This window comes from Collinsella tanakaei (assembly GCF_016900375.1).
Taxonomy (GTDB): Bacteria; Actinomycetota; Coriobacteriia; order Coriobacteriales; family Coriobacteriaceae; genus Collinsella.
In genome coordinates, this window is sequence record NZ_JACJKB010000007.1 from 1 (window position 1) to 115,343 (window position 115,343).

Annotated in this window: 96 protein-coding genes and 1 tRNA gene (1 of these 97 running past the window's edge); 19 read left to right on the forward strand and 78 right to left on the reverse strand. The window is 64.3% G+C overall.

Translation table 11 applies throughout. The features are described from left to right. Positions 1–114 precede the first annotated feature (114 nt). Positions 115–495, reverse strand: coding sequence for a PTS-dependent dihydroxyacetone kinase phosphotransferase subunit DhaM (locus H6A16_RS05625; RefSeq protein WP_204616964.1), 381 nt, complete (start codon positions 493–495; stop codon positions 115–117). A 323-nt stretch (positions 496–818) separates the two neighbouring features. Here H6A16_RS05625 and H6A16_RS05630 point away from each other — a divergent pair, with 323 nt between their 5' ends. Together H6A16_RS05630 and H6A16_RS05635 are read left to right on the forward strand one after the other, a co-directional pair. Continuing rightward, complete coding sequence (locus tag H6A16_RS05630; protein ID WP_204616966.1) at positions 819–1,853, forward strand: SPFH domain-containing protein; 1,035 nt, start codon at positions 819–821, stop codon at positions 1,851–1,853. Positions 1,854–1,921: 68 nt separating this feature from the next. After that, complete coding sequence (locus tag H6A16_RS05635; RefSeq protein ID WP_204616968.1) at positions 1,922–2,101, forward strand: Arc family DNA binding domain-containing protein; 180 nt, start codon at positions 1,922–1,924, stop codon at positions 2,099–2,101. 34 nt (positions 2,102–2,135) lie between these two features. Here the strand turns inward: H6A16_RS05635 and dhaM are convergent, their stop codons facing one another. Together dhaM and dhaK are read right to left on the reverse strand one after the other, a co-directional pair. After that, complete coding sequence (gene dhaM, locus H6A16_RS05640; protein WP_204616970.1) at positions 2,136–2,516, reverse strand: dihydroxyacetone kinase phosphoryl donor subunit DhaM; 381 nt, start codon at positions 2,514–2,516, stop codon at positions 2,136–2,138. Positions 2,517–2,534: 18 nt separating this feature from the next. Next, positions 2,535–4,277 carry a dihydroxyacetone kinase subunit DhaK gene (gene dhaK / locus H6A16_RS05645; RefSeq protein ID WP_204616972.1) on the reverse strand — a complete coding sequence of 581 codons (1,743 nt, stop codon included), beginning with the start codon at positions 4,275–4,277 and terminating at the stop codon, positions 2,535–2,537. Between the two features lie 275 nt (positions 4,278–4,552). Here dhaK and H6A16_RS05650 point away from each other — a divergent pair, with 275 nt between their 5' ends. After that, positions 4,553–4,786: a hypothetical protein gene (locus H6A16_RS05650; protein ID WP_204616974.1), complete on the forward strand. Its 234-nt coding sequence runs from the start codon at positions 4,553–4,555 to the stop codon at positions 4,784–4,786. A gap of 153 nt (positions 4,787–4,939) precedes the next feature. On the opposite strand, the gene H6A16_RS05655 is transcribed toward H6A16_RS05650, so the two are convergent. The 5 genes from H6A16_RS05655 to H6A16_RS05670 form a co-directional block, all read right to left on the reverse strand. Beyond that, complete coding sequence (locus tag H6A16_RS05655; RefSeq protein WP_204616976.1) at positions 4,940–5,332, reverse strand: YxeA family protein; 393 nt, start codon at positions 5,330–5,332, stop codon at positions 4,940–4,942. A 7-nt stretch (positions 5,333–5,339) separates the two neighbouring features. After that, a complete protein-coding gene (locus H6A16_RS10910) occupies positions 5,340–5,474 on the reverse strand; it encodes a hypothetical protein (protein WP_275052358.1) in 135 nt (44 codons plus the stop codon). Positions 5,475–5,543: 69 nt separating this feature from the next. Then, positions 5,544–7,748 carry an FtsX-like permease family protein gene (locus H6A16_RS05660; protein WP_204616979.1) on the reverse strand — a complete coding sequence of 735 codons (2,205 nt, stop codon included), beginning with the start codon at positions 7,746–7,748 and terminating at the stop codon, positions 5,544–5,546. After that, positions 7,738–8,559 carry an ABC transporter ATP-binding protein gene (locus tag H6A16_RS05665; protein WP_204617174.1) on the reverse strand — a complete coding sequence of 274 codons (822 nt, stop codon included), beginning with the start codon at positions 8,557–8,559 and terminating at the stop codon, positions 7,738–7,740. Before H6A16_RS05665 ends, H6A16_RS05660 begins: the two co-directional genes overlap by 11 nt. 161 nt (positions 8,560–8,720) lie before the next feature. Beyond that, complete coding sequence (locus tag H6A16_RS05670; protein ID WP_204616982.1) at positions 8,721–8,882, reverse strand: hypothetical protein; 162 nt, start codon at positions 8,880–8,882, stop codon at positions 8,721–8,723. A 200-nt stretch (positions 8,883–9,082) separates the two neighbouring features. Between H6A16_RS05670 and vsr the strand changes: the two genes are divergently transcribed. After that, entirely contained in the window at positions 9,083–10,045 is a 963-nt protein-coding gene (gene vsr / locus H6A16_RS05675) for a DNA mismatch endonuclease Vsr (RefSeq protein ID WP_204616984.1), read from the forward strand. A 627-nt stretch (positions 10,046–10,672) separates the two neighbouring features. Here vsr and htpG read toward each other — a convergent pair. The 7 genes from htpG to H6A16_RS05710 all read right to left on the reverse strand — a co-directional run bounded on the left by htpG (position 10,673) and on the right by H6A16_RS05710 (position 18,971). Then, positions 10,673–12,706: a molecular chaperone HtpG gene (htpG, locus tag H6A16_RS05680; protein WP_204616986.1), complete on the reverse strand. Its 2,034-nt coding sequence runs from the start codon at positions 12,704–12,706 to the stop codon at positions 10,673–10,675. A gap of 119 nt (positions 12,707–12,825) precedes the next feature. Beyond that, positions 12,826–13,317: a GNAT family N-acetyltransferase gene (locus tag H6A16_RS05685; RefSeq protein WP_204616988.1), complete on the reverse strand. Its 492-nt coding sequence runs from the start codon at positions 13,315–13,317 to the stop codon at positions 12,826–12,828. A gap of 135 nt (positions 13,318–13,452) precedes the next feature. Further along, on the reverse strand, positions 13,453–14,880 hold the full coding sequence (locus H6A16_RS05690; RefSeq protein WP_342589718.1) for a sensor histidine kinase: 1,428 nt from the start codon (positions 14,878–14,880) through the stop codon (positions 13,453–13,455). A 26-nt stretch (positions 14,881–14,906) separates the two neighbouring features. Continuing rightward, on the reverse strand, positions 14,907–15,587 hold the full coding sequence (locus tag H6A16_RS05695) for a response regulator transcription factor (RefSeq protein ID WP_204616990.1): 681 nt from the start codon (positions 15,585–15,587) through the stop codon (positions 14,907–14,909). Positions 15,588–15,644: 57 nt separating this feature from the next. Continuing rightward, positions 15,645–16,433: a phosphate ABC transporter ATP-binding protein PstB gene (gene pstB, locus H6A16_RS05700; RefSeq protein ID WP_239458237.1), complete on the reverse strand. Its 789-nt coding sequence runs from the start codon at positions 16,431–16,433 to the stop codon at positions 15,645–15,647. 422 nt (positions 16,434–16,855) lie between these two features. After that, entirely contained in the window at positions 16,856–18,283 is a 1,428-nt protein-coding gene (locus H6A16_RS05705) for a sensor histidine kinase (protein ID WP_239458231.1), read from the reverse strand. Continuing rightward, positions 18,273–18,971: a response regulator transcription factor gene (locus H6A16_RS05710; protein ID WP_204616992.1), complete on the reverse strand. Its 699-nt coding sequence runs from the start codon at positions 18,969–18,971 to the stop codon at positions 18,273–18,275. Before H6A16_RS05710 ends, H6A16_RS05705 begins: the two co-directional genes overlap by 11 nt. Positions 18,972–19,629: 658 nt before the next feature. Between H6A16_RS05710 and H6A16_RS05715 the strand changes: the two genes are divergently transcribed. Beyond that, positions 19,630–20,994: a D-alanyl-D-alanine carboxypeptidase family protein gene (locus tag H6A16_RS05715; RefSeq protein WP_204616996.1), complete on the forward strand. Its 1,365-nt coding sequence runs from the start codon at positions 19,630–19,632 to the stop codon at positions 20,992–20,994. Between the two features lie 57 nt (positions 20,995–21,051). Here the strand turns inward: H6A16_RS05715 and H6A16_RS05720 are convergent, their stop codons facing one another. The 15 genes from H6A16_RS05720 to H6A16_RS05790 form a co-directional block, all read right to left on the reverse strand. Further along, the gene (locus H6A16_RS05720) at positions 21,052–21,960 is read right to left on the reverse strand and encodes a PHP domain-containing protein (protein ID WP_204616999.1); all 909 of its coding nucleotides are present in this window, start codon (positions 21,958–21,960) and stop codon (positions 21,052–21,054) included. A gap of 20 nt (positions 21,961–21,980) precedes the next feature. Continuing rightward, positions 21,981–22,442, reverse strand: a complete 462-nt coding sequence (locus H6A16_RS05725; RefSeq protein ID WP_204617001.1) for a GNAT family N-acetyltransferase — start codon at positions 22,440–22,442, stop codon at positions 21,981–21,983. Between the two features lie 81 nt (positions 22,443–22,523). After that, the gene (locus tag H6A16_RS05730; RefSeq protein WP_204617003.1) at positions 22,524–23,273 is read right to left on the reverse strand and encodes a phosphonate C-P lyase system protein PhnL; all 750 of its coding nucleotides are present in this window, start codon (positions 23,271–23,273) and stop codon (positions 22,524–22,526) included. Further along, on the reverse strand, positions 23,274–24,545 hold the full coding sequence (locus H6A16_RS05735) for an alpha-D-ribose 1-methylphosphonate 5-triphosphate diphosphatase (protein WP_204617005.1): 1,272 nt from the start codon (positions 24,543–24,545) through the stop codon (positions 23,274–23,276). A gap of 361 nt (positions 24,546–24,906) precedes the next feature. Next, on the reverse strand, positions 24,907–25,791 hold the full coding sequence (locus tag H6A16_RS05740; protein ID WP_204617008.1) for an ATP-binding cassette domain-containing protein: 885 nt from the start codon (positions 25,789–25,791) through the stop codon (positions 24,907–24,909). Beyond that, positions 25,792–26,640 carry an alpha-D-ribose 1-methylphosphonate 5-phosphate C-P-lyase PhnJ gene (locus tag H6A16_RS05745; protein WP_204617010.1) on the reverse strand — a complete coding sequence of 283 codons (849 nt, stop codon included), beginning with the start codon at positions 26,638–26,640 and terminating at the stop codon, positions 25,792–25,794. It lies immediately after the preceding gene. Continuing rightward, on the reverse strand, positions 26,633–27,763 hold the full coding sequence (locus H6A16_RS05750; RefSeq protein WP_204617013.1) for a carbon-phosphorus lyase complex subunit PhnI: 1,131 nt from the start codon (positions 27,761–27,763) through the stop codon (positions 26,633–26,635). Before H6A16_RS05750 ends, H6A16_RS05745 begins: the two co-directional genes overlap by 8 nt. Then, positions 27,751–28,470, reverse strand: a complete 720-nt coding sequence (gene phnH / locus H6A16_RS05755) for a phosphonate C-P lyase system protein PhnH (protein ID WP_204617015.1) — start codon at positions 28,468–28,470, stop codon at positions 27,751–27,753. The genes H6A16_RS05750 and phnH overlap by 13 nt, the downstream gene beginning before the upstream one ends. Then, the gene (gene phnG / locus H6A16_RS05760) at positions 28,467–28,928 is read right to left on the reverse strand and encodes a phosphonate C-P lyase system protein PhnG (protein WP_204617018.1); all 462 of its coding nucleotides are present in this window, start codon (positions 28,926–28,928) and stop codon (positions 28,467–28,469) included. Before phnG ends, phnH begins: the two co-directional genes overlap by 4 nt. 113 nt (positions 28,929–29,041) lie before the next feature. After that, the gene (locus H6A16_RS05765) at positions 29,042–29,920 is read right to left on the reverse strand and encodes a PhnE/PtxC family ABC transporter permease (RefSeq protein ID WP_204617020.1); all 879 of its coding nucleotides are present in this window, start codon (positions 29,918–29,920) and stop codon (positions 29,042–29,044) included. Beyond that, positions 29,920–30,753 (reverse strand): PhnE/PtxC family ABC transporter permease, encoded by an 834-nt coding sequence (locus H6A16_RS05770; protein ID WP_204617022.1) that lies wholly within the window; start codon positions 30,751–30,753, stop codon positions 29,920–29,922. The genes H6A16_RS05765 and H6A16_RS05770 overlap by 1 nt, the downstream gene beginning before the upstream one ends. Further along, positions 30,750–31,622 carry a phosphonate ABC transporter ATP-binding protein gene (gene phnC, locus H6A16_RS05775; protein ID WP_342589719.1) on the reverse strand — a complete coding sequence of 291 codons (873 nt, stop codon included), beginning with the start codon at positions 31,620–31,622 and terminating at the stop codon, positions 30,750–30,752. Before phnC ends, H6A16_RS05770 begins: the two co-directional genes overlap by 4 nt. Before the next feature lie 80 nt (positions 31,623–31,702). Continuing rightward, on the reverse strand, positions 31,703–32,815 hold the full coding sequence (locus H6A16_RS05780) for a PhnD/SsuA/transferrin family substrate-binding protein (RefSeq protein ID WP_204617025.1): 1,113 nt from the start codon (positions 32,813–32,815) through the stop codon (positions 31,703–31,705). 471 nt (positions 32,816–33,286) lie between these two features. Then, positions 33,287–33,655: a hypothetical protein gene (locus H6A16_RS05785; RefSeq protein WP_204617028.1), complete on the reverse strand. Its 369-nt coding sequence runs from the start codon at positions 33,653–33,655 to the stop codon at positions 33,287–33,289. Between the two features lie 66 nt (positions 33,656–33,721). Beyond that, a complete protein-coding gene (locus H6A16_RS05790) occupies positions 33,722–34,657 on the reverse strand; it encodes a LysR family transcriptional regulator (protein WP_204617030.1) in 936 nt (311 codons plus the stop codon). Positions 34,658–34,787: 130 nt separating this feature from the next. Here H6A16_RS05790 and H6A16_RS05795 point away from each other — a divergent pair, with 130 nt between their 5' ends. Then, positions 34,788–36,209 carry a pyridoxal phosphate-dependent decarboxylase family protein gene (locus H6A16_RS05795; protein WP_204617032.1) on the forward strand — a complete coding sequence of 474 codons (1,422 nt, stop codon included), beginning with the start codon at positions 34,788–34,790 and terminating at the stop codon, positions 36,207–36,209. A 100-nt stretch (positions 36,210–36,309) separates the two neighbouring features. Here the strand turns inward: H6A16_RS05795 and H6A16_RS05800 are convergent, their stop codons facing one another. The 25 genes from H6A16_RS05800 to H6A16_RS05920 all read right to left on the reverse strand — a co-directional run bounded on the left by H6A16_RS05800 (position 36,310) and on the right by H6A16_RS05920 (position 65,280). Next, positions 36,310–37,359, reverse strand: a complete 1,050-nt coding sequence (locus tag H6A16_RS05800) for a TatD family hydrolase (protein ID WP_239458232.1) — start codon at positions 37,357–37,359, stop codon at positions 36,310–36,312. Beyond that, entirely contained in the window at positions 37,359–38,225 is an 867-nt protein-coding gene (gene rsmA, locus H6A16_RS05805) for a 16S rRNA (adenine(1518)-N(6)/adenine(1519)-N(6))-dimethyltransferase RsmA (protein WP_204617035.1), read from the reverse strand. The genes H6A16_RS05800 and rsmA overlap by 1 nt, the downstream gene beginning before the upstream one ends. A 351-nt stretch (positions 38,226–38,576) precedes the next feature. Beyond that, positions 38,577–39,359 carry a zinc ribbon domain-containing protein gene (locus H6A16_RS05810; RefSeq protein ID WP_204617037.1) on the reverse strand — a complete coding sequence of 261 codons (783 nt, stop codon included), beginning with the start codon at positions 39,357–39,359 and terminating at the stop codon, positions 38,577–38,579. Positions 39,360–39,614: 255 nt separating this feature from the next. Then, positions 39,615–41,216, reverse strand: coding sequence for a methionine--tRNA ligase (gene metG / locus H6A16_RS05815; protein ID WP_204617039.1), 1,602 nt, complete (start codon positions 41,214–41,216; stop codon positions 39,615–39,617). 152 nt (positions 41,217–41,368) lie between these two features. After that, positions 41,369–42,253, reverse strand: coding sequence for a 16S rRNA (cytidine(1402)-2'-O)-methyltransferase (gene rsmI / locus H6A16_RS05820; RefSeq protein WP_204617041.1), 885 nt, complete (start codon positions 42,251–42,253; stop codon positions 41,369–41,371). A gap of 4 nt (positions 42,254–42,257) precedes the next feature. Continuing rightward, entirely contained in the window at positions 42,258–43,322 is a 1,065-nt protein-coding gene (locus tag H6A16_RS05825) for a glycoside hydrolase family 5 protein (protein WP_204617044.1), read from the reverse strand. Between the two features lie 104 nt (positions 43,323–43,426). Further along, positions 43,427–43,502, reverse strand: a tRNA-Phe gene (locus H6A16_RS05830). A 105-nt stretch (positions 43,503–43,607) separates the two neighbouring features. Continuing rightward, positions 43,608–43,940 (reverse strand): DUF192 domain-containing protein, encoded by a 333-nt coding sequence (locus tag H6A16_RS05835; protein WP_204617046.1) that lies wholly within the window; start codon positions 43,938–43,940, stop codon positions 43,608–43,610. Further along, positions 43,937–44,398, reverse strand: coding sequence for a hypothetical protein (locus H6A16_RS05840; protein WP_204617047.1), 462 nt, complete (start codon positions 44,396–44,398; stop codon positions 43,937–43,939). Before H6A16_RS05840 ends, H6A16_RS05835 begins: the two co-directional genes overlap by 4 nt. 13 nt (positions 44,399–44,411) lie before the next feature. After that, positions 44,412–46,514, reverse strand: a complete 2,103-nt coding sequence (locus H6A16_RS05845; protein ID WP_239458233.1) for a hypothetical protein — start codon at positions 46,512–46,514, stop codon at positions 44,412–44,414. Then, positions 46,453–46,974: a TadE/TadG family type IV pilus assembly protein gene (locus tag H6A16_RS05850; RefSeq protein WP_204617050.1), complete on the reverse strand. Its 522-nt coding sequence runs from the start codon at positions 46,972–46,974 to the stop codon at positions 46,453–46,455. The genes H6A16_RS05845 and H6A16_RS05850 overlap by 62 nt, the downstream gene beginning before the upstream one ends. Next, a complete protein-coding gene (locus H6A16_RS05855) occupies positions 46,931–47,089 on the reverse strand; it encodes a hypothetical protein (RefSeq protein ID WP_204617052.1) in 159 nt (52 codons plus the stop codon). Before H6A16_RS05855 ends, H6A16_RS05850 begins: the two co-directional genes overlap by 44 nt. Before the next feature lie 100 nt (positions 47,090–47,189). Beyond that, entirely contained in the window at positions 47,190–47,699 is a 510-nt protein-coding gene (locus H6A16_RS05860) for a hypothetical protein (protein WP_204617054.1), read from the reverse strand. Continuing rightward, entirely contained in the window at positions 47,696–47,917 is a 222-nt protein-coding gene (locus H6A16_RS05865; RefSeq protein ID WP_204617056.1) for a Flp family type IVb pilin, read from the reverse strand. Before H6A16_RS05865 ends, H6A16_RS05860 begins: the two co-directional genes overlap by 4 nt. 13 nt (positions 47,918–47,930) lie before the next feature. Further along, positions 47,931–48,539 (reverse strand): type II secretion system F family protein, encoded by a 609-nt coding sequence (locus tag H6A16_RS05870; RefSeq protein ID WP_204617059.1) that lies wholly within the window; start codon positions 48,537–48,539, stop codon positions 47,931–47,933. A 12-nt stretch (positions 48,540–48,551) separates the two neighbouring features. After that, positions 48,552–49,301 (reverse strand): type II secretion system F family protein, encoded by a 750-nt coding sequence (locus H6A16_RS05875; protein ID WP_239458234.1) that lies wholly within the window; start codon positions 49,299–49,301, stop codon positions 48,552–48,554. Between the two features lie 164 nt (positions 49,302–49,465). After that, positions 49,466–50,809 carry a CpaF family protein gene (locus tag H6A16_RS05880; protein WP_204617063.1) on the reverse strand — a complete coding sequence of 448 codons (1,344 nt, stop codon included), beginning with the start codon at positions 50,807–50,809 and terminating at the stop codon, positions 49,466–49,468. Continuing rightward, the gene (locus H6A16_RS05885) at positions 50,806–52,392 is read right to left on the reverse strand and encodes a P-loop NTPase (protein ID WP_239458240.1); all 1,587 of its coding nucleotides are present in this window, start codon (positions 52,390–52,392) and stop codon (positions 50,806–50,808) included. Before H6A16_RS05885 ends, H6A16_RS05880 begins: the two co-directional genes overlap by 4 nt. Then, complete coding sequence (gene cpaB, locus H6A16_RS05890) at positions 52,392–53,081, reverse strand: Flp pilus assembly protein CpaB (protein WP_239458235.1); 690 nt, start codon at positions 53,079–53,081, stop codon at positions 52,392–52,394. The genes H6A16_RS05885 and cpaB overlap by 1 nt, the downstream gene beginning before the upstream one ends. A 401-nt stretch (positions 53,082–53,482) precedes the next feature. Then, positions 53,483–54,661 (reverse strand): ribosome small subunit-dependent GTPase A, encoded by a 1,179-nt coding sequence (gene rsgA, locus H6A16_RS05895; protein WP_342589720.1) that lies wholly within the window; start codon positions 54,659–54,661, stop codon positions 53,483–53,485. Positions 54,662–54,839: 178 nt separating this feature from the next. Further along, positions 54,840–56,084, reverse strand: a complete 1,245-nt coding sequence (locus H6A16_RS05900) for an NAD(P)-dependent oxidoreductase (protein WP_204617070.1) — start codon at positions 56,082–56,084, stop codon at positions 54,840–54,842. Positions 56,085–56,598: 514 nt separating this feature from the next. After that, positions 56,599–59,283: a calcium-translocating P-type ATPase, PMCA-type gene (locus H6A16_RS05905; RefSeq protein ID WP_204617072.1), complete on the reverse strand. Its 2,685-nt coding sequence runs from the start codon at positions 59,281–59,283 to the stop codon at positions 56,599–56,601. Positions 59,284–59,677: 394 nt separating this feature from the next. Then, positions 59,678–62,359 carry a cation-translocating P-type ATPase gene (locus H6A16_RS05910; protein ID WP_204617074.1) on the reverse strand — a complete coding sequence of 894 codons (2,682 nt, stop codon included), beginning with the start codon at positions 62,357–62,359 and terminating at the stop codon, positions 59,678–59,680. Positions 62,360–62,884: 525 nt separating this feature from the next. Continuing rightward, entirely contained in the window at positions 62,885–64,195 is a 1,311-nt protein-coding gene (locus tag H6A16_RS05915; RefSeq protein ID WP_204617076.1) for an Nramp family divalent metal transporter, read from the reverse strand. A gap of 113 nt (positions 64,196–64,308) precedes the next feature. Beyond that, on the reverse strand, positions 64,309–65,280 hold the full coding sequence (locus tag H6A16_RS05920) for a dihydrodipicolinate synthase family protein (protein ID WP_204617078.1): 972 nt from the start codon (positions 65,278–65,280) through the stop codon (positions 64,309–64,311). 433 nt (positions 65,281–65,713) lie between these two features. Here H6A16_RS05920 and H6A16_RS05925 point away from each other — a divergent pair, with 433 nt between their 5' ends. Continuing rightward, entirely contained in the window at positions 65,714–66,715 is a 1,002-nt protein-coding gene (locus H6A16_RS05925; RefSeq protein ID WP_204617080.1) for a LacI family DNA-binding transcriptional regulator, read from the forward strand. A gap of 97 nt (positions 66,716–66,812) precedes the next feature. On the opposite strand, the gene H6A16_RS05930 is transcribed toward H6A16_RS05925, so the two are convergent. Then, positions 66,813–68,003, reverse strand: a complete 1,191-nt coding sequence (locus H6A16_RS05930; RefSeq protein WP_204617082.1) for an MFS transporter — start codon at positions 68,001–68,003, stop codon at positions 66,813–66,815. A 404-nt stretch (positions 68,004–68,407) separates the two neighbouring features. Here H6A16_RS05930 and pyk point away from each other — a divergent pair, with 404 nt between their 5' ends. Then, positions 68,408–69,868, forward strand: a complete 1,461-nt coding sequence (gene pyk / locus H6A16_RS05935) for a pyruvate kinase (protein ID WP_204617084.1) — start codon at positions 68,408–68,410, stop codon at positions 69,866–69,868. 163 nt (positions 69,869–70,031) lie between these two features. Then, positions 70,032–71,015: a hypothetical protein gene (locus tag H6A16_RS05940; protein WP_204617086.1), complete on the forward strand. Its 984-nt coding sequence runs from the start codon at positions 70,032–70,034 to the stop codon at positions 71,013–71,015. A 258-nt stretch (positions 71,016–71,273) separates the two neighbouring features. Here the strand turns inward: H6A16_RS05940 and H6A16_RS05945 are convergent, their stop codons facing one another. The 3 genes from H6A16_RS05945 to pheS all read right to left on the reverse strand — a co-directional run bounded on the left by H6A16_RS05945 (position 71,274) and on the right by pheS (position 76,039). Then, positions 71,274–72,095 carry a hypothetical protein gene (locus H6A16_RS05945; RefSeq protein ID WP_204617089.1) on the reverse strand — a complete coding sequence of 274 codons (822 nt, stop codon included), beginning with the start codon at positions 72,093–72,095 and terminating at the stop codon, positions 71,274–71,276. A 102-nt stretch (positions 72,096–72,197) separates the two neighbouring features. After that, positions 72,198–74,654, reverse strand: coding sequence for a phenylalanine--tRNA ligase subunit beta (gene pheT / locus H6A16_RS05950; protein ID WP_204617091.1), 2,457 nt, complete (start codon positions 74,652–74,654; stop codon positions 72,198–72,200). A gap of 308 nt (positions 74,655–74,962) precedes the next feature. Then, positions 74,963–76,039, reverse strand: a complete 1,077-nt coding sequence (gene pheS / locus H6A16_RS05955; RefSeq protein WP_275052359.1) for a phenylalanine--tRNA ligase subunit alpha — start codon at positions 76,037–76,039, stop codon at positions 74,963–74,965. A 564-nt stretch (positions 76,040–76,603) separates the two neighbouring features. Between pheS and H6A16_RS05960 the strand changes: the two genes are divergently transcribed. Further along, positions 76,604–78,133, forward strand: coding sequence for a carboxypeptidase M32 (locus H6A16_RS05960; protein WP_204617093.1), 1,530 nt, complete (start codon positions 76,604–76,606; stop codon positions 78,131–78,133). 79 nt (positions 78,134–78,212) lie between these two features. Continuing rightward, complete coding sequence (locus H6A16_RS05965) at positions 78,213–79,163, forward strand: SPFH domain-containing protein (RefSeq protein ID WP_204617095.1); 951 nt, start codon at positions 78,213–78,215, stop codon at positions 79,161–79,163. A gap of 113 nt (positions 79,164–79,276) precedes the next feature. On the opposite strand, the gene glmM is transcribed toward H6A16_RS05965, so the two are convergent. Further along, on the reverse strand, positions 79,277–80,617 hold the full coding sequence (gene glmM, locus H6A16_RS05970; protein ID WP_204617098.1) for a phosphoglucosamine mutase: 1,341 nt from the start codon (positions 80,615–80,617) through the stop codon (positions 79,277–79,279). 182 nt (positions 80,618–80,799) lie between these two features. After that, positions 80,800–81,783 (reverse strand): DMT family transporter, encoded by a 984-nt coding sequence (locus H6A16_RS05975; RefSeq protein WP_204617100.1) that lies wholly within the window; start codon positions 81,781–81,783, stop codon positions 80,800–80,802. A 350-nt stretch (positions 81,784–82,133) separates the two neighbouring features. Here H6A16_RS05975 and H6A16_RS05980 point away from each other — a divergent pair, with 350 nt between their 5' ends. The 3 genes from H6A16_RS05980 to H6A16_RS05990 all read left to right on the forward strand — a co-directional run bounded on the left by H6A16_RS05980 (position 82,134) and on the right by H6A16_RS05990 (position 86,319). Continuing rightward, positions 82,134–85,130, forward strand: a complete 2,997-nt coding sequence (locus H6A16_RS05980; protein WP_204617102.1) for an insulinase family protein — start codon at positions 82,134–82,136, stop codon at positions 85,128–85,130. Between the two features lie 63 nt (positions 85,131–85,193). Continuing rightward, positions 85,194–85,721 carry a DNA-deoxyinosine glycosylase gene (locus H6A16_RS05985; protein ID WP_204617104.1) on the forward strand — a complete coding sequence of 176 codons (528 nt, stop codon included), beginning with the start codon at positions 85,194–85,196 and terminating at the stop codon, positions 85,719–85,721. Beyond that, positions 85,711–86,319: a 5-formyltetrahydrofolate cyclo-ligase gene (locus H6A16_RS05990; protein ID WP_204617106.1), complete on the forward strand. Its 609-nt coding sequence runs from the start codon at positions 85,711–85,713 to the stop codon at positions 86,317–86,319. The genes H6A16_RS05985 and H6A16_RS05990 overlap by 11 nt, the downstream gene beginning before the upstream one ends. A gap of 296 nt (positions 86,320–86,615) precedes the next feature. Here H6A16_RS05990 and metA read toward each other — a convergent pair whose 3' ends face one another. The 3 genes from metA to H6A16_RS06005 all read right to left on the reverse strand — a co-directional run bounded on the left by metA (position 86,616) and on the right by H6A16_RS06005 (position 91,400). Further along, the gene (gene metA, locus H6A16_RS05995; RefSeq protein ID WP_204617108.1) at positions 86,616–87,542 is read right to left on the reverse strand and encodes a homoserine O-acetyltransferase MetA; all 927 of its coding nucleotides are present in this window, start codon (positions 87,540–87,542) and stop codon (positions 86,616–86,618) included. Between the two features lie 102 nt (positions 87,543–87,644). Beyond that, positions 87,645–89,183: a zinc ribbon domain-containing protein gene (locus tag H6A16_RS06000; RefSeq protein ID WP_204617110.1), complete on the reverse strand. Its 1,539-nt coding sequence runs from the start codon at positions 89,181–89,183 to the stop codon at positions 87,645–87,647. A gap of 162 nt (positions 89,184–89,345) precedes the next feature. Beyond that, the gene (locus H6A16_RS06005) at positions 89,346–91,400 is read right to left on the reverse strand and encodes a RecQ family ATP-dependent DNA helicase (RefSeq protein WP_204617112.1); all 2,055 of its coding nucleotides are present in this window, start codon (positions 91,398–91,400) and stop codon (positions 89,346–89,348) included. Between the two features lie 236 nt (positions 91,401–91,636). Here H6A16_RS06005 and H6A16_RS06010 point away from each other — a divergent pair, with 236 nt between their 5' ends. Beyond that, complete coding sequence (locus tag H6A16_RS06010; RefSeq protein WP_342589721.1) at positions 91,637–92,632, forward strand: YitT family protein; 996 nt, start codon at positions 91,637–91,639, stop codon at positions 92,630–92,632. A 181-nt stretch (positions 92,633–92,813) separates the two neighbouring features. Here the strand turns inward: H6A16_RS06010 and H6A16_RS06015 are convergent, their stop codons facing one another. The 8 genes from H6A16_RS06015 to H6A16_RS06050 form a co-directional block, all read right to left on the reverse strand. Then, a complete protein-coding gene (locus tag H6A16_RS06015; RefSeq protein WP_239458236.1) occupies positions 92,814–93,536 on the reverse strand; it encodes a GntR family transcriptional regulator in 723 nt (240 codons plus the stop codon). 79 nt (positions 93,537–93,615) lie between these two features. Continuing rightward, entirely contained in the window at positions 93,616–94,245 is a 630-nt protein-coding gene (locus H6A16_RS06020) for an HAD family hydrolase (RefSeq protein ID WP_204617116.1), read from the reverse strand. A gap of 184 nt (positions 94,246–94,429) precedes the next feature. After that, a complete protein-coding gene (locus tag H6A16_RS06025; protein ID WP_204617118.1) occupies positions 94,430–95,413 on the reverse strand; it encodes an SIS domain-containing protein in 984 nt (327 codons plus the stop codon). Positions 95,414–95,539: 126 nt separating this feature from the next. Beyond that, a complete protein-coding gene (locus tag H6A16_RS06030) occupies positions 95,540–96,370 on the reverse strand; it encodes a PTS system mannose/fructose/sorbose family transporter subunit IID (RefSeq protein ID WP_342589722.1) in 831 nt (276 codons plus the stop codon). A 13-nt stretch (positions 96,371–96,383) separates the two neighbouring features. Further along, the gene (locus tag H6A16_RS06035; protein WP_204617122.1) at positions 96,384–97,184 is read right to left on the reverse strand and encodes a PTS mannose/fructose/sorbose/N-acetylgalactosamine transporter subunit IIC; all 801 of its coding nucleotides are present in this window, start codon (positions 97,182–97,184) and stop codon (positions 96,384–96,386) included. A 58-nt stretch (positions 97,185–97,242) separates the two neighbouring features. Next, a complete protein-coding gene (locus H6A16_RS06040) occupies positions 97,243–98,178 on the reverse strand; it encodes a PTS mannose/fructose/sorbose transporter subunit IIAB (protein WP_204617124.1) in 936 nt (311 codons plus the stop codon). A gap of 262 nt (positions 98,179–98,440) precedes the next feature. Beyond that, entirely contained in the window at positions 98,441–99,481 is a 1,041-nt protein-coding gene (locus H6A16_RS06045; protein WP_204617126.1) for a DMT family transporter, read from the reverse strand. A gap of 175 nt (positions 99,482–99,656) precedes the next feature. Then, complete coding sequence (locus H6A16_RS06050) at positions 99,657–100,649, reverse strand: SIS domain-containing protein (protein ID WP_204617128.1); 993 nt, start codon at positions 100,647–100,649, stop codon at positions 99,657–99,659. A 211-nt stretch (positions 100,650–100,860) separates the two neighbouring features. Between H6A16_RS06050 and H6A16_RS06055 the strand changes: the two genes are divergently transcribed. Beyond that, on the forward strand, positions 100,861–101,583 hold the full coding sequence (locus H6A16_RS06055) for a GntR family transcriptional regulator (RefSeq protein ID WP_204617130.1): 723 nt from the start codon (positions 100,861–100,863) through the stop codon (positions 101,581–101,583). Between the two features lie 223 nt (positions 101,584–101,806). Continuing rightward, on the forward strand, positions 101,807–102,922 hold the full coding sequence (locus H6A16_RS06060) for a YitT family protein (protein WP_204617132.1): 1,116 nt from the start codon (positions 101,807–101,809) through the stop codon (positions 102,920–102,922). 89 nt (positions 102,923–103,011) lie between these two features. Here H6A16_RS06060 and mfd read toward each other — a convergent pair whose 3' ends face one another. Then, positions 103,012–106,599 (reverse strand): transcription-repair coupling factor, encoded by a 3,588-nt coding sequence (gene mfd, locus H6A16_RS06065; protein WP_204617134.1) that lies wholly within the window; start codon positions 106,597–106,599, stop codon positions 103,012–103,014. 244 nt (positions 106,600–106,843) lie between these two features. On the opposite strand from mfd, the gene H6A16_RS06070 reads away from it, so the two are divergent. Beyond that, entirely contained in the window at positions 106,844–108,019 is a 1,176-nt protein-coding gene (locus H6A16_RS06070; RefSeq protein WP_204617136.1) for a PDDEXK nuclease domain-containing protein, read from the forward strand. Between the two features lie 33 nt (positions 108,020–108,052). Here the strand turns inward: H6A16_RS06070 and H6A16_RS06075 are convergent, their stop codons facing one another. From H6A16_RS06075 to H6A16_RS06095, 5 genes are all read right to left on the reverse strand, one after another. Then, the gene (locus H6A16_RS06075) at positions 108,053–109,228 is read right to left on the reverse strand and encodes an MFS transporter (RefSeq protein WP_204617138.1); all 1,176 of its coding nucleotides are present in this window, start codon (positions 109,226–109,228) and stop codon (positions 108,053–108,055) included. Positions 109,229–109,410: 182 nt separating this feature from the next. Then, positions 109,411–110,052 carry a hypothetical protein gene (locus H6A16_RS06080; RefSeq protein ID WP_204617141.1) on the reverse strand — a complete coding sequence of 214 codons (642 nt, stop codon included), beginning with the start codon at positions 110,050–110,052 and terminating at the stop codon, positions 109,411–109,413. A gap of 115 nt (positions 110,053–110,167) precedes the next feature. Next, positions 110,168–110,767 carry a hypothetical protein gene (locus H6A16_RS06085; RefSeq protein ID WP_204617143.1) on the reverse strand — a complete coding sequence of 200 codons (600 nt, stop codon included), beginning with the start codon at positions 110,765–110,767 and terminating at the stop codon, positions 110,168–110,170. 440 nt (positions 110,768–111,207) lie between these two features. Continuing rightward, a complete protein-coding gene (locus H6A16_RS06090; RefSeq protein WP_204617146.1) occupies positions 111,208–112,551 on the reverse strand; it encodes a 6-phospho-alpha-glucosidase in 1,344 nt (447 codons plus the stop codon). A gap of 190 nt (positions 112,552–112,741) precedes the next feature. Further along, the gene (locus tag H6A16_RS06095; RefSeq protein ID WP_204617148.1) at positions 112,742–114,331 is read right to left on the reverse strand and encodes an alpha-glucoside-specific PTS transporter subunit IIBC; all 1,590 of its coding nucleotides are present in this window, start codon (positions 114,329–114,331) and stop codon (positions 112,742–112,744) included. Positions 114,332–114,679: 348 nt separating this feature from the next. Here H6A16_RS06095 and H6A16_RS06100 point away from each other — a divergent pair, with 348 nt between their 5' ends. Beyond that, positions 114,680–115,343, forward strand: partial view of a GntR family transcriptional regulator gene (locus H6A16_RS06100; protein WP_204617151.1) — the 5' portion only. The gene runs 62 nt beyond the window's last position; only the first 664 of its 726 coding nucleotides appear in the window; its start codon is at positions 114,680–114,682; the stop codon falls past the right edge of the window.

Genomic DNA, 115,343 nt, shown 5'->3' on the forward strand with positions numbered 1-115,343 from the left:
AATAACCCCTGTCCCGATTTCACGCGGTGGCGCCTCCCGGCTGCGTCCCCAGAGAGGCCAGCCCGCCCGCGGCGCCGGGTGTCCGAAAACATCTCCGTCCTGAAAGCGGACACGCTAGAACTTGCGAAGGTGGGAAAGCGACTTCAACGATTCGGTGATGGCATCCCGACCGATGCCCGCCTGGGCCTGGACCGTCGCCTCGACGGCACCTTCCACGAAGGGGCAATCGACCATGCACACCAGCGGATCGGCGCGATCGTCGAGCACCATCTTGACCACCTGCGCCGCAGCGCCGAGGTCGACGAGGATCAGCACGCCATCGGCACCGTGCACCGCATCGATCGCAGCGCTGACCACACCGTAACTTGTGCCAAAAGAACCGTCGGGCATGCCGCCCGCGACAGCGACGGGCGCATCGGGCGCAACGACCCGCGTGTAATCGCGCAGCGCCTCAGCAAGCGCCCGCGAGTGCGAAGCAAGCACAATGCCAACCATCGAGTCCCCCTGTATTACTCGAATAACGAGCACATGGTACCCAAATCGACACCGCGCAAACATGCGCAGCAGGGCGCGCATCGCCCGAAGGTAGGCTATGGCGGGGGATGGGTATCGCAAAATGCGAGACTCGCTGCGCCCGCCGCCGACGGATGCCGTTCACCGAACATTGAAGCGCGCTCTTGACGGGATACCAATGTGATATCACAATGTAATCAACGAGACCGAGAGCGGCTCTCGTCGGGGCCTGCCCTTCCCCGAGGCAATGCAGGGCAGCGTCCGGGCTGTCACGCAAACGCGGACGCGCATCGAAAGGAACTTCCATGAGCGTGGAAAAGCAGATCAAGGCCAAGTCCGGTTGGGGCATGCTCGCCGTTGTCTGCGCGGCATTCGTCATCATCATCGCCGCATTCATCTGGAGCGTCATGGGGCTTGCCGGCGCCGACGAGGCCGGAGTCCCCATCAACCCGCTGCACGGCTGGGGCCTGGGCCTCAGCATCGTCGCCTTCTGCCTGATTTGGATCCCCGTCAGCGGCTTCTTTACGCTGCAGCCCGGTCAGGCGCGCGTGTGCATCCTGTTCGGCGACTACAAGGGCACGGTGCGCGACGGCGGCTTCCGCTGGGCCAACCCGTTCTACAGCCGTTCGATGGGCTCCAACGCCTCGGCCGAAGACGCCACCGCCGAGGTGCTCTCCAAGTCGAGCCTGTCGATCGGCAAGCAGATCAGCGTCGCCGCCAAGGCGTCCAGCAACCTGTCCACGAAGGTGAGCGTGCGCGCCCGCACCCTGAACGGCGAGATCCTGAAGGTCAACGACAAGATGGGCAACCCCATCGAAATCGCCAACGTCGTGGTGTGGCATGTGGAGGACACCGCCAAGGCCCTGTTCGACGTGGACAACTACGAGCAGTTCGTGGCCACGCAGGCCGAAACGGCGCTGCGCCACGTGGCGAGCATCTACGCCTACGACCACCTGGAGGACAACTCCGATGACGCCAGCGCCATCACGCTTCGCTCCAACATCGAGGAGGTCTCCGAGGCCCTCAAGCGCGAGCTCACCCAGCGTCTGGCACCTGCCGGCGTGACCGTGGACGACGCGCGCCTGACGCATCTGGCCTACGCGCCCGAGATCGCCCAGGCGATGCTCCGCCGCCAGCAGGCCGAAGCCGTCATCGCCGCGCGCAAGAAGATCGTCGAGGGCGCGGTCTCCATGGTCGACATGGCCGTGAAGGAGCTCGCCGACGGCGGCACCATCGAACTCGACGAGGAGCGCAAGGCGCAGATGGCCTCGAACCTCATGGTCGTGCTGTGCGGCGAATCCGAGGCGCACCCGGTGCTCAACACGAGCTCGATCTACTAAACGAGATACACTGAAGACGGGAGGTGCAGCCGCTCCTCCCGTCTGTTCCCACTAACGCAGGTGACCCTATGGCACGCAAGCAGTACCCACTCCGCATCGATCCCGCCATATGGGAGGCGGTCCAGCGCTGGGCCGACGACGAGATGCGCAGCGCGAACGGCCAGGTGGAGTGGATCTTGCGCGATGCGCTCAAGCGTGCCGGGCGCCTACCGAAAAAGGAACGGCAGAAAGCCGATACCGAAGATTGAGAAGAGCCGAGGGAGTTCGCCCCTCGGCTCTTTGCTAAAGCTTGCTCTTTGACCTCAGCGCCGCCAGGCCTTCGACGATCGACGCGATGTCGGCACCGGCCTGTGCTCGAACCGTCGCCTCGATGGCGCCCTCAACGAAGGGGCAATCGGCCAGGCGGACGTCGTCGCGCCCAAGATCCTCAAGCACCATCTTTGTCGTGAGCACCGAGGAACCCAAGTCGACGATCACCACGACGCCATCGGAGCCCGAAACCTCGCCGATCGCGCGCTCGATGGCCTCGTAGCTCGTGCCGAACGAGCCGTCCTCGAGCCCGCCCGCGACGGCGACGGGTGCCTCGGGCGCCATCAGCTTCACGAGCTCGGCGAGCGCGTCGACCAACGCTTTGGAATGCGAAACCAGCACCGTTCCTACCATGGATATCCTCCCAACGAATCATTCCGTCGCACAGGTGCGAACCTCGCGTTCGCACCGCGCGATCGCCGCCATGATATAGGCGAACGAGGTCGCTCCCGGGTCCTTGTGCCCCACCGAGCGCTTGCCCAGGTAACTCGCCCTGCCCTTGCGCGCCACCAGCGGGATGGTGGCCTCGGCCCCATCCGCCGCGGCGCGCGCCGCCGCCTCGAGCGCCTCGGCGCCGGAGATGCCCCGATCAAGCGAGTCCTCGAGCGAGCGAAGCGCCGGCACCATCGCGTCGAGCATCGTCTTGTCGCCCGGAGCGCCGCCCGCGAGCTCCTCGATGCCCGCGATGCCGCTCTTCAGGCCCCGCGCGAACTCCGCCAGCGAGATCTTCTGGCAACCCTTGAACTCGCGCGCCATCTTGCGCATGAGCGTGCCGTAGAGCGGGCCCGATGAGCCGCCTACCTTGGAGATGATGGTCATGGCGGCCTTGTTCACGAGCGTCGACGCGTCGGCTCCGGCAAGTGCGGGCAACTGCTCGCGCACCGCGTCGAAGCCGCGCGCCATGTTGATGCCGTGATCGGAGTCGCCAATCGGCATATCGAGCTCCGTGAGCTCGTCTTTGTGGGCATCCATCGCATCGGCGATGGCGTGGAGCGCGCGGGCGACGAGCGCAGCGGAGGGGTCGGCAGATGGCGCGGCATCGGTCGGAGCGAGCGGCTCCACGGCGGCAGCACTCGCATTGACCGCAGGGGCCGCGACCTGCGGCTCTGCAGCTGCGGGTGCATCGCCCTCCGTCCACGCGACGGCATGCGCCGGCGCGCCGAGCAGCCCCTCGAGCTCCTCGTCGAGCCTGAGCAGGGTGATCGAGAACCCACGCATCTCGAGCGATGTCATGAGCGGCCCCATATACGTGCGCGCGACCGCGATGCCGCGCTCGGCCAGCACATCGTGCGCGCGGTTGGCCACGATAGCGAGCTCGTAGGGCGGTGTGCCGCCCGCGCCGTTGACCATGAGCGCCACGCGCGATCCGGCATAATCCAGATCCCCGAGGATCGCAGCGAGGATCTCATCGACCATAGCATCGGCTGGCTCCATCGCGGCGTGGCGCACGCCCGGCTCGCCATGGATGCCCACGCCCATCTCCATCTCGTCGTCCGCCAAGGTGAAGCCCGGCTTTCCCGCCGCCGGCACGGTGCACGGCTCGATAGCCACGCCCATGGTGCGCACGTTGGCGATAACCTTCTCGGCCACACGCTTCACCTCGGCGAGGCTCTCCCCCGCCTCGGCGGCAGCGCCGGCGCATTTGTGCACGAAGCAGGTACCCGCCACGCCGCGGCGGCCCACGGTGAACGACGAGTCCTTCACGGCAACGTCGTCATCGACCACCACGTAGTCGATATCGACACCGGCGTCGCGCGCCGTCTCGGCGGCCATCTTGAAATTGACCACGTCGCCCGTGTAGTTCTTGATGACCAGCAGCACGCCGGTCGACCCCGGGGCGACCGCCTCGATGGCGGCCTCGACGCGGTCGACAGCAGGCGAGGTGTAGATGGCACCGCCCACAGCGGCATCGAGCATGCCGTAACCGACATAACCCAGGTGCGCCGGCTCGTGACCCATGCCGCCGCCCGAGACGAGGGCGACCTTTCCCGCCTTGCGCTGAGCGCGCACCACGATGTCGTCCGCCGCCTTGGCGATAATCGTCGGGTATGCCTTGACGTATCCGTCGACCACCTGGCGCTCGACGTCCTGCGGGCTGTTGATGAACTTCTTCATGACGCTGGCTCCTTGCCTATCGGTCCAACCGTCTTCCAAGGGTTGGCGCCGCGCGCCGCCCCTGTACCTCATTATCCCCCGGCCCGCTCGCCATGAATCGCACACAGCCAGGACCGCTCGGGGGCGAAAACACCCCGCCTGCGACACGGAATCAACCTTAATCAGTTCTTCAGACTATCCCGCATGCCCTGAGGTACATTCTTAAGCGGCGCATGAAAACGACCGTCGGAAGCGCCCGCGTCGCGCGCCGACAACGCTGAATAGGAGATGATCGCATGCGCGCTACCAAGAGGAAGAAAGAAGACCCTCACCTCGCCAAGACCGCCGGCACGACCGCGCCGACCAAGTCTATCGCCCGTCGCCCCAAGCGCTCCAAGGACCAGCGACTCAACCTGAAGCGCAGCTACGAGGCATTTCTCGAGGCAGCCAAGAAGGCAGGCGACGCCGCGGCGAGCATCCCCTCGCCCTCCGAGACCTGGCCGGCACGCCCCTACGCCGCATCGGTGTAGCGGGCCGGCACTCCATCATTTCTGGCGACTCCCCCGTGCTCCGCATTCCGCGGGGCACGGGGCTTTTTCATGCCGCTTGCTCGCAAAGCGCGGCGCTTCGGTCAGACAATCGGCTCCGGCGGCGGGAAAGCATCCGCTCTCCGCGACTCAGCCCTACAGGGCGTCCATGGCGCGCTGAACGGCATCCGGCATCTCGTCGTAGGAGATTTCCTCCCACGAAATCATGCCCCGCAAAAACGCCGCATCGAATCGCAGATACGCATCGTCCTGCAGCAAGCGGGCGGTCCGGAATATCACGGTCGTCTCCGCCCCCTCTTCGCTCCACGCGGCAAGCTCGTAGCGATACGGCATGTCGGAATCGTCCGATTCGTCCTCGATGACGCAGTCGTTGTCCACCCGCAGGTAATAGGCCGCTCCTCCAAGCGGGGCCTCGGCGGCGATATCGCCCATCTCGTCGGTGAACTGCGACATGAATCCCTGCGCGCCGCACCCGGACAGGCAAGCGATGCCCGCGCAGAGCATCAAGATGACAAGCAAACGTCTCATCGTGCACCTACCCGCGCGGACGGCGCCACAGGCGCGCGATCAGATAAGCCACGGCAATCACTGCGAGCCATCCTGCCAGCGGAAGCCAGGTATCGGTCACGCTCTGCACAACGGCATCCCAGTTGATATGTTCAGGAATCATCTTTCCTCCCTTTGTTCCAGCAAAACGCATGCGGCCCGCCGGCGATGCCGACGGGCCGCTGCTGCGTCCTTAGCCGACGTGCCGCGCACGCACGGCATCGCGTACGATGCCTTTGCTCATGAGATAGGTCACGCAGAAGTACCCGCCATAGGCGATCACGAAGATGAGCGCCGTAAAGCCGACCATCCCGCCGATGGTGAGGCCGCCGAACAGCTCGATCAAATCGACGATCACGGACAGCGCCACCGCGGAGTGGGCGATGCCCACGACCACCGGGAAGATGAAGAAGATCGTCTGCTGCGTGAGCACCGAATGCGCGATCTCGCGCGTGGAGGTTCCGAGCTCGGAGAGGATCCGGTAGTTCTTGCCGGCGTCGGATACGCCGGACAGCTGCTGGATCGTGAGAATCGCCGCACAGGCGACCACGAGCACGAAGCCGATGTAGATAGCCAGGTAGCTGATCAGGCCGTTCATGGAGTTCACGCTCTCGTAGGTCGTGCTACGGGTGGCCTCGGTACCCCAACCGCCCACGATGTTGCCGGCGCCATCGGTCACATCGTTGTAGCGGCGATCGGCGTTCAGGTACGCATCGGATGCCGGGTCATCGGGGCCCGCGGCGTAGTTGACCAGCAGATAGCTCGTATACGGAGGCAGATCGAGCGCGTCGAGCACCTCATCGGGCACCACGAGGGTGCCGGAGTTCATGCCCATCATGGAGTTCACGAACACGCTCGCGTCCTCGTTTACCCGGGCCTGCACCGGATGCAGCTTGAAGCCACCGACATCCAGCTCGACGTCCTGCTCCAGCACCGCGTCGTACACGTCGGTCACGGTTGCGCCCATATCGGACAGCAGCGTGTAGCCATCGGCCGCCACATCGAGGGGCTCCATCCCGCGAAACGCCAGGTACTCGTTATAGTTGCTCGCCGAGATCACCTGCAGGCCGAGCGTATCGACATCCGAGCTCTCCGTGCCCGCGGGCAGTGGCATGCCCACCGCGTCGCACAGGCCCTTGAGCGTGACCAGCGGCGCATCGGCGCCGCGCGGCGTGGAATCGTAGGCGTCGACCTGCACATACGAGCCCGTGATGGATGCCAGGTCGAAGGGCTGCGCATCGGGCGTGTCGGCATACAGCGTCTGGTTCGCGCTCATCGCCATGAGGTCCACCGGCTCGGTGGGCGCGGCAAAGGTCACGCCGCCCTCTCCCCCGCTGATGGTGGGATCGGCATTCCACTCGTCGGCGATCTTCTGGCTGTAATACATGATGGACGTCGTGTAGTCGACCGGCGTGCCGCGCTCGACCGTGGAATCCATGACGCTCGCAAGCGACATGCCCGTGGTCACCGAGGTGATGGCCAAAAACAGGATCATCGCGATGACCGCCATGGAAAAGCTCACCGTGTTCACCTTGGCGGAAAGCTGACGCATGGTGACCATGTTGAGCCCGCGCCAGTACAGGCCGCGTGCCCCCTGCAGCACCTTGAGCAGAAAGCCTGAAAGCCCGAAGAAGAACAGGATGGTGCCCACGATAACGATGCACGTGGTGATAAGGAAAACCCTCATGCCCTCAGGCTGGCCGTCGTAGGGCAGGCCGTCGTGCAGCAGGCGCACATAGGCGACGACGATAGCGGCAAGGCCCACCACGAAGATCGCCGCGGAAATCCAGGGGTTTCGCGCCTTGATGGTCTCGTTTTGGCGGCTGGCGCTCATGAGGTCGACGACCTTGGCGCGCGCCACCACGCGCAGGTTGAACACGAGCGTGACGAGGAAGATCGCCGCCAGGCAGCCGACGGTCATGAGAAGGGCGCTCGGCGAGACGAAGAACCGGAAGTTGGAGATCTGCGTCTTGAAGAGCGATGCCGTGAAGAACACCATGAGCTGCGAGAGAACGAGACCGAGCGCGATGCCCAAAACGAGCGCCGCGACGGACACGAACACGGTCTCGAGCGTCATGACGCGTGCCACCTGCCCGCGGCTCATGCCCAGCACCTGGTAGAGTCCGAATTCCTTCTTGCGCCGCTTCATGATGAAGTTGTTGGCGTACACCATGAGAAAGCCCATCACGAAGGCAAGAAAGATCGTCAGGCCGCTGATGATGCCACCGAGCGTCTCGCCCATCCCGGGGTTCTGCTCGCTCACGCCGGCCATGTCGATCTGCAGCGCGATGGTGTTGAACGCATAGAACACGGTGACGGCAAGCGTGAGGGTGAGCAGGTAGACAAGGTAGTCGCGGCCCGCCCGGCGCACGTTGCCGAATGCGAGCTTACAGAGCATCGGAGCCCTCACCGCCCATCATCGCCACGACCTCCATGATGCGGTTGAAGAAGTCCTGCCGGCTCGAGGTGCCGCGGCGCAGCTCGGTGAAGATGCGGCCGTCGCGGATGAACAACACGCGCTGTGTATAGCTCGCGGCAAAGCTGTCGTGGGTGACCATGAGGACGGTCGCCTGGTAGTCGCGGTTCATGGTCTCGAAGCACTCGAGCAGGAGGCGCGCGTTCTTGGAGTCGAGCGCGCCGGTGGGCTCGTCGGCCATGATGATGGCCGGGTTGGTCACCAGGGCGCGGGCGGCGGCGACGCGCTGCTGCTGGCCGCCGGACATCTGGTAGGGATACTTGTCGAGCACACCCGAGATCGACAGGCGCGCCGCCACGTCCTCGACGCGCACGAGCGCCTCGGAGGCGGGCACGCGGCTGATGGTGAGCGGCAGCGCGATGTTCTCGCGCGCGGTCAGCGTGTCGAGCAGGTTGGAATCCTGGAAGATGAAACCGAGTTGCTCGCGGCGAAACCGCGTGAGCTTTGCCGGCTTCATCGCCGTGACGTCGGCACCGTCGATGTAGACGTTTCCGCTGGTGACCGCATCGATGGTCGAAATGCAGTTGAGCAGGGTCGACTTGCCCGAGCCCGACGCGCCCATGATGCCCACGAACTCGCCGCGCATCACCGTGAACGAGACGTCGGCGAGCGCGCGGGTCACGTTGTTGCGCGCGCCGTACACCTTCTCGACATGGCGCACGTCGAGTACGGGAGCGACCGCCCGCGTTGCCGGTGCCGGCGAGGACGGAACGGTGGGGTTCGGAATGGTCATGTGCACGCGCGAGGCGGCGCCTCCCGCAACCTGCGCGGGCTTTGCGCTGTGCGCGCCGATGTTGTGCTGGTCCATAGCAAGGGTCCTTTCTGCAGGGCGCAAAGCGCGCGGCAACGCCGCGCCTTGCGCCCGTCCGTTCGAATGTGGTCGTTGCGGGAGCGCTAACGCGAGCTCGTCCACAGCAGCCAGATCATGACGATCGAGAGCGCTGCCATTACCAGCAGCCACAAGACCATCTCGAGCGCACCCATTCCGATGCCCTGCTCTTCCTCGTGAACATCATACGGGTTGCGACGATAGGGATTCATGTTCGTTGCCTCCATGACAACCACCTCCTGACCATATCGTCGCAGGTAGGACCGAGAGCATCCATCGATTTGCCTTACATCTGCGTTGCGGTTTTGTAAGGTTCGTTACGAAGCGCTTAAGGCGCGGAGGATGGGGGCTGCCGCGTCTCGACGGGCACGCGGAACGCGTGCGTAGGCTAGAATCGTGTGCGGTCAGTCAAGGGAGGTGGAGCCATATGAAGACGGTTCGCGTTGCCGCGGGCATCATCCGCCGCAACGGCAACGAGCAGGAGGTCCTCGCCGTTCAGCGCGGCTACGGCTCCATGAAGGGCCTGTGGGAGTTTCCGGGCGGCAAGATCGAGCGCGGCGAGACGGCCGAGGAGGCCTGCGTGCGCGAGCTTTCCGAAGAGCTCCAGGTGCGCGTGACCGATCTGCGCGACTTCTATACCGTGGAGTACGACTACGACGATTTCCATCTCTCGATGGACTGCTTCTTCTGCCGCATCGACGAGAAGGCGGGCGCGGCGGAGCCTCAGAAGAGCGACCGCCAGCTCTCGCTGCGCTGGGTCGAGCGCCGCTCGCTCGCCACCCTCGAGTGGATGCCCGCCGACCGCGGGCTCGTCGAGGCGCTTGCGGCCGATGCGCCCGAAGACGCTCCGGCAGCGTCCGAGCAGGAAAAGGAAGCTGCTCCCGCCAAGGCGGCAAAGCGCTCGCGCAAGCGCCCGAAGCGGTTGCTCGACAGCCTTGACACCCAAGGGCTCGATGCCGCCGAGACCGAGCTCGTGCGGCGGCGCGCCGCCATCCGCAAGTCGATGCAGGGCAACAAGCGCGCCGATACCAAGCCCGAGATGATCGTGCGCCAGCGGCTGCGCGAAGCCGGACTCACCGGATATCGCCTGCAGTGGAAGAAGGCTCCCGGCAGGCCGGACATCGCCTTTCCAGGGCGCAGAATCGCCATCTTCGTCAACGGATGCTTCTGGCACCGCTGCCCTATCTGCCAGCCGAGCACGCCCAAGCGCAATACCGAGTTCTGGGAGGCCAAGTTCCGCCGCAACGTGGAGCGCGACAAGAAGGCGATCGCCGAGCTCGAAAAGATGGGCTGGACCGCCATCACCATCTGGGAGTGCGAGCTCAAGCGCGATAAGGTCGACGAGACCATGGCGCGCGTCATCGAGCGGGTGCGCGCGGCAGAGCGCTAACGCCGCGCGCGACGCCAGCCCCGCACACAACTGCACCACAATAAAGTGTTCCACCGGCACGCCTAAGCGGCGTCCATCCCGGCAAATCATGCCATCTACCTGCGCGTCACATGACGGCCAAACACTTGTAAGGAAGCCTTAAGCAGCTGTGGCGCACCGCTGCGGGCATACTGTTCACAAGCGCATCGGAGCCCGATGCGCACCCGTGGTGGACGAGCGAGGAGGCCGAGCATGCATCCTTCCCAATGTGCAGCTCGCACGTGGTTGCGGGCGCAGCCATCCCAACATGCAACCGGTTCCTTCCCCCCAATCAAGAACTCCGGCCTCCTCGACGCCCCAACCCCCAAGGTCCCTTATGAATGCAACCGGTCAAACCCGGCGCATCGCTCGGCGAACCAGCACGACAACCTGCAGGATTCGTTCCATAGGCTGCTCGATTCGCTCGATGAGCTCGACGGGCACGCGATTCTCGCCCGCGCGTAAGGGCACAGACGTCCTCCTTCCTTCTTGCAGCGCCTGCTGCAAACAGCAAGACCCCGGCCTCGCTCCAACGGAGACGAGGCCGGGGTCTTGTCGTATCTATCGGGCAGGGCGCCTGGACACCCTGCCCGACATACTGGCGATGCGCTACATCAGCTCGCAGACACGCGCGGCAAAGGCCACGGGATCCTCGGGCAGGATGCCCTCGACCAGCAGCGCCTGGTCGTACAGGATGCCGGCGTAGAGCTCGACCTTCTTGGCGTCGCCATCCTTCTGAGCGGCGGCGAGCTTGGCGAACACCGGGTGCTTGGCGTTCAGCTCCAGCACGCGCTGCGTCTTGGGCAGGTTCTCCATATCGCCTTCGGGACCGCGCTGCAGGACCTTCTCCATCTCAAGCGACAGCGGGCCCTCGGTGGTAATGCAGGCAGGGGCATCCCCCTCGCCCACCAAGCGGGCGGAGACGGCGACCTTCTCGACCTTGTCGCCCAGGGCGTCCTTCATGGACGTGAACAGGTCGGCGTTCTCCTTCGTGGCCTCCTCGGCGTCCTTCTTCTCGTCCTCCGTCGCGAGGTCGAGGTCACCGGTCGCCACGTTCTTGAGCTCCAGGTGACGATCCTCGAGCTCGGGCTCGGCGCCGTCGGCCTGGGCCTTCTCGGCCGCCTCGCGCGCCGCGTCGTCCTCATAGACCTTGGGCATGTCGCGGGCCACGTACTCGCGCATGGCCTGGAAGGTGAACTCGTCGATGTCGGAGGTGAGCAGCAGCACGTCGTAGCCGCGCGCCAGAACGCCGGTCACCACGGGCATCTTCGACAGGCGCTCGCGGTCGTCGCCCGCGGCGTAGTAGATGGCCTTCTGACCCGCGGGCATCGCCTTCGCGTACTCGGCGAGCGTCACCATCTTCTTCTCGCGCGCGCTGTAGAACAGCAGCAGGTCGGCAAGCTCGTCAGCCTTCATGCCGTAGCTTGAGTAGATGCCGTACTTGAGGCCGCGGCCGAAGTTCTCGAAGAACTTCTCGTAGGTCTCGCGGTCGTAATCGCGCATGTCCTCGAGCTCGCTCGTGATCTTCTTCTCCACGCGGCGGGCGATGGCGCGCAGCTGGCGGTCGTGCTGCAGGGTCTCGCGCGAGATGTTGAGCGAGACGTCGGCGGAATCGACCACGCCGCGCACGAAGTTGTAGTAGTCGGGCAGCAGGTCGGCGCACTTCTCCATGATGAGGACGTTGGAGCTGTAGAGCGCCAGTCCCTTCTCGTAATCGCGGCTGTACAGGTCGAAGGGCGCGCGGCCGGGCACGAACAGCAGCGCATCGTACTCGAGCGTGCCCTCGGCGTGGAAGCTGATGGTGCGCGCCGGATCCTCGAAGTCGTGGAACGTGGCCTTGTAGAACTCGTTGTAGTCGGACTGCTCGACGTCGGAGCTGTGCTTCTTCCAGATGGGCGTCATGGAGTTGACGGTCTCGAGCTCCTGGTAGTCCTCGTACTCGGGCTGGTAGTCATCGCCGGCGTCCTCGGGCTTGGGCTTCTGGCGGCTCTTGGTCACCATCATCTGGATGGGATAGCGCACGTAGTTGCTGTAGCGCTTGATGAGGTCCTTGAGGCCCCATTCGGACAGGTAGCGATTGTAGTCCTCACCGGGCTCGCCGTTCTGGCCGGGCTCGTTGTCGCGCAGGGTGAGGATGATGTCGGTACCGTGGCCGGCGCGCTCGCCCGGCTCGATGGTGTAGCCCTCGAGGCCGTCGGACTCCCACACATTCGCCTCGTCGGACCCGAAGGCGCGGCTCACGACGCGCACGTGCTTGGCCACCATGAAGGCGGAGTAGAAGCCCACGCCGAACTGGCCGATGATATCGACAGCGTCGCCCTGGCTCTCGGCGTTTTCGGCCTTGAACTCCTGGCTGCCGGAGTGCGCGATGGTGCCGAGGTTGCGCTCGAGCTCCTCGGCCGTCATGCCGATACCGTTATCCGAGATCGTGAGCGTGCGGGCGTCCTTGTCGAACGACACGCGGATGGCGAGGTCATCGTCGCCGAGCTGGACGTTCTCGTCGGACAGGCTCTTGAAGTTGAGCTTATCCACGGCGTCCGAGGCGTTGGAGATGAGCTCGCGCAGGAAGATCTCCTTGTTGGTGTAGATGGAGTTGATCATAAGATCGAGCAGCTTTTTGCTCTCTGTTTTGAACTGACGCATGTGCATCCCTTCCGGTTGCCAAAACCTTATGTACTCAGACTTAGATTTTATAACCAGAAGGCACGCAAGTATTCAGCGGCAGCAGAAAAGGCGCAATTGGTGCATCGGCCCGCGTTGGCCTAGAGGCACTTGGCCATCCACTGATGCGGCTGGCCCTCGTCTTCGTAGTCGACCTCAGAGATAGGCGCGTACCCGAGCTTGGCATACATGCCCGCCACGTATTCCTGCGCGTGTAGCTTGCACACCTTCGCCCCCGCCTCGCGCGCGGCGTCGGCACTCGCCTCGGCGACGCGGCTCGCGATGCCCCGGCGGCGATACGCCGGAATCACAGCGACCCTTCCCAGCAGGTAGATCGCGCTCGGATCGGTGCCCTCATCGAAGGGGCTTGCGGGAGGATGCGGGCTTTCGGGAGCAAGCGCCCGCTCGATCTCGGCGGGAAAGATGCGGGCGCAGCCGACGAGCCGGCCATCCGCATAGGCGGTCACATGCAGGCAGCGAGCGTCATCATCGATCGCATCGAACTCGTTCTCGTAGCCCTGCTCCTCCATGAACACGCGGCGGCGGACCTCAAAGGCGTCTTCGCGGCATCCGATGCGAATCTCGATGTCCATGGGGGCTCCTTTGGCGGGCGGGGTCTACGACAACCCTATTGTGCATCATGAGCGCAGGGGCACGCGGAGACGGCGCCCGACGAGTTTGTACCTGGCCCCATCTCGACAAGTTTGTACCTGGCAGACCTGTCGCCGTTACGAGACGAGCCCCTCGATCTGCATGGTCTCGGCCGGGAACGTCACGGTGATCGAGGTGCCCTGGCCCAGCTCGCTTTCAACCTGGATCGTCGCGTCGTGGAACACCGCGGCATGCTTGACAATCGCCAGGCCAAGACCTGTTCCGCCACGTGCCTTGGAGCGGCTCTTATCGACGCGGTAGAAGCGCTCGAACACCTTGTCCTGCTCTTCCGGCGCGATACCGATGCCCGTATCCTCCACGGAAATGAAGGGCTTGCCGTCGCGCACACCGCAGCGCATCGTTACCGAGCCGTTCGGCTTGTTGTAGCGGATGGCGTTGCTCGCCAGGTTGTACACGAGCTCATCGAGCAGGCGCGGCACGCCGTTCACGATGGCGGGCTCGGATTTGACGGCGAGCACGATCCCGTTGACGTCGGCCACCGTTTCCAGACGATGGTAGACGGTATCGAGCGTTCGGGGCAGGTCGACCGGCTCGCGCGAGCCGAGCACGCTGCTCGTGACCTCAGCGTCCCCGCGCTCAGCCTCGTCCAGACTCGAAAGCGTGAGGATGTCGTTCACGAGCGCCGTCAGGCGGCCCGCCTCCTTATGGATGCGATGGGCGAAATCGCGCTGGTCGGCCTCGTCAGCCACCATGCCGCTTGCTATGAGCTCAGCATAGCCCGAGATCGCCGTCAGCGGCGTCTTGAGCTCATGGGTGATGTTCGCGGTGAACTCGCGGCGCATGCGATCGTTGTCGGCAAGCACGCGCATCTGCCGCTTGAGCTCCTGACGTTGGGTTTCGATACGCTCCAGCATGGGAATCATCTCGGCATAGGCGTTCTCGGCGTTTCGGATGGGGTGATCGAGGTCGACATCGAGCAGCGGCTCGATGATGGCGCGCGCCTCGCGCCGTGCGGCGAGCACGGACACCACGGCACCCAGCGCGACCAGGCCCAGCAGCGGGGGCAGCATGCTCGCCAGGATGGACAGGAAGCCGTCCTGTTCCTGCGCAAGGCGCACGACCGTGCCGTCATCCAGGCGCACGGCCTCGTACAGCATGACCTCGCCCAGCGTCGAGCTCGAGCGCTCGGCGCCACCTTTACCCTCTTTAAGGGCCTGGGCGACCTCGGGTCGACTCAGGTGGTTCGCCATGTCTTCGGCATCGGCCTCGGTGTCGTACAGAACGGTGCCGTCGGAATCGATCAGCGTGATGCGCGTGTACTGCTGCGAGAGGTTGTGCAGGATGTAGGCGTCGTCGGAGGTGCTGTTGAGCGCAGCCGCGACGAACTCGATCTGGTTTTCGAGCTCCTCGTGCGCAAGGCGCACGAGCTGGCCCTGTACATAGGCCGTGCCGACCAGCGAGAACACGACCACCACGAGCATCGCGACCGAGAAGATGGTCCCGAAGACGCGGCGGGAAAGCGAGCGACGGGTCACGTTGGGCACGAGGCGGCCGCCCTTCAGAGCGGCGCTCACGCCTCGGGTCCGGCGAAGCGATAGCCGACGCCGCGGACCGTCTCGATGCAGGTCGCGTGCTCACCGAGCTTCTGGCGCAGGGTCTGCACGTGGACGTCGACCGTGCGCGAGCCGCCGTCGAAATCCCAGCCCCATACGCTTTGGAGCAGCGCCTCGCGGCTGAACACGATGCCCGGCTTGCGCATGAGGTACTCGAGCAGGTCGAACTCGCGCAGCGTGAGCTTGACCTCCTCGCCGTCGACCGTCACGCGGCGATGGCTCGGCGAAAGCACGATACCGTTGGCGGAAAGCACGTCGCTCACCTGCTTGGACATGCCGCCGCGACGCAGCAGCGCGCGGCAGCGGCTCGTGAGCTCCATGAGCGAGAACGGCTTGGTCAGGTAGTCGTCGGCGCCGCCATCGAGCGCGACCACCTTGTCGAGCTCGGTGTCCTTGGCCGTGAGCATCATGATGGGGACGGTCGCCGTCTCGGGCATGGCGCGCAGGCGACGCATGATCTGCAGGCCGTCGGTATCGGGCAGCATGATGTCGAGGAGCACGGCATCGGGGACGCGCCGCGAAACGGCCGCCTTGAACTCGCTATCGCATGAGAATCCCTCCGCCTCTATGCCCTGCTGGCGCAGCGCGTAGAGCGTGAGTCCCCTGATGTTGTCGTCGTCCTCAACGTAATAGATCATCGTCTACCCCGAATGTCGCTGAATGTAAGCGTAATGATACACCGTCACGCCCAAGTATCAGCCGAACCTGCCGGTCAGGTAGTCCGCGGTGCGGCTGTCCTTCGGCGCGCTGAACAGCTCCGCCGTGGGCGCATGCTCGACAAGCTCGCCGAGCAGGAAGAACGCCACGGAGTCGGAGATGCGCGACGCCTGCTGCATGTTGTGCGTCACGACGACGAGCGTGTAGTCCTTCTTGAGCTCGCAGGCGAGCTGCTCGACCATCACCGTGGAGATGGGGTCGAGGGCGCTCGTCGGTTCGTCCATGAGCAGGACCTGCGGCTTGACCGCGATGGCGCGGGCGATGCACAGGCGCTGCTGCTGGCCGCCCGAAAGACCCAGGCCGGACTGCTTGAGCTTGTCCTTGACCTCGTCCCACAGGCCGGCGCCCGTGAGCGACTCCTCCACGATCTCCTCGAGCTCGGCATGGTTTTTGATACCCAGTCCGCGCGGGCCGTAGGCCACGTTATCGAAAATGCTCATGGGGAAGGGATTGGGGCGCTGGAAGACCATGCCCACCTGCTGGCGCAGGCGCGTCACGTTGTAATCCTGGTAGATGTCCTCACCGTCGAGGGTGATCTTGCCCTCGATACGGCAGTCCTTGACCATGTCGTTCATGCGGTTCAGGCAACGAAGCAGCGTCGACTTACCGCAGCCGGACGGGCCGATGAACGAGGTGATCTCGCGATCGGGGATATTGATCGAAACGTCCTTGAGCGCGTGGTGGTCGCCGTAATACAGATCGAGATGCTCGACCGACATGCGCGTCGGGCGCTGCTGCCTCGGACTCTCATCGGCGAGGATGCCCATCTCGCGGTCGTGCGCCAGCTGGGCTGCCTGTGCCATCGAAGCGGCCGACGTGTCCGCCACCGTGTGCTGTTCCATATCGTTCAACCCGCTACCTCCTCAAGCAAGCTGTCATAGCTCGCTTCAGGATAGGATGTGCGTTTCATGCGGCTGAAAGCGAATTGTCAGGGGACTGTAAGGCGGACGATGTCCACTTTCAGGACGGAGATGCTTCCGGGCACCCGGCGCCGCTGGCGGGCTGGCCTCTCTGGGGACGTAGCCGGGAGGCGCCACGCCGGCCGCCGTGACGAAGACGTTATCCGGGATCCTCGGCGTGGCGCCTCCCGGCTACGTCCCCAGAGAGGCCAGCCCGCCCCGCACCCCGCAGGGGCCAGCCCGCCAGCGGCGCCGGGTGCCCGGAAGCATCTCCGTCCTGAAAGTGGACATCACTCGGGCAGCGATATGGTGAAGACCGTATGCTCCGGGGTGGATTCGCACGAGATCTGGCCGCCGTGCGCCACGACGATCTCCTTGGCGATGGCAAGACCCAGACCCGCGCCACCGCGGTTGGTCGCACGCGCGGCGTCGAGACGGTAGAACTTCTCGAAGATCACCTTGAGCTTGGGCGCGGGAATCGGATCGCCGCGGTTCTCGAAGCGGATGAGGATCGACCCCTCGACGCGCTCGGCAGCGATGCGGATCGTCGAGCCCTCGTAGCTGTAGGCGATGGCGTTCTTCATCACGTTGTTGAACACGCGGGCCATCTTGTCGCCGTCGACGAGCACGGTGAGCCCTAGGGGGACATCGACCTCCACCTGCTTGTTCTGCTCGGTGAGGGTCGGATAGAACTCGTCGGCCACCTGCGCGAGCATGAGATTCAAATCGACGTAACCGCGCGTGAGCACGATATCGTGGAAGTCGAAGCGCGTGATGTCGAAGAACTCCTCGATCAGGGCATCGAGACGATGCGCCTTGTCGAGCGCCACGCCCGTGAAGCGGACGCGCTGCTCCTCGGGCAGGTCGGGCGCTTCGTGAAGTAGCGACAGGTAGCCCACCACGCTCGCAAGCGGCGTCTTGAGGTCGTGCGCCAGATAGGTGACCAGGTCGTCCTTTCGGCTCGACTCGTCGCGCAACGCCTGCTCGGCCGCGCGCTGGCGCTCGCGGACGCGCATCATGGCGCTCTCCACCTCGGGGAAGGCACCGTCGACCGCACCCCAGTCGTCCGGGTGCTCGATCAGCCGCTCGCGCATGTGGTCGGCAACCGTCTGATCGGCATCGATACCGCCGCGCTCGTAGCCGTAATCGTAGAAGGCGTGCCCGACGAAAAACACGCCGCATACCGCCATCGCAGCGAGAAAACCGCAGAACATGAACAGGTACTCCATGCCGAACAGCACCGGCCCGACGCTGCTGCGCACCACGAAGCCGATGAGCAGGATGGCGAGCCAGGGAACGCTGCCCAGCACGACGATGCGCCGCGCGATGGCAAAGCGGTCGACCAGGGCGTAGCCCGCAAGAAAGACCAGCGCGAACAGCAGGAGGTTGTCGATACCGATGACTACGACATCGAGCACCGCCAGCAGCGCGATCGCCAAAAAGCGGTTATCGAGGATGGAGAGGAACGTGTCGTAAGCGGACGCGAAGGCCGCACCGCGCGAGGCGCCGGCCCCCAGCGAGGCGGAAGGCAAGGCGTCCTCGGGCGCGGCGGCAGCGCTGTCCTGGACAGCCCTCACCTCAGCCGCTGCAGGTTGCTGCGCCCACGAATTCTCGTCGTGCGGATACCACGCGCTTGCCCCATCCACATTGGGCATACCGGTCGCCGGGTTGACCGGAGCGTGCTCGCCTTTAGCCTGACGGCCTTCCTTACGCCTCAATGGTGTACCCCACTCCCCAGATGTTCTTGATGAACCGCGGGTTGGCGGCGTCGTCTCCGATCTTCTCGCGCAGGTGACGGATGTGGACCATGACGGTGTTCGACGAGCTTGCCATGAACTCCTCGCCCCACACGGCGCGGAACAGCTCCTCGACCGACACGACGCGTCCGCGATTCTCCACCAGATACAGCAGAATCGAATACTCAAGCGGCGTGCAACGGACGGGGCGCTCGTCGACCGTCACGGTGCGCGCATCGCGGTTGATTACCAGACCGTCCACCATGAGCGTGGCGGTGTCCTCCTCGGTCGCGCGGCTGCCGTAGCTCGTGTAGCGGCGCAGCTGCGCCTTGCAGCGCGCCACGAGCTCAAGCGGGCGGAAGGGTTTGACCACGTAGTCATCGGCGCCGAGCGACAGGCCTTCGATCTTGTCGTTTTGCGACCCGCGTGCCGTGAGCATGATGACCGGGTAGGTGTGCTCGGCGCGAATGGTGCGCAACAGCTCGAACCCGTCGATATCGGGCAGCATGATGTCGAGGACCGCGAGGTCGAAATCCTGCTCGAGGATTGCCTTGGCGGCATCGGCGCCCGTATAGGCAAGCGTGACCTGATAGCCTTCGTTGCGAAGGTAGATGCCAACCAGATCCGTGATGGCCTTTTCGTCATCGACGACAAGAATATGCGTATCCATAGCGTGAGCTCCTTCCACAGCTTGATTATTGCGGCAGGTGACCGCCGTCAGACAGACGACAGAAGGATTTCAGCGAACTTTAAGGAAACATCAGGCAACGGCCTTGGTGCCGCGCGCGACAGCAGGCCGCTTGCCCGCACCGGCGCCCTCATCAGATGACATGAGCGCCGGACTTACCCCGACAGGCGCAAAACCAGCGCATGTTGAAGCGCATGAGGGCCGATGCGAGGCCGAGGGCGCAGCTTCGATAAGGCCTCTGGTTTTTTGCAGGTTGAGCATTTTTCTGACGCCCTACGAAGTCGATTCTGGGCGCCTCATCCGTGCCAAATCGTCTGTATTCCCGCTTTTCCAGGCACACTCGACGTCAATCGGACTGGATGCAGGGGGTTCGAAAAATGCTCAAGTTACATTCTTCGCCAGCCAGCCCTCCGTGCTCCACCTAAATAGAGAAGTAAGACCTCGACGCACTCCGATACGCTTCGATTATCGCCTGTATAGCTGCAATACAGGCAAGGGGGGACTATCCCCCATCCGGCATGGCGCCGCAGCTTGCGGTTGAACACCGTGTGCAGAAGATAGGTTGTCACTGCAGGCATGTATACTTCTACTACTCGATAGAAACCCTGAGCTGAAACCACGCAAGACGAAAGCGAACAATATGGACGCAGCAAGCCTTATCCGACAGATTCCCCAGCGCGCGGCGGCGGCCGCCCTCGGCATCGCGCTCGCCCTCGGCGTCGCAACCGCGCCCGCGCCGGCACTCGCCAGCCAGCTGGATACCGACATCATCTGCGGCACCGCCGAAACCGAACGCCAGGATCCCGCCAACGACCGCCCCGACATCGAGGCGCGCAACGCCATCGTCGTGGGCGCCGACGGCACCGTCTACTTCGAGCGCGACGCCGATGCCCAGGTTAAGATCGCATCCATCACCAAGGTGATGACGGCGATCGTCGCCCTCGAGAACTCGAGCCTCGAGGACACCGTGGTCGTGGACCACGCCGCGGCGACCGTCGGCCAGTCGTCGGCCGACCTGCGCGAGGGCGATACCATGACCATGGAGGAGGCGCTGCGCGCGCTGCTCATCCCCTCGGGCAACGACGCCGGCATGGCGATCGCCACCACGGTGGGCGCCAAGATCGACCCCGCGAGCACCGACCCGTACGCCACGTTCATCCAGGCGATGAACAACAAGGCGGCAGAGCTCGGCATGGGCAGCAACTTCACCAACCCCCATGGCCTCGACTTCGACGGCTGGGAGGGCGACATGCACTCCTCCGCCCGCGACGTCGCCACGATGTTCGCCTACGCCATGAAGAACGACACGTTCAGGTCGCTTACCTCGAGCGCTGACAACGTGATCACCGTCACCGGAGCCGACGGCACCGAGCGCGAGATCACGATGATCGAGCGCAATACGATCTTGGGCCAGGAGGGCAATATCGGCGGCAAGACCGGTGGCACCTACGAGGCGCTCCAGTGCTTCGTCGGCGGCTTCTCCCGCGAGCAGGGCGGCGAGGTCTACGTCGTCGTTCTGGGCTGCGATGGTGACGAGCAGCGCTTCGCCGACACGCTGACCCTCGCGAACTGGTACTACAACCACGTCGTGGTCTTCCCCGTGGTGAACACCACGGCGAGCACGGCGGAGGGCACCCCGCTCGTGGCCAAGGCGACGCACGCGGACTGGACCGACAAGACGGTCGATGTCGTTGCAGCGGACCCCTCGCAGACCGCGACCGCGTTCAGCCTCACCGGGCCCGTTGAGCAGGATCTGCAGATCGAGCCCCTGAGCGGCTCGGTTACCGAGGGGCAGGCAGCGGGAACGCTCACGCTTACGCAAAACGGCACGGAGCTCGCCTCCGTTGAGCTCGTGAGCGCCGAGAACGAGGAGGCCCCCAACCCGCTCAGCTGGATTCTCGTCCAGTTCGATCGTCTGGTCCGCTTCGTGTCCGGCCAGCCGACTGCCGCCGAGACCGTCGTGTACGCCGAGGCGCCGGTGCTCACCGAGCTCGACGCGGCGTAGGCAATCAACGCTTCGAACGAAAAAGCGGTCATCCCCATCGGGATGGCCGCTTTTTCGTTACGCGAACAGATCGATCAGGACGTCCCCCACCTCGGCTGCGGAAATGCTCCGCACGCCCAGACCGGCAGGACCGCCGTAGCGCCCGTGATAGTCGCTGCCGCCGGTCATGATGAGCCCATGGACCTCAGCGGCTTCGCGCGCACGCCGCTCCGCAGCCTCATCGTGGTCGGGATGGTAGACCTCGATGCCCTGCAGGCCAGCCTGAACCAAATCGGGGATGATCGACCAGGAATCCATCTGCCCTGGATGCGCGAGCACCGGGATGCCTCCCTGCTCGCGGATCGCACGCACGACGTCGGTCGCCTCCGGATAGGAGATATCGCTCACGCAGACGCCCGAACCCTTGAAGATGCTGCGGTATATGGGCTGGTACAGCGGATCGCGATAGGCGCGATGCGTCAACGCCTCCATGATGTGCTGCTTGTACATCCCCGTGCTCGCATGGCTCACCTCGAACACCGCGTCGAGCGAAAAGGCGGGGTCGGCCTCGCCGGCATCCGCCACGCCTGCCGCCTCGAGGGCGCCCGTCGGGTCGTCGGCAGAAGAGATCAGCCGCTGGAGCACCCACGCTTGCCACAGCGTGTTCGCGGTGCGCGCCTTCAGGGTAGGAGCCACCATGCGCTCGAGCGGACCAGAGCCGTCCGCTGTCGCGGTAAGCCCGAAACCCAGGATGTGCACTTTACGGCCGGTCGCCGCGCAGGCAGAAGACACCTCGGTTCCAGCGGCAATCGGGTAGCCCAGCTCCTTTGCCCGGGCGCGCACAGCCTCCAGCTGGGCCAAGCTGTCGTGATCGGTCACCGCGATGCCGGCAAGCCCCGCCGCGCGGGCCTCCTCCACCAGCTCATCGACCGTATGGGATCCGTCAGAATAGACCGAATGGCTATGCAGGTCGAAGCGGTCGTCCATATCCCCCACTCTCCCCTTTCCTACAGGCGCATGGTCAGGCCCGCATGCGTCTTGACCATACCCTGACGCTCGTAGAAGCGGTGCGCGTCGATGCGCGTCAACCTCGATGACAGCTCGATCTGCTCGCAGCCCTCCTGCTCCGCCACCTCGCGCGCGCAGGAGAACATCCGCGTGCCGATGCCGCCGCCGCGCACCGTCGGGCCCACGATGAACTCGAGGATCTCCGCCGTCGGGCCGGCATGATGCAGATGACGGTCGATACGCAGGTTCAGATAGCCTGCCACACTGCCCGCGACCTCGAGCACCAGGCAATGCATCCGAGGATCGGCCAGTTGCACGCGGAACCGGCGACCGAACTCGTCGCGATCGAACGTCTGCTGCTCAAGCTCGCAAACAAGCTGGTAGATCCCCTGCTCGTCGCCCTCGCACGCCATGCGAATCACGCACGCCGCGCCATCTTCGAGCGTAAACGATTGCTCCATGTCATCCTCCGGCCCAAGGCATCCGGCCGCGCAAGGGACGCGACCGGAGTCCGTGATAGTCATCAATATGCAGCGCCCGCGCTACCGCATGGCGCCCGCCTGCATATTGTACTCGCGGTCGCACACGCCCTCCATGAACTCAAGGTCGTGAAAGATGCCGAGCATGGTGGTGCCGCCGGCCTTGAGCTGCTCGATCAGGTCGCGCACCTTGACCTTACTCGCGTTGTCGAGGCTCGCCGTCGGCTCATCGAGCAGCAGCAGACGCGGACGACGCACCATGGCGCGGGCGATGTTGAGGCGCAGCTTCTCACCGCCGGAAAAGGTGTTGGGATACAGGTCCCACAGGGGGCGGGGGAAATCGAAGTGCTCGAGCATGCGCGTCGTCTCCTCCTCGATGGCCTCCGGGTCGTCGAAGGCCTCGGCGGCACTCGCGCGTACGATCTCGCGCGCCGTGGTGCGCGGCACGACATCGAGGAACTGCGAGATGTAGCCGATCTCGTAGTTGCGCAGGTAGATGACGCGGCGCTCGTCAAGCCGGGCGAGGTCAACCATACCGAAGGCAGCCGAGTCGTACCAGATGGCCCCCGTCTCGGGCAGGTTGGTGCGGTAGATGCACTTGAGGATCGTCGACTTGCCCGAGCCGGAGCGGCCCGTGATGCCCACGAACTCGCCGGGCTGGATGGACAGCGAGATGTGCTCGCATCCGCGCACGCGCCGGTCGGCGGCATGCAGGGTAAAGCCCTTCGACAGATCCTGGATATCGAGCATGGGGCGAACGTCCGCGCGAGCCGAGAGCGCCTCGGATTCGATGGCAGTGGAACCGATGATCATCTAGCGCACCTCCATCTCGGTCACGGTCTCCTCGAGCGTCGCGGCATCCACCGCGAAGCGCGCCGACATGGACGGCAGCGCCGGGTACCACATGCGGCTCACGACGCGGCCGTCGACGAGCGTCGCCGTGATGACCGGGTAGGAACGCTGACCCTCCTCCACCTCGCGCACGACGAGGATATCGGCCTTCTTGCCCTCCTCGAGGCTGCCGAGCTCGTCGTCGATCTTGACGGCGCGCGCCGGGTTGATGGTAAGCATGGCGAAGGCCTGCTCGAGCGGCAGCTTGAAATCGCGATGCAGCACGAATGCGCTCTGCAGCATGGCCGTGGGATAGTAATCGGAGCACAGGCACGATGCCACGCCGGCGCGCACCGCATCGCGCGCCGAGAGGTTGCCCGAATGGCTCTTGCCCAAAAGGATATTGGGCGTTCCCATGACCGTGGACATGCCGCGCTCCACCGCGGCGGCAGCGATATCCTGCGAGATGGGGAACTCCGAGATCGTGCAGCCGAGCTCGCGCATAAGGTCGAGCTTCTCGATGGTGTCGTCATCGTGGCTCGCCAGCGCGATACCCTGCTCGCGCGCGATGCCCGCCAGGTAGGAAAGCTGCTCGTAGCTCATCTTGGGAGCCGCCTGGGCGTCTGCCGCCAAGCGGGCGGCCTCCTCCTCGGTCAGATTTCCGCGGAACGACTTACGCCAGATCTCCATGTCGCGGTACTGGCCCTGGCCGGGCGTATGATCCATAAAGGAAAGCTCATCGATCTCGCCGGCGCGCAGGTGCTTCTCGACCTGCTCGACCAGACCGATGTTGTCGATCTCCAGGCGCAGGTGCAAGCGATGGCGGATGAGGTGCGCGTTGCGGCCCTCGGTGTGCTTGGCGCGCGAGATGAGGGCCATGAGCTGCTCGGTGCGATCCCATTGGCGCACGGGCTTGACGTCCATCTTGTCCGCCCCGTAAACCGACAGCGAGTGGAACATCGTCGTGATGCCGTGGGCGATGAGCTCGCGCTCGGCCTCGAACAGCGCCGTGGGGAAATCCATCAGCACCGTCGGACGGGGCGAGATGACGGTCTCGATGTAGTCGGAGTGGATGTCGATCAGACCGGGCACGACGTAGCCGCCGTGGGCGTCGATAATGCCGGCGCCAGCGCCCTCCGCGTCGAGCGTACCCTGACGCTGGATGGCCTCGATGCGGTCGTCGACCACCACAAGCTCGTAACCGAACAGCAGCCGGTCGGGCTGCACGATGATACCGTTGCGAATAACGTACATAAGTCACCTTTCGATGAACCGTAAGAAGCATTCAAAACCAAGAACCCCGACGGGCTTCCCAGGTGCCGCAGATTGCCCTGAAAGAGGAGGGCATAGGCCTTAAGGGCCATGCGGAGAACTCGGAAAACCCCTGGGATCGGTGACGGGTTTTCCAGGTGCCCGAGATTCGCCTGAAAGAGGAGGGCGCACGCCTTGCGTGCGGCGCCCGACGATTGAAGGCGAAGGTCGGGTGCCTGAGAAAACAACCCGGTAGCCCTAAAGGGTTTTCCAGGTGCCGCAGATTGCCCTGAAAGAGGAGGGCATAGGCCTTAAGGGCCATGCCCGACGATTGAAGGGCAAGGTGCGGTGCCTGGGAAAGCCGTCACAGCAAGGAATACACGAGTTCTTGGGTATACGCATGCTGCGGATCCTGCATGATCTGGTCGGTCAAGCCGTGCTCGATCACGCGGCCGTCCAGCATGACGACCGTACGGTCGGCCAGCAGGCGGATCACGCCCAGATCATGGCTGACCACAACCATCGACACGCCGAGGTCGCGACGCAGCTGTAGGATCAAGTCGAGCACGCGCGCCTGGACGGACAGGTCGAGACCCGTCGTCACCTCGTCCAAAAACAGCACGGGCGGCTCGTTGGAGAGCGCCTTGGCGATCTGGACGCGCTGCTGCATGCCGCCGGAAAACGCACGCGGGGGATCCTGCTTGCGGCGCAGGGGGATCTTCACGCGACCGAGCAGCTCCTCGCCCCGCTCGACCATGCGGTGCACATTGCGCCCGCCGGCGGCGATCTGCTTCTCGGCGATATTGGACAGGCTCGAGAAGTTCATGCGCAGGCCGAGGTAGGGGTTCTGATACACCATGCCGAAGATGCGGTCGCGGATGAATCGCTGCTGCTGGCGGGAAACGGTAAAGCAGTTGGCCACGCCGCCGTCGTAGGCAGCCACGTTCATGGTTCCCTCGGTGGGATCCTGGTCGAAGTACAGGCACTGCATGAGGGTCGACTTGCCCGAACCGGACTCGCCCACGATGCCCAGGATCTCGCCGGGATGCACCTCGAGCGAAACGTTCCGAACGGCATGGACCGTGCCGCACACCGGACAGATATTGCGCTCGAGCTTGGCCTCGGGATCGGCGCAGTAGGAGCATCCCGCTCCGAAGCGCTTGGAAAGCCCCGTCACCTTGAGCACGGGGGCGTCGTCGCGAAACACGTGCTCGACGGGCACGGGAGCGCTCTTGGAATCCATCATCATCTACTCCTCCCCCTGCTCGCCGGAGACGCGCTGCGCGCAGTAGTCGGTATCGGAACACTGCCAGACCTGCTCGCCGGTCACAGGGTCCACGGTCTGGGTGAGGTAGACGCCTGTCGCTCCGCACACGTGGCAGCATGCGCCCTCGAACTCCTCGGTCACGAAGGGGTAGTCGTCGAAGGCAAGCGATTCGACGCGCGTATAGGGCGGCACGGCGTAGATCTTCTTCTCGCGGCCTGCACCCAAAAGCGTCAGGTTGTCGGCCATGTTGAGGCGCGCGTTGTCGTAGCGCGGGATGGGGCTCGGCGCCATGACGTAGCGGCCTCCGACCATCACGGGATGGTCGGCGCCGGTCGTCGTGGTCCCGTACCGCACGATCTGCTCGAACAGCTCCAGGTAGGCGCCGGTATACTCGGCCTCAGCGTGCAGACGGCGGGTCACGGTCTCGCGCGGCTCGTAGGTACGAAGGGGCTCGGGCGTGGGCACCTGCAGGACGAGCAGCTGGTCGCGGGTGAGCGGCCGCTCGGGAATGCGGTGGCGGCTCTGGATCAGGGTGGCATCCTGGGTGCGCGTCGTGGTGTCCACGCCGGTCGTCTCGTGCACGAGCCCTCGGATAGACACGGCGTTCACGCTCGCATCCGATCCCTGGTCGATAACCTTCAGCACGTCATCGGGGCCGATGCACGACAGGGTCAGCTGCAGGCCGCCCGTACCCCAGCCGCGACCGATAGGCATCTCGCGGCTTGCAAAGGGCACCTGATAGCCCGGGATGGCGACGCCCTTCAGAATCGCGCGGCGGATCTCGCGCTTGGAGCCCTCGTCCAAGAAGGCGAAGTTATAGTTCTTACGCATCCGCCTCATCCTCCTTCTCGGCCATGGAGCGCAGCGCGGAATCGAGCTTGCTCTGGAACGTCACGTAGTGCGGAAGCTTGAGATGGCTGATGAAGCCCGTGGCCTCGACCCCGTCGATGTGGTAGAGCACGAACTCCTGATCCTGCGTGGGGAAGCGCACGTCGTCGGCGCGCAGCGAGTGATCGAGCACGCTCATGGCGATCGCCTTGCTCTCGTCGGAACCCACAACCAAGCCGTAGCCCACGTCGAGCGCCGAACGATGGGCGCCGTCCTCGTCGACCTCGTCGGCAACGATCAGGCTCTCGACCTCCGTCACGGGGATGGAACCCAGGTAGTAGGCGTCATCCTCGGACGCGTCGGCGCCGGCGCCCGGAGCGTCGACCGTCACGGCAACCGTGCCACGGCGCAGCTCTCCCACCGTGGGGTGCGACAGACCGAAGCCGCGAATCGCCGCATAGCCGATGGCGATGACCGCCTGCGTGAGGCCGCGCGAGAGCGCCTGCAGGATCACGCTTCGCGGCGCAGGAAACGACAACGGGGTCTTGGTGATGTCGACCGGCTCGGTATCGTCAAGCGGGTAGTCGCGCACCATATCGATCGAGCGCAGGTAGGTGAGCACGCGCGGCACGCGGTCGAGGACACCGGCAGGCGTCTCGACCGCCGATGCATCGAGGCTCGCCTCGAGCTCGCGCAGACGGTCGCGCACGTCAGCGGTCGTCTCGTCTGCCAGCTCGAACTCGATAAGGCGATGCGCGTAGTCGCGCGTGGCGCCGAGAATCTGGCCGCCCTCGATATCCTTGAAGGCAGCGGAGATGCGGCGGTCGACGTGCATCTCGTTCGTATCGATCACGCGCGAGGTGTAGAGGCGCTCGAGCGTGGAGCGGTAGGCGCGCATGAGGAAGACGGCCTCCTCGACCGACCCGCACGCCTGCTTGACGGCGACGGCGGCGACCTCCGGAGCCCAAAGGGACCCCTCGGACTGAACCTGGCACACCAGCTCGGGCAGGCAGGACAGGACGGTATCGACATCGACGGAGCGCCCGCCCGCGACGCGCCTGCGCTCGTTCAGGTCGAGCGATGCGGAGATGGCCTGCTCACCGCCGGTCACGGCTACATATCCCATGAGGCGCCCCCTTTCCTATCGGCGCGCATGCCCACTTCCAGCGAGGCGGCATGCGTCGTGCGCGGCAGACACAGAACATGACCTGCGCCATCGACGAACACGAGGTCGATGCCGCAGGGGAACTCGTCGGCGCGGGCGTCGCGAGCCTGCATGACATCGGTGCGATCGAGCTCGATGCGCACGGTCGTGCGGATACCCGGGCCGGAAAGCTCCCACAAGCCAACCGCGGAAGCGCCCGCCACCGCTCCGGTGCGCACGCCCGCGCGGTCGACGCCCACAAGCGTGTCGCAGCCGACAATGCAGGTGGCGCCGCGATGGGGGTCAAGCAGCGTTCCCGGCGAAAGCTCGCGCACGAAGCCGCGCGCGGCATCGCCGCGCACCGTGGTCGGCACGAAGGCGAACGCCGCCTCACCTGCCGCGCAGGCGGTCGCGTGCGTGCGGCGCGCGAGCACCGCGGCAGCCCGGTCGCCCTCATCGCCGGCGACGGCGACGGTGGTCGCCGCATCCAGCAGCACGTCGGCGAGGGCGAGCGCGGGCTCGGTCAGGCCAGAAGCCGCCGCATCGAGGGGGTCGCCCTGGATATCGCGCGTCACCTCGACGACCTCGCCGGGGCGCGCCATGGCGTCCAGCAGGGAGCGGAAGGTGCGCTGCAGGTAGAACGCGCGCGCATCGGCAGCGTCGTCGCGCGCGAAGATCTCGTCCGTCATTTGACCACCGCCTGCACGCTCATATCCTGACCGCCCATCTCGTCGAAGCTCACGCGCGATCCCATGATCCGCGCGTTCTCGCGAGCGCGCTCGCGCTCGAGCTGGTTACCGGCCGCCTCGATGCGCCGCTCGACCTCGTCGATCACCGCGGGCGCGGGCCCGATCGCATAGGCTGCATCGATCACCGCGAGGCTGCGGGCAAGCTCGTCGTCTGCGCCGAGCACCACGCCGAGCCCCTCCACGTCACCGATGCGGACGCGGCACTCGCTCATGAGCGCTTCGCCCAAGTAGAACCGGCTGTTGCGCGCGGTCTCGCGCACCTGGTTCATCACGAGCCCCTGACGTGGGGGGACCACGACGCGTACCGGAAGCTCCGCCTCGATGGCGCGCGCCAGATCGTGCGCGAGCGCAGCGGGGCTCTCCACGAGGATCTCGGTCCTCGCCCTTCTGGACATCATTTCTTTCTCCTCTTACCTCTACTTCTTTTTATGACAGTGGGCCCCGTCCTAGCTGTCATATGACAGGTAGGACGGGGCCCACTGTCATGGTTTTGCTGTTTTCGCTGGTGGCGCTAATCGTTCAGGATGTAGCGCTTGCGCAGGCGCACGCTCACGAACTCGAGCACGAAAGCGACGATCAGGCACACGTAGACGATCACGCCCACCTCGTGCAGGTTGTAGTAGCGGCTGCCCGCCTGGTACAGCTGGAACCCGATGCCGCCCGCTCCGGCGAAGGCACCCACCGCCACCGCGTTGGTGAAGTTGATCTCCAGACGGATGAACGTCCACGACAGGAGCTTGGTGATGGTCGCGGGCGTCACAGCCTGGAAGACAACCTGCCAAAAGCTCGCGCCGGATGCGCGCAGGGCCTCGATCACACCCTCATCGATCTCCTCGAAGCTCTCCGAATAGCTCTTGGTGAGGTAGGCAATCGAGTGGAACGAGATTCCCAGCACCGCCGCCTCAGAGCCCAATCCGATAGCAACCGTGAACACCAGCACCCAAAGGATGGTCGGAATGGAGCGGATGATGGCCACGAAGCCCTTCACGACGTTGGAGGCAACGGGGCTCGACAGGTTCTGCGCGGCGACAAGCGCCAGGAAGAACGACACGATGGCCGAAAGCACCGTGCAGATGGCGGTAACGGCCACGGTGACCACGGCGCTCTCGATAACCGTCTGCCACGTGAAGTGCCCGGCACCGAACGGCGGGTCGAGCGCAGGCTGGAACATCATGGCGCCGAAATCGGCCAGCGCCTGGCGGGTCGCGGCCAGCAGGTCGACCGTGCCATAGCCCATGCGGACGAAGGTCACGACGGTGAGCGCGCAGAGCACCAGCAGCGTGATCTGCACGGACAGATTGCGCTCCCGCGCAGAGGTGAGGCGAATCCGCCCGCGGGCATCGCGCTCGAGCGTGCCTGCGGTCCCCTTGGTGAGACTTGCGGTCGTCATCAGATCATCGACCTCCTCGCGATATTCGAGATAGCCTCGATCGCCAGCACGAACACGATGGTCACGATGATGACGAGCCCGGCCGTGTCGTAGCGAAACGACGTGTAGTACAGGTTGAACACGAAGCCGATGCCCGTGCCCGTGAGCAGGCCGATGAGCGTCGCCGAGCGGATGTTGGTCTCCACCATATAGAGCATCCAGCTCATGAGGTCGGCAACCGCAAGCGGCAGACCCGCCTGGAAGACCACCTGCCAATACGACGCCCCGCAGCTGCGCAGCGCCTCGACGGGCCCTGCGGGAATCTCGTCGAACGTGTCGAGGAAGAAGCGCATGAGCTGGCCGAACGTGGTCAAAAAGAGCGCTAGGAACCCGGTGAACTCATTCTGCTTGAACGAGAGCAGAAGCAGCAGCGCCCAAGCGATCATCGGGATGTTGCGGAAGATGCTCGCCACCGCGCGAATCGCGCCGCGCACGGGGGCGCACTCGACTCCGATGGAGGTCGAACCCATCACCGAGAAGACGATGCCGCAGACGGCGGCGATCACCGTAGCCGCCACGGAATCGAGCGCGGTCGAGACCGTCTGCTCGATCACCATCGGCAGGTTGGCGAGCGACTCGACCGTCGGGATGAAGTTCTGGAGCATCCATGCGAAGGCGGCGGGGATGGAACCGAGCGCATAGCCGAGGCTGAAATTGCAGATCAGCGAACACAGCTCGAAGACCACGACCACCGCGACGATACCCGCGATGGTGCGCAGCTGACGGCGACGGAACCACGAGAGGTCCGGCGCCTGGCGCGGGGCACCGCCCGCAACGGCCTGCCCGGCACTCATTGCGCGCCCCCGACGGCGCCCGCGCCCGCGAGCGGGGCGGCTCCGGCAACATCGGCATCCACTGCACCCACCGTCACATCGACGACCTCATCCATCTGGCCCTCATAGATGCCGCGGATGACCTCGGGCGTCGCCTGCTCCGGCGTGCCCTCGAAGACCTTCTCGCCGGCGCGCAGGCCGATGATGCGGTCGGAGTACTCGAGCGCGAAATCCACCTGGTGCAGGTTGACGATGCAGGTGATGCCGCGCTGGCGCGTCAGGCGGCGGAGGATCTCCATCACCATGCGGGAGCTCTTGGGGTCGAGGCTTGCGATGGGCTCATCGCACAGCATGATCTTGGGCTCCTGCATGAGCGAGCGCGCGATGCCCACGCGCTGCTTCTGGCCGCCGGAGAGCTGGTCGGCGCGGCGGTAGGCGAACTCGCCGAGCCCCACCTCGTCGAGCAGCTCGAAGGCGCGCAGCTTCTCCTCCTCCGTGTACAGGCCAAGGCTGCCCGCCAGCGCGTTCTTGTAACCCAAGCGTCCATGCAGCACGTTCTGGATCGCCGTCAGGCGATACACCAGGTTGTAGTTCTGGAAAATCATCGCGATCTCGCGATGCACCTCGCGCAGGCCGCTGCGGCCGAGGTGCGTGATGTCGCGCCCGGCGAAGGTGATAGCGCCCTCCGTGGGCTCGATCAGGCGATTGATGCTGCGCAGCAGCGTCGACTTGCCGGCACCGCTCGGGCCGATCACCGTGATGAACTCGCCGGCATCGGCAGTGAAGCTCACGCCGGACAGCGCGCTCGCCGTCCCCTCGCCCGCACCGCGTCGGCGCGCCTCGTAACTCTTTCCCAGATCACGAATATCCAGCAGATGCGTTCCGTTCACGCTCGTCCACCTTTCTTGCTTAAAACCGATAGAGCCCCGCGGACGAACAGGCGCCCACGGGGCAAGAAGGGATATCCGCGTTAGGCGAGGGCGCGAATCGGGTCGTACCACTCGTCGTCAACCGCGATGAAGCCGGCGGTGTCGCCACGGCTCCAGATGGCACCGGTGCCCTCGGCATCCTCGGGCGCGAACAGCTGCTCGTTGTCGGAGACCTCGGCGGAGGTCATGCCCTCGAGGATCTTGTCCTTGATGTCCTCGGGCAGCACGTCGGCGTTGTAGACGATCGGGCCGTTCAGCACCGGCGTGGACTGGATGATGCCGAACTCCTTGCCCTGGACGCGATCGAAGGGCTGCGCCGCGCCCTCGGCCACGCCGTAGACGGCGCCCGGCTGGTTCACGGCATCGCGCTCGCCCTCGGGCACGGCGAGGTACATGTCGACATCGATATCGTCGAAGGCGGCGACGTCGGCATCGCCCTGCAGCAGGTTCACGCAGGAGCCGGGGTGCGAATTGCCGAACAGCACCTGCGAGAAGAAGCCGGGCTGAGCGAGCTCGTCGGTAGAGGACACCTCGTCGGGGAACTCGGTCATGATGGCGTTGCAGGGAACCTTGAAGCCAGAGGTGGAGGTCTGCGACACAAAGCTCATGCGCTTGCCCTTGATGTTCTTGATGGAGTAGCCGGTCTCGCTCTCGGGGTCCTCATACTCGCCCATCTGGTCGGCGGGCACGGCGATGCGGCTGTAGTACTTCGCGCCGTCGAGCGTGCCCTCGGTGTCGGAGGTGGTGAACAGCGCGTGCACGTTCTCGTTCTTCTCCTGGGCCTGGATGTAGCCCTCGGCGCCGAGGTTCGCCATCTGCGCCCTGCCCGAGGCGATGGCCTCGATGGCGACGTTGTAGTCGGTCGTGGTCATGAGCTCGACCTCGATGCCCGCGTACTCGGACAGGACTCGGCCGAACTCCTCGCGGCCCGCGTCGAACTCGGCGGCGGACTCGTTGGGCAGCCACACCATCGTGATCTTGTCGAGCGCGGCGTCGGTGGAAGCGCCGGTCGAGCCGGAATCGGTCGCAGCGCCGCCCTTGCCGGCATCGGTGCTGCCGCAGCCCGCAAGGCCGAGGCCGGCCGCGATGGCGCTCGCGCCAAAGAGGCCGAGGAAGGAACGGCGGGACAGCTGGGTATCGGTGAGCTTATGCACTTCAATTCTCCTCTCGGATGCCGGACCGCTCGTCCGGCACATGTCTTCACGCGCTTTGCGCGCTTACTTGACAACCGGGGGAGATGGTAGGAAACGGCGGCAACGCGCCTGCGCGTCATGTGCGATTCGTTGCAGTGCGCTGACCGAGCCTTACCGCTTCTCGGGGCAAGCGTTGATGCGTGCTTTGCACGGGGCCGCGACGGTCACGTTTTGCGGCGTTTTCGGTAAAGAGATGCCGTGTGCCGCCCCGTCCGGTAAGGGGATGCGCAAGTCGTTATCGATTGCCGTGCGTGTTTGTTCGGAAACTGTCAGCTCTGTCTTGGCACGGTCGGCAGCATGTAAACGTTGATGCAGGAGGCCAGCATGCCTTCCCGTCGAGACGAAGCAGCGGGGTGCACCGTTCGCCCATGGCAAAGGCGGCGCCCCGTGCTGGGGACGCCGCCTTTCGATGTCGCTTTTGGATCGAACCGTCTATTTCCGACGGCGCTTCTTCTTTTTCGTGGACGACGGAGTTGTCTGCTGCTGGTCCTGCTGCTGCTCGGCGCGGCGCTTCTTGGTGAGCTTGCCCGCCTGCACGCGCGCGACCACCAGCAAGAAGAACGTCAGCGCGTAGAACGCGTAGGCGACATAGCGCGCTCCGCTCTCGAGCAACTCGATTCCCGTGAAGCCGCCGAAGTACGAGATCACGTTGCACGCGATGCCCGCGGCAAGCGATATGAACATGGCCTTGGCCGCAGGAAGCGAGAACAGGATGTCGTTATCCACCGAGCGCGGTTTCGCCTTGGCGCGCTCCGCCTCCTTGGCGGCGCGGATCTTGTCGACATTGCTCTTCTTGCTCATGGCAGGGTACCTCCGTTGTCCGTCGGGAACAGCCAGGCGCCGCAGGTGCAGGCAGATGGCATCCCCTTAAACACCGTATTGTCCCACAGCAGAGCCATCGGAGGTGTTCGCGAAATGCTCCTGCAGGAGCGTCACGAATGCGCCCACCGAGGGTGCAAGCAGCTTTTCCCGGTGCACAAACAGCTGGCTCCACATGTGCACGCGCTGCATGCCGTCGACCTTGAGCTCGACGAGCTCACCGGCGCGCAGGGCGGACGCCACCGAGAACCGTGGCAGGAACGCCACGCCGACGCCGCGTTTCGCCAGATGCACCAGCGTATCGGTATTGCCCGTCTCGACCACGGGATGCAGCTGCTCGTCGCGCTCGGCGAGCTGCCGCTCGAGCTCGAAGCGATAGCTCTCGCCGCGCTCGGTCAGCACAAGGGGGATATCGGGCAGGCGCATCATGTCCAGAGGGCCAAGGTGCGCGGCGAGCTCGGGCGCGCACGCGAACACGATGTCCTCCTCGCGCAGCAGCGTGCGCGCGAGCCCCCGTTCGCTCACCTGTCGGTCCATGGTCACCAGCATATCGAGGCGGTTGGCACGAACGCCCTCGACGAGCTGTTCCCGGCGCGCCGTCTTCAGCACCAGCTCGACATGGGGATACTGCTTGTGGAAGCGTACGAGCAGATCGGGCAGCACCGCCGTGGAAAGCGATTCCACGCTGCCGATCCTGAGGGTGCCAACCATCCCGGCGTCCCTTCCGTCGCCCACGCGCACCGACGCCTGGGCGCGATCAATCACGCCGGCCACCTCCTGGGCATGGAAGGCGAAGGCGCGGCCCTGGTCGGTGAGCTGCGCGCCGCGCGGCAGGCGGTCGAAAAGCCGTGCCCCGAGCTCTCGCTCGAGCTGCTTGACCTGCATCGTCACCGCCGATTGCGAGTACCCGAGCCGCTCGGCGGCGCGCGAGAAGCTTCCGAGCTCCGCCACCTTGAGGAAGGTCTCGATCTGCCGAAGTTCCATGGCGCATTATCCCCTTGTACCTTGTGGTATCTGATTTATTGAATCATATATCAGAACATTGAATTTTACACATGGTTAGCCCCGTGCGAGCATGGGTGCCGTCAGATGACGCCTGCGAAAGGAGAATCCCATGTACGCAAAGGGAATGGCCACCGAGCCCGATGTCGAGCTCGCCGCCGTGCGATTCGTCTGCGAGCTGTTCGCGCGCAACCGGCACCTTTCCGAGGGGCCTGTCGTCTGCGAGGCTCCCGAGGACACGCTCGAGGCCATCCGCCGTCAGGGCATCCCCGCTCAGGGGCGCGATCTGGACGATGTCGTCGCCGAGATGGAGCACGACGTCATCGGCTACGGCTACAACGCCGACCACGCGCGCTTCCTGGGCTTCGTACCCGGCCCCACCTCGGCGATCTCGTGGCTGGGCGACGTCATCGCCGCGGGCTACAACCGCCACGCCGGCAGCTTCGCCAACTATCCCGCAGGCCTTGCCGCCGAGGACACCCTGCTCGCATGGTGCGCCGCCAAGGCGGGCTTTCCCGCCGACACCGCGGGCGGCCTCTTCGTATCGGGTGGCTCCATGGCCAATCTGACCGCCCTCGCCGCGGCGCGCGACGCCATGCTGGCAGCCGAGGACTGGGGACGCGGCGTCGCGTACGTATCCGATCAGACGCACAGCTCCGTGGCAAAGGGCCTGCACATCATCGGCATCCCGCGCGAGCACGTGCACGCCATCCCCTGCGACGACGCCTGGCGCATGGACATCGACGCACTGGAGGCCGCCATCGAGGCCGACCGCGCTGCCGGTCTGATCCCGTTTGCCGTCGTGGGCACGGCGGGCAGCACCAACACCGGTTCGGTCGATCCGCTGCGCGAGATCGCCCGTGTCTGCCATGAGCAGCACCTGTGGATGCACGTGGACGGAGCCTTCGGCGCGAGCGTCCTCATCACCCGCTACCGCGATATGCTCGACGGCGTCGAGCTTGCCGATTCGCTGTCGTGGGATGCGCATAAATGGCTGTTCCAAACGTACTCGTGCGGCATGGTGCTTCTGCGCGACCGCAAGCACCTGCTGGCAACCTACAGCACGCACCCCGAGTACCTGAAGGACCTGAAGGACCGCGATGACCTGGTGAATTCCTGGGACCTCGGCCCTGAGCTCACGCGCCCCGCGCGCGGCCTGAAGCTCTGGTTCACGCTGCAGGCCATGGGTTCTGAGGGCCTGGCGGAGGCAGTCGAGCACGGCTTCACGCTGGCGCGCTGGGCAGAGGACGAGGCGCGCAAGAACCCGGATATCGAGATCGTATCGCCCGCCCAGATGGCCATGCTGAACTTCCGCTACGCGCCCGCAGGCCTGAGCGAACAGGAACTCGACGAGCTGAACCTCGAGATATCGCGCCGCATCGTGGCAAGCGGCTATGCCGGCGTGTTCACCACCGAGCTCGACGGCAAGAAGGTCCTGCGCATCTGCGCCATCCATCCCGAAGCGAAGGAAGCCGACATGCGCGGCACGATCCAGCAGCTGAACGCCTACTGCGCCGAAGTACTCGCAAAGTGAAAGTTTGGGGACAGGCCCCACACTTTCATGCTCGGACGGTTGTGACGCAAATGGGCTCAAATGCGTCACAACTGTCCGGGTAGGATGCCCAGCCTCGGTCTCACCTCGAGAAGAGGCGACAGGAGTTTTCCCAGGCGGCGCGCAGGATGTCCTCGGCGCGCTCTCCGGTGCGTGCAGCGCGGTCGGCTGCGAGCAGCTGCACCGTCTGGCAGATCATCGCCGGCTCGCACTCCAGGCCGCGGATGGGCTCGGGCGCCATGTAGGGGCAGTCGGTCTCGAACAGGATGCGGTCGAGCGGCGTGGCGGCAAAGGCCTCGCGCACCTCGTCGTTGCGGGAAAAGGTCGCCGCACCGCCATAGGCGATATAGCAGCCCAGCTCGCAAAAGCGCTCCGCCGTGGCGCGGTCTTCGCCGAAGCAGTGGAGCACGCAGCCCGCCGCGGGTACGCCCACCTCGCGCAGCACGCGATAGGCGTCCATATGGGACGAGCGCTCCTCGTCGGTATCCTCGTGGCGCAGGTGAAGCTCGACCGGCAGGTTGCGCTCGCAGGCGAGCTCCAGCTGCCGGGACATCGCGCGAATCTGGATATCATGCGGCGCCGCCTCGATGTTGTCGTCTGCATCGAAGTGATAGTCGAGGCCAATCTCGCCAACGCCGATGCACAGCGGGCCGTCGAGCGCCTCGGCAACAAGGGAATGCACCTCGTCGGTGTATTTCGGCGCGCCATACGGGTGAACGCCCGCCAGATAGCGAACATGGTCGAAGAGCTCGGGCGCGGCAACATCCGAATCCACCGCTCCCGCTTCGGCCCCGCTCTCAAACAGGTCCCGCGCCTCGGCAACCCAGCCCACGAGCAGCTCGTGAAAGGCTTCCGCCGATGCAGCGTGGCGAGCGTCGGCCAGCGGATCCCAGATAGTCGTCAGCTGCGCCACGCCCGCGGCGGCAGCGCGCGCGAGCGCCGACACCGGATCGACCTTCCAGAAACTCATCAGGTGCGCATGCGTATCGGCCACCGGCGTGCACAGCGTCGGCAGTTCGAACACCTTGCTCTTCTTCATCCACGCCAAACTCAAGCGCAGCATCGGCGAGACCTGCTCGCCTGCAGCCGCCTGCGCCAGCGCGATCTGGCCGGAAGGCCCCTTCTTTGCCATTACGCCTCGCTCTCGGGCGCCTCGAGCGCCATCGCCAAACGGATGAACTCGTCCACACCGAGCGTCTCGGCGCGCGCCGTCGGCGAGATGCCGCAGGCATCGAAGGCCGCATCGAGCGCCGTCTTGTCGAACCCGGACGACGACATGGAATTGCGGATGGTTTTACGGCGCTGTGCGAAGGCGGCGTCGATCACGCGCGCGATCGCCTCCGGCTCGATGCCGCCCATCTCGACTTCCACGCGGTCGAGGCGCACGACCGCCGAATCCACGTGCGGCGCGGGCATGAAGCAACGCGGCGGCACCTCGAAGCGGCCGGCCACCTTGGCATACAGGCCGAGTTTCGCCGTGTAGCCGCCGTACACCTTGGTGCCCGGATGCGCCGCGATGCGGTCGGCGACCTCCTTCTGAACCATGACGACGGCCGTCTGCAGCGCGGGCATGGTCTGGAAGAACTGCAGGATGATCGTCGCGGCAACGTTATAGGGGAGATTCGCCACGAGCACCGTGGGCTCGCCCCCGGCGGCATCGGCAACCTCCGACGGCTCCACCTTCAGGGCATCGCCCATGATGTAGCGAAAGTTGTCGTGCTCCAGCGCATGGGTCTCGAGCACCGGCTCGAGCGTGGCGTCGGCCTCGATGGAGACCACGCGCGCGGCCTCCTGCAGCAGGGCGAGCGTAAGCGTGCCGATACCGGGTCCGACCTCGACCACGCGCTCCGTGCCGTCGAGCGCCGCGAGGTCCATGATCTTCTCGATCACATGGTTGTCGATCAGGAAGTTCTGGCCCAGCCGATGCTTGGTGGCCAAGCCGTAATCTTCGAGCAGCCCGCGCGTCGCGCCGGGATTCGCCAAGGGCGAGGTGGTCATGTCGCCTCCGCTTGCTGTGATGTCGTCAATTCCTCGGAGCCATTATCGCCTACGGCACGCGCGCTCGCAAAAGCTCGACGAACAGACCGCCAACGCAGGGGGATGCGAGGCGCAGCCCATCGCAGCGGCCCACATTGCCGCAAACCGCAGGGCGCGGCAGCAGCCTGCAGCCCGAAAAAGCGGTAATCCGGTACCGAATGGCCGATCGCCACCGCCAGAGCCAGGGTTCCGGTCAAGTAGTGCCAGATGATCAAAGGGCCCTGCCGCGACGCGGGTCAAAGCCGGATACCCACGAAAAGGACGGCGCGATCGCCATCGCACCGCCCCCATCACCGCAAGCGCCGCCGCAAGTTAGCAGCAGAAGATATGCGCGCGCTTATCGAAGTACTTCTTGTTCAGGTAGAGGAACAGCGCCGTCATCGCCCCACCGGCAACAACGGGAAACAGCGCCAGGATCTCCAAGCCGAATCCGAACGAGAGCGTCAGCACCAGCGTGTGCACCGTCGATATGACGAAACTCAACAGGTAGAGCATCATGAAGTGCAAAGGTGCGAAGCGCCGCTGATGCGCGAGCTCCTGGCGCACGTAGACGGTCGCCACGCCGACCAGCACCGTCAGGGCCCCGAAGATGATGTCGACGATCTGCATGCCGTCCATAAAGACGTAGTAGAGATCGGTGAGCGCCCCGTACTGGCTGCCGAGCACGCTCGTTATGCCGAACCAAAAGCTGCCCAGCGCGGAGACCCACATCAGAAACATGATGTTGAACGTGTACCACTTGAGCGGCAACTCGACGCCGGCGGAAGCACGGTGCACGCCGAGCACGCGATCGGCAACCCGCTGCGCCGGTACCGACCACGCATCGAGCGCCCTCTGGAACGACGAAAGCGATGCCGCGAAGGAAGCCGAGGCGCTCCTTGATCCGCCCGCCGCGAACGACGGGCCGCCCGCCGCATACGAGGGCCCTCCCGACGGATACGCAGCCCCTCCCGCCGCATAGGAACCAGCTGCCGCTCCTCCCCTTCCCGCGTGCGCGCCATACGGTCCGCCGACCGGCTGGGCCGCCCCACAGTGCTGGCAATACGCCTGTCCTTCCCCCACGGGGCTTCCGCAACGTGTGCATACCGAAGACATAAGAACCGCCTTTCCATCGGAAGATGCCGGCGCACCGGCCTTTACCCCACGATAGAAAGCAACCTCATCGTCACCCGCGGAAATCCCAGAATCCCCTGCACGACCCTACGGGGTTCGGCCCCCTATCCGACCAGCTTGTTCGATACGGGAACGACAATCCCAAAATCGCCTTGAACCGGCCCGGTTTTGCATGAAAAACGCCGCATCGGCCCCAGGGACCGATGCGGCGTCGCGCAAATATGGAGAAAAACCCGCTTACTTCTCGTCAACAAGACGCGGGAAGAGGGCGTCGCCCTTCTCGACCGGCTGGCCGCCGGCAAGGCCGCCCCATGCGCAAACGGCAGCGAGGTCGTCGGTCGCGGCCTCATCGGCGCACGAGATGCGGCGCAGCGCCTCGGCGCTCGTGGTGGGCATAAAGGGCGCGAGCAGGTGCGCGGAGATGCGGATGGCCTCGAGCAGGTTGTAGATCACGCTCGCGAGCTCATCGGAGCGCGCCGGGTCCTTGGCGAGCGTCCAGGGCTCGGAATCCTCGATGTAGTGGTTGGCAGCGTGGATGAGCTCCATGACCTCGCCGGCAGCCTCGCCGTAGGCGAAGGCGCCCATCTTGGCCGCATAGCGGTCGACCAGGCCCTCGGCGATCTTCGCCAGCGGGTTGTCGCCGAGCGTCTCGGGCTTGGCGGGCGCGCAGCCATCGAAGTACTTGGCGCTCATGTTGAGCGAGCGGGACACGAGGTTGCCCCAGCTGTTGGCCAAATCGGCGTTGTAGACCTGCTTCATACGGCCGAAGGAGATGGCGCCGTCGGAGCCGGGCACCACGTCGGTCATGAAGTAGTAGCGATAGCCCTCGACGCCCATGAGATCGATGACCTCGCGCGGGGCGATGGCGTTGCCGCGCGACTTGGACATCTTCTCGGCCTTGCCGGTCTCCTCGTTGCGCACGGTCAGGAAACCGTGGGCGAAGACGTGCTCGGGCAGAGCCTCGCCGATGGCCATGAGCATCGCAGGCCAGATCACGCAGTGGAAGCGGATGATGTCCTTGCCCACGATATGGGTCTGCGCAGGCCAGCGGTACGCGAGCTCCTCGCGGGCCTCAGGCGTATCCACGCCGTAGCCCACCGCGGTCATATAGTTAAGCAGGGCGTCGAACCACACGTAGGTCACGTGGCCGTCGTCGAACGGCAGCGGGATACCCCAGTCGAAGGTGTTGCGCGATACGGACAGATCCTGCAGGCCGCCCTCGACGAAGGTGCGCACCTCGTTCATGCGGAACGCCGGCTGCACGAAATCGGGGTGCTCGTCATAGAGCTTGAGCAGGCGATCCTGGAACGCGGAAAGCTTGAAGAACCAGCTCTCCTCCTGGATGCGCTCGAGCGGACGGTCGCAGTCGGGGCACAGGTGCGCGCCCTTGGTGCCGCGCGCCTCGTCGGCCTTCTCGACCTGCGTCTCGGTGAAGTAGGTCTCATCGGGCACGCAGTACCAGCCGTCGTAGCTGCCCTTGTAGATGTAGCCGGCCTCCTTCATGCGCTCCCACAGGTACTGGACCGCATGCTTCTGACGCTCCTCGGTGGTACGGATGAAGTCGTCGTTGGAGATCTCGAGCTCCTCCCACAGCGCGTGGAACAGCGGCGCCTGGGAATCGCACCACTCCTGCGGGGTCATGCCGTGCTTCTCGGCAGCCTCGGCAACCTTCTGGCCGTGCTCGTCCATACCCGTCAGGAACTTGACGTCATAGCCCATGGAGCGACGGAAACGCGCCTGGACGTCGGCCATGATCGTGGAGTACGCCGTGCCCAGGTGCGGGGCGGCGTTCACGTAGTAGATGGGCGTGGTGATGTAATAGGAGGGCTTTGTGCTCATGATGCGCAGACCTTTCCTTGAAACATGCTTCGATTCACAGTCAACCTGCCATTCTAGCGCAACCGACCTCATGGCCTCATTGGGGACGTAGCCAAAAGGTGCCATTTGCTCAGCTTGGCACCTTTTGGCTACGTCCCCAATGAGGCCATGGCTCAGCCCTGCAGGCGGAGGACCAGGTCGTAGACCTCGCGCTTGCGGCGGGAGTATTGCTGGGAGAGGCGCTTGGCGATGGCGGAGGCGGGCTCGCCCGCAGCGAGCGCATCGCGGATATCGCGCTCGAGCGCTGCCGCGGGATCTTCTGCGGCATCGGCGCCCATCATGGCGCGCAGGCGGTCGAGCTCGCCTTCGGCGGGCGGAGCGACCACGATCACGATCTCGCCCCGCAGCTCCTCGCGCTCGCGGATGCGCTCGGCGAGACGCGGAGCCACATCGCGCACGACCTCCTCATGCAGCTTGGTGAGCTCACGGCACAAAGCGACCATACGCTGCGGAAACACCGTTGCGATGGCATCGAGCGACGCTGCGGCGCGATGGGGCGACTCGTAAAACAGCAGCGCACCGGGGACCGCCGCCAGCTCCTGGAGCCGACGCACGCGCTCGCCCTGCTTGCGCGGCAAAAAGCCCTCGAAGAAGAAGTGATCGCACGAGATGCCGCTCGACACGAGCGCCGTCACGCACGCAGACGGTCCGGGGATGACCTCGACCGGAGCGCCGGCTTCGCGCGCGGCATCGACGAGCAGCTGCCCCGGATCCGACACGCTCGGCATACCCGCGTCCGACGCGAACGCGATGGTCTCGCCCGAAAGCACGCGCTCGACGATCTCGGCTGCACGCGAGGCGATCACGTTCTCGTCGCAGCGGATAAGCGGACGCGACACCTCGAGGTGCGCAAGCAACTTCGCGGTAACCCGCGTGTCCTCGCAGCAGATGGCGTCGGCGGCTCGGAACGCCTCGGCGGCCCGCGGCGTCAGGTCGCCGAGGTTGCCGATAGGCGTTCCCACGATGTACAGGCGACCGGCGGTCGCGGCGGCTCCCATGGCGCTAGTCGATCATCGCGCGCTCGAGCGGGGCGAGCGCCACGCGCGCGTCCCACGCGGGAATGCGCTTCTCGGTCTTCCACGTCTGGAAATACCAGCCTGCCGCATCGGCAAAGCTTGCGAGCTCGCTCGAGATGAACACACGCTCGTAGGCATCGCGACCCTCGGGCGTCACCGTCGAGCTCGAGAGAACCGCCGCGGCAGACCACTCGCCGATAAGCACGGGGAACCCGCAGGAGCGAGCCGTCTTGATGAGCGAGCGGTTGCGAGCCACGGCCTGCGAGATACCCTGCGGCGACGTGATGTCGATGGCGCGGTCGTCACGGTAGTGGTACAGATGCAGGTCCATGTAGACGTTTTGGTACTTGTCGCCGCTCATGAAGCGCTTCCACAACTCGGGATGGCCCGATGCGGAGAACACGACGAGCTTGTCGTCGTCCATATGCGCGCGAATCAGCTCGTAGGCATCGCGGTAGAAATTGCGCAGGTAGTGGCTGGGAATGCCCTCGGTCATATTGAAGAGACCCCGACGGACGCTCATGATCGGAGAATCGAGCAGCTCGATGCCGAGCAGCCCCTCGCGCGAGCCGTAGCGCTCGGCGAGCCTGTCGAGCACATCCAGCGCCACCGCGCGACCGTTGGTGCTGGAATGCCAGTCGGCCGCAGACTCGGGCGTCGTAGCGCTCTCGTTGGAATCGCCTTGGCCGCCCGGCACCGTCGCCAAGTCGAGCAGCACCGTCATGTGGTACTTCTCCGCCCACTCGATGGCGCGATCGACATAGTCCACCACGGGGATGTAGGCGAGCGAGTCTCCCTGCGAGCCGAACACGTACCAGGGAACAGGCAGGCGAACCGAGTTGAATCCGATGGCCGACATACGGCTGAAGTCGAATTCGGTGATAAACGTCTCGTAGTGCTGACGCAGGCGCTCGTTGTACACCGCCGAGCCGAGCGCCTGCTGGAGCTCGACCTCGTTGGAGGCGCCGGTCGCCGCAAACAGCGAGGGCGTGACCCAGGGCTCAGGGATGAACCATCCGGAAAGATTGACGCCGCGGATTCTCTCTGCCATGACGAACCACCTCGCAAAGCGAAAATGAAAGTTTGGGGCCTGTCCCCAAACTTTCAAGAATGAAAAAGCGCCCGACGGAATCCGCCGGACGCTCATCAATCAAATGGTGGCCAGAAAGGGATTCGAACCCCTGACACGAGGATTTTCAGTCCTCTGCTCTACCAACTGAGCTATCTGGCCACAAGGCCTGTCGCGAACGACAGCTCGTTAAATATACCAAAATCAAAACTGGGGTCAAGCATGTTTTTCACTCTTTTTGGAAATCTTGGAGACGCGAGGCGCCCCTCAGGTATCCGCAATGCGCTCTAGCACGGCAAACGCCCCTCGGCAGCGCAGGAATCTCCACGGGCCCACCGAGCGATGCTCCTCGAGCACGCATCCCGAAGCATCGATGAAGGCGATGTCGAACGCCTGGCTCATGAAGCACGTATGGACCGCTTCGCACGAAGGAAACGCCAAAGCCACCGGGTCGGGCCCCGACACGTCACGCGCCAGAGGCCCGACGATGCCCAGCAGGCGGTCGCGAAAGCTCGATGCTATGGCAAGCCGAGCCGGAAGCCAACCGAGCTGCTGCAGCGCCGCCGCATACGCCGCGCTTTCCCCGCGAACAGGACTCATACGATCACCCCCGGGCGCCACGGATCGACGGCAACCGCGCGCTCGTGAGTGAGCGCAAGCGGAGCGCCGATCGGAACGCCTGCGATGGAAATCCCGGTCGGCCACGGCGCATAGCGCATCGTGCAGCGATACGTACGCGGGCTGACGATAAGCGTCAGAATCGTCGTGGAGGGGTCCTCTTCCTGCTCGCACACGACCTCGATCTCGACCTCGTAGCCCTCCATGGCTTCGCGCAGCTGGGCGGCGATGACATCGGCCGCGCCCTCCTTCCCGTCCCCCGCAGGAGACACGCCGTGCGCGATCACGATATCGGGCGCCACCCGGTCGAAGCGCGCGACGGCTGAGGTGAACACCATCACGTTATAGACGATGATCGCGAGCACGATAAGCACCGGGGCGACGATTGCCATCTCCACCGTCGCCTGGGCTGTCCCTTCGCGCATCAGATGTGCCACCATAGGCCACTCCCCTCTAGCCGACCGCGCCGAGAAGATCGCTCACCTTGATCGTGAGCGGAATGGGTTCCCCGAACGGAATCGGAATCTCGGCGATCGTGAATTCAGCCTGGCTCACGCGTTCCACGAGTCCATAGCCGACCGCCTCCATGATGTCCGCAGGGTCGGTGCTGCTTATAGGCACGCGGCGCAAGAGCTCCTGGGCAGATCCGAGACCTTCGGCACTCGCATGCGCGAGCACGTTCGCAGTGTCCGTGAGCACCGGCTTGTGGAGGCTCATGTCCACGGGTTCCAAGCCGAGCGTCTCGACGGCACTCGAGATCATGCCGCCGAGCAGATCGGCGAGGGGCCCGGCGCCTACCGACTCCATGCTCGAAAGCATGCCGTCCGTGAGCGACGACAGCCCATCTGCCAGATTTCCGTAGCCCACCAGCAGCTTTCCCCAGAGATCCAGAACGCTTCCGAGCAGAGGCACGACCACGCCCCCCGACGATTTGCTCTTGAGCGACGAAAAGAAACTCGAGAGCACGTTGTTTTCGTACGTCGCCCGATCGGTCGCGAGCACCGCTGCCGAAATGGCGCCGCGAACACCCAGGTCGGCCCCATCGGAAAAGGAGGTCTCGAGCTCCTCGGGCGTAGAGATATCGCTCGACACGGCGAGCGCCAGGCACCCGTAACGACCAGGCGGCGCGATACGGGGCCTTCCTGACTTGAGCATGTTGAGCGCCGTCTCGAACACACCGCCTGCATCCTCCGCCTCGCCCTCGGCTTCGCGCTCGGCTGCGATCTCGTCGTTGCGACGGTCCACGTAATCGTTGAGCGCAAGGGTGAACTCGCGCAGGTGATACTCGAACCCGTTGTTGATCGACGTCGAGGCGGCGGGCGTCCTGCCAACATCGCCGACGCTGAACTTGCAGACATCGCACTCGCGCACCGTGCCCACGTCCTCGTCTTTGAGCGACACCTTGCGCGCAGCGTCGCCGGTAGCGCCCGGGCAATCCGAGGCGTAATGGATCGTCAGCCCCTCGGGCTCCACCGTCGACGGCCATACCATATCGGTGTAGAGCGTCGTGCGCTTGACCTCGGCGGTATTGCGCGGAAGCAGCGGCACCGTCGAGGTCACGCGATCGCCGGTGTCGTCGATATGCGCCGCGACGAGCCTGTCGTAGGCGTAGCGGTAGAACACCTTGCGCGCCGCCGAATCGGCACAGGATTCCGCGTCGTCGCGCTCGGGGCGCTCGTTCTCGTACCGCCAGCGATAGTATGCGCGAGCCCGGTCGAGGCCGACCTGCGGCTTCCAGGTCAAACTCGAGGTGTAGTCGGGGTTCTCCACCGCCGAAAGCCCGGTAAGGCTCGAAGCGCGCTCCTGCATGTTCCGCCCTGCACGCCCGCAGTCGGCACGCCATGCGCGCTCCTTTGCCTCGGCGGTCTTCTCGCGGACCTCCTCGAGCTCATCGGCAGCCTCCTCGAGATCCTCGTGGGCCTCCTCGATCTCGTCGGTATCCACCTCCTTGCCTTCGAGCGCCGGGAACTCCGAGGCCGACTTCGCAGGTATCGGCAGCGCGACACCGGTAAAGGAAACCTGCTCGCCCGACTGCGCCGAACAGATGCGCATGCCGTTCGCGCCCGCCAGAAACGGCAGGGCCTTCTCGAGCGCCTGAAGGCCCTTCGACGCCGTCTTGGCAAACGAGTTGCGCGCCTTGAGCATATCCGTACCCGTCTTGATGATCTTGGGGGCGCTCCAACGCGCACCGGGAATGAACACCGTGACGAGACCTGCGCCCGACACGATGAGCCCGGCAAAGCCCAAGCTCGCGATGCAGGCGTCCACCACCGTCGCCGCCGTGTAGTACGAGGAGATCACGTTCGCCCCCGCCAGCGCGGCGGAATCGGCGCTCACCTGTACGTCGCCGGCGCGCGCCATGCTCCACACCACCGTGACGGATGTGAACGTGAGCGCGAGAACCACAAGGATGGTCACGGCGGCGGCAAGCGTGGTGTACGCCCCGTCTTCAATGAACAGGTCGATACCCCAACGCGCGCCGCGGACATCGACCTCATTCCCAGGTGGACACCCAGGAGTCGTAATCCCCTTCGAGCCAACTCGGTCTTCCCTCATATGCAACCTCCACCTTCAGCTCGACATCACCATGGGCATTGGTCTTTCCGAACGCGCCCACGAACGCCCCGAGCACCGGCAGGGGCCGCACCGCTCCGGAAACGCTCACGCTGACAGCGCTTCCCGACTCCGCAGCGCCCACGAGCTCGATATCCCATGACAAAGGTCCGCCCGCATGGAAGATCTCCACGTCGGGCACCGCGGCCAGCCGGCGCAGCGCGAATGCCTTGAGCGACGCCTTGCTCTCGGCCTCGCTCGTGATCATGAGGCGCGCCGTCTCGGCGGCTGCAGACTCCATGACGCCGCGCGTGTACAGGATGCAGACGGGCTGCAGCGCCAGAAGCATGAGGATGAGGAAGCTCGGCAGCAGCACCGCCGCCTCGACGGTCGCCTGCGCGCGGCGCTCGCGCAGGACGTCAATACAGGATGATGTCCAGGATTCCCGTGCCCTCGAACCCATGCGAGGCGGCCTGCTCGACCAGGGCGGAAAGCGTTCCGTCCTCGCCCGCACGCCAAAGAAGGGCGAGTGCGCCCACGATGGCCATGAGGGCCATGATCGTGAGCGCATACTCCAACGTTCCCTGCGCGGCCTCCTCGCCAGGCGAGAAACCGCACGTGAGAGGCGCCGAGCAAGACCGGCGAAAGCGCATCGTAGGCCGTCTCGTTCGCATCCGGTCATTCCTCCTCCCCCTCCCCTCCGGTCATGCGCGCGATCCGGACAACCGTCTCGCTCGCATCGTCGGAGGTGGTCACGTAGATGATGTCGACCCAGCCGCGCGTGTCCAAAACGATCGCTCCCCATACGTTTCCCTTGATATCGAGAAATCCGCTCGTCTCGAGCACGGCGGTCGATTGGGTCGCGTAGGATCGCAACACCTCGGAGGCGGGGTCGACCAGATCGCCCTCCTCTTCCCAAATCACTCCGCCAACACCGGATTCGGCATCGGAGGATGAGGATTCCAGGTCGTCGAGGAAGCTTTCGCCCGATGACGAAACGGTGCCGGAGCCCAGGGAGCGCATGCCCTCGCGCATCGCGTCGCCCGCTCGCTCCAGCACCGTCTCGCCCGTATGATCGGCCGCGCCGTCCTGATCCGCGACCCACATCAAGGCGAACAGGGCCACGACAACGCACAGCGCGCACGCCGCGTACGCGACCCATCTCGTACGCGGGCCCTTCTCGCTCACAGCTGGTCGAAACCGTTTACGATTTCATCCCACAGGGTTTGGATTTTGCCCCTGAACGCCACGATAGCCAGGATGGCGATGACCACGAGCACGCCGACGAGGATGGCGTACTCGGTGGTCCCCTGACCCGACTCCTCGCGAAGCAGGGATCGTGCTTGCTGGGCGCTCTTACGAATGCCTACCAAGAGCTTTGCAGACAGCAGGTTGATAGCGTTCATGCGAACACTCCTTTCAAATCATCCCGCTTGCAGCGAGCAGCGGGCCAACGATGGATAGAAGCAGCGCGGGCAGGATAAGCGTGCCCGTGGGGATGAGCATCTTGACCGGAGCGCGCTCGATCTCGCGCTCGACGGCGGCGCGGTGGGCCGCGCGCATCTCGGTGCCCTGATGGGCAAGCGTCTCGGAAAGCGGCGCGCCGAGCGCATGAGCCTGACCGACCGCGGAGGCGAACGACTCGAGCTGGCGCACGCGCAGATCGCGAGCGGCGGCCATCAGACTCTCTTCGCGGCCCTCCATACCCATCTGCCAGCCAAGCCGCGCCTGAAGCATGCGCCCGGCGAGCCTTCCCGTCCCCTGCTCGCAATACAGTCCGAGCGCGGCATCGAACGAAAGGCCCGCAGAAAGGCCGAGGCGTATGACGTCGACCATCTCCGACACCTGACCCAAGCTCACGGGCTCTCCGCCGCCGCGCGAACCGGCGAGCCTCCCGACGACCTGCTCGAACCCGCCGTACAGCTTTCGCGCATCCCGCAGGAGCGCCGAGCGATCCCGCGAGCTGAACCCCGCCATCAGCCAAACGCACCACGCCGCCGAACAACCCGCAAGCACGACCGACCCCATAAAACCGCCCTCTCACAACGACACATCCATGATCTTGCGGATGAACACCCAGGCAACGGCGTTCAGGGCAAACGCGATGCCGAGCGATGCTGCCCCCGTCACCGTAGCCAGCCCCGCACGAAAATCGCTGGAAAGCAGCGAGAGCGCCACCGATAACGCGATGGGCATGGCGGCAACCATGCGAGCCGACATGCGTGCCTGCGACGTCTTCACGTCCAGCCGGCGGCGCAGCTCGATGCGCTCGCCCACCATGGCCGCGGCCTCGGCAAGCAGGTCCTTGAGCGGCGCGCCGGTCCGCTGGGAGACCTTGAGGGCGAGCACGACGAGTTCCAGACCCGGAGCCCGTAGGCGCGTGAGCATGGCATCGAGCGCCTCGTGGGCGGGAACGCCGCAGCTGATGGCAAACGACACGCGCATGAACTCCGATTTGATGGGCTCGCGGGAATGCGCGCCCACGTAGCGCATGGCCTGAGGGAGCGAGTGGCCCGACCCGAGCGAAACGGCAAGCGACCCGAACGCCTCGGGCATGGCCTGCTCGAGCTCGCGCGATTCGTTTTTGCGCCGACGCGCTGCGAGCAGCATCAACGCAACAGGAGGGGCAACCAGCCCGATAGCAGCCCCGAGGGGCGAAAGCGACACCACCGCCCCAAACACGCCGCCGGCGAGGCAGGCCAGCGCGAGCACGCCGAGCAGCGTCGCCGCGTCGGCATCTGCAAGCGGACACGAGCCGCCTACGCTGATGCGCTGAAGCTGCACCATCATGCCAGAGTCCGCCCGCAGGCGAATACCGATTTGCCGCAGCGCGCATCCCAGGCTATACACCGGAGCGAACGAACCTGCCGAAGCGGCGCGCTCCGCGCGAACGGCCCTCGAGAGCCCGTCTTCCCCGCGAGCGGGCAGCGCGATACAAAGCACCACGAGCGCCCCTATGCAGAAGGGCATGATGATCTCCATCGCTCCACCTCCTTAGCGTCCAGAGCTCCCGAGCGAAGGCCCTCCGCGATGAACGGGGGCTCGCGCACGAGATCCCAGGTGCGCGATGCGGCATCGAAGGTCACGTAATCGGTGAGCTCCACGCCTCCCGTTGCGCCGCGCGATACGCCCGTGAACGACGATACGAAGCGGCTGCCACCGGCCGTGCGCATAGACATGACGATGCCGTCGAGCGCCATGGCGATCTGCTCCTCAATCAGGTCGCCGGGCAGGTCGATGCCGTAACGCGCCAGCAGGGTGAGACGCACCACCGCCTCGCGGGCGCTGCCCGCATGCAGCGTGGTGAGCGAGCCATCGTGACCGGTGCTCATGGCCTGCAGCATGTCGATGCATTCCGCCCCGCGAACCTCGCCGACCACGATGCGATCGGGACGCATGCGAAGGGCGTTCGTCACGAGGTCGCGGATGCTCACGGCACCCTCGCCCTCGATGGACGCCTCGCGGGCCTCGAGGCGGACCACATGGGGGTGCCGCGAGAACTTGAGCTCAGCGGAATCCTCGATGGTGACGATTCGTTCGCCGAGCGCGATCTCGCACGACAGGGCGTTGAGCAGCGTCGTCTTGCCCGAACCCGTACCGCCCGCAACGGCAAGGTCCTGCCTGAGCGACACCGCATACGACAGCAGCTGCGCATACCATTCGGGAAGCGACCCGTATTCGACCAGCTGGTCGAGGGTGCTGATGCGGTCGGAGAACTTTCGAATCGTGAGCGCCGGACCGTCGATCGCGATGGGCGGAATCACCGCGTTCACGCGATAGCCGCTCGGCAGTCGGGCGTTCACCAGCGGGCTCCGCTCGTCCACGCGCCTTCCGAGCGGCGAGATGATCCGGTCGATAATGACGCGGATCTGGTCGTCGCTCTCGAAGACATCCGGCATGGAATGGAGCGTGCCGCCCTGCTCGTAGAAGGCCGATACGCATCCGTTGACCATGATCTCGCTCACCGAGTCGTCATCGAGCAGCGGCTGAAGCGGTCCCAGACCGACGACATCGTCGAGGATGTCGTTCACCACGCGCTGACGGTCTGCCGCGGTAAGCCCCTCCACCCCACTCGTGTTGAGCACTGCCTCCACGATCGGTCGGAGCTCCTCGCGCGAGCGCGCAGGATCGGATGCGGTCGCCATGCGGGCAACCTCAGCGAAACCGACACGCTCCATCATCTCGCGCTTGACATCGCGCCGCACCGACCGGAGGCGCTCCTCGTCGGCCTGCTCGGCATCCCAATCCAGCTCGTCATCAAAGCGCTCGGCGGTCCTCACGCGTTCGAGTACGCTCATTGCGCCCGCACCTCCCCATGCTTCCATGGCAGCCTGATGCGCGACCCACCTTGGTTGCGCCCGCCCATCGCACGCTGCCGCTCATCCCACGCCTCGAGCGGGCAGCCCAGCTCTCGAAGCAATCCCTCGGTGAACGAACGGATGTCGCGCGCGAACGCCCCCGAATCGTCCATCACATCCCCCAGCCGCCCGAATGCCACGAGCTCGCTCACCGACGGCCCTCCGTCCGCGATGCGCACATGCGACCGCAACGCCACCGCCATCTCGAACCTCATGGCATGCTCCTCGTCGCATCCCACAGCACCGAACCGGTTGAACAGCCCCGTCATGCGCGTTTTGGGAACACCGATGCGCGCCGCCAATGCGACCGCGCGCGCAGACGAAACGTCCGCGAACGGCCCGCCCGACCCGACGATCAAACACCGGTCGCAGCGCGAGACCGTGGATGCCACGGCATCGCCCCAGAACACCGAGGTGTCGGCGAACACGACATCGGCCTCTCTGCGGAGCACGGAAACGAGCTGCTCCACCGGCGCAGCCAGAAGCTCGGCGTGCTCCGGCAGCCCGCAGGGACCCCACAGCGTGAGCCCGGGGGCGATGCGCATCGCGGACACCTCGACCGCCTCCTCGAAGGCATCCAGTGCATCCGTCTCGTCCGATGCCAGCCGCGCGAGGTCAGCCGGCTGCTCGATACCGACGAGCCGATAGAGGTCGCCGAACATGAGGTCGAGATCCACGACCGCCGCCCTCATGCCCATACGCGCTGCCCACCAAGCCATCGCCGCCAAAACCGTCGTCTTGCCGCAGCCGCCTCGTCCCGATATGGCGACGACAACCGGCGCCAACGGCACATCGTCCTCGGGAACTGTGTCCATAGACGCCCTGGCAGAGTCGCTGACAGCAGCTGCGGCGCCGTTACATGCAGGGCGTCCGAATTGCATGGTGATGTCGTCAGGATCCGTTCCAGAACCGAGCGGGGCCGCTCCAGCAGCGTGCGCACCTTGTGCCCTAGCCGTCGGGGGCATCTCTCGAGATGCGGACGCGACAGACGAGCTCGCCTCGCCAACGGTACCTTTCGTATCGATAGGTACAGCATGCTGCGGTGTTGGCAGAATTGCTGGACCCGGCACCGAAATCGGCCGCTCGCCGCTCGTCTCCCCGCAAGAAGCAATCACGCTATCGTCAGCAGGGGACTCCGTGGCCGACGCGGGCAAAGGACCCTCTCCCGTGCACGCATCGGAACCGCGCTGAAACTCGGAATCCCCTGCCGCGATGACTTCGGTCGCTCCGGCCGCAAACAGCCGGGCGATGCAGCCCGGATCGAGCTGCTCGACGATAACCAGTACGGTCTCGATATCGCATTCGCGCGTAAGGTGCGAAACCACGGGTTCCAAAAGCGCCCCAGCATCGGATGCGTAGAGCGCTGCCCCGGCAAGCCCGTCAGCAAAGCCATCGGCCGCTTGAACCGCCCCCTCCTTGTCGCCAACGCGCACGAAGCGCGCGGACGGATCGCATGCGCGGATCTCGCTCCTGACGAGCTCCATCTTGGACGGCGGGCAGAACACAAGCCACATCGATGCCATCACGCATCACCCTCCCCCGTTACCTCGGTTTCCGATTCGGCCTCCGCCGAGCCGGGAACCGCTAAGGTGACTTGGCCAAGAGACGTCGCAGCAAGCAGCTCATGGACACGGGTCGGATCGACCGCGAGCGTGACCCAGCTCATGTCGCCCCCGGTCGCCTCGGCGCTCGTATCCAGCACCTGGGCCGTCATGAGACGATCGGCGATGGCATCTTGAGACACATAGACGTCGACCGTATCGCCCGGAGCGATGGAACCGCCGACCGCGTGGACCGGATCGCTCGCAACGCTTACGGCAACCGTTCCCGCCGGCACGGCGATGCCTCCAGAACGCACCTCGAGATACGCCGAGCAGACCACGGCGTTTTTCGGGATGCGCGAGGTCGCGGTCCTTCCTGCAGCATCCCCGAGATCGGCAATCGAATCCTCGGGCAGAAGGCCAGCCGCCCATTCGGCAATCGCCAGATTGCTCTCATCGAGCAGCTCGCCCGCTTCGATGTCACGCGTGGCGACGCAGACCGTCACCGGCTCCCCACCGAAGCGCTCGAGGGCATCGCGCTGGGCAACCTCGGCCTCCTCGCGCACCGAGGAGGCGTAGGCAAGCGCAAGGATCACGGCGGCAACTCCTGAAATAACGCTGAGCACAAGCCTCGTCCCACGACGCACGCCGAACACCTCCTCCGGAACCAAATTCCCGTCCTCTCAGGGACGGGTCGCACCGCGACTGCGGCCTTGTTCCATTGTGGAAGCGGACGGATGACATGAACGGACGAATCAAAATCGCAGGCACACGGCCTTACGGGAGCCGACCCGCCATCCAACAGCGTTGTCGGAATCAGGGCTGAAGCATCGGGAGGGATTCTCGAATCCTGCGACGATGCGCGTCAGCTACAGGTTTACCGAACACCGCCACCCAAGGAAACCGGAGGCGTCTGCGCAAATATGGAGAAACGGGCCGAAAAATCGCGTACGCCTCGTTTTTACGCTCAGGATTTCGGCTATCGGCAAGAGACGGGGCGTGCGCAGCACCTTACGGTCATCTGGCGCCAGATGACCGGAGCGAAAATGCCAGGTATCACGGCCGACGCAAGCTACAGCTTGATGTCGGGATCGAGGCTCTGGGCGCTCACGCGCATCTCGGAGGCGAGGGCCAAAAACGCAGCGAGGCGCAGCTCGTCGATAGCGCCTTCCTCCACGGCCTCGCGCACGGCGCATCCCGGCTCGTGGGTATGCGTGCAGTCGTTGAAGCGGCAGGCGCGGGAGGCGCGCACGATCTCGGGGAACGCGCGGGCAAGACCGCGCTCATGACCCACGAGCGGCAGGCTGCGCAGGCCAGGCGCATCGGCTATGACGCCGCACGGATCGGGCAGCGCCACCATCACGCGCGCCACCGTGGTATGTCGGCCCATGTCGTCGCGCTCGCGAACCTCACCGGTGGCAAGCGCCTCGTGGCCGAGTAGCGCGTTGAGCAGCGTCGACTTGCCTGCGCCCGATTCGCCCAGGATCATCGCGCAGGTACCGGCGGGAACGCAGGCGCGCACTTCGTCGAGACCCACGCCCTCCATCGACGAGGTAACGATCACGCGGATATCCCCTCCCGCCAGGCGATGGGCCTCCGCGATGGCCTCCTCGAGCTCGTCGGGTGCGCAACGGTCTGCCTTGGTGAACACGATCACCGGCGTGGCACCGCAGTCGTAGATGAGCACGAGCGCGCGTGCGATGCGATCGCGGATGAGCTGAGCCGAGTCGCGCGCGGCGCCGAGCGGCTGGACAACGAAGATGACGTCGACGTTGGCGGCGAGCACCTGACGCTCGCCGCGGTTCTTGCCCCGCCAGCGCTCGAACGTCGTGCGACGCGGAAGAACGTGCTCGATGACGCCCATATCGTGGCCGGGAGCGACCCTCACCGCCACGGCGTCTCCGACGGCGGGCAGCAGACGCTCGGCCTCGCCGCGCACCTTCGCGAAATTGACCGAGTGCTCCGCGCGGAAGGTGTCGCGCTCGGTGGCGATCAGGGGGAAGCCGCGGTCGAGCCGGATGACCCTGCCGAGATGCATCTCCGCGGCAGCCGCCGCATCGGTGCGGGAAAGCTCGCGGCAAAACGAATCGAAGGCCTCCGTCTGGCGCTCATCGAACGGCAGGTCCTCAAACGATGGGAGGTCATGCAGCGCCTCGATGCGCGGCAGCACAGCCGCGATATCGGGAGATTCCGCCGCAGCGGCACGGCGCCGTTTGGCCTTACCTTTGCCTTTGTTGCCGCCTTTACCCACATGCACCTCGATTTCGTCGGGAGTCCGAATGCAAGTGTACCGCACGCGCGGCGGGCGCACGCGCAGCATCCGGCCCTCTGAACAAAGCGTGCGGGCGGACCGCAGCCCTTTTGCCGGGAAAGGAGAGAAACCTGCAAAAAGGCTGTGGTCCGCCCGCACGGCGAACGATGTTCCGAAGCTATTCGGCGGCTACGGGCTCGTCCGCAGGCTCGCCCGTCATGTACGCCATCATGGCGCGCGCCACGTCCTTGGCCACGGCGACGGCGCTCACCACGTTCTTGGAGCCGGTAACCACGTCGCCCGCGGCGAACACGCCGGGAACGGTCGTCATGCCGTGCTCATCGGTGAGCAGAAGGCCCGTATCGGAACACTCGAGGCCCGGCGTCGTGAGCAGCAGCTTGTTTTTGGGGCCCTGGCTGATGGCGATGATCGTCGAATCGGCGCGCACCTGGTCGAGCTCCTCCTCGCAGCCCACGACATGGCCCTCGTCGTCGAGGATGTTCGTGCGGAAGAGCGGACCCTCGTCGGTGATCTTCACGACGTCCTTGCAGAACACGATCTCGGCGCCCTCGAGCTGTGCGAAGGCGAGCTCATCGGAGCTCGCGCTCACGTGCTTGGAGCGCGCGTACATGCGCACGTGGCGCGCGCCGTGGCGCAGGGCCGTGCGGGCGACATCCATGCCCGAGTTGCCGACGCCGATGACGGCGACGGTCTCGCCCAGGTTGAACGCCGAGGGATCGCTCAGGTAATCGACCGAGAAGTGCACGTTGGGCAGCGACTCGCCCTCAAGGCCGAGCGTGCGCGGACGCCAAACGCCCGTGCCGATGAACACGGTCTCGTAGCCGTCGCGCAGAAGGTCGCCGATCTCGAGCGCGCCACCGATCGTGGTGCAGGCGCGGAACTTGACGCCCATCTCCTCGATGCGCTTGGCGCAGCGATCGAGGATGGTGCGGGGCAGACGGAACTCGGGGATGCCGTAGCGCATGACGCCGCCAATACGGTCCTTCGCATCGAACACGGTGACGGCGTAGCCCTCGCGCGCGAGCTCGATGGCAACGGTCAGGCCGGCGGGTCCGGCGCCGATCACCGCAGCGCGATGGCCGTTGGGCTCCTTGCGCTCGATGACCATGCGGTCGAGGTACAGATCGGAGATGAAGGTCTCGATGGCACTGAAGTGAACCGGGGTCTCCTTGCGGCCGCGAACGCAATGGCCCTCGCACTGTCCCTCGTGGTTGCACACCATGGAGCACACGAGCGAGAAGGGGTTGTTGTCGAAGAGCATCTCGCCGGCGCGGTTGATCTCGCCCTCCTTGAACAGGTGAATCACCTCGGGGATGTTCGTGGAGATAGGGCAGCCCTTCTTGCAGAGGGGCTTTTTGCACTGCAGGCATCGATTTGCTTCCTCAACGATACGAACGGCCATGCCGTCCCCCCTTCGAACACGCTCACAGACCCAAAAGAAAAGTGCGGGCAGCGTCGCCATCGAACGCCGCCCGATTACGACGCTTTCAGGCGAGGGGAGCTGGTGAACATACGCACCCGAAGAGCGCCGCCCTACCAACCTATCAGCACGATCGATAGCAGGGCGTGCATTTCCGGTGTATGCGATATTCCGTAACTTGGTAAAACGTATTGCCATATGCGTCGACGCATTATCGACAAATCATATCCACAAATGCGTCCGACAAGATTGAACCTGGCCCCATCTTGCCGGGCGCGCGAAGCCAGCGCCCCGCCTGTAGCCGCATCGCCCCCGAACCCCCGCCCTACCACCGCTGGGCATCAGGCGCGCGAAGCCAGCGCCGCAACGCGAGTAAACGCAGGGAGGCCCCGGAGGGCTTCCCTAAGCGCGCAATCCCGCAGCCGCGTAGCGGCGAGGACGCGCGCGTGGGAACCCTCCGGGGCCTCCCGGTCAGGTTGGTATCCCGTACGAGCGGCTAGTCGTTCTTCTCCACCGCGCGCATGATGGCCTTGTAGACCTCCATGATGGGGATGATCAGGAAGGCCAGGCCGACGGCGCAGGCGAGCGCATCGAGCGGCAGCTCCATGAAGCCGAACATGACGGCCAACGGGTGGAACTCGACGACCACGACGGTGAGGACGAGCGCGAGCAGCGCGGCACCCCACAGCCACTTGTTCTGCTTGGGCATGCTGAACAGCGACGCACGGCGGCTGCGCATGTTGAAGCAGTGGAAGATCTCGACCATCGACAGGGTGATGAACGCCATGGTGACGCCCTCTTCGTCAGCAGTGCCGGCGATCATGTCGGCGATGTTGATGTAGCCCATGTCGAAATACACGCCCACGAAGAAGCTCGCGAGCACGAGGATCGTGATGACGACGCCCTGGAACAGGATGTCGATGCCCATGCCGCCCGCGAAGACGCCGTCGGTGGCGTTACGCGGCTTGCGCTTCATGATGTCGCCCTCGGCCTCCTCCATGCCGAGCGCGAGCGCTGGGAAGCAGTCCGTGATCAGGTTGATCCACAGCAGCTGGACGGGCTGGAAGATGGTGAAGCCCACGAGCGTCGCCACGAAGACCGACAACACCTCGGCGATATTGGCGGACAGCAGGAACTGGATAACCTTGCGGATGTTGTCGTAGATACGACGGCCTTCCTCCACCGCGTTGATGATGGTGGCGAAGTTGTCGTCGGCGAGCACCATGTCGGCGACGTTCTTGGTGACGTCGGTGCCGGTGATGCCCATGCCCACGCCGATGTCGGCGCGCTTGATGGAGGGCGCGTCGTTCACGCCGTCGCCGGTCATGGCGACGATCTTGTCGCGGCTCTTCCATGCGTCGACGATGCGGGCCTTGTGCTCGGGCTGGACGCGCGCGTAGACGCTGTACTCGGTGACCTTCTCCTTGAAGTCCTCGTCGGAGATCTTATCGAGCTGGGCACCCGTGATGGCCTGGCTGGCGTCCTCACAGATGCCGAGGTTCTTGGCGATGGCCACGGCGGTATCGATGTGGTCGCCCGTGATCATGACCGGACGGATACCGGCACCCTTGGCCTCCTTGATTGCCGGGGCAACCTCGGGGCGCTCGGGGTCAATCATGCCGGAGAGGCCCACGAAGGTGAGGTCGTGCTCAAGCGCCTCGGGCGAGCAATCGGTGGGCTGCTCGTCGTGCATGCGCACGGCGGAGGCGAGCACGCGCAGCGCCTGATTGGCCATGTCCTTGTTGGCAGCCATGATCTTCTCGCGGCGCGCATCGGTCAGCGGCTCGACGGTGCCGTCGGCGTTCATGACGGTGGTGCAGCGGCCGAGCACGACGTCGGGGCCGCCCTTGGTGTACTGCTCGAAGGTACCCTCGGGGGTCTTCACCACGACGGACATCATCTTGCGGCCGGAGTCGAACGGAGCCTCGCCCACGCGCGGATACTTCTCGGCGTTGCCGTTCTCGTAGAAGCCGAGCTTGCCGGCATCGTTCACGAGAGCGCACTCGGTCGGCTCGCCGACCGACTCGCCGGCCTCCGCATCCCACTTGGCGTCAGAGCACAGGGCCATGGCGCGCACGTGCAGCTCATCGGGACCCTCGACCTCATGCTTGATGACGGTCATCTTGTTCTGGGTGAGCGTACCGGTCTTATCGGAGCAGATGATCTGGGTGCAGCCGAGCGTCTCGACCGCGGTCATCTTGCGGATGATGGCCTGACGCTTGGACATCTTGGTGACGCCCATGGAAAGCACAATGGTAACGACGGCCACGAGGCCCTCGGGGATGGCCGCGACGGCGAGCGACACGGCGACCATGAAGGTGTCGAGAATCATCTCGGGGTTGGAACCCAGCTCACCGCCGTGGCGGATGAGGTCGACGGCGAATATGACCACGCAGATGCCGAGCACGAGCTTGGTCAGGATGCCGGAGAGCTCGTTCAGCTTGATCTGCAGCGGCGTGAGCTCCTTCTTGGCGGTGGTCAGCGCGTCGGCGATCTTGCCCATCTCGGTCTTCATGCCGGTGGCGACCACGACGGCGGTGCCGCGACCGTACACGACCGTGGAGCCCATGTAGCACATGTTCTTGCGGTCGCCCAGCGGCACGTCGTCGGCGCCATCGAGCTCGATGGGATTCACGTGCTTCTCGACCGGGACGGACTCACCGGTAAGGGCTGCCTCCTCGATCTTCATGGAAGCGCTCTCGAGGATGCGGCAGTCCGCGGGCACGGAGTCGCCGGCCTCGAGCAGCACGATGTCGCCGGGAACCAGGTCGGCGCTCGGCAGATGCACCATCTTGCCGTCGCGGATGACCTTGGACTGCGCGGCACTCATCTCCTGCAGGGCGGCGAGCGCCTGCTCGGACTTGGCCTCCTGAACCACGCCGAGGACCGAGTTGATGATGACGACCGCCATGATGATGACGACGTCAGCCCACTCGGACTCGCCCTGGATCATGCCGGTGACCGCCGAGATCACAGCCGCGACGATAAGCATGATGACCATGGGGTCGGCCATCTGCTCGAAGAAGCGCTTCCAGAGCGGGGTCTTCTCCTCCTCGTCGAGCTTGTTGGCGCCGAACTGCGCCAGGCGCTGCTGCGCCTCGGCTGCAGTAAGGCCGGTCTCGGCATTTGAGGACTGCGCTTCGAGCACGTCCTCGGCCGAGGCCAAGTATTCCTTTTCCATACGCTGATTCCCTCCTCCTGGGATCGAGCCAACCAACGGGTTGACGCCCGATCATAATTCCCCAGGAGACAGGGGCAAGGGCTCGTCAAGGCTGCCATGTCAGCTGGCGTCTTGCAATGCTTGCTATAGTACCCGATAACGACGGTAATTAGTCTACGACCTTACATGAATTAAGGCCATGTTACGTATCGTGAGAAACAGCAGCGTAGAGCGGCCATAGAGCTGTTCTGTATACCATTTTGTGAGTTCGCAGGGCCCGAAGAGGCCCGATTCGGAACACCAGAAACACATCCAAGCGACAAGTTTGGACCTGGCCCCATCTTGTCAAAAGGGCCCCGAGGCATGCCCCGGGGCCCTTGATGCGACAGGTTTGTACCTGGCACCAACTTGTCGGTTAGTCGTTCTTCTCCACCGCGCGCATGATGGCCTTGTAGATCTCCACCAGCGGGATGATCAGGAAGCCGAGCACGAGCGCCGTGATCATGCCGATGGGCTCGAGCGCGGTCACGCCGAAGAAGATCATCGCCAACGGGTCGAACTCGACCACGATGAGCGTGAGGATGAGCGCGAGGATCGCGGCGCCCCACAGCCACTTGTTCTGCTTCTTCATGTGGAAGATGGAAGCGCGACGGCTGCGCATGTTGAAGCAGTGGAAGATCTCGACCATGTTGAGCGTGATGAACGCCATCATGACGCCCTCTTCGTCGGCGGTGCCCGCCATCATGTTGGCCACGTCGATGTAGCCCATGTCGTAGTACACGCCGCAGAAGAAGCTCGCGAGCACCAGCACGGTGATGATGAGGCCCTGGATGATGGTATCGAGGCCCATGTTGTTGGCGAACACGCCGTCGGTGGCGTTACGCGGCTTGCGCTTCATGATGTCGCCCTCGGCCTCCTCCATGCCGAGCGCGAGCGCCGGGAAGCAGTCGGTGACGAGGTTGACCCACAGCAGCTGGATGGGCTGGAACAGCGTGAAGCCGATGATCGTGGCGGCGAACACCGAGAACACCTCGGCGAGGTTCGCGGACAGCAGGAACTGGATGACCTTGCGGATGTTGTCGTAGATGCGGCGACCCTCTTCGCAGGCACCGATGATGGTGGCGAAGTTGTCGTCGGCGAGCACCATGTCGGCGACGTTCTTGGTGACGTCGGTGCCGGTGATGCCCATGCCGATGCCGATGTTGGCGTGCTTGATGGACGGGGCGTCGTTCACGCCGTCGCCGGTCATGGCGACGACCTTGTTCTTGGACTTCCACGCCTCGACGATACGGGTCTTGTGCTCAGGCTGGACGCGCGCGTACACGCCGTACTTCTCGATCTGGGAATCGAGCTCGGCGTCGGACATCTTGTCAATCTCCGCGCCGGTGATGGCCTGGTCGCGGCCCTCCACGATACCGAGGTTCTTGGCGATGGCGACAGCGGTGTCGATGTGGTCGCCCGTGATCATGACGGTACGGATGCCGGCGCCGTGGGCCTCCTTGATGGCCGGAGCCACCTCGGGACGCTCAGGGTCGATCATGCCGGACAGTCCGCAGAACACGAGGTTGTTCTCGAGCGCCTCGGCGGCAAAGTCGGTCGGCTTCTCGGTGTAGGTGCGGCTGGCGAGCGCGAGCACGCGCAGCGCTTCGTCGGCCATGGCCTTGTTGGCGGCGAGCAGCTCGTCGCGCTTGGCATCGGTCATGGGGACGATCTTGCCGCCCTCGTAGACCTGCGTGCACAGGTTCAGGATGACGTCGGGCGCGCCCTTGGTGTACTGCTCGTAGGTGCCGTCGCCGGCGTCGACCACGACGGACATCATCTTACGGCCGGAGTCGAACGGAGCCTCGCCCACGCGCGGCTGCTCGTCGACGAGATTGGTCATGCCGGCGCGGCCCGCGTCGTTCACGAGCGCGCACTCGGTGGGCTCGCCCACGGCCTCGCCGGCCTCGGCGTCCCACTTGGCGTCGGAGCACAGGGCCATACCGGCAAGGAGCTTCTCCTCGGAGGAGGCAAGCTCGTGTTTGACGACCGTCATCTTGTTCTGGGTGAGCGTACCGGTCTTATCGGAGCAGATGACCTGGGTGCAGCCGAGCGTCTCGACGGCGGACAGGTTGCGGATGATAGCCTGGCGCTTGGCCATCTTGGTGACGCCGATGGAAAGCACGATCGTCACGACGGCCACGAGACCCTCGGGGATGGCCGCGACGGCGAGCGACACGGCGACCATGAAGGTGTCGAGCAGCATGTGCGGCTCGGCCATGACGTTGCCGATGCCGCTGCGGATGAGGTCGACAGCGAAGATGACCACGCAGATGACGATGACCATGATGGTCAGGATCTTCGAGAGCTCGGCGAGCTTCATCTGAAGCGGGGTGAGCTCCTCTTTCGCCTCGTTCAGGGCGCCGGCGATCTTGCCCATCTCGGTCTTCATGCCGGTGCCGACAACGACGGCCTTGCCGCGGCCGTAGACCACGGTGGAGCCCATGTAGCACATGTTCTTGCGATCGCCCAGCGGCACGTCGTCGGCGCCATCGAGCGAAATCGGATTGGTGTGCTTCTCGACGGGGACGGACTCACCGGTAAGGGCGGCCTCCTCGATCTTCATGGACGCGCTCTCGAGCACACGGCAGTCCGCGGGCACGGAGTCGCCGGCCTCGAGCAGCACGATATCGCCCGGCACGAGCTCGGACGAATGGAGCGAGATCATCTTGCCGTCGCGGATGACCTTGGACTGGGCGGCGCTCATCTCCTGCAGGGCCTCGAGAGCCTCCTCGGACTTCGCCTCCTGGATGACGCCGAGCGCGGAGTTGATGATGACGACCGTCATGATGATGATGACGTCAGCCCACTCGGACTCGCCCTGGATCATGCCGGTGACGGCGGAGATGACCGCGGCGACGATAAGCATGATGACCATCGGGTCGGCCATCTGCTCGAAGAAGCGGATCCAGAGCGGAGTCTTCTCCTCCTCGTCGAGCTTGTTGGGACCGTACTGCGACAGGCGCTGCTGGGCAGTACTGGCGGTAAGGCCGGTTTCGGCATTCGAGGATTGGTCCTCGAGCACCTCTTCAGCCGAAGCCAAGTATTCCTTCTGCATACTTTGCTTCCCCCTCTTGGGAACAACATGCCGACCAGCAGATTTTGCCCGATCTTAATTCCCTCGAAGAAGGGCAAGGGCCTCTAGAGGCTGCGTACCGGTCGACGGCTTGCAATGAGCAAAATAATACTCCAAATCCACACGCCCACGGGGAGGTGCAGACCAGAGTGGAACCACGTTTCGAAGCGGGGAAACCGTGCATCGAAGCCCGTTTTCCCAGTGCTACGGACTGTGTGCGCCTTGTGTGCGGCGCCGTTCACCCGCAGTCGAGCGGCCTGTATCAATCGGTGAACGGTCAGGTCATGGCATATGACTGAGGGCTGCCGCGCGGCACCGATGGGTTTCGAATCTGATACTCAACGGATTCCATATTCGCAGTGCGCTACAGTTACTGCACCGCGTGCCCTCAGATATACGCGCGCGGGGGCTCGCATATGCCTTGCGAGCCCCCGTGCACACGGAAAAGGGAGAGACAAGTTTTTCCGGCGAGGGACCTGCGCCAACAGGTCCCTCACGTGTGGAGCGCTACATAATCGAGCCCAGGAAGTTGGGAACGGCGCGATAGAGCGCGAAGAGCATGAGAGCGGTGTAGAAGATGTAGGACACCGTCATGCAGATCTGCAGGGCACGCGGCTGCTTGACACCGCGGTTGACATCCTTGCGCCAGATCATGCGCGTGATGAAGAAGCCGGCGGTCGGCGTGCCGATGGAGGTCAGAACGTTCGAGAAGTAGGTCAGCTGGATGGGCGAGCTGCCGTAGGCGAACGCGATGGCCGTGGCACCAAGCAAGATGCACGCAGCGGTGATCTTGATGTTCTTGGAGTCGAGGTTGGTCGGGAGGTTCAGACCGGCGTTCAGGAAGACGGAGCAGCGGCCGGTGTTGCCCATGATGGCGGCGAAGGCCGCAGCCAGGAAGGCGATGCCCATGACGACGTTGGCGAAGCTGCCGAAGACCGGCTCGATCATGACGGCGAGGTCGCCGATGTTCTTGATGTCCTGGCCGGTGGGGTTCAGCACGATGGCGCCGACGATGATGACCGCGCCGGAGATGACGACGGTACCGAGAACCTGAGCAAGAGCGTCAGAAACCATAACGCCGTTGAAGAGGTCCTGCTTCTTCCACTCCTTCTCGACGCCCAGGTAGGTGCCGTACATACCGGCAAGCACGGAGGCGGAGGAGCCGAGGAAGCCGAGAACGGTCACGAGGCTGCCCTCGGGGAACTGCCACTGGGTGAGGCCCGCGGCGGTGGCGCCCCAGTTGGGGCCGCCCGTCATGACGAGCACGACGATGAAGGCGATCGCCATGACGGCGATGCAGACGGTGACGGCCTTCTCGATCTTGCCGTACACGCCCTTCATGAAGTAGCACAGGAACACGAAGACCATGACGATGGCCGCGCCTATCTTCCAATCGATGTTGAAGATCAGGCTCATGCCGGCACCGATGCCGGCGACGTTGCCCACGTTAAAGCACACGCAGGCGAAGAAGGTAACCAAACCGACGAACGTTGCCGCGGCGTTGCCGTAGTAGTGGCGCACGGCGTCGATGGTGGGCATGCCGGTTGCCATGCCCAGGCGGTAGGCGACTAAGATGAAGGTCGTGCCCATGAAGATAACGGGCAGAAGGACCCACAGCAGCTGGTAAGCGTAGTCGCCACCGAGCATCGCGGAGGTGGTCAGAGAACCGGGGCCAAGCTGGATGCCGGCAAGGATGAAGCCGGGTCCCATGCGCTTGAGCAACTCGGTAAAGGGCAGGCGCTTAACGCTCGAGGGCTCAAAACCGAAGACGTTATCGGCAGCGACGAGGCCCTCATCGACAGTGGTGGTATCTGCCATTGAGATGCTCCTCTCTTTTATAAGAGAGGCGGCCACCGCAACCCCGTAGGAGCTCTGAGGGTTCGCGATGGCCGCCCGATTTCACACGCGGGGCGTATGAGGATAAGTTAGCCTTACGCGAACTGGGTCATATCGACCTTGTCGAGGCCAGACTTCTTGATGCCCTCGGCGACCCAGTCCTTCTCCTCCTGGTCGAGCGGGAGAACCGGCTTGCGCATAATGGCGTTGGAGAAGATGCCGCGCTGGTACAGCGTCTCCTTGAGGCGAGCGTGGGCCTCACCAGAGGGCTGGCCGCCGCCGTAGATGGCCTGGGCGATGTGATAGATACGATCGGACCAGTCCTGGGCCTCCTTGAGGGTGTGCTGCTCGGGGTTCTTGAAGACGTCCCACGCCGGGCAGATGAGCTCAGGCACGCAGCCAGCGAAGCCGATGAGGGCGCCGTCCATGCCGGTGAACCAAGAGGGGCAGAGGGTCTCGTCGTGGCAGGTGATCAGCGAGATGTCGGGGCACTCCTCGCGCAGGACGCGGACGTCGTGCTCGTAGATGGAGGTCACGCGGGTGCCCATCTTGATGCACTTGACGTGGTCGATCTCCTTGCACATCTTGACGAGGGTCTCGACGGGATAGAAGGCCTTGGAGGTCGCGGGATAGAGGTGGATGATGATGTCGATGTCAGCACCCTCGGCGACGTCCTTGACGTACTGGAACGGAGCGTCGGGGTTCATGCCGAAGCGCAGCCACATGTGAGGCGGCATGAGCAGGATGCCGTCAGCGCCGGCAGCCTTGGCCTCGGCGGCCATCTCGATGGCGCCAGCGGTGTGCTCGCAGTTGACACCGGAGATGATGGTCATGCAGTCGCCGCACTCCTCAGCGCAGATCTCGACGACGCGCTTGCGCTCGGCCTGGGTCAGGCTGGTGATCTCACCGGTGTGGCCGTTGCAGACCAGGCCCTCGATGCCCTTGCCATAGAAGGACTTGATCCAGTGCAGGTAGGTGCGGAACTCGGGCTCGTTGATGGAGTAATCCTCGTTCAGCGGCACGGAGACGGCCGGGAAGATGGTCTTGAAAGTAACGGTCTTAGCCATGGTCGGAAATCCCTTCTCACGCTTTGAAACTGTACGGGCTAGCTGGGCCCGCGTAGCAAGTACTGCAAACGTTTGCTTTGCTTGACTAGTATTAAAGCCGGAGTGTGGGTCGATTTCAATGAATAATGCAACTGTTGCAACAATTTGCATGGGCGATACGCTCAGCCCCTATTTGCTACCGTTCATCCTAAAAACAGCAGGTAATTAGCTGTTTACTTAGGTTATAGCAGGATGGTTAGGCGGAATGTGTCTCGCAAATGTCTTGCATGCAAGTTTGTGCAATCGTTTGTACTATTCATCTGATTTACCGTGGATTACGTCCGCCGATACTTGCACAAACCGGCAAGTCAGGGCCATATTAGGTACGAGATTTCGCTTGGGTCGGATGCGGGCTTCGACCACACATATATATAGAGTAGACAGGGAGGGTGTCATGCCGACACTGAAAGACGTTGCCCAGCTGGCAAATGTCGACGTGAGCACCGTCTCACGCGCCCTCAACAACACCGCTCACGTGCATCCCGCCACGAAGGCACGCATCCTCAAGGCCGCCAAGGAGCTGGGGTACCGCCCCAACCCGATCGCGCAGGGGCTGCGTCGCGGCAGGCAGCACACCATCGGCATGGTGCTCCCCCGCCTGCAGCTCACCATCTTCGCCGAGATCGCGCAAGGCGTCGAGGAAGAGGCCCAGCGATTAGGTTACTCCATCATCTATGCCAACAGCGGCGATGACCCCAAGCGCGAGGCGGAGAGCCTGAATCGCATGCGCAGCGGCTTCGTGGACGCCATCATCATCGCCGGCACGGGCAAGAACGGCCGTCTGCTGCGCGACATCCAGACGGAGGGCACGCCCGTCGTCCAGGTTGTCCGCATGCAGGAGCAGAGCCTCTCGAGCGTCGTGGCCGACTACTACGCCTGCAGCTACGAGGCCATCCATTACCTGATGGAGCAGGGCTGCACGAAGATCGGCCTCATCAACAGCCCGCGCTCCATCTCGCCCTACAAGCGCCGCTACGATGGATACCGCGACGCCGTGCGCGAGCACGGACTCGAGAGCATCTACGTGACGCCCTCATCCAACATGGAGCCCAACAACTACGAGTACGGCTACCGCTGCGCCACGCGCCTGCTCGACGAGCACCCCGACCTCGACGCCATCGCCGCCGCCGTGGACATCCAGGGCCTCGGCGCCCTGCGCGTGCTGCACGAGCGCGGCATCCGCTGCCCCGACGAGGTCCGCGTGATGAGCCTGACCGGCCACTCGATCGGCCGCATGCTCGAAACCACGATGACCTCCATGGAGGTCCCCGCACTCGAGATGGGCCAGAAGGCGGCGCGCATGGCCATCGAGGCCATCGAGACGCCCGAGGGCAACAACGCTGCCCGGCAGCACCTCGTGTTCTCCCCCACCCTCGTGGTGCGCGACAGCGCGTAAGGGCTGCGAAAACGCATTCAGAACATGCCGCAAGGCAAACGACCCCGGTTCCGGCCTGCCGCCGGAACCGGGGTCGCAATCGTTTCGGATCGGATAGTTACATCCTGCGCAGGCCCTTCGAGCACGCGTAGACGGCGAGCGCCAGCGGCACGGTGATGGCGAGCAGCGGATAGAAGAAGTTGAGGTCGACGGCGCCGAACAGCACGCCCGCGATCATGGGGCCGACCGACATGCCGATGTCGAGGCCCATGTAATAGGTGCTGTTGGCCATGCCCGCGTGCTCGGGTCCGACCAGGCGCACCGCGGTCGACTGGCACACGGAGCACATGATGCCGTAGCCTCCTGCCATGCAGGCCGCTGCCGCGAACATCGCCACGTTGCCGTGCATGACGGTGAGCAGGACCATCGAGGCGATCGCCGAGATGGACGAGGCGATAAGGAACGGACCGAACTTCACCGTATCGAACTGGTGCTTGAGCAGATAGCGCATGGCGAGCAGCACGAGCGCGTAGGCCGGGAAGAACAGGGTGACCGAGACGTCGATGCCGCGCGCGTCGACGAAGCTCTCGATGAAGGACTGGGTTGCCATATAGGGAATGGTGAAGAGCGCGATGATGAGGCCCGCCGGGACGACGCGCTTGTCGACTAGCGCGAGCTTGCGATGGGCGCGCGGCGCGCCCTGCTGGTCCTGCTTGACGGCAACGGGCTCGCCGGGGTTGCTCACGAACTGCACGAGAACCATGGTCATGACGGCCATAAGGCCACCGAACACGAGGGCGGGACGATAGCCGAACGCATCGCTGATGGCGAGCGCCGCCGCCGGGCCGACCGCCATGCCGAGCGCGTTCATCATGCCGAACATGCCCATGCCCGAACCCACGTGCTCGGGAGGCAGCAGCGAGGCGAACCAGGTGGACATGCACACCGAGCAGAACGCATAGCCGGCGCCGCTCGTGAGGCGCAGCACGGCGACCTGCAAGGGGTCGGTCGCAAACGCGTAGAGGATCATCGAGCCACCCAGGACGAGCGAGCCGATGGTCGCGATGCGGCGCTTGCACATGATGTCGGAGAGGTTGCCGGCGATGGGGCGCATGACGAGCGAGCAGACGTTCATGAGGCCGCCGATGATACCCATGAAGGCCGCGGTCGCGCCGAGCGAGCCCGCGAAACCCGAGATGACCGGGGTCGAAAGCATGGTACTGCTCAGATAGAAGAAGCTCGCCGCCAGCATGATACGCGCGTCGCGCGAAAGCCCGCGGCGACGTCCAACCGCTTTAGTCTCACCCATCTCGATCACCTGCCGCCATCTTTGCCCGGCCGTCCGATGTGCGATGGTCAGGCACCTTAAGGAATGTAGCGCGCCTAGTGTAGCCGCGTCTAACTTTTGCTTCAACGGCCCACACGTTTGAATCGTTTGAGCGAAACGATTCTGCAGCTTTTTGCAAACTGCAGGTCCAGCCGCCATGCTTTGCAGGCAACGTTTGCATGGGCGCTTGGGGATTTGTTTTGGACTCTTCTTGTTGTATCCTGTTCGAACAAGTTACATCAGATATCATAAAATCGATTTCGTAGAAGGAATGTGGCAACTCTTCGATGACGGAAGGTTTGCAAACCCCTGCGAACAAATCGCTTATAATATGCCATTGGTAATTCGTTTTATCAGCGCAAAGGCAACGTCAGATGGAGGTCTGAATGTACAAGCGCACTAAGATCGTCTGCACCATGGGTCCCGCCTGCGACAACGACGATACGCTCCGCGAGATGATCAAGAGCGGCATGAACGTCGCTCGCTTCAACTTCTCGCATGGCTCCTACGAGGAGCATCACGAGCGCATCGAGCGCGTTCGTCGCGTCTCCCGCGAGCTCGGCATCCCCGTCGGCATCCTGCTCGACACCAAGGGCCCCGAGGTCCGCACCGGCCTGCTCAAGGATCACGCCAAGATCACCGTCCACGAGGGCGACAAGATCATCGTCACCGCTCAGCCCACCACCGAGGACTGGCTCGGCGACGAGACCCACATCTCCCTCGACTACTTGAAGCTCCCCTCCGAGGCCGAGGCCGGCTCCCTCATCCTGATCGATGACGGCCTGGTTGCCCTCGAGGTCGAGAGCATCGACGGCCAGGACATGCACTGCGTCGTCAAGAACACCGGTGAGATCGGCGAGCGCAAGGGCGTCAACATCCCCAACGTCGACATCTCCCTGCCCGCCATCACCGACCGCGACCGCGAGGATATCCTGTTCGGCATCAAGGAGAACATCGACTACATCGCTGCCTCCTTCATCCGCAACGCCGCCGCCGTCGAGGAGATCCGTCACCTCTGCCGCCTGAACGGTGGCGAGCACGTCACGATCTACCCGAAGATTGAGTGCGCCCTGGGCGTCCAGAACTTCGACGACATCCTCGAGGTCTCCGACGGCATCATGGTCGCCCGTGGCGACCTGGGCATCGAGATCGCCGCTGAGCTCGTGCCGCACATCCAGAAGGAGATCATCGCCAAGTGCAACGCGGCCTACAAGCCCGTTATCACCGCTACGCAGATGCTCGACTCCATGCAGCACAACCCGCGCCCGACCCGCGCCGAGGTTGCCGACGTCGCGAACGCCATCTACGACGGCACCGACGCCGTCATGCTCTCCGGCGAGACCGCTGCCGGCCAGTACCCGGTCGAGGCCGTGAAGATGCAGGCCCATATCGCACACGAGACCGAGAAGCACCTGCCCGTGCACGCTCCCCTCGTTGCCCCCGAGAACGCTCACGGCACCCGCGTGATCAACAACGTCGTGGGTATGTCCGCCGTGAACATGGCCACCGTCGTGGGCGCCAAGTGCATCACCACCCCCACCACCACCGGCCGCACCGCGCGCCTGATCTCGCACTTCCGCCCCAACGTGCCCATCTGCGCGTTCTCCCGCCACGAGTGGGCCGTCCAGCAGATGATCATGTACTGGGGCGTCGAGCCGCACCTGGCCGCCATCACCCAGGGCACCGTCAACGGTACGATCATCAAGGCCATCGAGACCGCTAAGGAGCTCGGCTACGTCAAGGAGGGCGAGCTGACCGTCGCGACCGCCGGCGATCCGCGTATGTCCATCCACCTCGACGGCAAGGCGACCTCCACGAACGTGGCTTACGTCGCTCAGGTCCGCTAAGCGCACATACCGCAGCTCTTGCGACAGCTTGCCCCCGTCCGGTTCGCCGGGCGGGGGTTTTCTTAGTTTTCCACATGCTTTGCTTTGCTAGTTTTGATTTCTGTTTGATACGTTATTTTAATTTCTAATACATTCTGTACTTATTTTATGACATACTGTTCGTATGAAGAAATTTTATGCAACAGGAGACTCTGCGTTACAGCTCATTCGTCTGGGCCTCCTTCCACGTGACTACGCATCCTACGCGTTTGTCCCGAGCGATATCCTTGATGCCGCAAGTTGCGCCCGCGATATCAAACCGCTCGCCGCTTCCTCAGATGCGATTCGTCGGCTCAGTACCCCTTACACGGCTCTTGTTCCGGAACATGCACAGCGACGGACCTCGAAGCTCATCACATGCAAATCACTATCTGCAACCATCGAGGAACCCTATCTCGTCGGCATCGATGAACACTGTCTTTGCGTCATTCCCGAACTCCTATTCGCGCTGTACTGTCAACAGCACAACATGGCGTCGAGCGTGCAGCTCGGGCTCGAGCTATGCGGAACCTATACACGCCCTGCCTACTCCAACCGCGAGTGCTTCGCTTCTTACGATCTTGGCAAGCTCACAGATGTGCTCTCTATCCGTGGATTTCTTTCCCGTAACCCGGGAATCTACGGTATGAAGCGCGCTACACGATTTGCCCGCTACCTACAGGACAAATCCGCTTCGCCTATGGAAACCAATCTGTTTCTTCTGCTTTGTCTTCCCGTCTCAGAAGGCGGATACGGCCTTCCCCTGCCTGAACTGAATGCCGACCTTCCCATCATCCAATACCTCGGCTCGAATCATGAACCGGGGGTTCGCTATGGTGACCTCGTGTTCAAATCGGCTCACGTCGTCTTGGAATATCAGAGCCAGGAGCATCACAGTGAGCCGAACAAGATCGAAGCCGACGAGGACCGTCGCGATGATATCGAAGCGACCGGCTATACCGTCATGTTCATTACGCCCTTCCGCATCAAGGACTTCGACCGATTCGAGGCCGTAGCGCAGCGACTTGCCTATTATCTAGGCATCGATTTCTCACGGTGCGAGCCCGGCAGGACCGAAAAGCGCCTCGCCCTTCGGAGGCTTCTACTGCCTGCTACATGGAATGTTTAGAATATTCGTATTTTCCCAGTTGCTTGCCGCGCATATGTATAGGATTCACGGGCTAAAGGGCACGACCGGGCGCGAAAGTGAAGTTGGGTACGATTTTTCGGTGCCCATTCGCCACAGGCGGAACACCTTGTAATAAAACCGCAGGATTCAACTGGGCTTTTGTTAAGGGATACAGCACCTGTGAGACTTGGGCACCGAAAAATCGTACCCAACTCGTATACATAGCCTATTAGAGCTTCGCTTGATGAAGGTTGGTGTCTACAAACGCTCCTCAAGCGCCCGATCGGTGGCATCGAGGACGTCGTTGAAGGTGATCTCGAAGAAGTCCTCGGTGAGGAGCTGGTACGGAACGTGATCGGGTACGCCGTTCGTGCGAACGATCTCGTGAGTCACCACAATGGCGTCGTGTACGTGAGGAGCGGCAATGGCATATTGGGGAAACGCCGCAGCAGCCTGCAGGAGCTCCGACGTTTCACGCGGAATCGACGAGATAGGCAGCATCTTGCCGAACCCATCGAAGTCACCCTGCTTCTTGATGCGGAACTGCTCGGACGGCTTGCCGCCGTGCTCGTCAAGAAATTGGTTCACGCGCGTGTTCCACAGGTTGTCCGCCAGCAGGTGAGCCCAGGTGCCCAGCAACAGGTCAAACAAGGTGCGAGCAGGGCTCGGCAGGCAGGGCGCCACGTCGTCGGGCGCGCTCGCGGGCTGCTCTGCCGCCTTCTGTCCCTCGAAGCGCTGGGGAAAATGCACGCGATCGATCGCATTGCGCTCCTGCTCGATCGTCGTCGGCACGACATGAGCGCACTGCAGGTCGCTCGCGGTCAGCCGGGCATACTGCGGAGCCACATAGGTATCCCAGAACTCGCGTTCGCGCGGCTTGGGGATGAACTCCGGCGCCGCAAAATGGGTCTTGCGATACGGGACGGGTTGGTCGATTCCGGGCACCATATAGCCGACCATGATATCCGGCACCAGGTTGCCGAACAGAAACGCGTTGGCGTCGCGGACGGCACGCGTGACGGCGCCGCCGCGTTCCAGCAGACGCTCGGTCTGGGCGATATGGATGTTCCAACTCGGCATGTTTCGCAGCCCTCTCCCCCGTGATAGCAGGGACCCGCGCCAAGCGCGGGTCCCTCTAGTATACGCCGTTAAACAGGCGGTTATGTAAGCCGTGCGGCAACCTTAGGCGCGCACCTCGCCGCCCGTGGCCTTGCAGACCTTCGTGACCAGCTTGGAGTGGGCCTTCTCGACTTCCTCGGAGGTCAGCGTGTGGTCGTCGGAACGGTACGTCAGCGCGAACGCCATCGACTTCTTGCCTTCGCCCACGCGAACCGGATCGCGGTAGACGTCGAACAGGCGCACGCCAGCGAGCAGCTTACCGCCCGCGCTCGTGATACGACGCTCCAGATCCTCGCAGGTCACGCTCTCGTCGACCACGATGGCCAGATCGTGCTCAACGCTCGGGAAGCTCGAGAACTCGTGGTAGGCCTCCTGGTTGCGCGCACCGGAGAGCAGCGCGTCGAAGTTGAGCTCAAAGGCCACCACGGGCAGATCGATATCCATGGCCTCGCGCGCGTCGGGGTGGATCTCGCCGACCCATCCGAGCACCGTGCCGCCCGAGAGAACCTCGGCGCCGCGGCCGGGCTGCAGGAAGGCGTAACCCTCGCCCTCGGCGGGACGGAAGCGCACCTTCTCGATGCGCAGCTGGGCCAGCAGCTCCTCAACCACGCCCTTGCCGTCGAAGAAGCGCAGCGGACGGTACTTCTGCAGCCAGGTGATGTCGTCCATGGCGCCAGACAGCACGCCGGCGAGGCTCATACGCTCCTTGGGCTTGCTCGCGTTCTCGCGGCCGTGGAACAGGCGCCCGATCTCGTACAGCTGCACGTTGGCGGTGCCGTGGGCCTCGTTGTAGGCAACGGAGCGCAGCAGGCCCGGGATGAGCGAGCGGCGCATCTCGGTCTGGTCGGCGATCAGCGGATCCATGAGGACCACCGGGCATCCGCGACCCTCCTCGGACATGCCGATCTTCTTCAGGTCGTCCGCCGCGGCGAAGCCGAAGGTCGTCGTCTCGTTGAGGCCGCAAGCACGAAGGATCTGACCGATCTTGCGGGTGAGATGCTGGTCGCGGGTCAGGCCGCCGATGTGGTTCTTGGCCGCCGGGATGGTCGCCTCGACACGATCCATGCCCCACAGGCGCAGAATCTCCTCGATGAGGTCGATCTCGCGCGGTAGGTCGGGGCGGAAGCTCGGGGTCACAACGTGGAACGTGTCGTCATCGGCGCGCGAGACCGTGCAGCCGAGGCGCGTGAGCGCGCGCTCGACGAAGTCGGCCTCGATATCGGCGCCGCAGATGGCGTGCACGCGCGAGAGGCGCAGCGTCAGCTCGGGCTGCTGCTTCGGCGCAGGATACAGGTCCACGTAGCCGGGTGCGACCTCGCCGCCGGCGAGCTCCTCGATAAGGGCGCAAGTGATGTTGGCGACATCCACGCAGCCGGTCTCGTCAACCTGGCGCTCAAAACGGATGGAGGCGTCGGAGATGAGCGACAGGTCGCGGCTCGTGTGCGAGGTGCGGCCGGCGTCGAAGCAGGCGCTCTCGACCATGACGTCGACGGTGTCGTCCTCGATCTCGGAATCCATGCCGCCCATGACGCCCGCCAGCGCAACAGGGCGCTCGCCGTCGGTGATGAGCGTCATGCCCGCGGAGAGCGTGCGCTCGACGCCGTCGAGGGTCGTGAAGGCCTCGCCCTCCTGCGCGGCGCGGACCACGACGGAGCGCTTGCCGTCGCGGGCGGCGAAGGTGGAGAGGTCGAAGGCGTGCAGCGGCTGGCCGGTAAGCATCATCACGTAGTTGGTGATGTCGACGATGTTGTTGTGCGGACGGATGCCGAGCGCGGTCAGGCGCTGGACCATCCAGTCGGGGCTCGGGCCGACCTTCACGTTGCGCACGATGCGCGCGACATACCGGTCGCACATGCCCTCGCCGTCGAAGGTGACCGTGAGCTCATCGGCGGTCGGAGTGCCCTTCTCCTCCTTGATCTGAGGGTAATCCACGTGGTAATCGCGGTCGTAGATGGCTCCGACCTCACGGGCGATACCCACCATGGAGAGGCAGTCGGGACGGTTGGGCGTGATCTCGCAGTCGAGCACCGTCTCGGAAGTGCCCTGATACTGCGCGAACGGCACGCCCACCGGCGCGTCGGGCGGCAGGATCATGATGCCCGAGTGATCGCCGGAGAGCCCCAGCTCGCGCGCGGAGCAGTTCATGCCGCAGGACAGAACGCCGCGCAACTTGGACTTCTTGATCTTGATGCCGCCGGGCAGCTCGGCGCCGATCATGGCGGTCACGATGTGGTCGCCCTCGTTGAAGTTCTGGGCGCCGCAGACGATCTGCAGCGGCTCGGGATTGCCATCCTCGCCCAGATTGAACTGGCCCACATCGACCTTGGTGACCCACATGTGGTCGGAGTCGGGATGGGGCTCCTTGGACAGCACCTGAGCGGTGACGACGTGGTCGAACGACTCGCCCACGGTATCGACGGACTCCACCTCGGTGCCCGTGCGGATGAACTCTGCGACCAGCTCTGCCGGGTCGCTCGGCAGCTCGATCATCTCGCCGAGCCAACTATACGGAACGCGCATCGCGTCTTCTCCTCTCGATATGTGAAATAACCCTAGGGGTTTTCTTACATCTGACAACGGAGACGGCTTTTCCAGGTGCCCGAGATTGGGGTGAAAGAGGAGGGTGCACGCCTAGCGTGCGGCGCCCAACGATTGAACCCCAAGGTCGGGTGCCTGGGAAAGCCGCAGGGATCAATGGACCTGCAACGGAGACGGGTTTTCCAGGTGCCGCAGATTGCCCTGAAAGAGGAGGGCATAGGCCTTCGCGCCATGCCCGACGATTGAAGGGCAAGGTGCGGTGCCTGGGAAACCCGCGGGGATCAGTCAACCTAGAACTGGTTCAAGAAGCGCATATCACCCGTCATGAGCGTGCGCAGGTCGGGCAGGTCGTAGCGCAGCGCCGCCACGCGCTCGACGCCGATGCCGAAGGCGAAGCCGCTGTAGCGCTCAGGGTCGATGCCGCAGTTGACGAGCACGTTGGGGTCGACCATGCCGCAGCCCAGGATCTCGATCCAACCGGAGTGCTTGCAGAAGCTGCAGCCCTCGCCGTGGCACACGCCGCAGCTCACGTCGACCTCGCAGGAGGGCTCGGTGAACGGGAAGAAGTGCGGGCGGTAGCGCGTCTTGCGCTCGGAGCCGAACATGCACTTCACGAAGTAATCGAGCGTGCCCTTGAGGTCGCCGAAGGTGATGCCCTCGTCGACCACGAGGCCCTCGACCTGGTTGAACTGGGGCAGGTGGCAGGCGTCGGGGGTGTCGGGGCGATACACCGTGCCCGGCGCGATCATGTAGATGGGCGGCTTCTGGCTCTCCATGATGTGCACCTGCACGCCAGAGGTCTGGGTGCGCAGCAGGACGTCGGACTCGCCGTGCGCGTGCGCCTCGGAGTGGGCGCAGGTGCCCGGCGCGTTGTCCACGACGTAGAACGTGTCGCGCGCGCTGCGGCTCGGGTGATCCATGGGGGCATTCAGCGCGGTGAAGTTGTAGTAGGTCGTCTCCACGTGCGGACCGTCCTCGACCGTGTAGCCGATGCCGCAGAAGACGTCCTCCATCTCCTCGATGATCTGGTTGATGAGGTGCTGATGGCCGATCTTGGGGCGGGCGCCCGGCAGGGTGACGTCCACAGCCTCGGTGGCCATGAGATCGCGCATGGCGGCGCGCTTGAGAGCGCCGCCGCGGCTCTCGACGAGGCTCTCGGCAAGACGGCGCAGCTCGTTGGCGCGCTTACCCAGAACGGGGCGCTCCTCGGGGGCGACCTTGCCCATCATGTGCATCACCGAGGTGATCTCGCCCTTGCGGCCGAGCAGCGCCACGCGCGCCTGCTCGAGCGCCTCGGGCGTGGCTGCGCCCTCGATCATCTCCTTGGCCTTGGCTTCAAGCTGGTCAAGGTCTTCGATCAGACTCATGAATCATCCCTTCTCTAACAAAAAAACCGTCCTTCGCGCTTGGGACTGCCCCCTCGCGCCAAGGACGGATAAATCCGCGGTACCACCTTGTTTGGCTGCCGGATGTCAGGCCCGACATGCCCTCTTTTGCCCGATCTCGCCCGGGCGGGCGGCTTCCCTACTCAGCACACTTGGCGCCGTTCAGGTCGCTGCTCGGGAGTGAACGCTGCGTCCTTGCCCACGCAGGAAGGCTTTCAGCCGGTGACCTTCCCTCTCTTGCCGGGGCGCGGCGGGCGCAACCCTCTCCGTCATCGCGTTGGGGGCAAGGATAACACAAGGATGTGTGCGCTCGGTGCCTCAACGCGCGATGTCCACTTTCAGGACGGAGATGTTTTCGGACATCCGGCGCCGCGGGCGGGTTGGCCTCTCTGGGGACGTAGCCGGGAGGTGCCACGCCGGGAGTCCCGGACGGCAGCTTCGTCGCGGTGGCCGGCGTGGCGCCTCCCGGCTACGTCCCCAGAGAGGCCAACCCGCCCGAAACCGGCTACACTTAGCCCATGAGAAACGCCGAACAAGGGGGTCGCCATGGGCAACAAGACCAAGCACAGCGCGAAGAAGCTCGAAAAGAAGCTCCGCAAACTCGAGCGCGAGCTGTGGACCTACGAGTACCTGACCAAGATCACGCAGTTCGACGGCGCCACGATCGCACCCGAGAACGGCGCCGCAGCGCGCGGCGAGGCGCTGGCAGCCCTGAGCTCTGCACATCACACGCTGCTTACCCGCGACGCTTCGCGCGAGCTCATCCACGATCTGAAGAAGGCTGCAGCCAAGGGCAGGATCTCCGGTCAGCTGGCCGACGAGGCGCGCGTGCTCGCGCGCGACCAGCGCGAGGCCTCTGCCATCCCAACCGCGGAGGAAGAGGCCTGGACGCGCCTGACCTGCGAGGCCGACGCCGTGTGGCACAAGGCCAAGCTCGCAAACGACTGGGCGTCGTTTGAGCCCTATGTGGACCGCATCGTGGAGACCCTCAAGCGCCACGCCGGCTATCTCGACAGCAGCAAGGACCCCTACGACGTGCTGCTTGACCAGTACGAGCGCGGCCTGACCGCCAAGAGCTTCGACGCCTTCTGCGACCAGGTGCGCGAGACGGTCGTGCCCATCGTGCACGCCATCGTCGAGCGCGGCTACCAGCCGAACACGAGCTTCTTCGACGCGCGTGTTCCTGCCGACCTGCAGAAGAAGATCTCGTTCGACCTCATCGAGCTTATGGGCATCGACCGCGCCGACACGACGCTCGCCTTCACTGAGCACCCCTTCTCCGAGGGCTTCTCCGCGGGTGATGCGCGCATAGCCACCCATATCTACGAGGACAACCTCATCTCGAACGTCTACTCCATCATCCACGAGGCGGGGCACGCCGCCTACGAGCTGGGCGTCGACCCCGCCTACAGCTACACCTGCCTGGCCGGCGGCACCTCGATGGGCATCCACGAGAGCCAGTCGCGTTTCTTCGAGAACATCGTGGGCCGCAGCCGCGCCTTCATGGGCCCGTTGCTCGGCGTGCTGCGCCGCCGCGTTCCGGCCGTGTTCGGCAGCGTCTCCGAAGACGAGCTCTACCGCGCCGTGAACATCGCGCAGCCCTCGCTCATCCGCACCGAGGCCGACGAGCTCACCTATCCGCTGCACATCATGATCCGCTACGAGATTGAGCGCCTGCTGTTCTCCGGCGAGGCAACGGCGCGCGACGTCCCCGGGCTGTGGGCCGACCTCACCCGTCGCTACCTGGGCATCGAGGTTCCCGACGATACGCATGGCTGCCTGCAGGACACGCATTGGTCTGGCGGCGACTTCGGGTACTTCCCGAGCTACGCGCTGGGCAGCGCCTACGACGCGCAGTTCCTGATCGCCATGGTCGGCGACGGCATCGACGTGGGAGCCGCCTGCGCCGCGGGCGACCTCGCCCCCATCCGCTCGTGGCTCGAGCAGAAGATCTGGCGCTGGGGCCGCAGCAAGGACGCCCCCGAGCTCATCGAGCTCGCCTGCGGCCAGCCCTTCGACGCCACGCCGTACTGCGAGTACCTCGCCAAGAAGTTCGGCGCGCTCTACGCTCTGTAACCTCAGGCCTCCGACCGTACGGGCCTGCTAACATGTGGGTACCCTATTCGCAAACGTCCCTTCGTTCTAAGGAAGCACCATGGCCCTTCTGTTCAGCATCCTCGGGCTTATCGTTATCGTCGCCATCATCGCGACGGTGACCGGCAACCTGTTCTTCGTCGTCAAACAGCAGCACGCCGTCATCATCGAGCGCTTGGGCAAGTTCCATCGCATCGTGGGCGCGGGCTTCCACGCCAAGATCCCGTTCATCGACCGCAAGGCCGCCACGGTGAGCCTGCGCACGATGAAGAACGGCTTCGACATCGACGTGAAGACCGAGGACAACGTCACCATCGGCCTCGAGGTCTCCGCTCAGTACCACGTGAGCTACGAGCTCGGCAACACGCCCCAGGAGTCCGGCGTGTACAAGAGCTACTACATGCTCCAGCAGCCTGTGGCGCAGATGCGCGACTTCATCACCGACGCGCTGCGCAGCTCCATCCCCGTCTACACGCTCGACGAGGTCTTCGCCAAGAAGGACGACATCGCCAAGGACGTCAACGCTACCGTGTCCGAGCAGATGGCCGCCTACGGCTTCACCCTGGTGTCGACGCTCATCACCAAGATCGCCCTGCCCGCCGAGGTCGAGAACTCCATGAACCAGATCAACGCCGCGCAGCGCACGAAGGCCGCCGCTCAGGACCTGGCCGAGGCCGACCGCATCCGCCGCGTGACCGAGGCCGTGGCCGAGGCCGAGGCCATGGAGAAGGCCGGCGAGGGCATCGCCAACCAGCGCAAGGCCATCGCCGCGGGCATCAAGGACTCGCTGGAGATCATCCAGGAGACCGGCGTGGGCAACGACGAGGCCAACCAGCTGTTCATGTTCACGCAGTGGGCCGAGATGATGAACGAGTTCGCCAAGAGCGGCAAGAGCGCCACCGTGGTGCTGCCGAGCGACTTCCGCCAGGCGGCGAGCATGTTCGAGCAGATGGTCGTGGCGAGCGACGCCCACGACGCCGGCAACATGCCGCCTGCGACGCCGCAGCAGTAAACGGCAGCGGCTACAGCCAACGGTTAAAGGGCGGCCGGGCGCATATGCCCGGCCGCCCTTTGCTATGCGCAGGGGGAGTTGTACGTGAAAGTTTGGGACCTGTCCCCAAACTTTCACTCGGCGCGGAAGGGCTCCAGCGCCTTGACGACGAAGGCGTTCGCCTCGCGGCACAGCGCGTCGGTCGGCGCCTCGGCGAGCGTGCGGACCAAAGGCTCGGTGCCGCTCGCGCGCACGAGCACGCGGCCGCGGTCGCCGAGGAACTCCTCGGCCTCCTTGACCGCCGTTAGGACGGCAGGATCGTTCATCGCGGCGTCCTTGTCGGTCACGCGCACGTTGACGAGCTCCTGCGGGTACAACTTCACGGGCGCGCACAGCTGCGAGAGCGTCTCGCGCTCGGCGCGCAGGACCTCCATCACGCGCAGGCTCGTCATGATGCCATCGCCTGTGCACTCGATATCACCGAAGATGATGTGGCCGGACTGCTCTCCGCCCAGGCTGTAGCCGTTGGCGCGCATGCAGGCGTACACGTGCTTATCGCCCACCGCGGTGGTCTCGTAGGTGAGGCTCGCCTCGTCGAACGCCTTGAACAGGCCGTAGTTGCTCATGACGGTGGGCACCACAGTGCCGCCGGTCAGACGGCCGTGCTTGTTGAGGTACACGCCGCACACGTACAGGATGAGGTCGCCGTCGACCACGTTGCCGTGCTCGTCCACGGCGATGCAGCGGTCGGCGTCGCCGTCGTAGGCAAAGCCCACGTCCAGGCCCTGCTCGACCACGTGACGGCGCAGGCGGTCGATGTGGGTGGAGCCGCAGTCGACGTTGATGTTGAAGCCGTCGGGCGCGTTGTTGATCACGCGCACGTCGGCGCCCAGGGCGTCGAACACGGGCTTGGCGACCGACGAGGCGGAGCCGTTGGCGCAGTCGAGGCCGACCTTCACACCCTGCAGCGAGAAGTTGGCGCTCGCGATGAGGTGGGCGATATAGCGGTTACGGCCCTGCATGTAATCGATGGTGGCACCGATATGGTCGCCCGTGGCCAGCGGAATCTCGCATTCGCCGTCGATGTAGGCCTCGATGAGCTCGAGGACGTCCTCGTCCATCTTGTAACCGTTGCCGTTCACGAGCTTGATGCCGTTATCGGTATAGGGGTTGTGTGAGGCGGAGATCATGATGCCGCAGTCGAAGCGGCCGTCGACCGTCTCGTAGGCGACGCCCGGCGTGGGAATGACGTGCAGCATGTAGGCGTCGGCACCGGAGGCGACAAGACCCGCGATGAGGGCGGATTCGAACATGTAGCTCGAGCGGCGGGTATCCTTGCCCACCACGACACGCGCCTTGCGATCCTGGCGAGCACCGTAGTACCAGCCGACATAACGGCCGATCTTGAAGGCGTGGTCGACCGTCAGGCCCTTGTTAGCCTCGCCGCGGAAGCCATCGGTGCCAAAGTACTTCATCGTTTCGTTCCCTTCGACTCATCGTCGAGACCGCCGCGGGTTCATGCGGACGCGGCGGCGCGCTGTTCAATCAACTGGCATACGCCAGCGCCACCATTGTAGCGATACGCCCCCGCTCGCGCCAACGTGTCCACTTTCAGGACGGAGGAGCTTCCGGGCACCCGGCGGTGCGGGCGGGCTGGCTATACGGTGAGGAACATCATCGCGATGATCAGGATGAAACCGACGATATCCGTGCCGGAAAACGCCGTGCCGAGCATGATGGCGCTCGTCACCGTGGCGGCAACGGGCTCCGTCGTGCCGATGAGGCCGGCGCGCATGCTGCCGATGTTCTTAACACCCTGCATATAGAGCAGGTAGGCGGCAAACGAACCGATGAGCACGAACACGGCGAGCGTCTCGATACCGCCCGCGTCGAGGGCCGGCGCATTGTTCCACGGCTGCACGAAGATGAAGGTCACGATACCCGAGAGGAACATCGCCGAGCCGGTCACGATCGTGGAGCCGTACACCGGCAGGATCTTGACGGGCAGAATCGTGATGAGGGCGGCGCCCAGCGCAGTCAGAAGACCCATGACAAGGCCCATCGGCGGAATGGACAGGCGCGTGAGGTCGCCACCCGTGGAGATGAGCACGGTGCCGGCGAAGGCGAGCGTAAGGCCGGCGATCTCGCGCTTGCGCGGTCGGCGATGGGCGCTCACGCAGGTGTATGCCATGATGAACACGAGCTGCAGGCACTGCAGCACCGTCGCCGTGCCGGCATTGGTGAGGCGCACTGCGTTCAGGTAGAAGAATTGGTTGGCCAGAAGGCCGAAGAAGGTGAAGATCAGCTGCGTACGCCGATGCGAGGGCGTGGTCCACAGCTGGATGAAGCGCTTGCGGTCGAACAGCAGGATGATGAGCATGAACAGACCGCCCGCCAGCAGCTGGCGCACGCTCATGAGCCACATGGTGTCCACGTGGTAGACGTCGAACAGGGCGCTCGCCGCAGTGCCCGAGAAGCCCCAGAACGAGCCGCCGAGCAGAGCGCAGGCGACACCGATGATCATGCGGCGGGAAGCCTCGCCGTTCAGCCTGTCGCGCCAAGCACGACGCGCCGCGCGCGATGTGGCGTCGACACCTGAAGGTACCGATTCCCGTCCTTCGATCACGCGCTCGTCTGCCATGTTCTCCCCTCCGTCCGTCTCTGTGACCCGATGCCGGGCGCACAGCGCTCCGACCCGATTACCTTAACGAACATTTTTGCTGGTTAATAGGCATTTTCAGCATATCGGCAGCGAAATATGCGCCGTACTTCATCAAGCTGAAGCACGCCCTTGGAAAACGCCGGCGGCACGGCCGCTTTGGCACTTTGCCTCGATAAACTCATCACAAGTGGAGCGATGACGCGGGAGCGTCGCCGCCTTGGCTCCTCCGCATGCGCATCCCGCGCGCCCGGACGCGACATGCGGGTAAGATAACGGGTATTACCGAAAGCATCAGCCCCGTATGCGAGCCGAGCGCAAGGAGTCCTCCCATGACCGATACCGCCCATCAAGACAACACGCCCGTGCGCGAGCGTGCGCGCGCCATCCTGGATGCGAGCCCCCACCTGCACGGATTCGACCTCGAGCGCCGCGAGGAGGTGGCCGAGCTCGATGCCGACGCCTACGTGATGCGCCACGCCGCATCGGGCGCACGCCTGCTCTACCTGGCCTGCGAGGACGAGAACAAGGCCTTCGCCATCGGATTCAAGACGCCGCCCGTCGACGACACGGGCGTGTTCCACATCCTCGAGCACTCGGTGCTCTGCGGGTCGGCTCGCTTCCCGCTCAAGGAGCCGTTCGTCGACCTCATCAAGAGCTCCATGCAGACGTTCCTGAACGCCATGACCTATCCCGACAAGACGGTCTACCCCGTGGCCACGACCAACGAGCAGGACCTCCTGAACCTGATGGACGTGTACATGGACGCGGTGCTCAACCCCGCCATCTACAGCAAGAAGGCCATCTTCGAGCAGGAGGGCTGGCACCTGGAGGTCGATGACGAGACCGACGAGCTGCGCTACAACGGCGTCGTGTTCAACGAGATGAAAGGCGCCCTCTCCGACCCGAGCGACGTGCTGAACAACGCCGTCATGCGCGCCCTGTTCCCCGACACGGCTTATGCCTTCGAGTCGGGCGGCAACCCGCGCGCCATCCCGACGCTCACCTACGAGAACTTCCTCGACACGCACGCGCGCCACTACAGCCTGGCGAACAGCTACATCGTGCTGTACGGCGATCTCGACTGCGACCGTGTGCTCGGCTTTTTGGACGAGCGCTATCTGTCCGACCGGGCACGCGCGGAGGCCGACGCCGCCAAGCGCGCCGCCGGCACCCTCGTGGAGCATCCGGGCGAGCCGAACGAGCTTGCCCTGCAGGCGCCTGTAACCTGCGACTACACGAGCGTGACGATGGGCACCACTCCCGAAAACGCGCAGGTCGGCATGGCCTATGTGCTGGGAGGAGCACTCGACCGCAAGCGCGTGCTCGCGGCGGATGTGCTGTTCGACGCGCTGCTGGGCTCCAACGAGGCGCCGGTCAAGAAGGCGATCCTCGCCGCCGGTCTCGGCGGCAACGTGCTGAGCTACACCGAGGCCGCTTGCCTGCAGCCCTATGAGCTCATCATCCTGCAGGGCGCCAAACCCGAATCGGCGCGTGCGCTGCGCCAGGTGATCGAGGACGAATGCCGCCGCCTCGTGGAGGAAGGCATTCCGCGCGATCGACTGGAGGCCGTCATCTCGAGCGAGGAATACGCGCTGCGCCAGCGCGACTACGGCATCGCTGACGGCGTTGCCATCGCCTGCGACCTGCTGGGCTGCTGGCTGTACGACGACGATGCCGCGACCGCGGCGCTTCAGTACGAGCCCGTCTACGCCGAGCTGCGCCGCGAGCTGGACGGCACCTACTACGAGGACCTGCTGCGCGATCTCGTGCTCGAAAGCGACCATAGCGCCCTGGTGGAGCTCATCCCGGTCGGCGCCGAGGAGGCAGGCGAGGACCCCGAGATCGCCGAGCTCGCTGCGCTGCGCGCGCAGATGTCCGACGCGGACCTTGCCGCCGTCCGCGCCGAGGTCGATGCCCTGCGTGCAGCGCAGGAGGCCGAGGACTCGCCCGAGGCCAAGGCGACTCTGCCGCGCCTCCACGTATCGGATATCGGCCCTGCGCGCCCGGAGCCCGCGCTCACGCTCGACACGCGCACGCCGCTGCCCTGCCTCAAACACGACATCCCCACCCATCGCCTCGTCTACCTCATGGCGTACTTCGACCTTACGCACGTGAGCTACGCCGAGCTGCCCTACGTGTCCATCCTTGCGCGGCTGATGAAGCAGCTGGGCACCACGGAGCGCAGCGCATCCGAGCTCGACAGCTATATCGGTTCGAACCTGGGCTTCTTGGCGTTTGCGCCCGAGGTCATGGCGCAGCCGAACTGGAAGCTCGCGCGCCCCGTCCTCACCGTGGCGGCGGGCGCCCTCTCCGAGAAGCTCGACGCGCTTGCGAGCATCCCGGCGGAGGTCTGGGGCAAAACGGTCTTCAACGACACGGAGCGCATCCGCGACGTGCTGACGCAGATGCGTATCGGCATGGAGCAGAGCTTCATCACGGCAGGCCATCAGGCCGCCCTGCAGCGCTCGTGGAGCTACGTGTCGCCCGCCGGCATGGTGTCGGAGAACCTCTCCGGCGTGGACTTCTACCGCTTCCTGCGCACGCTGCTCGACAATTTCGACGAACGCGTCGACGAGCTGGTCGGCAAGCTCACCGAGCTGCAGGAGCGCATCTTCACCTCGTCGGGCACCGTCATGAGCTTTACCGGCAGCGATGAAGACTACGAGCATTTCTGGCAGATCGCCGGCACGATGGGGCTCGCCCCGCGCACCGCTCCTGCCAAGGAGCTCTACGTGCCCATGCCCGAGCCCAAGCGCGAGGCGTTTATCATCCCGAGCGACATCTGTTATGTGGCGAAGTCGGTCGACCCGCGCGCACTCGGCCTTGCCATGGACGGCACGTGGAGCGTTGCCGCGACCGTGCTCTCCTACGACTTCCTGTGGAACGAGATCCGCGTGAAGGGCGGCGCCTACGGCTGCGGTTTCCGTGCCGTCAACAACCGGCGCCTGAGCTTCTACACCTATCGCGATCCCGCGATCGACCCCTCCATCGAGCGCATCGCCGAGGCGGGGGCCTGGCTCGACGGGTTCGATCCCGACCCGCAGTCGTTCGAGGGCTTTATCGTGTCGTGCGTCGCCAGCCACGATGCACCCGTGAAGCCCTACGCCCTCACGCGCAGGCAGAACGCCGAGTTCTTCTCCAAGCGCCCCGTGCATTGGCGCGAGCAGCTGCGCGCCGAGATGCTTGCCACCACGCCCGAGAAGCTGCGGTCGCTCGGTGAGGTCATCGGTCGCGTTGCCGAGGAATCGGCACTGTGCGTCTTCGGAGGCCGCGAGGTCATCGAGCGCAGCAATGCGGGCCTGAACCCAATCGACCTGCTGGCTTAGCAACAGGGGCCGGGATTGATCTTGTCGCCCGGCCCCATCGGCATCCTGTTCGAAAGGCGCCCCATGAGCGAGGTTGTCACGCACACCATCGACCCGGTCTTCGACGCGCGGTCGCGCGTGCTCGTGCTGGGCACGATGCCCTCGCCGGCCTCCCGCGAGGTCGGCTTTTTCTACGGGCATCCGCAGAACCGCTTCTGGCGCGTGATGGAGCGCCTGTTCGGGCTTGCCGACCACGTTTTGGTTGAAAACGAGGCGCGCATCGCGTTCCTGTTGGAGCACCGCATCGCCCTGTGGGACGTACTGGCGTCCTGCTCCATCGAGGGCGCATCCGACGCGAGCATCGCCGACCCCGTGCCAAACGACCTGACGCGCATCCTGAATGCCGCGCCCATCGAGCGGGTGTTCACCACGGGCGGCACGGCGGCCAAGCTGTGTCGCCGCTTTGACGGTGCGCTGCTGCGCGAGCGGGGCATCGAAGCGGTGGCGTTGCCCTCCACGAGCGCAGCCAACGCGCGGATGCGGCTGGACGACCTGGTGGAGGCGTATATCCCACTGCGAGACGCTGTCAAGGGAGGCGCTCATGGGCGGTAACCGCAACAAGACGGCCCTTCGCCGACATGTCCTCCAGACGAGGGATGCCATACCTTGCTGCGAGCGCCGCGAACGCTCGCAGCGCATCTGCCACGAGCTTATCGCCCTGCTAGACGTTCTCACCGCCAGCCGCGCCGCGACGTCCACCGTTGCCGTGTACGCCGCCATGCGCTCGGAGGTCGACCTTGATGCCTTCATCCTAGGTGCGTATGAGCGCGGTTGCCGTGTTGCCTTTCCCTGCATGCAAGAGGGGCAAACGCACCAGGTCATGTGCATGCGCGCAGTGAGCGCCCATGACTATCGCGAGAACACCGCGCCGTTTATTGTTCATCCCGTCGCGTCGTTTGAGCCCGCGTCGGGTGAAGCCGATCGCTTTCCTCTTGTTCTGCCGAGCGAGATCGACATGGTCACCGTGCCGCTCGTCGCCTTCGACCCACAGCGCAGTCGGCTGGGGTATGGCGGCGGCAACTATGACCGCTACCTGCCGGATCTGAGACCAGACTGCCTGGTGGCCGGCGTCGCTTTCGCCGAACAGCAGGTCGAACGGGTTCCCACCGAGCCGCACGACCGTCCGCTACCACGCATCATTGCCGGCTGACGCCGCGCACGCCCCTGTTTGGAGAGCGAAGCAGCCTTTTTCGAAAAGTTAGTTCAGATATGCGTAAGCGCACAGAACTAGTAGGTTGATTTTTCAGGCAAAAAACATGTCCGTATTGGCTGCTTAGCCAACAATCTGCAATTAATAAAACTATAACGATATCTATTTAGTCTCGAGAGCGCCCGCTAAGAGCAGATTATTCAACCAATCCTTTTACTGGGTAACGCATATCTGAACTAACTTTCACCTTGAACTCGATAAGGCACCGAATTCCCGAAGAACAGAGCGAAAAATCGCTACTGCGCGTCGCCCGCCTGGCGAATGTCGTAGGGCGTCGTCTGGTAGACGTAGTAGTTCAGCCAGTTGGTGTAGAGCAGCTGCGCCTGGGCGCGCCATGTGTTGAGCGGCTCGCGCGTAGGGTCGTCGTTCGGGAAGTAGTTGACCGGAATCTCGGGATCGATGCCGCGTTTCAGGTCGCGCTCGTACTCGAGCTTGAGCGTATCGGCATCGTACTCAGGGTGGCCGAACACGAAGAACCGGCGGCTATCAGTCGACTTGACGATATACAGACCCACCTCGTCCGACACGGCGATGACCTCGAGCTCCGGTACGGCCTCCACGTCCTCGCGCGCGACATCGGTGTTGCGCGAGTGCACGGCAAAGAAGCGGTCGTCCAGTCCGCGCACGAGCGGACTCGACGGCTTGACGAGCCGGTGCTCGAACACGCCCGATGCCTTGGCGGGCAGGTCGCGCTTGTTGATGCCGTAGTGATAGTACAGGCCCGCCTGCGCGCCCCAGCAGATATGCAGCGTCGAGTGCACGTGCGTCGTGGACCACTCCATGATGTCGCAGAGCTCGGGCCAGTAGTCAACCTCCTCGAAGGGCATTTGCTCCACCGGCGCACCGGTGATGATGAGGCCGTCGTAATGGCGCTCGCGCACCTCGTCGAACGTGCGGTAGAAGGTCTCGAGATGGCTTGCCGCCACATGGGTTGCCTCGTGGCTCTTCGTGCGCATGAGCTCGACCTCGATCTGCAGCGGGGTGTTGGAGAGCTTGCGCATAATCTGCGTCTCGGTGGCGATCTTGGTGGGCATGAGGTTCAAGATCAGCACATGCAGCGGACGGATGTCCTGATGAATGGCCCGGTACTCGGTCATCACGAAGATGTTCTCGCCCTCGAGGGTCTCGGTTGCGGGCAGGGCATCGGGTATGCGGATGGGCATGGCTGATCGTCTCCTTGCGCTCGAGCAGATGCGCACCCATTGTACCGTGAGCGGCGGCTGCGTGGCCAAAAGGACATGCAGCCGCCGCTCACGCAGTTCTATCTAGTAGATCTCGATCGTGTCGAGCACCTCGGCTATGAGCTCGATCAGGTTATAGGCGACATTGCCCTGGCCGCGTATGGCGACGACCGCGTCACCGTCGCTGGTCATACCGAGCTTCTCGGTGCCGTTCGCGTCTCTGATGTCGGAGCCCGCCTGGACATCGCCCCGCTTGACGTCGATGATCAGGATGTCCTCGTTGCTGCTCGAGATGGTGTAGCGATCCTTGATGTCGCCGCCACCCGAGGCAAGGCGGATATCCCAAGCGAGCGGCAGTTTGATGCTGAACGATGGACCCTCGTAGACGCGTGCTTCCGTCCCCGACGGAAGCTTCACGTCGGAGGGATCGGGTTCGATCGCCTTGGGTGAACGCGTGATCGCGCCGCTCGTGGAGGACGAATCGTCATCATCGACGTCGGCATCCTCGTCCTTCTTGTCGTCCTCGGTTTCCAGATACTCCTCCCGAGCAAGATCGCGCAGCTCGTCCGCATTATCCACATCGGCATCGAGCAGGTACTCATAGGCATCGTCGATATCGGCCTCGGTCACCTCGCCGCGCCACGCGCGCACAAGCTCGATCGTCACGTCGTCGGTGAGGTCGATGGTCTTATCGGGGCCATCATCCTCATCGATCGAGAAGTCGATGCCATCGTCGTCGTATAGATACATCTTGCCGTCGGCGGCGATAGGCGATGCCAGTACCGTCAGCTCGTAGGATCCCGGCAGGATATCGGAAACGATGCAGTCGGGATCGACAAACCGCACATAGCGCTCGCTGTCGCCCGATGCCGTCTCGCCCTCGATCTCGACGGGAATCGGGCCCGAGCCGCTCTTATTCCAAAACGTCGCGTCGACATCTATCTCGAAGTTTCGCCCCGTTGCGCGCATCCGTTCGGTCTCCTCAGCTTCAGCTTCAGCGCGTTCGCGCTCTCGGGCCTCCTGCGCCTCCGCTGCGGCGCGTTCCTCCTCAGCGCGGGCCATCTCGGAGCTTGCCCACACGCCTCCGCCCACAACCAGAGCAAGCGCGATGCAGGCGCCGATGATGAGGGGGCGGCGCTTGCCATCGGGAATCGAGAAACCCGAAAAGCCGCGGGCAGACTCATCCGGCTGATCGCCTCCACCTTTTTCGTATGTGAAGGCATCCGGCGCCTGTGCATCAGCGTTTTCGCTGGTAGATCCATCTGTAGGTGCCGGGTCTTCAGGTGGAACAGGACCTGCTAAATCGTCGGGCACCGGGATATCCCCCACCTCCTCGCGGGCACTGTCGGAAAACAGGGAGGAAGGTGCCCCTTCCGCTGCGGCGGCATCCTGCGCGTCGCCCTCGGCGACAGAGGACTCATCCACCTGGACCGCGTCGCCCGGCTTCTCCGCGTCTGGATCCAGCGATTCCGCCGAGGCATCCCCAGCGGCATCGTCGACGGGTGCCGGCGCCTCTTCGGGTTCATCGCCGAGCGTCTCGTCCGATACCGCGACCGACTTGCCGCAAAACGTGCAGAAACGCGAATCATCGGGAAGCTTCTTGCCACAGTGCCTGCAGAACATGGCGACCCCCTGTCGTCGGAAGAGCGATAGGTGTCCATTATTGCAATCCAGACAGGTATAGACCTGTTTTAGCAAGACGATTTTCGGCAAGTGTCGAGCGTTTTCCCGCAAAGGTTAGGCATCTGGCAACATTTAGCACCCCGTGGGAAAAGCCTGCGGGACCTACGCCTCCGGCGTATCGGGCCCCCCAGCGTGCTCCTCCTCAAAGCGGGCGATCTCGGCGATGAAGGCCTCGCCGAAGTCGTCGGCCTTCTTCTCGCCGATGCCGGGCACCTCGAGCAGCTCCTCGCGCGATGCGGGGCGCTGGCGGCACATGCCGCGCAGGGCCTTGTCGGAGCAGATCATATAGGGTGCCCACTGGCGCTCGAGCGCAAAGTCGCGCCGCAGCTCGCGCAGCCGCTCGAACAGATCCGCGTCGTCACCCACATGCTGCCGTGCCGGTGCCGGTGCGGCCGCCAGATCCGCGGCGACCGCCTGGGGCAGCGGCTGCTCCGCCTCGTCGCGCAGCAGGTCGACCGCCCGCCTCACCCGAGCGCGGCTCGCCGCCTTCGCCTTTGCCGCCCGCCGCTTCATCGTGAACGAGAACGGGTGCTCGGGGCTGTCGCTCAGCACCTCCGCCGCATACGGACCCAGACCGATTACCGGATACTGCCCCTGCGACTGCACGAGGTACCCGCGGCCGACAAGCTGGCCGATCACGTCCTTGATGCGCCCGGTCGGCTCCGCGGCGAGCGACCCGTATCCCGGCGCCTCGTTCAGCCGGTACGACCGGATCCGCTCGTTGTTGGCTCCATGCAGCGCCTCGGCCACAAGCGCCCGGCCGAAACGGCCGCCGATGTCGCGCACGAACAGCACGGCCTCGCGCGCGATATCCGTCACGTCCTCGGTCTCGTAGGGCGTCGTGCAGTTGGAGCAGTTGCCGCAACCGGCCTCGTCGTCCCCCGTCGTCGCGTGTTCCACGCCGAGCGCACCCTCGTCGCCGAAGTAGCGCAGGATGTACCCGCGCAGGCAACCGGTCGTCTGGCAATAACCCTCCATGGCGGAAAGCAGGCGATAGCGGTTCTGCCGCGCAAACTCGGCGGCCTCGGTGCCCGCAGCCTCGCCTTCGTGCTCGCGGTCGATCAGATAGCGCCGCAGGCGGAAGTCGTTGCCGTTCCACAGCAGATAGCAGCCCGCCGGGTCGCCATCGCGGCCGGCGCGGCCCGCCTCCTGGTAGTAGGCCTCGATGCTCTCGGGCACGTTGTTGTGGATGACGTAGCGCACGTTCGGCTTGTCGATGCCCATGCCGAAGGCGTTCGTGGCCACGATCACGGGCGCGGTGTCGTTGATGAAGGCGACCTGGTTCTCGGTACGATCGGGCTGCGACATGCCCGCGTGGTAGCGTGCCACATGGATGCCTACCGGCTCGAGCGCATGCGCGAGCTTAAGGTACAGCTCGTCGACGGCCTTGCGCGTGGAACAGTACACGATGCCGCTCTCGTCAGCATGGGTCAGGGCGTAATCGCGGATCCAGGCGATCTTGGCCTTGTCGCCCATCTCCTCCACGCCGAAGAACAGGTTCGCTCGGTCGAACCCGGTCACAACGGTTTCAGGGCGGCGCAGCCCAAGGATGTTCACGATGTCGGTGCGCACGCGCTCGGTCGCCGTGGCGGTGAAGGCGGCAACGACGGGGCGCGTGGGCAGGGCATCGATAAAGGTTGCGATATCCAGGTAGGACGGGCGAAAATCCTGACCCCACTGCGAGATGCAGTGCGCCTCGTCGACGGCCACGAGCGGCACGCCGATACCGCCCGGTGCCGCCGCGGCTTGGGCAAACGCCAGAAAGCGCGGCTCGAGCAGACGCTCGGGCGCCACGTACATGATCTGGTACCAACCCTCGCCGGCACGCTTGAGCACCGTGTTCTGCTGACCGAGTGTGAGCGACGAGTTGAGATAGCTCGGGCGGGCGCCGACGGCCTTGAGGGCGCGCACCTGATCGCCCATGAGGGAGACGAGCGGGCTCACCACGAAGGTGATGCCCGGCAGCATGAGAGCGGGCACCTGATAGCAGATGGATTTGCCCGCGCCGGTGGGCATGACGCCGAGCGCATCGCGGCCCTCGAGGATCGCCTGGACCAGACGGTCCTGACCGGCCCGGAACGACTCGTAGCCAAAGTAGCGCGCAAGCGCCTCGTGCGCGCCGCCCATGGTGCGCTCGAACATCTCCGTGCCCTCCATCGCTCCCCTGCCTTTCTGCCCGCGTGGCGCATGCCGCTCATGTCGCGAGGATTATACGCCATGGGTCCAACCGAGCCCCAACCGGGCAAGGCCGGTCGGCGGGCGGCGCCGGCGCGTCGCAAGCGCACGATTCCTGCGCATTCATGGCGGGGTCGTGCAGGCCGCAGCGCTCGTTGTACGTCGCGGCGCGCATGCTAGAATCGGCGCAATATCGCTTGAATTCCGAAGGAGGATCCGTGGCAGCTGCCGATACCCTGTCCGACCGCGCACTCGAGCTCGCGCGCCTCACCATCGTGCGCCGCATCATCACCGCCGTCGCCGTCACGGCCTCGGCACTGCTGCAGGCGTTCGTCATCCAGGCGTTCGTCAACCCTGCCGACCTGCTGCCCAGCGGCTTCACCGGCATCGCCGTGCTCGTCGACCGCATCACATCGCTTGCGGGCGTGCGCATCGACACCTCACTCGGCATGCTCGCGCTGAACATCCCCGTGGCGATCCTGTGCTGGAAGAGCATCAGCCACCGCTTCGTCGTGTTCTCGATGCTGCAGGTCGCGCTGTCGTCGCTGTTCCTGCAGGCCTTTCACTTCGAGCCGCTGCTCGACGACAAGATCATGCTGGTGATCTTCGGCGGCATCCTCTCGGGCATCTCCATCGCGCTCGCGCTCAAGGCGGGCGCGTCGACCGGCGGCACCGACTTCATCGCGCTGCTCGTGTCCAATCGCACGGGCAAGACCATCTGGGGATTCATCTTCGCGAGCAACTGCGTGGTGCTCGTGATCTTCGGAGCCATGTTCGGCTGGGACAACGCCGCCTACGCCATCGTCTTCCAGTTCCTGTCGACCAAGGCCATCGACAGCTTCTACCACCGGTACGAACGCGTGACGCTGCAGGTGACGACGCGCTATGCCGACGAGATCATGACGGCCTATGTGGAGAGCTTCCAGCATGGCATCAGCTGCGCCGAGATCATCGGCGGCTACAGCCGCGAGAAGATGTACCTGCTGCACGCCGTGGTGTCGACTTACGAGGCCGAGGACGTCATCCGCCTCATGCGCACAATCGACCCCAACGTGGTGGTGAACATCTTCCACACCGACAACTTCATCGGCGGCTGGTGGCACGGGCATGTGGACGAGCCGGTGCCGACCGCTGTGCCCGACCCCGACAAGCTGCCGCCGCGCTCATCAGCCACCCGCAAGCGCGGCGCTCTGCTGCAGGACGACGGCCGCTAGCAATTCCCCGCACCCGCTTTCGGGACGGAGACGCCCTGGGGCATCCGCGGCGGCCTGGCCTCTCTGGGGACGTAGCCGGAAGGCGCCACCGGGGTTAGCAAACCCCGGTGGCGCCTTCCGGCTACGTCCCCAGAGAGGCCAGGCCGCCGCGGATGCCCCGAAGCGTAGCGGACGCGGGGCGCTAGAGCACGAAACGGTAGCGGCTGCCCACGTAGTACTGGCGGCCGATGCAGACCGGCTCATCGCGCTCATCGGCAAAGCAGACGTTCAGGAACAGCAGCGGATCGTTGGCCGAAATCGCCAGACGGCTCGCCTGCTCCGATGTCGCGCGAACCGCCTCCACCGTGCGCTGCGGCGTATGCGCAGGACGGCGGCCGCCGACCTCGGCGATCGCATCGAACAGCGATGCATCCTCAAGCGAGCGAGTCCTCAGCTCCTGGTAGCCCTCGTAGGGCAAAAACACGTTCTCCTCGAAAATCGGCTGGCCGTCGGCCGTGCGGATGCGCTGGATATACAGCAGCAGGGCATCCTCATCCAATTGAAGAAACTTCGCCTCGTCGGGCCGCACCGGCACGATCTGCCGATCGATCACATGCGCCCCTGCCTCCATGCCGTTATCACGGCACACCTGGGTAAAGCTCTTCGCGACCCCGGTCTGCAGCAGGCGGCGGTTTATGTGGGGCGTGCTCACGAAGGTACCGCGCCCCTGATGCTTCATCAAGTATCCAGCGGCGCATAGCTCCTCGATAGCGCGGCGTACCGTGATGCGGCTCACGCCGTACTTCTGCGAGAGCTCCGGCTCCGAGGGAATCTTCTCCTTGGGAGCGTAATCGCCGCGGTCGATCTCGGCTTTGATCTCGCCGAAGATCTGCTGGTAAAGAGGGGTCATCCGTTCAGCCATCATGAGTCCTATCAAGAACCGCTAATACGTATATGACGTAATTAATGATACACGTCTGCGCCAAACACACCGCTGCAGATGGCTACAGCTCGTCCAGAATATCCGCCAGCGAATCGATTATCCGGTCGGCACCGGATTGGTCGAGCACCACGCCCTCGTGCGGCCGCAGCGCCAGTACGCGTGCACCCGAGCGCCTACCCGCCTCGATGCCCAGCGGGGAATCCTCGATCACCAGCGCCTCATCGGGGCCCACGCCAAGGGCTCCCATCGCACGTTCATAGATCTCCGGATCGGGCTTGAAGGCCGAACACTCGTGTCCACTGATGGTGAAGTCCAGCACGTTCGCGATATCGGCAACCTCCACAAGCTCGTCGATCAGGTCGCGGTACGACGAGCTCGCGATGGCGCACTTCACGCCACGACGATGCAGCTCGCGCATGACGGGCGCCGCATCGCGGTTGAGCAGCTCGCCATACGGAACCGGGTGCAACACCTGATAGGCGGCATAGCCCTGCCTCAGCTCCTCGCGCCGCACCTCGTCGTCAGGCACGAAATACTCCCAGATGGCCTTCTCGTTCGAGCCGGAAAGGTCCGGAATCTCATCGAACGTGAACCCTTTGGTTTCCAGATACGCCACGCGCCGGCGATTGTAGAACCACTCGGTGTCCACCAGCACGCCGTCCATATCGAACAGAACTGCCTTGATCATCATTCCCCCTTGTACTACACGAGGAGGGGACGGCCCGACCGAGCCGTCCCCTCCCCTATGCACATGCCACAACAGGTTGCAACCGTCGGCATCCCCTGCATGCAAGCTGCCTTTGCGGCGAGCGCGGGCCCGCCATCCGCCCCCTAGAATGGAGCGCGGCAAGAACCCGCACTCGTCTGCGAGCTGACTAGTAGGTGAGCTTCCACATGTAGCGACGCTTGGTCAGCGGGTGCTGACGCGCGTCGGCCAGGTGCTCGGCGAACACGCGCATGACCGCGGTGTGCACGATCGGGTTGAAGTAGGTGGCAACGCTCGCGGGCACGCAGCCGGACAGACCGAAGTCCTTGGCGTCGATGACCAGATAGCGGGCATCGAAGCGCTGCAGGAAGGTGAGGGCACGGGCATCCATGGCGCGGGTGGCGCCGTCGGCCATGAACAGCACGAAGTTATGCTTGTCGTCAGTGAGCTCGAACGGGCCGTGGAAGTACTCGCCGGAGTTGAAGTTGCCGGAGTTGATCCACTGCATCTCCATCATGAGGAATAGCGAGGTGGAATAGGCGACCTTCTCGCTCGCACCAGAGGCCATGAAGTGGATGCACTCGTCGTCCTTGTGCTCCTGCGCCCAGGCCTCGGCGGTCTTGCCCACGGACTGAGCGGCGCGCTCGGCGCACTCGAAGACGTTGGCGAAACCGGCGAGCATCTCTTCGTAGTGCTCATAGCCCTCAGTCTGCTGCAGGATCTCGAGCGCGACGGCGATGGCGTAACCCATCTTCTCGGTCTTAGCGGCGTAATTGGCCTCGAAGCCGTGAACGATGACGTGGTCGACGCCCTTGGTAAGCGCGGAACCGGCGGCATGTGTGATGGCGACCACGGGGGCACCGGCGTTCTTGGCGGTCTTGTTGGCCTCGACGGTCTCGGGGGTGCCACCGCCGAGCGAGCAGGTGATCACGAAGGTGTTGGGTCCGAGCCACGCCGGGGTGTCGTAGTTGAACTCGTTGGCCGTGAAGATCTGCACGTTAAGCTTGTGGGTGTTGTTGGCCAGGAAGTACTTCGCAGGATACAGCTCGGACATGGAGGCACCGCAGCCAACAAAGGCGACGCTGTCGATCTCGTGCTTGGAGAGGACGTCAGCGACGATCTCCTTGGGCAGGTTCATGTCGATCTCGTACATGGAAAAACATTCCTTTCTGTATACGCGCTCGCCACATTGCCGGACGGGCGCATGGATACCGAAGAAGATGCGCGGCGGCGAGGAGGCACATCTCGGGCCGCCGCGCACATGGGAAGAGAGCTTCCGCTAGGCAAGAACGCCCAGAGCGGAGAGGACGATGCCGCCGACGATGGCGATGACGAGCAGCCAGCCGGTCTTCACGCCGCGCTTGATGAGCCAGTACATGATGCCGGTGAGCGCCAGCGGGATCATCTGGGGCATGATGGAGTCGAGAATGTCCTGGATAACCAAGGTGCCCTCGGAGAACGTCGCAGGCGTGGTGGCACCGATGAGAGTGGCGATCATGCCACCGACCGCCATAAGGCCCACGATGCCGCAGACATACATGACCTTGTCCATCATGTTGCCGCTCTGCAGCTTCTGCAGGTACTGGTGGCCACCCTGGTAGCCGAGCTTGGCTGCGAACCAGGTGATGAGCACCGACGGAATAATCGAGATCACCATGGCCAGGATGGGGCCGAGAATCGAGCCCTGCTGCGCAAGCTGAACGCCCAGACCAAAGGCGATAACGCGGATCGTACCCTGGAAGAAGGAGTCGCCGATACCGGAGAGCGGGCCCATGAGGGAGGTCTTGACCGCGTTGATGGAATCGGGATCGAGGCTTGCGGGGTCCTTGGCGTAGCTCTCCTCCATCGAGGCGGAAAGACCGAGAACGAAGGCGCTCGTCTGCGGGGTGCAGTTGTAGAACGCCATGTGGCGGCGGTAGGCCTCTTTCTTGCGCTCGAGCTGCTGGGGATCGGACTCATCCGGATAGCAGCGGTCGAGCGTGGGCACCATGCCGTAGAGGAAGCCCATATTCATCTGACGTTCGTAGTTCCAGGAATCCTGAATGGCCCAGGAACGCCAGAAGAACTGCCAGATCTTTTTGCGAAGCGAAACGTCTTTCGTGGTTGCCACAGGTATCTCCTCCTTACTCATCGTCGTCTTCGAGCGGATCGTAATCAGGGCCGGCAGCGCCGGCAGTGGCAAGCTGGCCGCCCGCGAACTTGAAGCCCATGAGGATCAGGGCCAGGATGCCGCCGAAGATGGACACGGCGATGACGGAGAGACCCAGGTAAGATGCGAGCATAAAGCCGAGGATGAGGAAGACCGTCATGCCCTTGTTGATCATCATGGAGAGCAGCAGGGCCAAGCCGTAGGCGGTGAGGATCTTGGAGGCGACATTCAGGCCGTTGGTGAGCCAATCGGGAATCATGTTGACCACAGCCTGGACCACGTCGGTGCCCGCGTAGACGGCGACGAAGATCGGCAGGAAGTACATGAGCGAGTACAGGACGGTGCCCCACACGATGTGCATGCGGTAGGCGCGCTTGAAATGGCCCTCCTCGATCGCGCCATCGGCGATGTGGCCGAGGAACACGATGATGGAGCGGAAGACGACGCCGAGCAGCTGGCCGAGCACGGCGACCGGGATGGCGATAGTCATGGCGGTCTCGGCCGAGGCGCCGGTTAAACAGGCGAACGCAGAGGCCACGATGCCGCCCAGCACCATGTCGGGCGGCACGGCGGCGCCGACGCTCACCAGACCCATGCTGATGAGCTCGACGGCAGCGCCGACCGCGAGGCCGGTGGGCACATCGCCCAAGACCACACCGACGAGCGTGGCGCCGATCAGCGGCTGCTCGAAGTTCAAACGACCGAGCAGGCGCGAATCGAGCATGCAGAAGACGCCGACAAGGCCGACGAGGAACGCGCTAACGAGCGTATCCATACCCTTCTCCTTTCAAGTAGTTGTATTGCCGTCCCCTTGGGGGATGAAGCCGAAGGTGCTAGAACGAGGTGATGTCCGTACGAGCCTGCGTGGGGGTCTGCTGCTCGTAGATCGTGATGCCCATGTCGAGGAGCTTCTGCGCGTCGGCGCACTCGGCGGCATCCAGGAAGACCGAGGAGTCTTTGCCGCCCACGGCGTGCGCCCCGTCATGGTTCGCGGCGGCGCCGAAGTTGATGGTCGGGAACTTGTAGGACTGGCAGAACTCGAGCATCTCGTGGACGTTGCCGAAGATGAACATGACGTTCTCGCCGAGCGTGTTGAGCTTGTCCATCTTGGCGAGCGCGCGCTCGACCGTGAACACGTTCAGGCGCACACCGGAGGGCTTTGCGAGCCTGAGGGCGCCCTTCTTGACCTCGTCGGTGGCAGCGGCGTTATCGACGACGATGATGCGTTGGGCGCCCACGGAGTTCACCCACGAGAACACGACCTGGCCGTGCAGCAGGCGGTAGTCGAGGCGCACAAGCACGATGTTCGCGGGGCCGGCGCCAGCCGTCGCGGCGGCCTTCTTGCCCTTCTTCGCCGGCGCGGCGAGCGCGCGCTCCTGCTCCTCGGACAAGGCGCAATTGCGCATACCGGAGCGCGCCTCGGCGATGAGGGACTGAAGCGCGGCGCCCGTGACGGGCTCGGGGCTGATGGCGAGCGAGAGCACGAGCGGCATGTTCATACCGCTGATGACGGTGATGCGCCCGTTCTTCTTCATGAGCTCGACCATCGAGTTGTTGACGCTGCTGCCCAGCATGTCGGTGCACACGTACACCGCATCGTCGAGCGCGAAGCCGGCGATCAGCTTCTCCACGTCGTTGGTGATGGGCTCCTTGTCGTCGCGGGCCAAGGAAACCACGTGGACGTTGGACACGTTGCCGAGAACCATCTCGAGCGTGTCGCGGGCTCCCGCTGCCAGCCCGCCGTGCGATGCCAGAATAATCTGATTCATCACGCCTCCTTTAAGTCGTTACGGTCATTATAGACGTCTTAGTCGTTACGTCTATAGTGTGTTAGCCTACCAAAGTGTTTGCTGGCATTTTTCTCCGTTCACGGCTCGTAACCGACCGTTTACCGCCGATGAGGGAATATTTCGGACGCATAAAGAGGTCATATCGGACCGGTAACAAACATGCCGAGACGCGTATGCATCCAACGGGATCGGCTAGGCGAGGGCTCGGATCCGCCACGCTCGGCGTGATGCGCACCGCGGCCTAGCGCGGCGCGAGCCACGCCTGCCAATCGGCGTCGTCGAGCAGGCGGCTGTAGGCGCAGGCCTTCTCGGCTCGCCACGCGCTCGCGTTGAAGCTCATCGCCTCGGACAGACGGCGCACGACTACCGAGGAACGCAGGGCGCGCACATCGACGTTCATGACCGCGATCGAGAGCAGCACCAGGCAGATGCCCACCGCCTTGATGGGACCCATGGGCTCCGCGTAGACGCAGATACCGACCAGCACGGTCGCGACGGTCTCGAACGACGCGACGACCGGCACCTTCGACGCCTCGAGGCCGAGTGCGAGACCGCCCATATACAGGATGTAGGCGAGCGCCGTCGGGATGAGACCGAACCCCGCGAGCACGAGCAGGGCATGCGGGCTTGCGGATGCAGCGATATCGCCCCAGGGGTACGCAAGGACGCCCATGGCCACCCCACCGAAGATGAAGCCGTACAGCGCGACCGCAAGGGAGTCCGCCCGTTCGGTCGCCATCTTGCTGAAGACCGCCAGCAGCGCCCCGAGCAGGCCCGCCACCACGCCGACTGCGATGCCGTACGCGTTGAAACCAAGGCGCGACAGGTCTCCCTCCGTGGCCACGAACACGCATCCGGCCACGTTGAACATCACCGCGGCGACCTTGTTCGCCACGATGCGCTCGCGGTAGAGCACGCGCCCCAGCAGACAGCCGAAGACCGGAGAGGTGTAGAGCAGCACCGACGCCGTGGACATGCCCACGCAGCGCATCGACTCGTAGTACGCGCAGTTCGCACACGCCAGACCGAAGACACCCACCAGCACACAGCACGCAAGCGACTTCCCATCGATGCGAAAGGCCGCAAGCGGATCGCCCTTGGGGCCGCGCGCCCCGCGCACAAGCAGCACCGACACCATACACACCGCGCCCGCGAGCAAGCGCAGCGCCGCGATGCTCACCGACGTCATCCCCGCCGCAGACAACTCGTTGACGAAGATGCCGATGCAGCCCCACATGAGCGCCGCTGCCAGGACCATGAGGTAACCCTTGTTCGCCCCCATCTGATTCACCCCTCCTTTAGGTATGTATCGTTATAGTCGTTATATACCTTTTATGCGGCGTGAACAACACCTTCGTGTACGATGCGCACGGCGCGGGGGCTCTGGAGCATGCGGCGCGGGCACCCCGGCCCGCGCGCACCTGGGACTGAGAGGCCCGTCCTCTCGAAACTCCGCCTTAGTAGGCGACCTTCCACATATAGCGGCGGGTCATATAGTCCTTATGCGTCACCTTGGACAGCGCGCGCATGTACACGTTGTTTAGAATCGGCGAGAAGATCAGGTGGTTGAAGTACTCCGACACCGCATCGGGCATGTCGTTCAGGCCGAGCTCCTTGCCGTCGAGCACGTACACGCCCTCGCCACCGTACTGGTTGAGGAACGTCAGCGCGCGCTCGTCGGCCGGGCGGCAGCGCCCGACACTCATGAGGATGAACACCGACGTGCGCTTGTCGAGCACCTCGAAGGGTCCGTGGAAGAAGTCGCAGCTGTTGGTGGTCACGGCGTCGATCTGGAGCATCTCCTGGATGTTGCAGATCGAGAACACGTAGGCGGCGCCGAATGCAGGGCCGCTCGCCATGACGTTGACGGTCGGCCGGCCGGCGTTGCGCTCCGCCCAGGCGGCAGCCAGCGGCTGACAGTAGTCGAAGGCGCGGCGGTAGATGGGATCGACCAAATCGAAGGCCGCCATGGCCTCGTCGTAGTGTTCGTAGCCCTCCACTTGCTGGACGAGCTCCATGGCGATCATCGTCACCACCGCGGAGTTCGTGCGGCCCATATCGCTCTCGTCGATGGCCAGGCTGTCGTAGCTCACGCGGTAGTCGCACACCTCGGTGAGATCGGACTCATCCACATAGACCGCGACGGTCACCGCGCCGCGCTCCTTGGCGACGCGCGCCGCCTCGATGGTCTCGGCGGTGCCGCGCATGGAGACCGCCACGGCAAGCGTGTTGGCGTCCACGTAGGAGGGCGTTGCATAGACGAACTCGTTGCTCGTATAGGCCGCCGATGCGATGGTACGCGCCTCGTGCTCCATGAAGTACTGGGCGGGGTAGTTACCGCCGTTCGATCCGCCCGCACCGATCCACACGACACGCGTGATGCCACCGATGTCCTTCTTGTCTGCAAGAATCGTAGTGATGAGTGCGCTAACTTGTTCCTTAGTTGTCATTGTTTAGCCCTTTCTTTTGTGGATTCCGGCGGCATTAGCATACATGTTGAATACAAGTTAGGCAATGACCAATTCGTATCCGTTTCAGGCTGGTCACGAGATTCAGCCGTTCTATAACCTTCTTCACCTGTTGTTTGCGTGCTAGACAAGGTAGACTGTCGATGCGATAATCGTTGTGAACAGGTTTGATATAAGTTAGGTACAGCACGCCATGAACGTACGCGAAACCACAGCCAATCCGCTCTACGACGAGCTCGCTACCACCCTGCGCGAGAACATCCTCACGGGCGTCTATCCCCCTGGATCGAAAATCCCATCGGAATCGGAACTCATGGAAGACACCGGCCTTTCGCGCAGCACCGTCCGTCGCGCGCTCGAAGTGCTGGTCGAGGAGGGCTTGCTCGCCAAGAAGCGTGGACGGGGAGCCTTCGTGACGGGCGATCCCGTCGTCGATACCAAGCGCACCGCGTTCACGAGCTTTGCCGCCGAGATGGCCAAGCAGGGCCACGAGGTCGCAACGCGCACGGTCGATGCCGGACTCTCCGCTGCAACCGACGGCGTCACCGCGTTCTTTGGGATTCCCGCCGATGAACAGCTCGTCAAAATCATGCGCCTGCGCTATGTCGACGGAGAGCCGTTTTGCCTTGAGACCTCGTACTTCGGCACCGATCTTGCCGAGCTTATCGACACCGATCTCACCGGTTCGCTGCACAGGGCGCTCCGTGAGGTCTTCCACCGCGAGCCAGCCCGCGGCCATAAGACGTTCGAGGTCTGCTTCGCCACGCAGAACGAGGCGTTTCTTCTCGACGTGCCCAAGATGACGCCACTCATGCTCGTCACAGACTACGTCTGCGGTGCGGATGGTGCCCCGCTGTACGCATCCAAACGCGTCATGCGCACCGACCGCGCGAAGTACCGCGAGCCCATAGGCTGACGGCTGGCACCTCTGGGGACGTAGCCGGGAGGCGCCACGCCGGGGATTTCGGATGGCAACTTCGCCGCAATGGCCGGCGTGGCGCCTCCCGGCTACGTCCCCAGAGGTGCCAGCGGGGCCGGCGGGCCTCCGAAAACATCTCCGTCCTGAAAGTGGACGCCCGGCGCCGCGGGCGGGGTTATACTGCACGGTCGGATATCCGCCCAACGGAAGGAATCGCCCTATGAGCGCGCCGCTCGAAGAATCTGGATTTGACCAGCTGAAGCGCTTGGGACGCTATGTATTCGTCCGACGGATCGTCACGCTGTGCGCCGTCATCATGTCGGCGCTGCTGCAGGCGTTCGTCATCAGGGTCTTCGTCAACCCGGCCAACCTGCTGTCGGGCGGCTTCACCGGTCTGGCCATCCTCATCGACCGCATCACCCAGCTGTTCGGCGTGAGCTTCTCCACCTCGCTCGGCATGATCGCGCTGAACGTCCCCGTGGCATTGCTCGTGTGGCGCAGCATCAGCAGGCGCTTCGTCATCTTCTCGATGCTGCAGGTATTTCTTGCCAGTGCCTTCCTGCAGTTCTGCCCCTTCGAGCCGCTGCTCGACAACACCATCCTATGCGTGCTGTTCGGCGGCGTGCTCAACGGCATCGCCATCTCGCTTGCGCTCAAAAGCGGCGCCTCGACCGCCGGCACCGATTTCATCGCTCTCATGGTGTCCAACAAGACGGGGCGCACCATCTGGCAATACGTGTTCGTGGGCAACTGCGTGATCCTGTGCATCTTCGGCGTGATCTTCGGCTGGGAGCACGCCGCCTACTCGATCATCTTCCAGTTCCTGTCCACCAAGACCATCGACTCGTTCTACCGCCGCTACGAACGCGTGACCCTTCAGATCGTCACCGCGCGCCCGCAGGAGGTGCTCACCGCGTACAACAGCGAGTTTCATCACGGCTCAACCTGCTTCGAGGCATATGGCGGCTATAGCGGCAAGCCGGTGACCTATATCGTGAGCGTCATCTCGTCCTACGAATCGGATGACGTCATCCACCTGATTCGCCGCATCGACCCGCAGGCCGTGATCAACGTCTGCAAGTCGGAGAACTTCGTGGGCAATTTCCACCGTGCACCGGCCGACGAACCCCTGCCCGCCGAGGTCGACGGCACGCCAGCGTCTGACCCTTTGCTGGGGCTTGCCGACAACCTGGCCGACGCCATCCGCTCCGGATCGGAATACTCCGCCAGCAAGGCCGAGCGCGCCCAGCGCGGCATGCTCGGATCGTCAGATGAGTTCCGCCACGCCGCCGAAACCGCCATCGAGCATCTCGATCACCGCGGCACGAAGGAATAACCGACAAGTTTGTACCTGGCACCAACTTGTCGCCGCTGGCGCCTCCCGGCTACGTCCCCAAAGGTGCCAGAGGGGCCGCCTGGGGCGGGTTAGAGGTCGTCGTCGCCGGAGGGAGCGAGCTGGATCAGGATCGCGAGCGCCGCGGCGACCACGCCGGAACCGTTCTCGCCGGTATCGACGCCGCGGCCCAACCCCGATCCCGCGCCGGCGCCGGCGCGGGCCGGCACCGTGAACTTGCGGCTCTTGGGGTAGTTGATGGCACCCAGCTTGTTCTTGAGCTCGAAGGCGACGGTCTTCGCCACGTCGATTCCCTGGTACACAAGGCGCCCCTGCGTGAGCGACACGCTCTCGAGACCCAGGCGCTCCGCACGGATGCGGATGCGCGCGCGGTCGAACAGGTTTTCCGCCGCCAGCGGAAGCTCGCCACAGCGCTCTTCGGTATCGTGCTGCAGCTCGTCCACCTCGGAAAGTAGCTCGGCCGCCGCAAGCTTGCGGTAGATGAGCACGCGCTGGTCGACTGCCGGCAGGTACTCCTCGGCCAGGTAGAAGTCGGCCGGCAGGTTGATGGCCACGCCCGCCTGCTCCAGGTCGGCGCCACCCTCGCCGCGCGCCTCGGCCACGGCCTGCCCCAGCATCTGCGTGAACAGATCGAAGCCCACACTCGACAGGTTGCCGTGCTGCTCGGCGCCCACAAGCGAGCCTGCACCGCGAATCTCGAGGTCGCGCATGGCGATACGCATACCGCTACCCAGATCCTGGAACTCGGACAGCGCGGTCAGGCGCTCGGTCGCCTCCTCGGTCAGCGGCATCTCGCCCGGGAACATGAAGTAGGCGTAGGCCTGCGTAGCCGAACGGCCAACGCGACCCTTGAGCTGATAGAGCTGCGCCAAGCCGAGCCGCTGCGAATCCTCGATGATCAGCGTGTTCGTGCGCGGGTTGTCGATACCGCTCTCGATGATCGTGGTGGCCACGAGCACGTCGACCTTACCCGTGGCGAACTGCACCATGACGTCCTCCACCTCGCGCGGGCTCATCTTGCCGTGCGCCACGGCCACGCGGGCCTCGGGCACGACCTCGTGCACGCGGTCCACGGCGTCGTCGATGGTTTTCACGCGGTTGGACACGTAGTACACCTGCCCGCCGCGATCGAGCTCCAGACGGATCGCCGCGCTCACCGTGTCGGGGTCGTACTCGCCCACGTGCACGATGACGGGACGGCGCCCGGTGGGCGGCGTGGTGATAAGGCTCATATCGCGCACGCCGGAAATCGCCATCTGCATGGTGCGCGGGATGGGCGTGGCCGACAGCGTGAGCACGTCGATCTGCTCACGCAGGTTTTTGAGCTGCTCCTTATGCTGCACGCCGAAGCGCTGCTCCTCGTCGATGATCACGAGGCCCAGGTCGTGCGGGTTGACGTCGGCCGATAGCAGACGATGCGTGCCCACGAGCACGTCGACCTTACCTTCCGCGAACGCGGCGAGCGCGCGCTTCTGCTGCGCGGGGGTACGGAAGCGCGACAGCACCTCGACCTCCACACCGAAGGGGGCAAAGCGGTCGAAGAACGTCTCGTAATGCTGCTGCGCCAGAATGGTCGTGGGGCAGAGCACCATCACCTGGCGGCCGCCGTCCACGCACTTGAAGGCCGCGCGCAGGGCGACCTCCGTCTTGCCGAAGCCGACGTCGCCGCACAGCAGGCGGTCCATGGGCTTCGCGCTCTCCATGTCGGCCTTGATGTCGGCGATGGCCTCGAGCTGATCGCGCGTCGGCTCGTAGGGGAAGCTCTCCTCCATCTCGATCTGCTCGGGCGTGTCGGGCCCGAAGGCGAAGCCCGTGATGGAGCTGCGGCGCGTATACAGGTCGACGAGGTCGAACGCGAGCTTCTTGGCGCTCTTGCGCGCCTTGGTCGTGGCCCGGCTCCAATCCGCCGTGTTGAGGCGCGTGAGCCGCGGGTTATCGCCATCGGGACCCACGTAGCGCGTGATGCGATCAACCTGCTCAAGCGGCACGTAGAGCTTATCGCCACCTGCGTACTCCAGCAGGAAGTAGTCGCGCTCGCGTCCGGCGACCTCCTGGCGCACGATTTCCGAGAACAGGGCGATGCCGTGCGTGGCGTGGACCACGTAGTCGCCCGGCTTGAAGGGGAAGGTCACCTCGGTGATATCCACACGGCGACGCGCCACGCGGCCACGGCGCGCGTCCATGCGCGCGTTGAGGTCGGCGAGGCTGAACACGGCGAGGTGCGCCTCGGGCACCACGACGCCGGAGGGGATGGGCGCATCCACAAAGGTCACGCGGCCGCGCGTGAGCGTGGGCACGGTGATTGCAGGCGCGCTCTCGAGGTCCGCTGCATTCAGCTTATCCGCATCGCGCTTGAGCAGCGCCACCTTGACCTGCGTGCCGCCCGCCACGGTACCGGCGTTTTCGGGCGCCGCCTGAAGGGACTCCTCGAAGGGAATGGACTCGTCGGTAAACGAGAGCTCCATCGAGTCACGGGCACCGCGGTCGGGAATGGCGAAGGCCACGGCGTAATGGTTGTTCACGACCTCCTGGACGCGCGAGATGAAGCGGTTGTCGGAGCCCGCGAGCGCCGGCTGCTCGATCTTGAGCTCGGCGGTCACGGCACCGCCCGCGCGGATGATGGACACGTACTGCAGGCGCTGCTGGCGGCCGAAATCGAGCTGCTGCGGGCGCACGTAAAGACCGTCGAGGTGGCTGACCTTGGCCTCGCCGGCGCGGCACTCCAGGTCCTCGTAGGCACGCGTGCAGTCGTCGAAGAGGCTGCGGGGCTCCGAGAGCACCACAAGGGTGTCGTCGCTCACGTGCGCGAGCGGGCTCACCGTGGACTCGTACATGAGCGGCATGAAGCGGTCGAGCTCGGGCGTGACGATACGCGCCTTGATCATCTCGAGCATCGCCGCGAGCTCGGTATCGTTTTTGGCCGGCGCGTACAGGGCGGCGGAGATGCGGCGGACGGCGTCGTCGGTGAGGGCGAGCTCGCGCACGGGGAAGATCTCGACGGCATCCTCGTCGCCGATAGTCTGGCCCGTGGAGCTCACCATGCGGCGGATGCGGTCGATCTCATCGCCGAAGAACTCGATGCGCACCGGCGAGGTCGCCTGCGCGGGAAAGATATCCACCGTGTCGCCATGCACGCGGAAGAGGCCCGGCATGTCGGCAGCATCGGCGCTGGTGTAGCCCATGCCCACCAAACGCTGGGGCACCTCGTCGTAGGGCAGCTCCTCCCCCACCGTGAAGGTGGTCGAGGCCCAATAGCGGCTCTCACGCGGGGGCACGCAGCGCAAAAGCGCGCGGGCGGAAGCGACCATGACGCAGGGATCGCCCTGGGCGATGCGTCCGAGCGCCGCGCAGCGGCTGGCAACCACGGCGTCGTCGGGCTGGGTGGCCTTCCACGGGTAGTCGGTGCGCTCAGGGAAGCGCACCACGTGCTCGAGACCCAGGTAGGCAGCAAGCGAACGGGCTGCACGGTCGGCCGCATCCTCGCCCGACACGATGTAGACCATGGGTCGCGGGGTACGCGCGAACTGCGCGGCGAGCATGAGGGTGCGGCCGGACTGCGACACGGCGAGCGTGGCGTCCTGGCCCTCGTTGAGCGCGGCCTCGATGGTTTGCAGCGCCTCCGCCGTAAAGAGCTGCGCGGCGATTCGATGAATCAGCATGTGTCTCCCCCGTCCATGCAAGTTTGGGGACAGGTACCAAACTTGCACGCCGAAAGCCCGCCAGGACGAATCCGGGCGGGCGAGGCAAATCGATATCTACCGACATGATAGCGGGAAAAGGGCGCAGGCACCTATTCCCCATGAGTGGGAGGGCGCGCAGTGGGGCAGCGACATCGAACATATGTCCGCACGAGGTTGTAGCATGTCTTCATGGTGAGATCTGCGAAAGAAAGGCAGGTTGGACATGGCAGCTGGAAAGGACAGCAGACGAGAAGCCCGTATCGGTAGCGGCGCCGACCCCCAGCTCGAGGGAATCGGCATCGCGTATCATCAGTCGTCGGACATCGTCGCCGACGCACGTACGATCATCGACAGCGCGCAGGCCGCCGCCCGGCGCGCCGTCAACGTCACGCTGGTGGTGCGCAACTGGCTGTTGGGTCGGCGTATTGCCGAGGAGGAGCTCCAAGGTAAGGGGCGCGCCGACTATGGCAAGCAAATCGTTGCGATGTTATCGAAAGAGCTTTCAAGTGCATATGGAAAAGGGTTCGGGAAACAGGAACTTTATAAGTACGTCCAGTTCTACAACCTGTTCCCCGAGATTGTCGACTCAGTGAGTCGACAATCTCGCCTCCTCCTCACATGGACCCATTACCGCGAGCTCCTGCGCGTAACCGAAGCCGATGCGCGCGCCTGGTACGTCCGCGAGGCCGCTGAGCAGGCTTGGAGCGTCCGCACCCTCAAGCGCAATATCGACACGCAGTACTACCAGCGGCTTCTCCTTTCTGGAGACAAGCCGCCAGTCGTTGAGGAAATGGAGCGAAACACCGCACCCTACCAAACGCGCGAGTTCAAGCAGGCGGAGTTCATCAAGGATCCCTATATGATTGAGTTCCTTGGCCTGCCAGAAGATGAGCGCATACGCGAGTCGGCCCTCGAAGCGGCGCTGCTCGCCAACCTCCAATCGTTCCTACTCGAACTCGGCAAGGGCTATGCCTTTATGGGCCGTCAGTTCCACCTGCGCGGCATAAGCGGAAACTATTACATCGACCTCGTGTTCTACAACGTCATCCTCAAGTGCTATGTGCTCATCGATCTCAAGGTCGGCAAGGTGACCCATCAGGATGTCGGGCAGATGGACATGTACGTGCGGATGTTCGACGACTTCTACCGCCGGGACGACGACAACCCCACGTTGGGCATCGTTCTGTGTTCGGATACCGATACCGACATCGCACGATACTCGGTGCTTTCCGGCAGCGAGCAGCTTTTCGCCAGCAGGTACAAGCTCTATCTGCCGACCGATGAGGAGCTGCGCGCGGAGATCGAAAACCAGAAGGCACTGTTCGAGCGGCAAGCCGGAGATCGAGATAACGTGTCGGATTTCGGCCAAATGCCCACAGAATCCGAACCGTCCACGTAGGCGAGCGAAATAACCCTCGGGAGTGATTTCGCATCAGGCGCGGCCGGTTGCGCGCAGGTGGTACTCACGCTCGTAGCGCTTGGCGAAAGCAAGCAGGAGCAGCACGGCCACGATGGAGAACGGCACGCCGGCAAGACCGATCCAGTTGTAGGTCGCCCCGGTGTTCAGCACCATCTGGCCCACCTGGGCGCCAATGGCGTTGCCGCCGTTGAAGGCAATCTGCACGCAGGCGCCTCCAAGCAGCTCTCCGCCACCCTGGCCGACCTCGACCATCAGGATCTGCTGCGGACTCGAAACGAAGAAAAGACCGACCGACACGAGGAACATGAACAGGGCGCACAGCATCTGCCCACGGCCGAACAGGAAGATGAGCACGAGCGCGATGCCGCCAAGCGTCTGGCCCGCCGCGGCGGCGATGCCCGGGCTCTTGAGGTCCGCCGCACGCCCGCCCAGCGTGGAGCCCACGACCATGCCCGCACCGGCGAGCACGAGCAGCATCGGCACCACGGCCTCGGCAAAGCCGCCCATGTGCTGCAGCCAGGGCGATACGTAGCTCCACCAGCAGAAGATGCCGGTGTTGCCCAGCAGCACCGCCGCCAGGATGAGCCAGGGGCCGGGCGCCTTCAGAAAGGCGAACTGACCTGCCAGGCCCGCATCCGGAATGGCATCGAGCGCGGGCACGAAGCGGAGGATGAGGATGGCCGCGAGCACCGCCCAGCCCGTGGCGAACACGAACGGCGCATGCCACGAGAACGCACTTGCCATAAGCGTGCCGGCGGGCACGCCGATCATGTTGGCCACGGTCTGGCCGAGCACCATCGTGGCGACCGCCTGCCCCTCGCGGCCCGGATCGGCAAGCATCTTCGACGCGAGCGTCGCCGTGCCGAAGAACGCACCATGCGGCAGACCGGCGATGAAGCGACCAATCAGCAGCATCGTCGGATCGCCCGACAGCGCCGACACCGCGTTGCCCGCAGCGCAAATCGCCATGAACGCGACGATGAGCGTACGCGGCGGCACGCGGCGCCCCACCACGAGCATGGTCGCGCCCACGCACACGCCGACGGCGTAGGCGGTGATGAAATTGCCCGCCCAGGCGACGCTCACGTTTACGCCCTCGGCCACAACGGGCAGGATGCCCATCATCACGAACTCGGCGAACCCGAGCACAAACGCGCCCATGGCGAGGGCGATAAGGCTCTTCTTCATCGTCGGTCCAGCCCTTTCTCATAGCAAGAGCCGGATGCGCGGAGGCAGTCCGGCTCGTTCGATCAATCAGCCAAGCGGATGGTAGCACCACCCGGGCGACGGGCGGTCAGGATTCGGAAATGTTTACGCGACGAGAAGAACGGGCCCTACCCGACAAGATTGGACCTGGCCCCATCTTGTCGCTAGCCCGCCATCATGACGCGCCAGGTGGAAAACGCGCAGAGCGCGCCGACGACGATGATCAGCACCGCACCGATGACGTCGAGAAGCATGCCTGTCGCCTGGCGCTCCTCCGCCCACTCGGAGAGCTGGCCGTCGAGCTTGCGCCAGACGCGCCACAGCAGAAGGCCGCAGCCGACGATGCCGACCGGATTCTGCAGCAGCAGCTCACCGCACACGAAGCCGATGAGGTTCGCCGCCGTGAAGCCACCGTCGCCAGCGCGATAGCGCTTGGCCACGAACCGCAGCTGCCAGGCCACGACCGGCTGGACGACCGCCGAGATAAACGCGATGGTCACCATCGGATCGCTTTGCAGCGCCGCCTGCAACGTCGAAAGCGAACCGCCGCTCACCAGCCATACGTAGGCGATCATGGCGATGGGCACGAGCACGAGCACGACCTCGACGACCGTGAAGATCTGAGCGGTGCGCTGCTCGCAGGCATCGAGTCCTCGGGCTCGACGAGCGGCCTTGCGGGCGGCCCTCTTCTCGGCCAGCTGGACCTCCTTGCGCGACATGCCCTGCGCCGGCCTGGCCTTGACCTCGCGCTCCGGATCGAGCTTCGTGCCGCGCGCGGCGGCGTCGCGCCGTTTCGTCTTCGCCATAATCCGCTCCCTTACATGCCCTGGCGGCAGATGGAGTTAGTTCCTATCAGTCAATGGAACCACATCGGGGCGCAGATGACAATCGTTTGCGCTCCGCCCGTCGGCAACCGAAGCGCTACAGCAGACCGATGCGCCAGCTGGCGAAGGCGCACAGCGCGCCGAGCACGCAGACCACGAGCACGCCGGAAAGATCTGCAAGCATACCGCCCAAACCGCGCTCGCGCTTCCAGCAGGTCAGCTCGCCATCGATGCGCTTCCAGATACGCCACAACAGCAGCGCGCAGCCCACGACGCCCATCGCGTTTTGCAGCATGATCTCGCCGCAGATAAGGCCGATGAGGTTCGCCGCGGCATAGCCTCCGTCGCCCGCCTGATAATGCTCGCGCACGAATTTGAGCAGCCAGGCGATCAGCGGCTGACACATGGCCGAGATGAACGACACCGTGATCGCGGGGTTCTCCCGCATGGCGTTCTGGAGCCCATCGATGGTACCGCCGCCCGTCAGCCACACATAGCCCACCATCGCGAGCGGCACCGCGACGAGCACGATCTGCACGGCCGTGAAGATCTTCGTGGTCCGCCGCTCATACTTAGACTGAGGACGCGCCTGAACGCGGCGCTGGGGACGCTCGGTCCCCGCAACCGGCGCGATCGCGCGGTCGACATCCAGCTTCGTCCCGCGTGCGGCGGCTTGAGCGCGACTCGTCTTTGCCATGATGTCCCTCCTGTGGGCTTGAAACGGGCCTGAAGCAGGCTTGAAAACGATGCTGGCGAACGACCGATCGCTCGCGATGGACAATCTCCCCAGATATGTATCAAATCGCTACCGGCAAACCGGCGATGGGCCCCTGCCCCCCATCGCTCGAAGCCCGGTTGGACCATGTCGGACCCCAAATCGGCGCCTAAAATGCGCCATCATGCCCTGAAGTCCGCTATTTCCGCACGAAGAAACGCCTTGCGAAGATACATATCTGGGGAAAATGTCCGGAAATCAATCGGGAGGCCCGGCGGCAGGCCGAATCCTGCCGCCGGAGCCCTCCAATCGCGCACAGCGGGGCGCCACGATCGCGTTGCCGCCTCGCAGCGCCCCACGGGAAGCGGCCATCGGGCCCGCCGCCTCCCGAGAAGGAGCGTAGCTGACGCTTCGAGCTGCGCCTAGTGCAGCTCGGGCCAGTAACCCTTGTTGGCCTCGATGAGGTCGTCGAGGATGAGCTTGGCCACCTTGGCAGAAGGCACGGTGGCGGACAGCGACAGCGCCTGCCACAGCTTCTGGTAGCTGTGCTCGACCCAGGCCTGGACGACGAGCTTCTCGACGGAGACCTGCTGTTCGAGCATGCCCTTCTGCCACTGCGGCACCTGGCCCTGGCAGATCTTCTCGTAGCCGTTCTTGCCGACGATGCAGGGTACCTCGACCATGGCGGTCGGATCGAAGTTCGACACCGCACCGTCGTTGGGGACGATCAGCAGGAAGCGCTCGAGCGTGTTCTCGGCAAGCGCGCAGGCAAGGTCCACGATGTAGGTGGCGTGCGCATCGGCCTCGAAGCCGCAGCCCTCGGCAGTGCCCTTCTCGATCACCTCGCGGCAGGCGCCGAACACGTGCTTCTCGCGGCCGTCCATGACCTCGTTGGCGCGGGTGTAGTTGGGATCCGAGGTCTCGACCACGTAATCCGGGAAGATGTAGTACTTCAGGTACGTGTTGGGGATGGTCTCCGGGTCGAGCGCATAGACGTCCTTGGCCTTGCCGAAGGTGTGAATCCAGGACTCGTCGATGTGCTGCTCCTGGCCCTCCTCGTGGCTGATGCCATCGAGGTAACCGTTCTTGGCCATGTGCTTCTTGATCTCGGGCATAAGGTCGTTGCCGTCCTTATCGTAGATCTTGGTGAACCAGCCGTAGTGGTTCAGGCCGTAGTAGCTGTACTGCAGCTCGCGACGATCCTTGATGCCGCACATGACGGCCATCTTGTCCATCAGGTCGATCGGCATGTCGCAGATGTTGATGATCTTGCTGTTGGGGCGCAGCACGCGGCAGGCCTCAGCCACGATGGCGGCAGGGTTGGAGTAGTTGAGCATCCACGCGTCGGGGCTCCACTTCTCCATGTAGTCGAGGATCTCGATGACGCCGCCAATGGAGCGCATGCCGTAGGCGATGCCGCCGGGGCCGCAGGTCTCCTGGCCGAGCACGCCGTACTTCAGCGGGATCTTCTCGTCCTTCTCGCGCATGGCGTACTTGCCGACGCGGATGTGGGCGAGCACGAAGTCGATGCCGGTGAAGGCGGTCTCGGGATCGGTGGTGTAGTTGAACTCGATCTCCGGGGCGTTCTCGCGGAAGTAGATCTCGCACGCCTTGGCCACGATCTCCTGGCGCTCGGCGTCGTTATCGTAGAACGTGATCTTGTTCACCGGGAAGCGGTCGTGCTCCTTGAGCAGCATCAGCGCGATGCCGGGGGTAAAGGTGGAGCCGCCGCCGGCGATGGTGACTGCATACGACTTCTTGGACATAGATGGTCATCCTTTCCATATTTCGGACGAAGGCTGGATGGATTCGCGCAGCAACGGTTACGCGGATTCACGGAATGGAAGGGGCGGGCGGCGCGAAAGGGAGGGTGGGGCACCGCCCGCCCGGGGCTTTGCGAGCCGGATGGCAGTAAGACTCGCAAGAGGAGAGGGTGCGTATGGATGAGCGGATGCGCTACATCAGCTTCTCGAACTCGTCGCGGACCTTGTGCACCTTAAGGCCGATGATGATCTGGACGGACTTGCCCTTCTTCATGCAGCCGCTGGTTCCGATGCTCTTGAAGTCGGCGTCCTCGGCCACGAGGGACTCGTCCTTCACGTTCAGGCGCAGGCGGGTCACGCAGTTGGTCACGTCCACGATGTTCTCGGGGCCGCCCACGAGCTCCATGCAGGCAGCGGCGGTCACAGCATAGGGATTCTCCTCGGCAGCGGCGGTGCCATCGGGCAGCGTGCCGCCCTGCTTGGCCGCGCGGTACTCGGCCTTGCTGTGGAACTTGACCTCCTCGTCATCGTCCTCGCGACCAGGGGTCTTGAAGTCGAACTTGAGGATAAGCGTGCGGAAGACGATGAACCAGACGCCGGTGAAGACCAGGCCGACAACGAGGCCGATGAGGTAAGTCATCCAGTGGTTGGCCCACAGCGGGATGAGGTTCAGCGAGCTGATCTCGATAAGGCCGCCGGCGAAGACGCCCACGACACCCACTGCATTCATGGCCGTGGCGAGGCACGCAGCAAGCACGCAGTGGACGATGAACAGCGCGGGAGCGATGAACAGGAACGTGAATTCGATAGGCTCGGTAACGCCGCAGAAGATGGCGGTCAGGGTGATCGGGATCAAAAGACCCAGCAGCTCCTGGCGCTTCTCGGGCTTGGCGGTGGCGTAGAAGGCCAGCGCGATACCCGGGCAGCCGAACATCTTGGACCAGGTGGAGCAGGTGAAGGCGGCATAGGGGGCAAGCTCGGTGAGCGGCGCGGAGGACGCGGCGATCTCGGGAAGCTGCTTGGCGAATGCGGCGTAGATGCCGCCGTTCACCACGGCGTTGTCATAGTAGAACGGGCTGTACAGCAGATGATGGAGGCCGAAGGGGATGAGCGCGCGCTCGAGGAAGGCGAAGATCCACACTCCCGGCAGGCCGACTGTCGCCACGAAACCCTGGAAGGCACGGATGCCGTCCTGCACGTGCGGCCACACGAGGCACGCGAGCAGCGCGGTGGGAAGCATCACGAAGAACGCGACCATGTAGACGAATGTGGAGCCGGCGAAGACACCGAGCCACTCGGGAAGCTCGAAATCGAAGAGCTTGTTGTGCAGCGCGATGACGATACCGGAAATGGCAAGGGCACCGATCATGCCCATGTCGAGGGTCTTGATGCTCGCAACCATAGCCAGACCGGAAGAGCCACCGGTCTCGGCGCTGAAGTCGACGCCGAACGTGGGGCCCCACTGGGAGAGCATCGTCGAAACGAAATAGTTGAAGGTGAGGTAGGCAACGAGCACTTCCATGCAGCAGCGTGCATTCTGCTTGTTGGCCAGACCGATGGGAAGCGATACCGCGAACAGCAGCGGCAGCTGGTTGAAGACCGTCCAGCCGCCCTGCAGGATGACGTTCCACACGCCATACCACAGCGTATCGGGAGCTGCCAAGGTGCCGAAGATGACCTCGGTGGTAAACAGCGTACCGAGACCGATGACCACGCCCGCGAATGCAAAGAGAAGCACCGGCGTAAACATGGCGCCGCCGAACTTCTGGATCTTTTGCATCATGGTAGCCCTCCTCCTTTCTTGTTTGCGCAACCGGACAGGCGCATCCGGTTCATGTAACCATGTATAACCTGCATGTCCCCCTGCTCAGATACGCTGCCGGCGTTGCGACCAAACATGTACGTACAAGTTATGCCATCATAATGCGCTGCTTGTTCGTACAAGTCAACGCATTATGCGCAGCCTCCCGCGAACGGTTGGAATCTTCCGGTAAGCGTGATACTTGTTCGAACATGATTGGCATTCGTGCCTGGATGCTATCCGTTCATGTCCGTAGGTGTTCAGGAAACTTGACTTTAGCTGCCCATTGTTGAACACTTCGGGTAGTTGTTCAAACAAGATGGGATCAGTATGCCTAAAGCTGTTTTTCAGGATATCTACCGCGACCTCAAAGACGAGATCGAGCACGGAACCTATGCGTACCAGTCGTTTTTGCCCTCGGAGGCCGAGCTCACCGCACGTTTTGCATGCTCGCGCAGCTCTGTGCGCCGTGCGATCCGCCTGCTTGCAGAAAACGGCTACGTGCTCTCGCAGCAGGGAAAGGGCGTGCGCGTCATCCGCGACCCGCACATGGAGAAACCCCACGGCTACGACGGTCTCGAGACGTTTCGCGAGATGGCCGAACGCCGCGGATTCAAGCCGCGCACCGAGACGCTTCTGGTCGAGCAGGTTGTCGCCGACGACGAGATCGCCCAGCTCACCGGCTTTGCCGAGGGCAGCACGCTCACGCACATCATGCGCAAGCGCTATGCCGACGAGCGCGCCGTAGGGACCGACGAGAGCTACTACCTGACCGAACGCGTGCCTGAGCTCACCGCCGAGATCGTGGCGAACTCGGTTTATGCGTACCTCGAGCAGGTGCTCGGCATGAAGATCATCACGAGCAAGCGCCGCATCACGGTGGAGGGTGTCAACGAGTCCGATTGCGAGCAGCTTGACCTCGACGGCTTCAACGCGATAGCGGTCGTGCGCGGCAACGCCTTCGACGTCGAGGGGATCATGGTCGAGTACACCG

Coding starts and splice junctions, on each gene's coding strand:
- H6A16_RS05735 (WP_204617005.1), bottom strand. CDS start 24,545: ATGTACGTTATTCGCAACGGTATCATCGTGCAGCCCGACCGGCTGCTG.
- metG (WP_204617039.1), bottom strand. CDS start 41,216: ATGAGCACAAAGCCCTCCTATTACATCACCACGCCCATCTACTACGTG.
- H6A16_RS05630 (WP_204616966.1), top strand. CDS start 819: ATGAGCGTGGAAAAGCAGATCAAGGCCAAGTCCGGTTGGGGCATGCTC.
- H6A16_RS06055 (WP_204617130.1), top strand. CDS start 100,861: ATGAACGTACGCGAAACCACAGCCAATCCGCTCTACGACGAGCTCGCT.
- H6A16_RS05770 (WP_204617022.1), bottom strand. CDS start 30,753: ATGAGTGCCGGGCAGGCCGTTGCGGGCGGTGCCCCGCGCCAGGCGCCG.
- H6A16_RS05875 (WP_239458234.1), bottom strand. CDS start 49,301: ATGATGGTGCAGCTTCAGCGCATCAGCGTAGGCGGCTCGTGTCCGCTT.
- H6A16_RS06075 (WP_204617138.1), bottom strand. CDS start 109,228: ATGAAGAAGAGCCTTATCGCCCTCGCCATGGGCGCGTTTGTGCTCGGG.
- H6A16_RS06015 (WP_239458236.1), bottom strand. CDS start 93,536: ATGATGGCTGAACGGATGACCCCTCTTTACCAGCAGATCTTCGGCGAG.
- H6A16_RS05945 (WP_204617089.1), bottom strand. CDS start 72,095: ATGCCGAGTTGGAACATCCATATCGCCCAGACCGAGCGTCTGCTGGAA.
- H6A16_RS05660 (WP_204616979.1), bottom strand. CDS start 7,748: ATGCTCTGTAAGCTCGCATTCGGCAACGTGCGCCGGGCGGGCCGCGAC.
- H6A16_RS05915 (WP_204617076.1), bottom strand. CDS start 64,195: ATGGCAGATACCACCACTGTCGATGAGGGCCTCGTCGCTGCCGATAAC.
- H6A16_RS06035 (WP_204617122.1), bottom strand. CDS start 97,184: ATGGATACGCTCGTTAGCGCGTTCCTCGTCGGCCTTGTCGGCGTCTTC.
- H6A16_RS05985 (WP_204617104.1), top strand. CDS start 85,194: ATGAGCGAGGTTGTCACGCACACCATCGACCCGGTCTTCGACGCGCGG.
- H6A16_RS05795 (WP_204617032.1), top strand. CDS start 34,788: ATGTACGCAAAGGGAATGGCCACCGAGCCCGATGTCGAGCTCGCCGCC.
- H6A16_RS05825 (WP_204617044.1), bottom strand. CDS start 43,322: ATGGCAGAGAGAATCCGCGGCGTCAATCTTTCCGGATGGTTCATCCCT.
- H6A16_RS05765 (WP_204617020.1), bottom strand. CDS start 29,920: ATGACGACCGCAAGTCTCACCAAGGGGACCGCAGGCACGCTCGAGCGC.
- H6A16_RS06005 (WP_204617112.1), bottom strand. CDS start 91,400: ATGGAGGGCACGGAGATGTTCGAGCGCACCATGGGCGGCGCGCACGAG.
- phnH (WP_204617015.1), bottom strand. CDS start 28,470: ATGACGGACGAGATCTTCGCGCGCGACGACGCTGCCGATGCGCGCGCG.
- H6A16_RS06025 (WP_204617118.1), bottom strand. CDS start 95,413: ATGTACGAGATCGACATGAACCTGCCCAAGGAGATCGTCGCTGACGTC.
- H6A16_RS05730 (WP_204617003.1), bottom strand. CDS start 23,273: ATGATCATCGGTTCCACTGCCATCGAATCCGAGGCGCTCTCGGCTCGC.
- glmM (WP_204617098.1), bottom strand. CDS start 80,617: ATGAAGTACTTTGGCACCGATGGCTTCCGCGGCGAGGCTAACAAGGGC.
- H6A16_RS05880 (WP_204617063.1), bottom strand. CDS start 50,809: ATGAGCGTACTCGAACGCGTGAGGACCGCCGAGCGCTTTGATGACGAG.
- H6A16_RS05870 (WP_204617059.1), bottom strand. CDS start 48,539: ATGGGGTCGGTCGTGCTTGCGGGTTGTTCGGCGGCGTGGTGCGTTTGG.
- pheT (WP_204617091.1), bottom strand. CDS start 74,654: ATGCGCGTTCCGTATAGTTGGCTCGGCGAGATGATCGAGCTGCCGAGC.
- H6A16_RS05940 (WP_204617086.1), top strand. CDS start 70,032: ATGAAGAAATTTTATGCAACAGGAGACTCTGCGTTACAGCTCATTCGT.
- H6A16_RS10910 (WP_275052358.1), bottom strand. CDS start 5,474: ATGATTCCTGAACATATCAACTGGGATGCCGTTGTGCAGAGCGTGACC.
- H6A16_RS05885 (WP_239458240.1), bottom strand. CDS start 52,392: ATGGCATCGATGTGGCTTGTGTTCTGCCCGCCGTCCAAGATGGAGCTC.
- mfd (WP_204617134.1), bottom strand. CDS start 106,599: ATGCTGATTCATCGAATCGCCGCGCAGCTCTTTACGGCGGAGGCGCTG.
- vsr (WP_204616984.1), top strand. CDS start 9,083: ATGAAGACGGTTCGCGTTGCCGCGGGCATCATCCGCCGCAACGGCAAC.
- H6A16_RS05960 (WP_204617093.1), top strand. CDS start 76,604: ATGGGCAACAAGACCAAGCACAGCGCGAAGAAGCTCGAAAAGAAGCTC.
- dhaK (WP_204616972.1), bottom strand. CDS start 4,277: ATGAAGAAGTTCATCAACAGCCCGCAGGACGTCGAGCGCCAGGTGGTC.
- H6A16_RS05785 (WP_204617028.1), bottom strand. CDS start 33,655: ATGAGCAAGAAGAGCAATGTCGACAAGATCCGCGCCGCCAAGGAGGCG.
- H6A16_RS05845 (WP_239458233.1), bottom strand. CDS start 46,514: ATGAGGGAAGACCGAGTTGGCTCGAAGGGGATTACGACTCCTGGGTGT.
- H6A16_RS06000 (WP_204617110.1), bottom strand. CDS start 89,183: ATGTTCTGCAGGCACTGTGGCAAGAAGCTTCCCGATGATTCGCGTTTC.
- pheS (WP_275052359.1), bottom strand. CDS start 76,039: ATGAGTCTGATCGAAGACCTTGACCAGCTTGAAGCCAAGGCCAAGGAG.
- H6A16_RS06090 (WP_204617146.1), bottom strand. CDS start 112,551: ATGTCCAAGAAGTCGTATGCAGTCACCATCGCCGGCGGCGGCTCCACC.
- H6A16_RS05850 (WP_204617050.1), bottom strand. CDS start 46,974: ATGGGTTCGAGGGCACGGGAATCCTGGACATCATCCTGTATTGACGTC.
- H6A16_RS05925 (WP_204617080.1), top strand. CDS start 65,714: ATGCCGACACTGAAAGACGTTGCCCAGCTGGCAAATGTCGACGTGAGC.
- H6A16_RS05910 (WP_204617074.1), bottom strand. CDS start 62,359: ATGCAGAAGGAATACTTGGCTTCGGCTGAAGAGGTGCTCGAGGACCAA.
- H6A16_RS05625 (WP_204616964.1), bottom strand. CDS start 495: ATGGTTGGCATTGTGCTTGCTTCGCACTCGCGGGCGCTTGCTGAGGCG.
- H6A16_RS06045 (WP_204617126.1), bottom strand. CDS start 99,481: ATGGGGGCGAACAAGGGTTACCTCATGGTCCTGGCAGCGGCGCTCATG.
- H6A16_RS05865 (WP_204617056.1), bottom strand. CDS start 47,917: ATGAACGCTATCAACCTGCTGTCTGCAAAGCTCTTGGTAGGCATTCGT.
- H6A16_RS05650 (WP_204616974.1), top strand. CDS start 4,553: ATGCGCGCTACCAAGAGGAAGAAAGAAGACCCTCACCTCGCCAAGACC.
- phnG (WP_204617018.1), bottom strand. CDS start 28,928: ATGATGTCCAGAAGGGCGAGGACCGAGATCCTCGTGGAGAGCCCCGCT.
- H6A16_RS05750 (WP_204617013.1), bottom strand. CDS start 27,763: ATGGGATATGTAGCCGTGACCGGCGGTGAGCAGGCCATCTCCGCATCG.
- H6A16_RS05975 (WP_204617100.1), bottom strand. CDS start 81,783: ATGGCAGACGAGCGCGTGATCGAAGGACGGGAATCGGTACCTTCAGGT.
- H6A16_RS06050 (WP_204617128.1), bottom strand. CDS start 100,649: ATGACAACTAAGGAACAAGTTAGCGCACTCATCACTACGATTCTTGCA.
- H6A16_RS05835 (WP_204617046.1), bottom strand. CDS start 43,940: ATGAGTCCTGTTCGCGGGGAAAGCGCGGCGTATGCGGCGGCGCTGCAG.
- pstB (WP_239458237.1), bottom strand. CDS start 16,433: ATGGGCATCCTCGCCGATGAGAGTCCGAGGCAGCAGCGCCCGACGCGC.
- H6A16_RS05745 (WP_204617010.1), bottom strand. CDS start 26,640: ATGCGTAAGAACTATAACTTCGCCTTCTTGGACGAGGGCTCCAAGCGC.
- H6A16_RS06095 (WP_204617148.1), bottom strand. CDS start 114,331: ATGATGCAAAAGATCCAGAAGTTCGGCGGCGCCATGTTTACGCCGGTG.
- H6A16_RS05790 (WP_204617030.1), bottom strand. CDS start 34,657: ATGGAACTTCGGCAGATCGAGACCTTCCTCAAGGTGGCGGAGCTCGGA.
- H6A16_RS06085 (WP_204617143.1), bottom strand. CDS start 110,767: ATGGCAAAGACGAGTCGCGCTCAAGCCGCCGCACGCGGGACGAAGCTG.
- H6A16_RS05725 (WP_204617001.1), bottom strand. CDS start 22,442: ATGGAGCAATCGTTTACGCTCGAAGATGGCGCGGCGTGCGTGATTCGC.
- H6A16_RS06080 (WP_204617141.1), bottom strand. CDS start 110,052: ATGGCGAAGACGAAACGGCGCGACGCCGCCGCGCGCGGCACGAAGCTC.
- pyk (WP_204617084.1), top strand. CDS start 68,408: ATGTACAAGCGCACTAAGATCGTCTGCACCATGGGTCCCGCCTGCGAC.
- H6A16_RS05900 (WP_204617070.1), bottom strand. CDS start 56,084: ATGGCCGTTCGTATCGTTGAGGAAGCAAATCGATGCCTGCAGTGCAAA.
- H6A16_RS05740 (WP_204617008.1), bottom strand. CDS start 25,791: ATGATGATGGATTCCAAGAGCGCTCCCGTGCCCGTCGAGCACGTGTTT.
- H6A16_RS05990 (WP_204617106.1), top strand. CDS start 85,711: ATGGGCGGTAACCGCAACAAGACGGCCCTTCGCCGACATGTCCTCCAG.
- H6A16_RS05930 (WP_204617082.1), bottom strand. CDS start 68,003: ATGGGTGAGACTAAAGCGGTTGGACGTCGCCGCGGGCTTTCGCGCGAC.
- H6A16_RS06070 (WP_204617136.1), top strand. CDS start 106,844: ATGGCAGCTGGAAAGGACAGCAGACGAGAAGCCCGTATCGGTAGCGGC.
- H6A16_RS05635 (WP_204616968.1), top strand. CDS start 1,922: ATGGCACGCAAGCAGTACCCACTCCGCATCGATCCCGCCATATGGGAG.
- H6A16_RS05810 (WP_204617037.1), bottom strand. CDS start 39,359: ATGTCTTCGGTATGCACACGTTGCGGAAGCCCCGTGGGGGAAGGACAG.
- H6A16_RS05800 (WP_239458232.1), bottom strand. CDS start 37,359: ATGGCAAAGAAGGGGCCTTCCGGCCAGATCGCGCTGGCGCAGGCGGCT.
- H6A16_RS05685 (WP_204616988.1), bottom strand. CDS start 13,317: ATGGACATCGAGATTCGCATCGGATGCCGCGAAGACGCCTTTGAGGTC.
- H6A16_RS05980 (WP_204617102.1), top strand. CDS start 82,134: ATGACCGATACCGCCCATCAAGACAACACGCCCGTGCGCGAGCGTGCG.
- H6A16_RS05920 (WP_204617078.1), bottom strand. CDS start 65,280: ATGGCTAAGACCGTTACTTTCAAGACCATCTTCCCGGCCGTCTCCGTG.
- H6A16_RS05720 (WP_204616999.1), bottom strand. CDS start 21,960: ATGGACGACCGCTTCGACCTGCATAGCCATTCGGTCTATTCTGACGGA.
- H6A16_RS06020 (WP_204617116.1), bottom strand. CDS start 94,245: ATGATGATCAAGGCAGTTCTGTTCGATATGGACGGCGTGCTGGTGGAC.
- H6A16_RS05665 (WP_204617174.1), bottom strand. CDS start 8,559: ATGACCATTCCGAACCCCACCGTTCCGTCCTCGCCGGCACCGGCAACG.
- H6A16_RS05655 (WP_204616976.1), bottom strand. CDS start 5,332: ATGAGACGTTTGCTTGTCATCTTGATGCTCTGCGCGGGCATCGCTTGC.
- H6A16_RS05670 (WP_204616982.1), bottom strand. CDS start 8,882: ATGGAGGCAACGAACATGAATCCCTATCGTCGCAACCCGTATGATGTT.
- dhaM (WP_204616970.1), bottom strand. CDS start 2,516: ATGGTAGGAACGGTGCTGGTTTCGCATTCCAAAGCGTTGGTCGACGCG.
- H6A16_RS05905 (WP_204617072.1), bottom strand. CDS start 59,283: ATGGAAAAGGAATACTTGGCCTCGGCCGAGGACGTGCTCGAAGCGCAG.
- H6A16_RS06040 (WP_204617124.1), bottom strand. CDS start 98,178: ATGAATCAGATTATTCTGGCATCGCACGGCGGGCTGGCAGCGGGAGCC.
- H6A16_RS05965 (WP_204617095.1), top strand. CDS start 78,213: ATGGCCCTTCTGTTCAGCATCCTCGGGCTTATCGTTATCGTCGCCATC.
- rsmI (WP_204617041.1), bottom strand. CDS start 42,253: ATGGGAGCCGCCGCGACCGCCGGTCGCCTGTACATCGTGGGAACGCCT.
- metA (WP_204617108.1), bottom strand. CDS start 87,542: ATGCCCATCCGCATACCCGATGCCCTGCCCGCAACCGAGACCCTCGAG.
- rsmA (WP_204617035.1), bottom strand. CDS start 38,225: ATGACCACCTCGCCCTTGGCGAATCCCGGCGCGACGCGCGGGCTGCTC.
- H6A16_RS06060 (WP_204617132.1), top strand. CDS start 101,807: ATGAGCGCGCCGCTCGAAGAATCTGGATTTGACCAGCTGAAGCGCTTG.
- H6A16_RS05715 (WP_204616996.1), top strand. CDS start 19,630: ATGGACGCAGCAAGCCTTATCCGACAGATTCCCCAGCGCGCGGCGGCG.
- H6A16_RS05710 (WP_204616992.1), bottom strand. CDS start 18,971: ATGGATACGCATATTCTTGTCGTCGATGACGAAAAGGCCATCACGGAT.
- htpG (WP_204616986.1), bottom strand. CDS start 12,706: ATGCGTCAGTTCAAAACAGAGAGCAAAAAGCTGCTCGATCTTATGATC.
- H6A16_RS05695 (WP_204616990.1), bottom strand. CDS start 15,587: ATGATCTATTACGTTGAGGACGACGACAACATCAGGGGACTCACGCTC.
- H6A16_RS05840 (WP_204617047.1), bottom strand. CDS start 44,398: ATGGTGGCACATCTGATGCGCGAAGGGACAGCCCAGGCGACGGTGGAG.